Origin of the sequence: Larsenimonas rhizosphaerae (assembly GCF_023700005.1) — a bacterium.
Taxonomy (GTDB): domain Bacteria; phylum Pseudomonadota; class Gammaproteobacteria; order Pseudomonadales; family Halomonadaceae; genus Larsenimonas; species Larsenimonas rhizosphaerae.
In genome coordinates this window covers 1,404,767-1,518,442 of record NZ_JAMLJK010000001.1, presented here as the reverse complement: position 1 = coordinate 1,518,442, position 113,676 = coordinate 1,404,767, and the positions used below count along the sequence as shown (strand labels likewise).

114 protein-coding genes, 1 tRNA gene and 1 riboswitch (2 of these 116 only partly in view) are annotated in these 113,676 nt (G+C 58.7%); of the genes, 47 read left to right on the top strand and 68 right to left on the bottom strand.

What is annotated here, in order from left to right; all coding sequences use genetic code 11:
* The 10 genes from NAT21_RS06915 to leuC form a co-directional block, all read right to left on the bottom strand.
* Window positions 1-68, bottom strand: the start of a protein-coding gene (locus NAT21_RS06915; RefSeq protein WP_250936621.1) for an SPOR domain-containing protein. It extends 694 nt beyond the left edge of the window; only the first 68 of its 762 coding nucleotides appear in the window; the start codon lies at window positions 66-68; its stop codon lies off the left edge, out of view.
* A 44-nt stretch (window positions 69-112) separates the two neighbouring features.
* Window positions 113-1,396: a bifunctional tetrahydrofolate synthase/dihydrofolate synthase gene (folC, locus tag NAT21_RS06910; RefSeq protein WP_250936620.1), complete on the bottom strand. Its 1,284-nt coding sequence runs from the start codon at window positions 1,394-1,396 to the stop codon at window positions 113-115.
* Window positions 1,393-2,325, bottom strand: a complete 933-nt coding sequence (accD, locus tag NAT21_RS06905) for an acetyl-CoA carboxylase, carboxyltransferase subunit beta (RefSeq protein ID WP_250936619.1) — start codon at window positions 2,323-2,325, stop codon at window positions 1,393-1,395. The genes folC and accD overlap by 4 nt, the downstream gene beginning before the upstream one ends.
* 155 nt (window positions 2,326-2,480) lie before the next feature.
* The gene (locus NAT21_RS06900) at window positions 2,481-3,113 is read right to left on the bottom strand and encodes a phosphoribosylanthranilate isomerase (protein WP_250936618.1); all 633 of its coding nucleotides are present in this window, start codon (window positions 3,111-3,113) and stop codon (window positions 2,481-2,483) included.
* Entirely contained in the window at window positions 3,110-4,003 is an 894-nt protein-coding gene (gene truA, locus NAT21_RS06895) for a tRNA pseudouridine(38-40) synthase TruA (RefSeq protein WP_250936617.1), read from the bottom strand. Before truA ends, NAT21_RS06900 begins: the two co-directional genes overlap by 4 nt.
* A gap of 3 nt (window positions 4,004-4,006) precedes the next feature.
* A complete protein-coding gene (locus NAT21_RS06890; RefSeq protein WP_250936616.1) occupies window positions 4,007-6,010 on the bottom strand; it encodes a type IV pilus assembly protein FimV in 2,004 nt (667 codons plus the stop codon).
* A 105-nt stretch (window positions 6,011-6,115) separates the two neighbouring features.
* Entirely contained in the window at window positions 6,116-7,237 is a 1,122-nt protein-coding gene (gene asd, locus NAT21_RS06885) for an aspartate-semialdehyde dehydrogenase (RefSeq protein ID WP_250936615.1), read from the bottom strand.
* Window positions 7,238-7,289: 52 nt separating this feature from the next.
* Window positions 7,290-8,378: a 3-isopropylmalate dehydrogenase gene (gene leuB, locus NAT21_RS06880; protein WP_250936614.1), complete on the bottom strand. Its 1,089-nt coding sequence runs from the start codon at window positions 8,376-8,378 to the stop codon at window positions 7,290-7,292.
* 114 nt (window positions 8,379-8,492) lie between these two features.
* On the bottom strand, window positions 8,493-9,143 hold the full coding sequence (gene leuD, locus NAT21_RS06875) for a 3-isopropylmalate dehydratase small subunit (protein ID WP_250936613.1): 651 nt from the start codon (window positions 9,141-9,143) through the stop codon (window positions 8,493-8,495).
* Window positions 9,143-10,588 carry a 3-isopropylmalate dehydratase large subunit gene (gene leuC, locus NAT21_RS06870; RefSeq protein ID WP_250936612.1) on the bottom strand — a complete coding sequence of 482 codons (1,446 nt, stop codon included), beginning with the start codon at window positions 10,586-10,588 and terminating at the stop codon, window positions 9,143-9,145. The genes leuD and leuC overlap by 1 nt, the downstream gene beginning before the upstream one ends.
* Before the next feature lie 178 nt (window positions 10,589-10,766).
* Between leuC and NAT21_RS06865 the strand changes: the two genes are divergently transcribed.
* Window positions 10,767-11,675: a LysR family transcriptional regulator gene (locus NAT21_RS06865; RefSeq protein WP_250936611.1), complete on the top strand. Its 909-nt coding sequence runs from the start codon at window positions 10,767-10,769 to the stop codon at window positions 11,673-11,675.
* A 94-nt stretch (window positions 11,676-11,769) separates the two neighbouring features.
* Entirely contained in the window at window positions 11,770-12,741 is a 972-nt protein-coding gene (locus NAT21_RS06860; RefSeq protein WP_250936610.1) for a nucleoside-specific channel-forming protein Tsx, read from the top strand.
* A gap of 68 nt (window positions 12,742-12,809) precedes the next feature.
* Here the strand turns inward: NAT21_RS06860 and epsC are convergent, their stop codons facing one another.
* The 3 genes from epsC to prmB all read right to left on the bottom strand — a co-directional run bounded on the left by epsC (window position 12,810) and on the right by prmB (window position 15,795).
* Complete coding sequence (gene epsC, locus NAT21_RS06855; RefSeq protein WP_250936609.1) at window positions 12,810-13,619, bottom strand: serine O-acetyltransferase EpsC; 810 nt, start codon at window positions 13,617-13,619, stop codon at window positions 12,810-12,812.
* 65 nt (window positions 13,620-13,684) lie between these two features.
* Window positions 13,685-14,779: a chorismate synthase gene (gene aroC, locus NAT21_RS06850; protein WP_250936608.1), complete on the bottom strand. Its 1,095-nt coding sequence runs from the start codon at window positions 14,777-14,779 to the stop codon at window positions 13,685-13,687.
* 47 nt (window positions 14,780-14,826) lie between these two features.
* On the bottom strand, window positions 14,827-15,795 hold the full coding sequence (prmB, locus tag NAT21_RS06845; protein ID WP_250936607.1) for a 50S ribosomal protein L3 N(5)-glutamine methyltransferase: 969 nt from the start codon (window positions 15,793-15,795) through the stop codon (window positions 14,827-14,829).
* Between the two features lie 156 nt (window positions 15,796-15,951).
* Here prmB and NAT21_RS06840 point away from each other — a divergent pair, with 156 nt between their 5' ends.
* Window positions 15,952-16,545 carry a Smr/MutS family protein gene (locus tag NAT21_RS06840; RefSeq protein WP_407658220.1) on the top strand — a complete coding sequence of 198 codons (594 nt, stop codon included), beginning with the start codon at window positions 15,952-15,954 and terminating at the stop codon, window positions 16,543-16,545.
* Here NAT21_RS06840 and NAT21_RS06835 read toward each other — a convergent pair.
* Both NAT21_RS06835 and NAT21_RS06830 read right to left on the bottom strand, forming a co-directional pair.
* On the bottom strand, window positions 16,530-17,468 hold the full coding sequence (locus tag NAT21_RS06835) for a patatin-like phospholipase family protein (protein ID WP_250936606.1): 939 nt from the start codon (window positions 17,466-17,468) through the stop codon (window positions 16,530-16,532). The two genes, NAT21_RS06840 and NAT21_RS06835, sit on opposite strands and share 16 nt — an antisense overlap.
* Window positions 17,469-17,490: 22 nt before the next feature.
* Window positions 17,491-18,393, bottom strand: coding sequence for an alpha/beta fold hydrolase (locus NAT21_RS06830; RefSeq protein ID WP_250936605.1), 903 nt, complete (start codon window positions 18,391-18,393; stop codon window positions 17,491-17,493).
* A gap of 209 nt (window positions 18,394-18,602) precedes the next feature.
* On the opposite strand from NAT21_RS06830, the gene NAT21_RS06825 reads away from it, so the two are divergent.
* Window positions 18,603-19,550, top strand: a complete 948-nt coding sequence (locus NAT21_RS06825; RefSeq protein WP_250936604.1) for an AEC family transporter — start codon at window positions 18,603-18,605, stop codon at window positions 19,548-19,550.
* Here the strand turns inward: NAT21_RS06825 and NAT21_RS06820 are convergent.
* The 4 genes from NAT21_RS06820 to NAT21_RS06805 are packed head-to-tail and all read right to left on the bottom strand — an operon-like array spanning window position 19,542 to window position 22,951.
* Entirely contained in the window at window positions 19,542-19,856 is a 315-nt protein-coding gene (locus NAT21_RS06820) for an antibiotic biosynthesis monooxygenase family protein (protein ID WP_250936603.1), read from the bottom strand. The two genes, NAT21_RS06825 and NAT21_RS06820, sit on opposite strands and share 9 nt — an antisense overlap.
* On the bottom strand, window positions 19,856-20,353 hold the full coding sequence (gene sixA / locus NAT21_RS06815) for a phosphohistidine phosphatase SixA (protein WP_250936602.1): 498 nt from the start codon (window positions 20,351-20,353) through the stop codon (window positions 19,856-19,858). Before sixA ends, NAT21_RS06820 begins: the two co-directional genes overlap by 1 nt.
* Entirely contained in the window at window positions 20,350-21,450 is a 1,101-nt protein-coding gene (locus tag NAT21_RS06810) for an NAD(P)H-dependent glycerol-3-phosphate dehydrogenase (RefSeq protein ID WP_407658219.1), read from the bottom strand. Before NAT21_RS06810 ends, sixA begins: the two co-directional genes overlap by 4 nt.
* A 40-nt stretch (window positions 21,451-21,490) precedes the next feature.
* Entirely contained in the window at window positions 21,491-22,951 is a 1,461-nt protein-coding gene (locus NAT21_RS06805) for a protein adenylyltransferase SelO (protein ID WP_250936601.1), read from the bottom strand.
* Window positions 22,952-23,129: 178 nt separating this feature from the next.
* Here NAT21_RS06805 and NAT21_RS06800 point away from each other — a divergent pair, with 178 nt between their 5' ends.
* Both NAT21_RS06800 and NAT21_RS06795 read left to right on the top strand, forming a co-directional pair.
* The gene (locus NAT21_RS06800) at window positions 23,130-23,798 is read left to right on the top strand and encodes a response regulator (RefSeq protein ID WP_250936600.1); all 669 of its coding nucleotides are present in this window, start codon (window positions 23,130-23,132) and stop codon (window positions 23,796-23,798) included.
* A 17-nt stretch (window positions 23,799-23,815) separates the two neighbouring features.
* Window positions 23,816-25,258, top strand: a complete 1,443-nt coding sequence (locus NAT21_RS06795) for an ATP-binding protein (RefSeq protein WP_250936599.1) — start codon at window positions 23,816-23,818, stop codon at window positions 25,256-25,258.
* Here NAT21_RS06795 and NAT21_RS06790 read toward each other — a convergent pair.
* From NAT21_RS06790 to NAT21_RS06770, 5 genes are all read right to left on the bottom strand, one after another.
* Complete coding sequence (locus tag NAT21_RS06790) at window positions 25,246-25,968, bottom strand: protein bax (RefSeq protein WP_250936598.1); 723 nt, start codon at window positions 25,966-25,968, stop codon at window positions 25,246-25,248. The two genes, NAT21_RS06795 and NAT21_RS06790, sit on opposite strands and share 13 nt — an antisense overlap.
* Before the next feature lie 303 nt (window positions 25,969-26,271).
* Window positions 26,272-28,155 (bottom strand): molecular chaperone HtpG, encoded by a 1,884-nt coding sequence (gene htpG, locus NAT21_RS06785; protein WP_250936597.1) that lies wholly within the window; start codon window positions 28,153-28,155, stop codon window positions 26,272-26,274.
* 87 nt (window positions 28,156-28,242) lie between these two features.
* A complete protein-coding gene (locus NAT21_RS06780; RefSeq protein WP_250936596.1) occupies window positions 28,243-28,728 on the bottom strand; it encodes a PaaI family thioesterase in 486 nt (161 codons plus the stop codon).
* Window positions 28,721-29,152 carry a PaaI family thioesterase gene (locus tag NAT21_RS06775; RefSeq protein WP_250936595.1) on the bottom strand — a complete coding sequence of 144 codons (432 nt, stop codon included), beginning with the start codon at window positions 29,150-29,152 and terminating at the stop codon, window positions 28,721-28,723. Before NAT21_RS06775 ends, NAT21_RS06780 begins: the two co-directional genes overlap by 8 nt.
* A gap of 96 nt (window positions 29,153-29,248) precedes the next feature.
* The gene (locus NAT21_RS06770) at window positions 29,249-29,590 is read right to left on the bottom strand and encodes a YkvA family protein (RefSeq protein ID WP_250936594.1); all 342 of its coding nucleotides are present in this window, start codon (window positions 29,588-29,590) and stop codon (window positions 29,249-29,251) included.
* A gap of 137 nt (window positions 29,591-29,727) precedes the next feature.
* Between NAT21_RS06770 and NAT21_RS06765 the strand changes: the two genes are divergently transcribed.
* Window positions 29,728-31,668, top strand: a complete 1,941-nt coding sequence (locus NAT21_RS06765; RefSeq protein ID WP_250936593.1) for a transglycosylase SLT domain-containing protein — start codon at window positions 29,728-29,730, stop codon at window positions 31,666-31,668.
* Here NAT21_RS06765 and NAT21_RS06760 read toward each other — a convergent pair.
* The 5 genes from NAT21_RS06760 to NAT21_RS06740 are packed head-to-tail and all read right to left on the bottom strand — an operon-like array spanning window position 31,665 to window position 35,040.
* Window positions 31,665-32,246, bottom strand: coding sequence for an exopolysaccharide biosynthesis protein (locus tag NAT21_RS06760; RefSeq protein ID WP_250936592.1), 582 nt, complete (start codon window positions 32,244-32,246; stop codon window positions 31,665-31,667). The two genes, NAT21_RS06765 and NAT21_RS06760, sit on opposite strands and share 4 nt — an antisense overlap.
* A 50-nt stretch (window positions 32,247-32,296) precedes the next feature.
* On the bottom strand, window positions 32,297-33,241 hold the full coding sequence (locus tag NAT21_RS06755; protein WP_250936591.1) for a cation diffusion facilitator family transporter: 945 nt from the start codon (window positions 33,239-33,241) through the stop codon (window positions 32,297-32,299).
* Window positions 33,242-33,277: 36 nt separating this feature from the next.
* Window positions 33,278-33,703 (bottom strand): NINE protein, encoded by a 426-nt coding sequence (locus NAT21_RS06750; RefSeq protein ID WP_250936590.1) that lies wholly within the window; start codon window positions 33,701-33,703, stop codon window positions 33,278-33,280.
* A 12-nt stretch (window positions 33,704-33,715) separates the two neighbouring features.
* On the bottom strand, window positions 33,716-34,204 hold the full coding sequence (locus NAT21_RS06745; protein WP_250936589.1) for a GNAT family N-acetyltransferase: 489 nt from the start codon (window positions 34,202-34,204) through the stop codon (window positions 33,716-33,718).
* Entirely contained in the window at window positions 34,201-35,040 is an 840-nt protein-coding gene (locus NAT21_RS06740) for an isopenicillin N synthase family dioxygenase (RefSeq protein ID WP_250936588.1), read from the bottom strand. The genes NAT21_RS06745 and NAT21_RS06740 overlap by 4 nt, the downstream gene beginning before the upstream one ends.
* A gap of 228 nt (window positions 35,041-35,268) precedes the next feature.
* On the opposite strand from NAT21_RS06740, the gene NAT21_RS06735 reads away from it, so the two are divergent.
* Window positions 35,269-35,475, top strand: a complete 207-nt coding sequence (locus tag NAT21_RS06735) for a cold-shock protein (protein ID WP_106477230.1) — start codon at window positions 35,269-35,271, stop codon at window positions 35,473-35,475.
* Between the two features lie 197 nt (window positions 35,476-35,672).
* On the opposite strand, the gene NAT21_RS06730 is transcribed toward NAT21_RS06735, so the two are convergent.
* The 3 genes from NAT21_RS06730 to yegS form a co-directional block, all read right to left on the bottom strand.
* The gene (locus tag NAT21_RS06730) at window positions 35,673-36,110 is read right to left on the bottom strand and encodes a hypothetical protein (protein ID WP_250936587.1); all 438 of its coding nucleotides are present in this window, start codon (window positions 36,108-36,110) and stop codon (window positions 35,673-35,675) included.
* Between the two features lie 190 nt (window positions 36,111-36,300).
* The gene (locus tag NAT21_RS06725) at window positions 36,301-36,741 is read right to left on the bottom strand and encodes a nucleoside deaminase (RefSeq protein ID WP_250936586.1); all 441 of its coding nucleotides are present in this window, start codon (window positions 36,739-36,741) and stop codon (window positions 36,301-36,303) included.
* A complete protein-coding gene (yegS, locus tag NAT21_RS06720) occupies window positions 36,738-37,661 on the bottom strand; it encodes a lipid kinase YegS (protein WP_250936585.1) in 924 nt (307 codons plus the stop codon). The genes NAT21_RS06725 and yegS overlap by 4 nt, the downstream gene beginning before the upstream one ends.
* A 262-nt stretch (window positions 37,662-37,923) precedes the next feature.
* On the opposite strand from yegS, the gene bioB reads away from it, so the two are divergent.
* From bioB to NAT21_RS06690, 6 genes are read left to right on the top strand one after another with little or no spacing between them, the layout of a single operon-like run.
* On the top strand, window positions 37,924-38,964 hold the full coding sequence (gene bioB / locus NAT21_RS06715) for a biotin synthase BioB (protein ID WP_250936584.1): 1,041 nt from the start codon (window positions 37,924-37,926) through the stop codon (window positions 38,962-38,964).
* Window positions 38,964-40,142: an 8-amino-7-oxononanoate synthase gene (bioF, locus tag NAT21_RS06710; protein WP_250936583.1), complete on the top strand. Its 1,179-nt coding sequence runs from the start codon at window positions 38,964-38,966 to the stop codon at window positions 40,140-40,142. The genes bioB and bioF overlap by 1 nt, the downstream gene beginning before the upstream one ends.
* Window positions 40,139-40,843 carry an alpha/beta fold hydrolase gene (locus NAT21_RS06705; protein ID WP_250936582.1) on the top strand — a complete coding sequence of 235 codons (705 nt, stop codon included), beginning with the start codon at window positions 40,139-40,141 and terminating at the stop codon, window positions 40,841-40,843. Before bioF ends, NAT21_RS06705 begins: the two co-directional genes overlap by 4 nt.
* Window positions 40,840-41,634 (top strand): methyltransferase domain-containing protein, encoded by a 795-nt coding sequence (locus tag NAT21_RS06700; RefSeq protein ID WP_250936581.1) that lies wholly within the window; start codon window positions 40,840-40,842, stop codon window positions 41,632-41,634. The genes NAT21_RS06705 and NAT21_RS06700 overlap by 4 nt, the downstream gene beginning before the upstream one ends.
* Window positions 41,631-42,314, top strand: coding sequence for a dethiobiotin synthase (bioD, locus tag NAT21_RS06695; RefSeq protein WP_250936580.1), 684 nt, complete (start codon window positions 41,631-41,633; stop codon window positions 42,312-42,314). The genes NAT21_RS06700 and bioD overlap by 4 nt, the downstream gene beginning before the upstream one ends.
* A 25-nt stretch (window positions 42,315-42,339) precedes the next feature.
* On the top strand, window positions 42,340-43,686 hold the full coding sequence (locus NAT21_RS06690) for an adenosylmethionine--8-amino-7-oxononanoate transaminase (protein WP_250936579.1): 1,347 nt from the start codon (window positions 42,340-42,342) through the stop codon (window positions 43,684-43,686).
* Window positions 43,687-43,733: 47 nt separating this feature from the next.
* Here NAT21_RS06690 and mdoH read toward each other — a convergent pair whose 3' ends face one another.
* The 3 genes from mdoH to NAT21_RS06675 all read right to left on the bottom strand — a co-directional run bounded on the left by mdoH (window position 43,734) and on the right by NAT21_RS06675 (window position 49,568).
* Window positions 43,734-46,235 carry a glucans biosynthesis glucosyltransferase MdoH gene (mdoH, locus tag NAT21_RS06685; protein WP_250936578.1) on the bottom strand — a complete coding sequence of 834 codons (2,502 nt, stop codon included), beginning with the start codon at window positions 46,233-46,235 and terminating at the stop codon, window positions 43,734-43,736.
* On the bottom strand, window positions 46,228-47,820 hold the full coding sequence (locus NAT21_RS06680) for a glucan biosynthesis protein G (RefSeq protein WP_350355160.1): 1,593 nt from the start codon (window positions 47,818-47,820) through the stop codon (window positions 46,228-46,230). Before NAT21_RS06680 ends, mdoH begins: the two co-directional genes overlap by 8 nt.
* Before the next feature lie 563 nt (window positions 47,821-48,383).
* Window positions 48,384-49,568 carry a multidrug effflux MFS transporter gene (locus tag NAT21_RS06675; protein ID WP_250936577.1) on the bottom strand — a complete coding sequence of 395 codons (1,185 nt, stop codon included), beginning with the start codon at window positions 49,566-49,568 and terminating at the stop codon, window positions 48,384-48,386.
* 419 nt (window positions 49,569-49,987) lie between these two features.
* Between NAT21_RS06675 and NAT21_RS06670 the strand changes: the two genes are divergently transcribed.
* Window positions 49,988-50,941 carry a formate/nitrite transporter family protein gene (locus NAT21_RS06670; protein ID WP_250936576.1) on the top strand — a complete coding sequence of 318 codons (954 nt, stop codon included), beginning with the start codon at window positions 49,988-49,990 and terminating at the stop codon, window positions 50,939-50,941.
* A 36-nt stretch (window positions 50,942-50,977) separates the two neighbouring features.
* On the opposite strand, the gene NAT21_RS06665 is transcribed toward NAT21_RS06670, so the two are convergent.
* The 3 genes from NAT21_RS06665 to topA form a co-directional block, all read right to left on the bottom strand.
* Window positions 50,978-51,223, bottom strand: a complete 246-nt coding sequence (locus NAT21_RS06665) for a hypothetical protein (RefSeq protein ID WP_250936575.1) — start codon at window positions 51,221-51,223, stop codon at window positions 50,978-50,980.
* A 121-nt stretch (window positions 51,224-51,344) separates the two neighbouring features.
* Entirely contained in the window at window positions 51,345-51,800 is a 456-nt protein-coding gene (locus NAT21_RS06660) for a DUF6586 family protein (RefSeq protein ID WP_250936574.1), read from the bottom strand.
* A 12-nt stretch (window positions 51,801-51,812) separates the two neighbouring features.
* Complete coding sequence (gene topA / locus NAT21_RS06655) at window positions 51,813-54,440, bottom strand: type I DNA topoisomerase (protein WP_250936573.1); 2,628 nt, start codon at window positions 54,438-54,440, stop codon at window positions 51,813-51,815.
* Window positions 54,441-54,813: 373 nt separating this feature from the next.
* On the opposite strand from topA, the gene pyk reads away from it, so the two are divergent.
* Window positions 54,814-56,286: a pyruvate kinase gene (gene pyk, locus NAT21_RS06650; RefSeq protein ID WP_250936572.1), complete on the top strand. Its 1,473-nt coding sequence runs from the start codon at window positions 54,814-54,816 to the stop codon at window positions 56,284-56,286.
* Between the two features lie 75 nt (window positions 56,287-56,361).
* Here the strand turns inward: pyk and NAT21_RS06645 are convergent, their stop codons facing one another.
* Genes NAT21_RS06645 through NAT21_RS06635 form a run of 3 tightly spaced genes read right to left on the bottom strand, consistent with a single transcriptional unit; the run spans window position 56,362 to window position 60,285 of the window.
* Complete coding sequence (locus tag NAT21_RS06645) at window positions 56,362-56,982, bottom strand: NUDIX hydrolase (protein WP_250936571.1); 621 nt, start codon at window positions 56,980-56,982, stop codon at window positions 56,362-56,364.
* 36 nt (window positions 56,983-57,018) lie between these two features.
* A complete protein-coding gene (gene oadA, locus NAT21_RS06640) occupies window positions 57,019-58,818 on the bottom strand; it encodes a sodium-extruding oxaloacetate decarboxylase subunit alpha (RefSeq protein WP_250936570.1) in 1,800 nt (599 codons plus the stop codon).
* Window positions 58,819-58,869: 51 nt separating this feature from the next.
* Window positions 58,870-60,285, bottom strand: a complete 1,416-nt coding sequence (locus tag NAT21_RS06635; protein ID WP_250936569.1) for an acetyl-CoA carboxylase biotin carboxylase subunit — start codon at window positions 60,283-60,285, stop codon at window positions 58,870-58,872.
* A 171-nt stretch (window positions 60,286-60,456) separates the two neighbouring features.
* Between NAT21_RS06635 and NAT21_RS06630 the strand changes: the two genes are divergently transcribed.
* Window positions 60,457-61,431 (top strand): LysR family transcriptional regulator, encoded by a 975-nt coding sequence (locus NAT21_RS06630; RefSeq protein ID WP_250936568.1) that lies wholly within the window; start codon window positions 60,457-60,459, stop codon window positions 61,429-61,431.
* Between the two features lie 77 nt (window positions 61,432-61,508).
* Window positions 61,509-62,522 (top strand): zinc-binding alcohol dehydrogenase family protein, encoded by a 1,014-nt coding sequence (locus NAT21_RS06625; RefSeq protein ID WP_250936567.1) that lies wholly within the window; start codon window positions 61,509-61,511, stop codon window positions 62,520-62,522.
* Window positions 62,523-62,588: 66 nt separating this feature from the next.
* Here NAT21_RS06625 and dcd read toward each other — a convergent pair whose 3' ends face one another.
* The 3 genes from dcd to NAT21_RS06610 all read right to left on the bottom strand — a co-directional run bounded on the left by dcd (window position 62,589) and on the right by NAT21_RS06610 (window position 64,609).
* Window positions 62,589-63,155, bottom strand: coding sequence for a dCTP deaminase (gene dcd, locus NAT21_RS06620; protein ID WP_250936566.1), 567 nt, complete (start codon window positions 63,153-63,155; stop codon window positions 62,589-62,591).
* A gap of 69 nt (window positions 63,156-63,224) precedes the next feature.
* Window positions 63,225-64,028 carry an iron-sulfur cluster carrier protein ApbC gene (apbC, locus tag NAT21_RS06615; RefSeq protein ID WP_250936565.1) on the bottom strand — a complete coding sequence of 268 codons (804 nt, stop codon included), beginning with the start codon at window positions 64,026-64,028 and terminating at the stop codon, window positions 63,225-63,227.
* A 119-nt stretch (window positions 64,029-64,147) separates the two neighbouring features.
* On the bottom strand, window positions 64,148-64,609 hold the full coding sequence (locus NAT21_RS06610; protein ID WP_250936564.1) for a tellurite resistance TerB family protein: 462 nt from the start codon (window positions 64,607-64,609) through the stop codon (window positions 64,148-64,150).
* Window positions 64,610-64,750: 141 nt separating this feature from the next.
* On the opposite strand from NAT21_RS06610, the gene metG reads away from it, so the two are divergent.
* Genes metG through nth form a run of 4 tightly spaced genes read left to right on the top strand, consistent with a single transcriptional unit; the run spans window position 64,751 to window position 70,163 of the window.
* On the top strand, window positions 64,751-66,784 hold the full coding sequence (metG, locus tag NAT21_RS06605) for a methionine--tRNA ligase (protein ID WP_250936563.1): 2,034 nt from the start codon (window positions 64,751-64,753) through the stop codon (window positions 66,782-66,784).
* A 51-nt stretch (window positions 66,785-66,835) separates the two neighbouring features.
* Window positions 66,836-68,443: a diguanylate cyclase domain-containing protein gene (locus tag NAT21_RS06600; protein WP_250936562.1), complete on the top strand. Its 1,608-nt coding sequence runs from the start codon at window positions 66,836-66,838 to the stop codon at window positions 68,441-68,443.
* A gap of 56 nt (window positions 68,444-68,499) precedes the next feature.
* Window positions 68,500-69,531 carry an RnfABCDGE type electron transport complex subunit B gene (locus NAT21_RS06595; protein ID WP_250936561.1) on the top strand — a complete coding sequence of 344 codons (1,032 nt, stop codon included), beginning with the start codon at window positions 68,500-68,502 and terminating at the stop codon, window positions 69,529-69,531.
* On the top strand, window positions 69,528-70,163 hold the full coding sequence (nth, locus tag NAT21_RS06590) for an endonuclease III (RefSeq protein ID WP_250936560.1): 636 nt from the start codon (window positions 69,528-69,530) through the stop codon (window positions 70,161-70,163). The genes NAT21_RS06595 and nth overlap by 4 nt, the downstream gene beginning before the upstream one ends.
* 2 nt (window positions 70,164-70,165) lie before the next feature.
* On the opposite strand, the gene NAT21_RS06585 is transcribed toward nth, so the two are convergent.
* Window positions 70,166-70,465 carry an HlyU family transcriptional regulator gene (locus NAT21_RS06585; protein WP_250936559.1) on the bottom strand — a complete coding sequence of 100 codons (300 nt, stop codon included), beginning with the start codon at window positions 70,463-70,465 and terminating at the stop codon, window positions 70,166-70,168.
* 100 nt (window positions 70,466-70,565) lie between these two features.
* On the opposite strand from NAT21_RS06585, the gene nfo reads away from it, so the two are divergent.
* The gene (gene nfo, locus NAT21_RS06580) at window positions 70,566-71,426 is read left to right on the top strand and encodes a deoxyribonuclease IV (protein ID WP_434084390.1); all 861 of its coding nucleotides are present in this window, start codon (window positions 70,566-70,568) and stop codon (window positions 71,424-71,426) included.
* A 97-nt stretch (window positions 71,427-71,523) separates the two neighbouring features.
* Window positions 71,524-71,820, top strand: a complete 297-nt coding sequence (locus NAT21_RS06575; protein WP_250936558.1) for a hypothetical protein — start codon at window positions 71,524-71,526, stop codon at window positions 71,818-71,820.
* Between the two features lie 86 nt (window positions 71,821-71,906).
* Here NAT21_RS06575 and pepN read toward each other — a convergent pair whose 3' ends face one another.
* The 3 genes from pepN to leuA all read right to left on the bottom strand — a co-directional run bounded on the left by pepN (window position 71,907) and on the right by leuA (window position 76,778).
* Window positions 71,907-74,540 carry an aminopeptidase N gene (gene pepN, locus NAT21_RS06570; RefSeq protein WP_250936557.1) on the bottom strand — a complete coding sequence of 878 codons (2,634 nt, stop codon included), beginning with the start codon at window positions 74,538-74,540 and terminating at the stop codon, window positions 71,907-71,909.
* A gap of 64 nt (window positions 74,541-74,604) precedes the next feature.
* Window positions 74,605-74,970, bottom strand: coding sequence for a YbaN family protein (locus NAT21_RS06565; RefSeq protein ID WP_250936556.1), 366 nt, complete (start codon window positions 74,968-74,970; stop codon window positions 74,605-74,607).
* 98 nt (window positions 74,971-75,068) lie between these two features.
* Window positions 75,069-76,778: a 2-isopropylmalate synthase gene (gene leuA / locus NAT21_RS06560; RefSeq protein WP_250936555.1), complete on the bottom strand. Its 1,710-nt coding sequence runs from the start codon at window positions 76,776-76,778 to the stop codon at window positions 75,069-75,071.
* Window positions 76,779-77,076: 298 nt separating this feature from the next.
* Between leuA and NAT21_RS06555 the strand changes: the two genes are divergently transcribed.
* A complete protein-coding gene (locus tag NAT21_RS06555; RefSeq protein ID WP_250936554.1) occupies window positions 77,077-77,571 on the top strand; it encodes an Lrp/AsnC family transcriptional regulator in 495 nt (164 codons plus the stop codon).
* A 22-nt stretch (window positions 77,572-77,593) separates the two neighbouring features.
* Here NAT21_RS06555 and NAT21_RS06550 read toward each other — a convergent pair whose 3' ends face one another.
* Complete coding sequence (locus NAT21_RS06550; protein WP_250936553.1) at window positions 77,594-78,391, bottom strand: SDR family NAD(P)-dependent oxidoreductase; 798 nt, start codon at window positions 78,389-78,391, stop codon at window positions 77,594-77,596.
* Window positions 78,392-78,561: 170 nt separating this feature from the next.
* Between NAT21_RS06550 and NAT21_RS06545 the strand changes: the two genes are divergently transcribed.
* On the top strand, window positions 78,562-79,815 hold the full coding sequence (locus NAT21_RS06545) for an FAD-dependent oxidoreductase (RefSeq protein WP_250936552.1): 1,254 nt from the start codon (window positions 78,562-78,564) through the stop codon (window positions 79,813-79,815).
* Here the strand turns inward: NAT21_RS06545 and NAT21_RS06540 are convergent.
* Complete coding sequence (locus NAT21_RS06540; protein ID WP_250936551.1) at window positions 79,804-80,247, bottom strand: YbaN family protein; 444 nt, start codon at window positions 80,245-80,247, stop codon at window positions 79,804-79,806. The genes NAT21_RS06545 and NAT21_RS06540 overlap by 12 nt on opposite strands.
* Before the next feature lie 159 nt (window positions 80,248-80,406).
* On the opposite strand from NAT21_RS06540, the gene NAT21_RS06535 reads away from it, so the two are divergent.
* A complete protein-coding gene (locus NAT21_RS06535; protein ID WP_250936550.1) occupies window positions 80,407-81,288 on the top strand; it encodes a DMT family transporter in 882 nt (293 codons plus the stop codon).
* On the opposite strand, the gene NAT21_RS06530 is transcribed toward NAT21_RS06535, so the two are convergent.
* Window positions 81,236-81,733 carry a GNAT family N-acetyltransferase gene (locus tag NAT21_RS06530; protein ID WP_250936549.1) on the bottom strand — a complete coding sequence of 166 codons (498 nt, stop codon included), beginning with the start codon at window positions 81,731-81,733 and terminating at the stop codon, window positions 81,236-81,238. The genes NAT21_RS06535 and NAT21_RS06530 overlap by 53 nt on opposite strands.
* 118 nt (window positions 81,734-81,851) lie before the next feature.
* Here NAT21_RS06530 and NAT21_RS06525 point away from each other — a divergent pair, with 118 nt between their 5' ends.
* Complete coding sequence (locus tag NAT21_RS06525; RefSeq protein ID WP_322974088.1) at window positions 81,852-83,363, top strand: RimK family ATP-grasp domain-containing protein; 1,512 nt, start codon at window positions 81,852-81,854, stop codon at window positions 83,361-83,363.
* On the opposite strand, the gene NAT21_RS06520 is transcribed toward NAT21_RS06525, so the two are convergent.
* From NAT21_RS06520 to NAT21_RS06500, 5 genes are all read right to left on the bottom strand, one after another.
* Complete coding sequence (locus tag NAT21_RS06520) at window positions 83,364-84,248, bottom strand: DUF2797 domain-containing protein (RefSeq protein WP_250936548.1); 885 nt, start codon at window positions 84,246-84,248, stop codon at window positions 83,364-83,366. It abuts the gene before it with no gap.
* Window positions 84,236-84,502 (bottom strand): YeaC family protein, encoded by a 267-nt coding sequence (locus NAT21_RS06515; RefSeq protein WP_250936547.1) that lies wholly within the window; start codon window positions 84,500-84,502, stop codon window positions 84,236-84,238. The genes NAT21_RS06520 and NAT21_RS06515 overlap by 13 nt, the downstream gene beginning before the upstream one ends.
* Window positions 84,503-84,517: 15 nt before the next feature.
* Window positions 84,518-85,366 (bottom strand): rhomboid family intramembrane serine protease, encoded by an 849-nt coding sequence (locus NAT21_RS06510; RefSeq protein WP_250936546.1) that lies wholly within the window; start codon window positions 85,364-85,366, stop codon window positions 84,518-84,520.
* 163 nt (window positions 85,367-85,529) lie between these two features.
* Entirely contained in the window at window positions 85,530-86,519 is a 990-nt protein-coding gene (locus NAT21_RS06505) for a metallophosphoesterase (RefSeq protein WP_250936545.1), read from the bottom strand.
* Window positions 86,520-86,523: 4 nt separating this feature from the next.
* Window positions 86,524-87,405: an NAD(+) kinase gene (locus NAT21_RS06500; RefSeq protein WP_250936544.1), complete on the bottom strand. Its 882-nt coding sequence runs from the start codon at window positions 87,403-87,405 to the stop codon at window positions 86,524-86,526.
* Between the two features lie 72 nt (window positions 87,406-87,477).
* Here NAT21_RS06500 and NAT21_RS06495 point away from each other — a divergent pair, with 72 nt between their 5' ends.
* The 3 genes from NAT21_RS06495 (at window position 87,478) to NAT21_RS06485 (ending at window position 90,007) form a co-directional block, all read left to right on the top strand.
* Window positions 87,478-88,395, top strand: coding sequence for a DUF1853 family protein (locus NAT21_RS06495; protein WP_250936543.1), 918 nt, complete (start codon window positions 87,478-87,480; stop codon window positions 88,393-88,395).
* Window positions 88,396-88,461: 66 nt separating this feature from the next.
* Entirely contained in the window at window positions 88,462-88,902 is a 441-nt protein-coding gene (gene zntR / locus NAT21_RS06490) for a Zn(2+)-responsive transcriptional regulator (protein ID WP_250936542.1), read from the top strand.
* Window positions 88,886-90,007, top strand: coding sequence for an SO_0444 family Cu/Zn efflux transporter (locus NAT21_RS06485; protein WP_250936541.1), 1,122 nt, complete (start codon window positions 88,886-88,888; stop codon window positions 90,005-90,007). Before zntR ends, NAT21_RS06485 begins: the two co-directional genes overlap by 17 nt.
* Window positions 90,008-90,011: 4 nt before the next feature.
* Here NAT21_RS06485 and NAT21_RS06480 read toward each other — a convergent pair whose 3' ends face one another.
* Window positions 90,012-90,893 (bottom strand): EamA family transporter, encoded by an 882-nt coding sequence (locus NAT21_RS06480; protein ID WP_250936540.1) that lies wholly within the window; start codon window positions 90,891-90,893, stop codon window positions 90,012-90,014.
* Between NAT21_RS06480 and NAT21_RS06475 the strand changes: the two genes are divergently transcribed.
* Window positions 90,893-91,390, top strand: a complete 498-nt coding sequence (locus NAT21_RS06475; RefSeq protein WP_250936539.1) for a DUF6314 family protein — start codon at window positions 90,893-90,895, stop codon at window positions 91,388-91,390. The genes NAT21_RS06480 and NAT21_RS06475 overlap by 1 nt on opposite strands.
* Before the next feature lie 59 nt (window positions 91,391-91,449).
* Here the strand turns inward: NAT21_RS06475 and NAT21_RS06470 are convergent, their stop codons facing one another.
* Together NAT21_RS06470 and NAT21_RS06465 are read right to left on the bottom strand one after the other, a co-directional pair.
* On the bottom strand, window positions 91,450-91,611 hold the full coding sequence (locus NAT21_RS06470) for a YqaE/Pmp3 family membrane protein (RefSeq protein WP_250936538.1): 162 nt from the start codon (window positions 91,609-91,611) through the stop codon (window positions 91,450-91,452).
* A 31-nt stretch (window positions 91,612-91,642) separates the two neighbouring features.
* A complete protein-coding gene (locus NAT21_RS06465; protein ID WP_250936537.1) occupies window positions 91,643-91,888 on the bottom strand; it encodes a hypothetical protein in 246 nt (81 codons plus the stop codon).
* Between the two features lie 309 nt (window positions 91,889-92,197).
* Here NAT21_RS06465 and NAT21_RS06460 point away from each other — a divergent pair.
* The 3 genes from NAT21_RS06460 (at window position 92,198) to NAT21_RS06450 (ending at window position 95,396) form a co-directional block, all read left to right on the top strand.
* Window positions 92,198-92,273 (top strand) — tRNA-Gly (locus NAT21_RS06460).
* 245 nt (window positions 92,274-92,518) lie between these two features.
* Complete coding sequence (locus NAT21_RS06455) at window positions 92,519-93,496, top strand: calcium/sodium antiporter (protein ID WP_250936536.1); 978 nt, start codon at window positions 92,519-92,521, stop codon at window positions 93,494-93,496.
* A gap of 163 nt (window positions 93,497-93,659) precedes the next feature.
* Entirely contained in the window at window positions 93,660-95,396 is a 1,737-nt protein-coding gene (locus NAT21_RS06450; protein ID WP_250936535.1) for an HD domain-containing phosphohydrolase, read from the top strand.
* Here NAT21_RS06450 and NAT21_RS06445 read toward each other — a convergent pair.
* The gene (locus tag NAT21_RS06445; RefSeq protein WP_250936534.1) at window positions 95,390-95,947 is read right to left on the bottom strand and encodes an HD domain-containing protein; all 558 of its coding nucleotides are present in this window, start codon (window positions 95,945-95,947) and stop codon (window positions 95,390-95,392) included. The two genes, NAT21_RS06450 and NAT21_RS06445, sit on opposite strands and share 7 nt — an antisense overlap.
* Window positions 95,944-96,348 (bottom strand): GFA family protein, encoded by a 405-nt coding sequence (locus tag NAT21_RS06440; protein ID WP_250936533.1) that lies wholly within the window; start codon window positions 96,346-96,348, stop codon window positions 95,944-95,946. Before NAT21_RS06440 ends, NAT21_RS06445 begins: the two co-directional genes overlap by 4 nt.
* Window positions 96,349-96,521: 173 nt before the next feature.
* On the opposite strand from NAT21_RS06440, the gene NAT21_RS06435 reads away from it, so the two are divergent.
* Window positions 96,522-97,334 (top strand): HAD-IIA family hydrolase, encoded by an 813-nt coding sequence (locus NAT21_RS06435; protein ID WP_250936532.1) that lies wholly within the window; start codon window positions 96,522-96,524, stop codon window positions 97,332-97,334.
* Here NAT21_RS06435 and bluB read toward each other — a convergent pair whose 3' ends face one another.
* From bluB to cobT, 7 genes are read right to left on the bottom strand one after another with little or no spacing between them, the layout of a single operon-like run.
* Window positions 97,335-97,991: a 5,6-dimethylbenzimidazole synthase gene (gene bluB / locus NAT21_RS06430; protein ID WP_250936531.1), complete on the bottom strand. Its 657-nt coding sequence runs from the start codon at window positions 97,989-97,991 to the stop codon at window positions 97,335-97,337.
* Entirely contained in the window at window positions 97,978-99,060 is a 1,083-nt protein-coding gene (locus tag NAT21_RS06425; protein WP_250936530.1) for a threonine-phosphate decarboxylase, read from the bottom strand. Before NAT21_RS06425 ends, bluB begins: the two co-directional genes overlap by 14 nt.
* Window positions 99,057-99,983, bottom strand: a complete 927-nt coding sequence (gene cbiB / locus NAT21_RS06420) for an adenosylcobinamide-phosphate synthase CbiB (protein WP_250936529.1) — start codon at window positions 99,981-99,983, stop codon at window positions 99,057-99,059. The genes NAT21_RS06425 and cbiB overlap by 4 nt, the downstream gene beginning before the upstream one ends.
* A gap of 28 nt (window positions 99,984-100,011) precedes the next feature.
* The gene (locus tag NAT21_RS06415) at window positions 100,012-100,665 is read right to left on the bottom strand and encodes a histidine phosphatase family protein (protein ID WP_250936528.1); all 654 of its coding nucleotides are present in this window, start codon (window positions 100,663-100,665) and stop codon (window positions 100,012-100,014) included.
* Entirely contained in the window at window positions 100,662-101,207 is a 546-nt protein-coding gene (cobU, locus tag NAT21_RS06410; protein WP_250936527.1) for a bifunctional adenosylcobinamide kinase/adenosylcobinamide-phosphate guanylyltransferase, read from the bottom strand. The genes NAT21_RS06415 and cobU overlap by 4 nt, the downstream gene beginning before the upstream one ends.
* A complete protein-coding gene (locus NAT21_RS06405) occupies window positions 101,195-101,974 on the bottom strand; it encodes an adenosylcobinamide-GDP ribazoletransferase (protein ID WP_250936526.1) in 780 nt (259 codons plus the stop codon). The genes cobU and NAT21_RS06405 overlap by 13 nt, the downstream gene beginning before the upstream one ends.
* Window positions 101,971-102,999: a nicotinate-nucleotide--dimethylbenzimidazole phosphoribosyltransferase gene (gene cobT / locus NAT21_RS06400; protein ID WP_250936525.1), complete on the bottom strand. Its 1,029-nt coding sequence runs from the start codon at window positions 102,997-102,999 to the stop codon at window positions 101,971-101,973. The genes NAT21_RS06405 and cobT overlap by 4 nt, the downstream gene beginning before the upstream one ends.
* Before the next feature lie 106 nt (window positions 103,000-103,105).
* Window positions 103,106-103,291, top strand: a riboswitch (cobalamin riboswitch).
* A 118-nt stretch (window positions 103,292-103,409) separates the two neighbouring features.
* On the opposite strand from cobT, the gene NAT21_RS06395 reads away from it, so the two are divergent.
* The 11 genes in view from NAT21_RS06395 to cobJ are tightly spaced (at most 4 nt apart) and all read left to right on the top strand, a layout consistent with a single transcriptional unit that may run on beyond the window.
* A complete protein-coding gene (locus NAT21_RS06395) occupies window positions 103,410-105,203 on the top strand; it encodes an ATP-binding protein (RefSeq protein ID WP_250936524.1) in 1,794 nt (597 codons plus the stop codon).
* Complete coding sequence (gene cobO, locus NAT21_RS06390; protein ID WP_250936523.1) at window positions 105,200-105,808, top strand: cob(I)yrinic acid a,c-diamide adenosyltransferase; 609 nt, start codon at window positions 105,200-105,202, stop codon at window positions 105,806-105,808. Before NAT21_RS06395 ends, cobO begins: the two co-directional genes overlap by 4 nt.
* Window positions 105,808-107,151, top strand: a complete 1,344-nt coding sequence (locus NAT21_RS06385) for a cobyrinic acid a,c-diamide synthase CobB (RefSeq protein ID WP_250936522.1) — start codon at window positions 105,808-105,810, stop codon at window positions 107,149-107,151. Before cobO ends, NAT21_RS06385 begins: the two co-directional genes overlap by 1 nt.
* Window positions 107,152-107,153: 2 nt before the next feature.
* Window positions 107,154-108,266, top strand: coding sequence for a cobalt-precorrin-5B (C(1))-methyltransferase (locus NAT21_RS06380; RefSeq protein ID WP_250936521.1), 1,113 nt, complete (start codon window positions 107,154-107,156; stop codon window positions 108,264-108,266).
* Window positions 108,263-109,030 carry a precorrin-6A/cobalt-precorrin-6A reductase gene (locus NAT21_RS06375; RefSeq protein ID WP_250936520.1) on the top strand — a complete coding sequence of 256 codons (768 nt, stop codon included), beginning with the start codon at window positions 108,263-108,265 and terminating at the stop codon, window positions 109,028-109,030. The genes NAT21_RS06380 and NAT21_RS06375 overlap by 4 nt, the downstream gene beginning before the upstream one ends.
* Window positions 109,027-110,034 (top strand): sirohydrochlorin chelatase, encoded by a 1,008-nt coding sequence (locus tag NAT21_RS06370; protein WP_250936519.1) that lies wholly within the window; start codon window positions 109,027-109,029, stop codon window positions 110,032-110,034. Before NAT21_RS06375 ends, NAT21_RS06370 begins: the two co-directional genes overlap by 4 nt.
* Complete coding sequence (locus tag NAT21_RS06365) at window positions 110,031-110,693, top strand: precorrin-8X methylmutase (RefSeq protein ID WP_250936518.1); 663 nt, start codon at window positions 110,031-110,033, stop codon at window positions 110,691-110,693. Before NAT21_RS06370 ends, NAT21_RS06365 begins: the two co-directional genes overlap by 4 nt.
* The gene (gene cbiE, locus NAT21_RS06360; RefSeq protein ID WP_250936517.1) at window positions 110,693-111,964 is read left to right on the top strand and encodes a precorrin-6y C5,15-methyltransferase (decarboxylating) subunit CbiE; all 1,272 of its coding nucleotides are present in this window, start codon (window positions 110,693-110,695) and stop codon (window positions 111,962-111,964) included. Before NAT21_RS06365 ends, cbiE begins: the two co-directional genes overlap by 1 nt.
* On the top strand, window positions 111,961-112,677 hold the full coding sequence (cobI, locus tag NAT21_RS06355; RefSeq protein WP_250936516.1) for a precorrin-2 C(20)-methyltransferase: 717 nt from the start codon (window positions 111,961-111,963) through the stop codon (window positions 112,675-112,677). The genes cbiE and cobI overlap by 4 nt, the downstream gene beginning before the upstream one ends.
* Window positions 112,674-113,444, top strand: a complete 771-nt coding sequence (locus tag NAT21_RS06350) for a cobalamin biosynthesis protein (protein ID WP_250936515.1) — start codon at window positions 112,674-112,676, stop codon at window positions 113,442-113,444. Before cobI ends, NAT21_RS06350 begins: the two co-directional genes overlap by 4 nt.
* 4 nt (window positions 113,445-113,448) lie before the next feature.
* Window positions 113,449-113,676: the 5' end (the start) of a precorrin-3B C(17)-methyltransferase gene (cobJ, locus tag NAT21_RS06345; protein WP_250936514.1), read on the top strand. 564 nt of this gene lie beyond the right edge of the window; only the first 228 of its 792 coding nucleotides appear in the window; the start codon lies at window positions 113,449-113,451; the stop codon falls past the right edge of the window.

Here is a 113,676-nt window from a genome sequence, read left to right as displayed (position 1 = left end):
AGAAAGATAACGGCCAGCGCCACCAGCACTACTGCACCAATGATGCGCTCACGCTTCCCGTATTTCATGATATCTCCTTGCCCAGTAAATCCGACTCATCGTACGGCGACGTTCACACCGTGGTCGACATGACCGCAAGTGCATCAGCCACCGTGAAAAAAGACCCGCACACCAGAACGTCTGCCGATGGATGATCGGATGACGCCAGCAGGTTACTGACCGCCTTGCCCGGCGTCTCGTGGCAGGCTGTCACGTGACCACCCAGCCGCTGAACCTCCAGGGCAAGCGAGGCAGCGTCGCGGGCACGCTCACCGGGCAGACCAGCCACTCTCCATTCGTCCACCACCGGCATCAGGGCGCGAATAACGCCCTCGGCATCCTTGTCACCCAGCATGGCAAGAATGCAGATTCGATGCCCGGGCGGACGCTGGCACAGCCGCTGCGCCAGATATTCGGCGGCATGAGGGTTATGTGCCACATCCAGGCACCACTGACGACCGGCACGATGCAGCCACTGCATGCGCCCCGGTAATTCCACCTGTTTGAAGGCCTGCTCGACGGCACTGGCCGTCAGCGAAACGTCAGCCAGCATCAAAGCCTGAAGCGCAGTCGCAGCATTATCCAGAGGCAGGCCAGGGTCAGGAAGATCGCTCAGCCCGACACGCTCTCCATCGGTATCACGCCCCTGCCAGTGCCAAAACTCACCATCAGGCTCGGTACGGCGAAAGTCCTGTCCCAGACAGTAAACCGGCACGGCACCAATCTCTTCTGCATGGGCGGCCACGGACGACGGCAGATGCTCACTGCCCAGCACCGCCGGGCGGCCGGCACGCATGATACCGGCCTTTTCGCGGCCGATATTCTGAAGATCGTTGCCAAGATAATCAGCATGATCCTGTGCCACGGTAGTGACCACGGCCACATCGGCATCCACCAGATTAACGGCGTCAAGCCGGCCACCCAGGCCGACTTCCAGAACCGCTATATCGGGGGCATCCTGCTGAATCAACCAAAGCGCTGCCAGTGTGCCGGCTTCGAAATACGTCAGGGAGGTTTCGCCGCAGGCGTCATCGATTGCTTCAAAGGCGCGCACCAGCTCGGCATCACGCACCAGGCCATCCGACAGCCTGATCCGCTCGTTATAGTGCAGAAGATGCGGAGAGGTATACACCGCACAACGCAGACCATGATGGCTTGCCAGCGCATTCAACATTGCTACGGTAGAGCCCTTGCCATTGGTACCGGCCACCGTGACCACCCGATCGGCAATGGGCCTGTCGGTCAGGCCCAGCCGATCAGCAACAACACGAATACGGTCCAGTCCCATGTCTATGGCGACCGGGTGGCGGCGCTCAAGCAGCGTCAACCACTGTTCCAGCGTCCGGCCACTACTCATGATGGCGTAGAAACGTCGCCGTCAGCCCGGTCTGTCTCAACGGGTTCTACGGGCTCGTCATCGAGAGCCGTCATGGGCTGATGGGTCATGATGCTCAGTACATTATGAAGCCGATCGCGCATTTCACTGCGATGCACGATCATGTCGACCGTGCCATGCTCCAGCAAAAACTCACTGCGCTGAAAGCCTTCCGGCAGTTTTTCACGCACGGTCTGTTCAATGACACGCGGGCCGGCAAAGCCGATCAGGGCATTGGGCTCTGCCACGTTCAGATCACCCAGCATGGCGAGTGACGCGGACACACCGCCGAATACCGGATCCGTCAGTACGGAAATATAGGGAATACCGGCCATGCGCAGGCGCTCAAGTGCTGCAGAAGTCTTGGCCATCTGCATCAGCGAGAACAGGGCTTCCTGCATGCGAGCACCGCCACTGGCCGCAAAACAGATCAACGGACGCTGCTCTTCAAGGGCGATGGTGGCGGCACGTGCGAATTTTTCACCGACCACACTACCCATGGACCCCCCCATGAAATTGAACTCGAACGCTACGGTCACCACCGGGAGCTGCTTGAGCGTGCCTTTCATGGCGATCAGAGCATCGTTTTCGCCCGTCCCTTTCTGGGCTGCGGCCAGACGGTCCTTGTACTTCTTCGAATCACGAAACTTCAGGCGATCCACTGGTTCGAGGTCCGTCAGCACTTCGTCCCGGCCATCTTCATCCAGAAACCAGGCCAGACGCTTGCGGGCGTTCAGGCGCAGATGATGATCACATTTCGGGCAAACGTGGCTGTTACGCTCGAGCTCGGGCCGATACAGCACAGCTTCACATTTGGGGCACTTGTGCCACAGTCCATCCGGGATATTGTTGCGGCGATCAGCGCGCTGCGTACGTCCCATGGACGGGACAATTTTATCCAGCCAGCTCATAACGCAAAGGATTCCGTATTCAGATTCAAACTGTCACACCCGGACATGCCGGATGCCTGATAATCAGATAACGCTGCCAAACAGCGACGCCGCATGCGGCTATAACCAAAGGCGTGAGTTTATCGCAAGGGGCGGCGTCATGCATTTCAAATACACTAATATGGCGCCATTTCGGCTTGTCTGACCGCATCAATAAAGCCTTCAAGGCGCTCGGCGCTCTTTTGACCGGGTGACTGTTCAACGCCACCGGAAACATCCACGGCAAACGGGCGCGCAGTTTGGATGGCCAGGCCAACATTATCCGCCGTCAACCCGCCTGCCAGCACGATACGCCCTCGACCGGCGACAGGTACTCGCGCCCAGTCAAAGGCTTCACCGGTCCCCCCGGGCACACCCGGACGATAGGCATCAAGCAGAATGCCCTGCGCCTGGTGGTATCGATCCATGGCGGCCTCGACATCAAGGTCGTCCTTCATCCGCAGCGCCTTGAGCCAGGGACGGCCATAAAGCCGACAGGCCTCCGGCGGCTCATCGCCGTGAAACTGCAGCATATCGAGAAACGGGAGACAGGCGGCGATCAACTCCGCCGACTGGTCCACGAACAGACCTACTCGCGTTACAAAAGGAGGAACACGGGCAGACAGGGCTTGCAGTGTGTCCGGCTCGATGGCTCTGCGACTACCCGGCCACAGCACAAATCCAAGCGCATCAGCCCCTGACATCACGGCGTGATCCACATCCTCGGGACGCGTCAATCCGCAGATCTTGATACGACAACGCTGGTTCATGAATGCCTCCTGTGTTGCGTAACGGCATTGACGGGCACTGCACGTTCACCACTCCACTCACCGGTATGCCATAGAAATGAAGGGCCGAGCGGTTCTGCAGGCAGACCGTAATAATCGTCATAACAGCTGTCGATGAAATAAAGGCCGGCTGCCGGAGCCGTGATGCCACCTATCGTCCGATCTCGCCCTTGCAGCACTTCCTCGGCCCAGGCCACCGGACGACTCCTGTCGCCGATGGCCATCAGCACACCGGCAATATTGCGTACCATATGGTGCAGAAAGGCATTTCCCTGAATATCGATCACCACCAGCGGCCCATGCCGGCTAACCTCAAGATGGTGCAGAAATCGCCAGGGAGTGACGGATTGACAGCTGGAAGCCCGATAGGCGGAAAAATCATGCTCGCCAACCAGTGCCTGTCCCGCCTGGTGCATCAACTCGTGATCCAGCGGCGTACGATGCCAGGTCACGCGATCATGCTCAAGGGCCGGCGGCGACGCGCGGTTATAGATGACATACCGATAGCGCCGGCCAAGAGCACTGAAGCGGGCGTGAAAGTCCGAGGGAACTTCGCGAATCCAGTGAATGGTGATGTCCCGCGGCAATATGGCGTTTGCCCCCATCATCCAGGCTTTTTCAGTCCGGGGAGACGGGGCGTCAAAATGGGCAATCTGCCGGGTGGCGTGCACGCCCGAGTCTGTTCGACCACTGCTGAGCACTTCCACCTCCGCGGCAGCAATACGAGACAGTGCCCTTTCAAGCGCTGCCTGTACGGATGGGCCATGCTGCAGACGTTGCCAGCCCATGTATTGCTGGCCATTGTACTCAATGCCCAACGCAAGACGCCCCGTCATCGGGGCGGTTTCATCCAGAAAATCAAACAGGGACATGCATCAATTCGTCTCGTAACGCTCCAGCAGGTGACGCGCAGCATCCCTTGACGCCGGGTCACCGTCATCCATGACGTCGAACAACAGGGCCATGGCCTCGTCGGCCTTGTCTTCCTCAAGGAGCAAATGGGCTCGGGTCAACCGCTCATCAGGGGCGGTATCCGCAAGACTGCCATTATCCTGATCAAGCCCATCAAATGCCACCTCCTCCAGCGCCCAGGTCGGTGAATCGCTGTCGACAATATCAGACTCACCATATGACCCGGCCGTATCCATCACCGATGATTCGGCAAGTCCACCATCACCGCCTTCAAGCGTCAGCGGCGCACCTGCCATGAAATCACGCCCGGTCAATGCCATGGCGCGCTTTCGTATCTCATCGTCATCATGAGTGGCAAGTACATCTGCATGCTGTTCCAGCTCATCGCTTAGACCCAGCGCTGCCAGCACTTCCATCAGCTTAAGACGCGTTCGAGGCCGACCTGCAGTACCCGTCAGCTCACCTTCCAGCATTTCACGAGCTGCATCGAGACGCCCATGTGAAATAAAGATATCCACGATATCCTGCTGTTCGCTTTCAGGAGGAGCCTCTGCTTTTTTGGCCCCCGAGCCCATGGTGAACTCCAGTTCAGGCATGGCCGGGGATGGTGTGCTGAAGGGCGCGGGGGCATTGTCGGTAGTTTCGGGCGTAGCCTGCTCCGTCTTTCCTGAAACCTCCCTGTCAGCAACCGCCTTTTCAAAGACATCCTCGACTGCTGCAGCGTCAAGCGGTGCTGCCACCTTCAGAGCATCTACTACAGGTGCATTTACGACCGGCTCAGAGGCTGCATGCCGGGGCGACGGCGTGACAGGCTCAGGAGCATGGGGTGCCTGCTGAATAACAGGCTCCACGACGTCCTCGTTCTGTTCGCTGATACGGCGCCTACGTCGAAGAACCAGCAGGCTGCTCAGTGCAATGACCAGAAAGACCGCGCCGGCGGCCAGCATGCTGTCACCGACCTTCCACCGAGAGGTATCAGGCTCGGCCAGGCGCTGAGAAACAGACGATGACTGTTGATAGGCAAGCTGATCGAGACGCTTGCCGAGGCGTGCCTCTTCTCCGGCCAGCCGGGTTTCGAGCGCTTCAAGTGAGGAGCGCGCCTCTGCCTGGCGCGCCTCCACTATCTGAAGGCGATTTTGCCACTCGGACAATCTGGCCCCCCAGGTCGCGAGATCATCCAACAGGGCCGTGCGACTTTCCAGTTGATCCAGCCGGGCAGACACATCACCGGCGAGCGGCAAATCAGGGACAGGCGAGGCGTCAGCCGGTGTTTTTTTCAAGGCAGCTGCAAGACCTGTCCGTACCTGTGCAGTCGGCTGTGAGAGCACACTGCCTTCACTCGGAACAACCAGCGGACCAAAGCGCTTGAGAGGTTGTTCAAAGGTGGACAGCGAGGGATTGGCCTGCATGAGTGCCCACTGCATCTGCGCCGGCGTCACGCTGCGTTCGTTGGCAAGGCGAGCGGCGACGGCGGCCAGATCCTCACCCTTGCGCGCCTGGGCGGTGACCGGCCAGGGCACCACACGGGCATCCGGCACTGGAGATGGCGCAGGGAGCGATGCTGACCGAACACCCTCCGGGTTCAGGCCCGGTAGAAACGCCACATGACGCTGAAGCTGCCCTCCGGGCCAGCTTATATCCAGCACGGTATCCAGCACCGGCTCTCGCAGAGGCGCACGCCCTACAATGGTAATCTGCAGATTCCCCGGCCCACCGGTCACGGCAAAATCAAGCGTATCGGTTTGTGCCGTACGAGCAAGACCGGCCTCATTGAAGCGGGCAGCGCTGGCCAGGCCGACATGGATGTCATCAGCCGTCAGGCTGCCGGTGTCTGTCAGTGGTAATGCAGCAGCCAGAGGCATGTTCAGGGAGGAACTCAGACGCGGCTCCCCCACACCAAGAGCCCATGCCGGGGAGGCCGACAGAAACAGCGAAACAAGCAGCATGCGACCTGCAAAATGGTTCATGGCAATCCTTGATAGCCTGCCGCACAGCGGCCGTAAGCAGAGTTCGGGATCGCATACCAAAACGCCTCCCGAAGGAGGCGCAGTACCGCAGGCACACTGAGTGGCTTAAAGCCCCTTGTGCTCCCTGAGCACCATCAGCATTCGTTTGAGCGGCTCGGCAGCGCCCCACAGCAGCTGGTCACCCACACTGAACGCCGTCAGATACTCTCCCCCCATGGCCAGCTTGCGCAACCGACCGACAGGGACATTCAGCGTGCCGGTCACTGCGGCTGGCGTCAGTGAAGACAGGGTATCTTCCTTGTCGTTGGCCACGACGCTGACCCACTCGTTGTGCCGTGCAATGCGATCCTCGATTTCATCCATCGGCACATCCCGGGTCAACTTGATAGTGAAGGCCTGGGAGTGAGAGCGCATGGCTCCGACACGCACGCACAAGCCGTCGATCAGAATCGGGCGGTCACCCGTGCCAAGAATGCGGTTGGTTTCCACACCCCCCTTCCATTCTTCCTTGCTCTGGCCGTTATCCATTTTCTTGTCGATCCAGGGCAGCAGACTGCCGCCCAGCGGGGCACCAAAATGATCGATAGGGAAGTCACTGCCCCGCATTGCAGCGGTTACCTTGCGATCAATGTCCAGAATGGCCGCGCTGGGGTTGGCCAGATCACTGCGCACCACATCGCCAAGTTGCCCCATCTGTGACAATAGCTCACGCATGTTCTTCGCACCGGAACCGGAAGCAGCCTGATAGGTCATGGAGGTCATCCACTCGATCAGTCCGGCGTCGAACAACCCTCCCAGCCCCATCAGCATCAGACTGACCGTGCAGTTGCCCCCACAGAAGGTCTTGCAGCCATCACTCAACTTCTGGTCAATCACCTTCCGATTGACCGGATCCAGCACGATGGCAGCGTCATCGGCCATGCGCAGGGTACTGGCAGCGTCGATCCAGTAGCCATCCCAGCCGCTGTCGCGCAGGGGCTGATACATGCTGGAGGTATAATCGCCACCCTGGCAGGTAATGATAACGTCGAGGGATTTAAGCGCTTCGATGCTGTGGGCATCCTGCAATGGCGGAGCATCCACTCCAACCTCCGGCGCAGGCTCCCCCACCTGGGAGGTAGAGAAAAATACCGGCTCGATGTGCTTGAAATCACCGTCTTCCTGCATGCGCTGCAACAGCACGGACCCTACCATGCCGCGCCAGCCAACAAATCCAGTCCTTAACATATCCTGCTCCCGTTGTTATTCGTCAATGGTGTTATCAGCGTCGGCGCCTTCTCTACTGACTGTCCTGCTCAAACGCAGCCACCACGGCATCACCCATTTCCCGGGTCGTGACCTGGCGTGTGCCGTCATACGCAATATCTGCCGTACGCAGGTTATTATCCAGTACACGCCCGACGGCCCGCTCGATACGATCCGCCATCGCCGGGGCATTCAGTGAATAGCGAAGCATCATGGCCACTGAAAGAATAGTGGCCAGTGGATTGGCCAGGCCCTGCCCGGCGATATCCGGAGCACTGCCATGGCAGGGCTCGAACATGCCGCAGCCATGCTCATTGAGCGATGCAGAGGGCAGCATGCCGATCGAGCCGGTCAGCATGGCGGCCGCATCAGACAGAATATCGCCGAACATGTTGCCGGTGACGATGACGTCGAACTGTTTCGGTGCCCGTACCAGCTGCATGGCAGCGTTGTCGACATACATGTGAGACAGCTCGACCTCCGGGTATTCCGGAGCCAGTCGATTCATGACCTCACGCCACAGGATAGTGGCCTCCAGCACGTTGGCCTTGTCAACGCTGCACAGCCTGCCGCCACGCTTGCCAGCCATGTCAAAGGCAATTCGACCGATCCGCTCGACTTCCTTCTCATCATAGATATAGGTGTTGTAACCGTAACGCGTGCCGTCCTCGCGCTCGCCGAACCCACGCGGCTGACCAAAGTAAATACCACCGGTCAGCTCACGGACAATCATGATATCCAGCCCTGACACCACTTCCGGTTTGAGGCTTGATGCCTCGGCCAGTTGCGGATACAGCAGCGCCGGGCGCAGGTTACCAAAGAGATTGAGCTCCTTGCGAAGAGCCAGCAGCCCCTTTTCAGGACGCTTGCTGATATCTTCCATCGTATCCCACTTCGGCCCGCCAACGGCCCCCAGCAGAATAGCCTGGGCACGCCGGGCACGCTCCAGGGTTTCATCAGCCAGTGGCACGCCATGCCGGTCAATGGCAGCACCGCCTACAATATCGTGCTCGATGGTGATATCGAGCCCCTGCGCCTGACAGGCTTCCAGTACCCTGACCGCTTCACGGGTAATTTCAGGGCCGATCCCGTCGCCGGGAAGTACCAGAATATGCTGACTCATTCCTTTGCCTCTTGCTCATGACTATAAAAAATGAGCGCACCATGCGCTCATTGACGGTTGACGGACAGTGCAATGGGGCACTGTCCGGAGGCTGTTCAATGTGCACTCATTACATCAGGCGACCGGCGCCCGAAACAACCACGGGTTGTTCTGACGGTAGGTGGTTTCAAACTGCTTGATCGCATCTGCCTGCTGAAGAGTCAATCCAATGTCATCCAGCCCGTTTTCGAGGCAGTACTTGCGGAATGAATCCACCTCGAACGCCAGCGTAGTGCCATCCGGGCAATGGATGACCTGCTCGGCAAGATCGATATCAAGCCGGTAACCCGGTGTGGCTTCAACCTGCTTCATCAGCGACTCGACCTGCGCCTCGCTTAACGTGATCAACAAGAGACCGTTCTTGAAGGCATTGTTGAAAAAGATATCTGCAAAGCTTGGGGCAATGATGACACGGAACCCGAAATCCTCCAGCGCCCAGGGGGCATGCTCACGCGAGCTGCCACACCCGAAATTGCTTCGCGTCAGCAGAATGCTGGCATCCTCGTAACGCGGCTGATTGAGGACAAACTCGGGGTTTTTCGGACGATTGCTCGCATCCTGTCCCGGAAAGCCTTCGTCCAGATAGCGCAGTTCATCAAACAGATTGGGGCCAAAGCCGGTTCGCTTGATCGATTTCAGAAACTGCTTTGGAATAATCAGGTCAGTATCAACATTGGACCGGTTCAGCGGTGCAACAAGACCGTCATGGCGTACAAACTTGTTCATCAGGCTGTCTCCCTTTCCGGATTGAAGGACCACTCTCGAATATCCACGAAATGACCGGCAATCGCGGCGGCGGCAGCCATCGCAGGGCTCACCAGATGCGTCCGACCGCCATACCCCTGACGCCCTTCAAAGTTGCGGTTCGACGTCGAGGCACAGTGCTCGCCCGCGCCAAGCTTGTCAGCATTCATCGCCAGACACATGGAGCAGCCAGGCTCGCGCCATTCAAAGCCGGCCTGCTTGAAGATGGTATCCAGCCCTTCACGCTCGGCCATCCGCTTGACCAGCCCCGACCCCGGCACCACCATCGCCTGCTTGATGCTGGAGGACACATGATGCCCTCTGACCACTTCAGCGGCAGCACGAAGATCCTCAATACGCGAGTTGGTGCAGGAGCCGATGAATACACGATCAAGGTGAATATCCTTGATGTTCTGACCACCATGAAGCCCCATGTATTCAAGCGCACGCTCGATGCCGCGCCGACGCGGCTCATCACTGATGGAGGCCGGATCAGGCACCTGACCGTTGATGCCAGTAACCATTTCAGGGCTGGTTCCCCAGCTGACCTGAGGCTCGATCTCACTGGCATCAAGCGTTACGACCTTGTCAAACACGGCATCCCTGTCCGAGACCAGATCCTGCCAGGCAGCTACCGCCTGCTCCCACTGTTCTTCGGTCGGTGCAAACGGACGCCTGGCGACGTAGTCGATCGTGGTTTGATCCACGCCTACCAGACCAACACGTGCCCCGGCTTCAATGGCCATGTTGCAAATGGTCATGCGACCTTCCATGGACAACCCGCGAATGGCCGAGCCGGCAAATTCAATCGCGTACCCTGTACCGCCCGCCGTCCCGATACGAGCAATCACGGCCAGCACGATATCCTTGGCAGTGATGCGCTCACCGAGCTCACCATCGACCTGAATCAGCAGGTTTTTCATCTTGCGCTGAATCAGACATTGGGTAGCCAGCACGTGCTCAACCTCGGAGGTCCCGATACCGTGCGCCAACGCGCCAAAGGCACCGTGCGTGGCGGTATGAGAGTCACCACAGACCACGGTCATTCCCGGCAGTGTTGCCCCCTGCTCGGGACCGACCACGTGCACGATACCCTGCCGCTCATCATTGATGGAAAACTGCTCGATATCAAAGGAACGGCAATTGTCATCGAGGGTCTGCACCTGGATGCGAGAGACTTCGTCCTCGATCCCGCCAATGCCGACACTGCGCTCCTTGAGCGTGGTAGGCACATTGTGATCCGGCGTGGCCAGGTTGGAATCCAGCCGCCACGGCCGGCGCCCTGCGAGGCGCAGACCTTCAAAGGCCTGCGGCGAGGTCACTTCGTGAAGCAGTTGGCGATCGATATAAATAAGCGATGTGCCATCGTCGCGCTGCTGCACCAGGTGGCTGTCCCACAACTTGTCATACAGGGTACGTCCTGCCATCTCTCTCTCCCCAGCCCCGGTCAAGGCTGTCGCCCTTGTTTATGGGCAGCCAGTACGGCCATCGTCAGGCTGCCTCGGCGGGCCGGCATGGCCCGATATCATGGGATCAACGGTAAGGCCGTGCTACCATAAAATCAATTCATGTTTTTTATCCCATGGATTCCAGTAAGGAATAGCAATGGATACACAAAGCCTGAAGGCCTTTCTGGCCGTGGCGCAAACCAGCTCCTTTTCCCAAGCGGCCGAACAGCTTCACCTGACGCAGCCCGCCATCAGCAAGCGCATTGCCGTACTTGAAACACAGGTCGGCAGTAGACTGTTTGACCGCATCGGCAGACGAATCAACCTGACCGAAGCCGGACGCCTGCTGATGCCTCGCGCTCACCAGATTCTGGCCATGTTCGATGACACTCGACGGGCACTCTCCAACCTGCAGGGGGATGTGCAGGGCAGCCTTGTGCTGGCTACCAGCCACCATGTCGGCCTTCATCGCCTGCCGCCACTTTTGAAGCACTTTACCCGCAAACACCCTGCCGTACGTCTCGACATGCGCTTTCTGGATTCTGAAAAAGCCTATGCCGGCGTACTGTCAGGCGATCTGGAGCTGGGCATCGTCACCATGTCCCCTGCCCCCAACCCCGCCCTTGTCAGCGTTCCGGTCTGGACAGATCGGTTGCGGTTTGTCTGCGCGCAGGATCACCCCCTGGCAACACATCCCGTCAGTCAGCTGGCTGACCTGTCACATTATCCGGCCGTGCTCCCCGGCGAAATGACCTTTACCCGCGGCATTGTGATGGAAAGCTTCGCACGAGAGCAGCTAAATATTGATGTGGCGATGTCGACCAACTATCTCGAAACCCTCAAGATGATGGTAACCATCGGTTTGGGCTGGAGCGTCATGCCAGAGACCATGATCAGCGATGATATGGTCGTCCTGCCGCTGGAGCACCCGCCCATCGAGCGCCCACTGGGCTATCTGTTTCATCGTCACCGCACACTGTCCAATGCGGCCAGGGCCATAATCGATCTACTGGAGCAGGCACGGCGATTGCCACATGCCATTAATGAAGCGCAGCAATCTGCTTGAATTTCAATGGATAGGCGGGCAATCTTGGCGTTCTGACCAGATGATCAGATCTTACTGATACTGGCACGACAACGACAATAATCGGTTACCTACCATGACATTGAAAACCTGCTCCCGCGCTGACGGCCATGTCAGGGCCTTTCCTCTTGCACGTACCCTGCCGTTACTCGGCGCGCTCACCTTGCTGCCATTGACCTCACAGGCCGCAGATCAGGCCACCGGCGAAGATGCTGCCGGCCAGACTGCCAGTTACGAAACCACCGAGCAGGCACCTCGCAGCGAATACCTGTCTAACTGGTACAACCAGAATATCACCATCATCGGCAGCAAGAATATTCGTTTTGGTCCACAGCAGGTTGATGACATCTATCTGGAATACGAATTCTTCGGTCGCAAGGGACCCTGGGATCTGTACGGCTATATCGATCTACCCAAGTTCTTTGGTACGGGTAATGGGGCCGACAGCGGCATTTTCGACAACGGCTCTCCCCTGTTTGCCGAGCTTGAACCTCGCCTGTCCCTGAACAAGGTCAGTGACATGGATTTGAGTCTGGGCCCCATCAAGGAATGGTACCTGGCCGTGGACTATATCTTCGACTGGGGCCACAACTCGAATAACCGTCAGAGTACACTGTATGCCGGGATTGGCACCGATATTGACACGCATACCCCGGTCGGCCTGTCATTCAATTTCTACAAGCGCTACCAGGGTGATAACTACGGCGCCGCCAATGAAGATCAGTGGGACGGCTACCGGGCACAGGCCAAGTACTTCCTGCCGCTGGCCACCTTTGGCAACGGTGCCAAGCTCGATTACGTCGGGTTCACCAACTACGATTTCGGCTCGGACCTGGGCGACCGCGATGCCTCACGCACCAACGAATCCGTAGTGGCCACCAACGTATTGCTGTATTCATTCACGCACCTGAGGTTCATGGCCGTGGCCCGTTATTTCCATAATGGGGGTCAATGGAACGATGATGCCGAGTTGAACTTCGGTGATGGGCCGTTCCACGTTCGCTCCACCGGCTGGGGCTACTACCTGGGTGTCGGCTGGCAGTTCTAAAAAAGTATCCGGCATGAAAAAGGTCGCCTTCCAGGCGACCTTTTTTATTTACAACAGTATTCCTGTTACTAACGCCCACTGGCTGACTGCCAGTCAGAGGCATCAGGTACATCCCGTTCAAAGGCACCATGCTCAAGCGTGACGGACGGACTCGGGCATCGAGGCCGGCCTACTCGCCGAGCAGGAACGCCTACCACCGTCGTGTGAGGTGCCACATCATCCAGCACCACACTGCCCGCGCCGATCTGCGCGCCTGAGCCGATCATCAGATTGCCCAGCACAGTAGCACTGGCACCGATCAGTACGCCGTGCTGCACTTTTGGATGTCGGTCACCGGCTGTCTTGCCTGTTCCGCCCAGCGTAACACCCTGCATGATCGACACATTATTGCCGACCGAGGCAGTCTGACCGATAACAATACCTGTCGCGTGATCAAACATGACACCGTGCCCGATCGGGCACGCCGGATGAATATCCACCCCGAACACTTCGGAACTACGGTTTTGCAGCATGCCGGCCATCATGACGCGCTTATCCTTCCACAGCACGTGTGCACCGCGGTGAACCTGCAGGGCGATAAACCCCTTCTGGTACAGCACCACGGCCAGAGCGGACTCTGCAGCCGCATCACGCTCCAGAATTGCAGTGATATCAAGCACCGCATGGTCCAGCAGTTCGGGATGCGCCTGGTAGATTTCCTGGAACAGCGTCAGCAGCGACGTCAGCGGCAGCATTTCATTGGCAAGCTTGCGCGCCAGCACATTGGCCATTATGCCGGCCAGATTACGGCACGACAGTACCTGCGAGTGCATGGCCGAGGCCAGCAGCGGCTCGGTCGCTACAACATCCCCTGCTTCCCTGCAAAGAGTGTCAAACATGTGTTGGTCACACACAGTCATCACGGTGTCCTGATCAAAGCATCGATGGGCAATAAGATAGCAGACTACTCTTTCATGCCAAGGACCGGTGTGCTGACCTGAACATCGGCGTTCTGACCACGGTGACGCATCAGATGATCGGCCAGCGTCAAAGCCATCATGGCCTCGGCGATGGGCGTGGCACGTATGCCGACGCACGGGTCATGTCGCCCCTTGGTGATGACATCAACGCCATTGCCATGCACATCGATGGACCGTCCGGGCGTGGTAATGCTGGAGGTCGGCTTCAGCGCCAGATGCACGACCAATGGCTGGCCCGATGACAGGCCGCCCAGTACGCCGCCGGCGTGATTGGATAAAAAGCCTTCCGGCGTCATTTCATCTCGATGCTCACTGCCGCGCTGGGATACGACGTCAAAGCCATCCCCGATTTCAACGCCCTTGACGGCATTGATCCCCATCATGGCGTGAGCCAGGTCAGCATCCAGCCGATCAAAGACCGGCTCTCCCAGCCCGACCGGCACATTATCTGCCACCACGGTGATACGCGCGCCCACGCTGTCCTGATCACGACGAAGCTGGTCCATATAGGCTTCAAGCTCGGGCACAATATCAGGGTCCGGTGAGAAGAACGGGTTATCGTTGACTCCTTCCCAGCGCTTGAAGGGAATTTTTATCGGCCCCAGCTGGCTCATATAACCACGGATAATGACGCCGCGGGTTGCCAGAAACTTCCTGGCAATGGCACCGGCAGCCACTCTCATGGCCGTTTCACGTGCACTGGAGCGCCCACCACCACGATAATCCCGCTCACCGTACTTGTGGTGATAGGTATAGTCTGCGTGGGCCGGACGAAAGATATCCTTGATGCTGGAATAGTCCTTCGAGCGCTGATCCGTATTTTCGATCAGCAGACCGATACTGGTCCCGGTAGTACGGCCTTCAAATACACCGGACAGGATACGTACCTGATCCGGTTCGCGCCGCTGGGTGGTATGGCGCGACGTCCCAGGGCGACGCCGGTCAAGATCCCCCTGCAGGTCGGCTTCACTGAGCTCGATGCCCGGTGGGCACCCATCAACGATCGCGCCCAGCGCAGCACCATGACTTTCACCAAAGGTGGTGACCGTAAACAAGCGGCCAAAGGTATTTCCAGACATGAAAGATTCCTGATCGAGCAATAAGACAGGCGCCGCCTGCCATCGGTTTAGATCGCCAGTATGTCCTGACAGATCACCAGGGCGTCGAAGGTCAACGCGAACACGCCCTCACCACCGCGTTCAAATGAAAGCCAGTGAAACGGCACGTCCGGGAAGGCCGCCTCAAGGTGCTGTGCCGAGTTGCCGACCTCGACAATCAGCACTCCCTGAGGGGTCAGGTGCCGGTGAGCATCCGCCAGGATTCGACGCACGATATCCAGCCCGTCATCGCCGGCTGCCAGCGCGAGCTCCGGCTCATGACCGAACTCGGCCGGCATGGTGGTCATGTCACGCGCATCAACGTAAGGCGGATTGGAGACAATCAGATCAAATCGCTCTCCGGCCAGATGATCAAATACATCGCTATGCACGGCACTGACCCGACCACCGGTATCAAAGCGATCAATATTGCGTCGTGCCACCGCCAGCGCCTCATTACTGATATCAGACAGCACCACCTCGGTAGTGGAAAGCACCATCGCCGTGGCAATACCAATACAGCCGGACCCGGTGCACAGATCCAGCACGCGCGCTGGTGGCGCGTCGTCAAACCAGTCGATGAACCCCTCTTCGATCAACTCGGCAATCGGGGAACGCGGAATCAGCACATCCGGCGTTACTTCAAACGGCAGTCCTGCAAACCAGGCTTCTCCCAGCAGGTACGGCAGGGGTTCGCGCTCAAGCGCCCGACGACGAATCAAGGCGATGATCCGGCGGCGCTCGGCCATCAGAACACGCGCATCGATGACAGCAGGATCCACATCATGGGGAAGATGAAGTGCTCCCAGAACAAGTGCGACAGCCTCATCCCAGGCAGATGCCGTACCATGGCCATAATAGAGCCGGTGGGCCTGAAAGCAGCTCAGGGCAAGACGAATACAATCGCGCAGCGTGACCACTTCATCGGCCAGCGTGGCATCATCCAGGGCAAGTACATCGACCGGGGCAGTAGCCTCCGGAAAGGAAGAAGAAAGCACCTAAGGGCTCCTGACATTCATGCGTGGGCACCCCGCAGGGTTTTGGCCGTCAGTTTAACCGCCCGATGCGCCCTTGTCAGGCGTCGGCGTTTTACAGTGTTCCATCCAGGCTTATACTACGGGGCAGGTCCTGCTCGAAACGGGCGACTTCCATTCATGCCGCGATATACCGACGAGTACCCCATGTCGATTGATGACCCTGACGATACCGATCTCTTTTATAACAACATGAAAGGCATGGGCGTTCGCCGGATACAACACAACAGGGCCTCCCTGCCCCGAACACAGCCTCCCATCGACCGGCGTGCACGGCGCGCAGCGGCGGAATCCCATAATGATCCAACCTCGGTCTCAAGCCGCACTTCCGATGGCCGGGTGCTGCCGGTGCGCCCGTCCGAGTCACTTCACTTTGCCCTGCCGGACATGCCCTACCGCACGTTGCAGCAACTCAGGCGCGGTGCCATCAGCTGGCAGTCCGGGCTTGATCTTCATGGATATACGGTCGATGAGGCACGGCTGGAACTGGAAGGATTTTTGAGCGAAGCCGTGGGCAAGCAGCTTCGTTGCGTCATTGTGGTACACGGCAAGGCTCGCTCCGGCATCGCCGGGTATCCGGTCATCAAAAGCCATGTCAATGCCTGGCTTCGCGAACTTCCCGAAGTGCTGGCCTTCTGCTCGAGCCTTGAGAAGGATGGTGGAACCGGTGCCGTTTATGTGCTGCTCAAGCGCCGGGGTCAGGCTTCACTGTAACCGGCATTGAACCGGTCCAGCGCATCACGGGCCAGGTGACGCCCCAGCTCGATCATGGGGCCGGCGCGCTGGAATTCGTGAGAGCCACAGACCGACTTGGGAATATTGACCAGCACGTCCGGCGGATAACCGGCAATCTTGTACTGTGCCAGGGCGGCCTGAGTAATGTCGAAGGAGCGCAGCATCAGATCGAGCTTGCCCCAGGCACGTTCGGCACGTCCCTCCGGCTCGGCCTGCGATTCGGAAGCAGCCACCCCGTCATCGCCTGCTCCAGCAGGCATCCAGCGCTGCTTGACCAGAGCAATCCAGCTTGACCTGTCCTCGCGCGGTGTCGGCAAGGCCACCGGCAACAGCTCTTCCAGCGTCACGTTACGGGGCGACGGCGCTGTCGCGTTGACGGCTACAATCCACTCGGCACTGGCGGCCATGGCCGGAATGATCGGCAGGGGATTAAGCAGCCCGCCGTCCGCCAGCAGGCGACCTTCATGGCGCAGCGGCGTAATGAGCCCGGGAATGGCAATGGAGGCCCGAATGGCCTGCAGCAGCGAACCACGCTGAAACCACACTTCGCGCTGGGCACTCATGTCAGTGGCTACTGCCGTAAAGGACAGCGGCAAGTCCTCGATGCAGATATCACTGAGCAGGCATTCAAGCCGTCCCATGATCTTGGTGGCCCGCATGGCCCCCATGGCTCCCCAGGCAATGTCCACCAGCCGCAATACATCCAGAAAACTCAATCGAGTAACCCAGTCCCGGTACTCTTCCAGCCGCCCGGCAGCATAGATTCCCCCGATGACTGCGCCCATCGAACATCCTGAAACAGCGACTATTTCATGCCCTCGCGCCTCAAGCTCGTCAATGACCCCGATATGGGCGTAGCCTCTCGCCCCGCCACTGCCCAGCACCAACGCAATACGTGCCATGTCCTGCCCTCTGTCGTGCGCTTTACATACTATCGACACTGCCGGTTCGGAAATGAAACAGCGACGCCACCTCGTCGATACGATCCAACTCAAGATGCAGGTGATGCCCCCCCAGGAGGCAGTGCCGTGTCAGGGTCGGCAGGCACGCCCGCGAACGCACTGCATGAGGGGCTTCACCCAGAATGCCCTGATCGGCTTCAATCAGCGCAACCGGCACTGTCACTGACTGAAGGATGGCATCGCGCTGGGCAGGCGTGAAGCGCACCAGTGACGGGCGCATTAATCGTGGATCAGTCCGCAGACGCACGGCACCATCAATGGCTTCCAGATTGCGGGGAACCAGTTGCCAGGCCACATCATCATCAACGGCCGTCACTCCACCTTTCACCCGCGCCCTCACTGCTGCCTGAGGATCCGGATAAGTGGGGCGCCGGGGAGTCGAACGACGCAGGCCACGAATCCCCCTTTTCAGCTGCTCAGCGGCCTCCGAGGCCGGTGTAGTCAACATGCCCAGACCATCGATCAGCCATAACTGCCGGATACGCGTGTCAGCCAGACTGGCAAGCAGCGCCACACTGGCCCCCATGGAATGGCCGATCACCGTGACCTCGTCCTGTGTGTAATGATCCAGAGTATCCAGCACATCCTGAACATAGTCCCACAGGGCATAGTCAAGCCGCCCGGGGAGCCAGTCGGAATGGCCGTGACCGGACAGATCGAGCGCCACCAGGTAGATGTCATGCTGGCAAACCAGGGCCGGCGCCAGCCGGGAATAGCTCATGGCATTATCCAGCCAGCCATGAAGCGCGATAACAAGAGGTGCGCCAGCACGCCCCCAGGCAAGACCTGCCAGCCGACCATCGGCAAGGCTGACAGGGTGTGGAGCTACGTCATCGGGAAGGGATCGATTAAAGGAAGTCGTCATGGTCAGCTCAAGGTTCATCACAAGAATAGGCGGCAGCAGCCACATCACGTAAACTGCCTCGCGCCGGAGCCCCGGTACGTTATTGCCGCTAAAACAAGGAGTGTCTCATGACTTCAGGACCTCGTCGCCCACGCCGCTATGGCCTTTTCTTGATCGTCGTGGTGATTGCGATCGCCTATGCCTTCATGACGCTGCCCGGATAATCTGCCATGCCCCTGTTATCGCTGTTGATCGAAACCCTCAATATTACCCTGCCGGTCTTTGCGATGGTCATTCTGGGGATCGTGCTTAAAAGATTGAACTGGATTGACCACGCCTTCATCGATACCGGATCATCACTGGTATTCAAGGGTGCAATGCCCACGTTGATCTTCATCAGCATTGCTGATGCCGACTTCAGTCAGGCCTTTCGCCCTGCCGTTATTCTTTATTTTGTCATGGCCACTGTCATCAGCTTCATGCTGACCTGGGGCTGGGCCTGCCGGCGAATCCCCCCGGCGGATCGAGGGGTATACGTTCAGGGAGCCTTTCGTGGCAACTGTGGCATCGTGGGGCTGGCACTGGCTGCCAGCATGTATGGCGATACGGGGCTATCCATCGGCGGCATTCTGGCCGGTGCCGTCATTGTCATCTACAACGTGCTGTCGGTCATCGTGCTGGCGCTTTATCAACCGGGCGCTCGCATCAGCCCTGTCAGCATTGCGGCACGGATTGCCAAAAACCCGCTGATCATTTCCGTTCTGGCAGCACTTGGGTTTGTTGCCACAGGGCTGCACCTGCCCCAATGGCTGCATACGTCAGCGGAATACTTTGCCCGCATGACCCTGCCTTTGGCATTGATATGCATTGGCGGCACCCTCTCTCTGGCGTCGGTCATGCACGCCAGCCGGGAAGCGCTGGGGGCCAGCCTGATCAAGATGGTCGCCATTCCCCTGGGAGCCGTATCGGTGGCTGCCCTGCTGGGCTTTCGCAACGAGGAGCTTGGCATCCTGTTTCTCTATTTCGCCAGCCCCTCGGCCGCAACCAGCTTTGTCATGGCCAAGGCGATGAACGGTAACCATGTCCTGGCAGCCAACATCATCGCCATCACCACCCTGTCGACCGGCCTTGTCATCACCCTCGGGATCTTTTTACTTCAGGCCGGCGGATTACTCTGAGTGATCGGAGTCGATGACCACATCGAACTGCTCAAGGCCTCCGCCGTCACCGAACGCCTCTTTCGGCATCGGATCGGCGTGGGCCTTGCGAAAATCATCGCTGCCGACCCATTGCCGGAACGCCGATTCATTTTCCCATTCGGTTTCGACCACCCATGGCGTTGATTCTTCGGCTGGACGCAGGATACGCATCCTCACAAATCCGGGCTGGGCATCAATCTGGCCGGCCCGGGCGCGAAACCGACGCTCAAACTCCTCGTGCCACGCTGCCTTGACCGGTACGCGATTGGTAACGATATAACTCATTAATGATCCGGCCTCTCAATCTGATTCGGTGATTGATGAACCCTGAGCGTGGCACACCCGGCTGCCCATACCTCGGATTCAAGAGCCACGATATCTGCCGTACCCAGCGGTAGTCTGGCATGGGGACCACCATCCACCAGACGCCCCACCAGATCGGCCACCAGCGGCATATGACTGACCAGCAGCCACGGGCTGCCGTCGGAGGCATGCTCGGCCAGCCAGTCAATGGCTGACTCGGCTGGTGCATCCGGCGTGATCAGGGGCAATGCCAGACTGGACGACAGCCCAAGCGTACGCGCCACGATATCGGCGGTCTGACGGGCACGCTTGTAGGGGCTGGCAATGATGTTGAGCTCCGCCATCTCGTCGTCGCTCAAATAATGTTTCAGCCACTGTGCTGTTCGATGTGCTTCTTCTTCGCCCAGCGGTTCCAGCGGGCGGGACGCATCCGGCGTACCCGACGCGGCTTCACCGTGACGCATGACAAACAGTTTCATGAGCGAGACTCCTGATTGGTTTTGGACAACGTATGATGGTCCCGCTGTGCATCCTGCCGGGACAATGTAAATTCAACGTCACTGCTATGCTCGCTGCGCATCAGGGAAAGCCCCATTTCCGAAGGTGGCACCCCATTGAACAGCACATGATAAAGCCCGCTGGCCAGCGGCATGTAAATCCCCTCACGCTCGGCACGCTCATGCACGAGACGCACGGTATTGACCCCCTCGGCCACCTGACCCAGCGAGGCTACGGCATCTTCAAGCGCCACACCCTGCCCCACGGCAAAGCCGATCCGATAGTTGCGCGACAGTTCGCTCGAGCAGGTCACGATCAGGTCACCGACGCCGGCAAGGCCCAGAAAGGTCAGCGGGCTGGCCCCCAGGTTGACGGCAAACCGGCTCATTTCCGCTAGTGCACGTGTAATCAGCATACTCTTGGTATTGGCGCCCATACCCATGGCGGCCGCCATACCGACGCCAATGGCATAGATATTCTTGAGTGCTCCACCCAGCTCTGCGCCATATCGGTCATTGCTGGCATAGACGCGAAAGTAGTCGCAACTCAGACTGGCCTGCGCAGCAGCGCGTGTATACCCATCATCACTGGCCACTACAGTAGCCGTCACATGCCTGGCAGCCAGTTCGGAAGCCAGGTTGGGACCGGACAGCACCCCGATATGCCGACTGGGCGTTTCCTCGACGAGGATCTCGCTCATCAGGGAAAAGGTACTCTCCTCGATCCCCTTGGTAGTGCTGAGCAATACCTGATCAGCCTTCAGCCACGGGCGAGCCTGGCGCACCACCGTGCGAAAATGCCCCGAGGGTATGGCGATCAACACCAGCTCGGCATCTTCCAGCACCCATTGCATGCAGGTCGAGGCCCGCAGGGACTCGTGCAGCTCAATATCCGGCAGGTACCGTGAATTGTGATGACGAGCGGTAATCTCATCAGCCAGGGCTGCATCACGCATCCACTGGCGCACGCGGGCACCCTTGGTCGCAGCAATGCTGGCCAGCGCCGTGCCAAAACTTCCGCCGCCCAGCACGGCAATCCTGCCTGGCGCCGGGCGACCCTCTTCATTCATGTCAGTCATTAGGCTGTTGATACCTTTGCAAAAAATCCGGTCAGCCCCATCAGGAGGAGCAGGACATGGCCACCGATACACTGCCCGGCGCAGGCGGTGCCTGCCAGTCACGCAGCCCGCCGCTCATGGGAGTAAAGGGGGCCTGCAGGCAGGCACGATACTCACTCAGCAGACGCGTATCACCGTCAGTGGCTGCGTCGATGACTGCCTGTATATGATGCAAGCGTAATACATTGCAGGGATTACAGCTGCGCATTGCCGTATGACGCTCTTCCTGTGTACGGGTTTCCAGTGACAGGCGATGATCATAGGCATCCAACCAGTCTGATACCACCGACTCCGGGGCGGCCACTACCTGTGCCACCGCCTGACGAGACTCAGAGCTGCCATCATAGTCACACAGGGCACGAAAACTCAGGTGATAATCTGCCTGATGATCGGCCAGCAGCGTCAACCAGTCCTGACACAGCTGACTGTCACCTGCATCGATACCAGTCAAACCAAAGCGTGCCCGCATACGCTCTGCGAATCGTGCCTGAAGTACCGCTTCATAGCGTTGCAGCGAGGCCTCAAGCTGCTCCTGAGGCGCACAGGACACCAGTGACTGCGCCAGGCGCACCAGGTTCCAGAGCGCAACCCCCGGCTGCTGATTAAAGGCATAACGCCCGCTACTGTCCGTCAGATTGGGAACACGGTCGGGAATATAGGCATCCAGAAACGTATAGGGGCCATAATCCAGCGTCAGTCCCAGGGCGGACATATTGTCGGTATTCATGACAGCGTGAACAAATCCGTACGCCTGCCAGTCGGCCACCAGCTGCGCCGTGCGCTGAACGATATCGTCAAACAGGGCGGCGCCGGGCGCCTCTACCCCCGCCAGATGTGGCCGGTGACGCGCAATCACATGATCAATCAGGGCCTGAAGTTCTTCGGTTCGACCACTGAATCCCAGCCATTCAAAATGGCCGAACCGCACATGGCTCTCGGCCACGCGAAGCAGCGTGGCACCGGGCTCTACGCGCTCACGCCTGACATGTTCATCATTGACTGCCACGGCCAGGGCTCGTGTAGTAGGAATACCAAGCCCGGCCATGGCCTCACTGGCCAGATACTCCCTCAGGCTGGAACGCAGGACTGCATTGCCGTCACCAAACCGTGAAAAGGGAGTCTGGCCGGCCCCCTTGAGGTGAAGATCCATGCTTCCTGATGGCGTAACAACCTCGCCCAGTAGCAACCCGCGCCCATCGCCCAGCGCCGGATTATAGGAGCCAAACTGGTGGCCGGTGTACTTCTGCGCCAGAGGGTCAGCCCCGGCCGGCAGGGACTGGCCGGACATGACGCCAAGCAGCTCCGGGTCATCGGTCTTCAGCCCGGACAGCCCCAGAAGTTCGGCACAGGCAGGGCTGACATCCAGAATCCGTGTTCCGGCGCGCGGCACCGGCATCTGACGAACATAGAAGGTGTCCGGCAAACGCGTATAGGCATTGTCGAAAACAAGCTGGCTGAACATACGACTCCAGAGTGTCAGGTAAACAGGCCATCAGTATGACATTGATCCGGTCATCCGCCGAATCAGCACATGCAGGTGCGAACCGAACCGGCGACACGAGCCCGCTCTGCTGGTTTAATGTAACGTTAAGGCACGAAGGGCACAGTGCGTGTTTCAGACAGGCTACAGGACTCATGCGATGCGTGTACTACTGGTAGAAGACGATCCACTGCTCGGAGATGGCGTTCGCACCGCACTTGTGCGCGAGGGCTACATGGTCGACTGGCTGACCGACGGTCGACAGGCTGACGACGCACTGCGCTGCAACGAATTCAGTGCCGTGATTCTGGATCTGGGATTGCCCGGCATGGATGGCATGGAAGTACTGACACGTCTGCGTCGCCGAGCAAATCTTCCGGTATTGATTCTGACCGCACGCGATCATGTCGATGAGCGTGTTGCAGGGCTGGATGCCGGGGCCGATGACTATGTTCTCAAACCCTTCGAGCTCGATGAACTGCTGGCCAGACTGCGCGTTGTCATCCGTCGGGCCAGCGGCCGGGCACGCCAGGTCATCGAACTGGGCGCGCTGGCCATTGATGAGGCACGCCATGAGGTGACCTGGCAGCAGCGTCCGGTCTCACTGAGCCGGCGGGAATATGCCCTGCTGCGTGAGCTGGCCAATCATCCGGGCCAGGTTCTGACTCGGCCTCAGCTTGAAAATGTCCTGTATGGCTGGCAGGACGATATCGAGTCCAACGCGCTCGAAGTCCACATTCATCACCTGAGAAAAAAGCTGGCTCCCGAACTGATTCTGACGCTGCGCGGTATCGGCTACCGTCTCAATGACCAGTTGATTACTGCCTGACGCGACCGGAATACACCATGAAGTCCATCAAGCGCTATCTGCACCGCACCATTACCCTGACACTGCTGACCGGTGCCGGGCTGGCCATCACGGCAGCCTATTTCACCAGCCAGCATGAGATGGATGAGATGTTCGATGCCGAACTGGCAAAGTTCAGCCGGATTGTCTCGGGGCTGCACCAGGGCAGGATGGACAATCTGGATTACCGGCGCATCGCCCGGCAGTTGAATCAACCCAAGCATCCGGCCCGTTATTACACGGCCGATGGTCAATTGACACCGGTTGACCCGACTGCGGAAGCACAGGCAGTCCGCTATTACGATGAAGAGCGGATGATCTCGATAGGTTTCTGGAACAGTGCCGGACACCCACGCGTGCTGGATGGCGAGTGGCATGACAACGGGCCCTTTCCGGCACCGACCGAAAGCGGATATCGGTGGCAGGAATACGACGGGCAGTCATGGCGCGTCTTCAGCATGCCCCTGCCCGACGATGAGGGCTGGATTTCCATCGGACTTCGCAAGAAATTCGAGCGGGAACTGGCTCGCAAGATTGCACTGAGCAATACACTGCCCTACGTCATTGCCATTCCGCTGCTGGCCCTGTTGATCGGCATGCTGGTCCTGCGCGGCCTGCAGCCACTGGAACGGCTGTCACGCCAGGTCAGCCGCCGCCATCACAAGGCACTTGATCCGATCACCGAGCAGGTACCTCTGGAACTTGAACCGCTCAGGGAAGCGCTCAACACGTTCATGAGCCACCTGCATACCACGCTCGAGCGGGAGCGACGCTTCACCTCGGACGCTGCTCATGAACTTCGGACGCCGCTGGCCAGCGTCAAGATTCACCTCGACAACGCCCGGGTCGCCGACCCTGAAGCCAGGCAGTCGCTGAGCAAGGCCTATCAGGGCATCGAAAGGCTGCAGCGAGTGGTAGAACAGCTGCTGACCCTGGCACGGCTTGAACATACTGCCGCACAGCGTCAGGAACGCATCAACCTGTATCCGCTGGCCGCCCAGCTGGCCGGGGAACTGTGGCCCTGGGCAGACTCGCGTCAGCAGCAGCTGGTGATTGATGGCGAACAGCGGATCGAAGTGGTCGGAAACGCGACCGAAATCGGCGTGCTGATCCGTAATCTGCTGGATAATGCCCTGCGCTACAGCCCTCCCGGCACGACAGTGACCCTGTCACTTCACCACACTACCTCTCACGCCATTCTTGATGTACTGGATGAAGGTCCGGGTGTGCCAGAGGACGTGCTGTCCAAAATGACCGAGCGCTTTTTTAGACAAAACCACCAGCATATGTCCGGCAGCGGGCTGGGCCTTTCCATTGTCAGTACGCTGGCAAGACAGCAAGGGGCTGAGCTGTCGTTTTTCAACCGGGAAGAAGGCGGCCTGTGTGCCAGAATGGCCTGGCCACTGACCGCTCCTGAGACACCCGATCCTCAGGCGGTTTGATCATCCCTTATACGCTTGATCAATGCCGCGTTATCGCCCAGCAGGGAGCGTAGTGCACCGAGATAGGTACTGCCTCGCGTGGAATACCGATGCAGCGTCGGAATCAATGCCTCGGCCCTGACCGAATGCCCAGCCTGTACGAGCGTCGCCCGGCGCACTCTCATGGAATGATAGGCCCGGTGGGTATTGAGGTTATTGAGGTAGGCATCAACGCTTGCCTGAATACTCTCGAAGCGCTGGAACCGACGGGAAGTACCGCGCTGCGCCATGCCACACTCGGCGCCGAAACAGCGCAGGCCAAAGAGGTTATTGCCATCTCGTGCCAGGCGTGATGTGCCCCAGCCCGACTCTTCCACGGCTTGAATCAGCACCAGCGGCATGGGCACGGTATTCACACGCTCGAGCAGCCTGTCCCAGGGAGGAGCGCCCCTGCCATCGCATGCCACCTTGTAGGACTCACACAGACTCACCAGCCGGATCTGATCGTTAATGCTTGAAAGATGATGCGTTCGCGCCGACATCAGCCACTGGCGATCATCCGCAATGCGTTGATTGGCAGTCTGAATGATCGGGATCAGCAGATTGAAAAATGCCGCCTTGCGGCGTGGTCCTGCAGGGTACTGACGCAGATCCGGCATATCGATTGTACCGGATTCAGTAAAGGCATCTGCCTGCGCCGGCGCCAGTGGCAACGTACACACTGCCGCCATGATGAGTGCAACACATGCCTTCCACATAACAACATACCACTTGAGAGGGATCGCGATTTTAACAGCATTTCGATGCCGTTGAACGTGTGATCTATCTTAAAATCATGCCGAAGGGAGTATATGGTCTGACCCTGTCAGGCCATGTGCGGCAATTTCAGGAAACACTCAGAGCTGTCAACGGTCGTCGCCACGGCGCCCGGATGTGTATCAATCAAAAGATGCAGGCCCGGCGACACAATCGCCACCGATGTCAGACATGAAAGGGCCCGCATGATGCGGGCCCTTGAACTCGCCATGAAACGCTTACAGCGCCAGCAGCTTGTTGAGCCGTTTGACATAGGCAGCCGGGTCATCCAGCTGGCCACCCTCGGCCAGAATTGCCTGATCCAGCAACACTACCGCCATGTCATTGAAATGCTCATCGTTCTGGCCATCCAGGCGATTGACCAGTACGTGATTCGGATTGATTTCAAGGATGGGCTTGACGTCCGGCAGTGGTTGACCGGCCGCTTCCATCATCCGACGCATCTGATAGCCCATTTCGTTTTCAGGCAGTACGACACATGCCGGAGAATCGGTCAGACGATGAGTCACGCGGACGGACTGAACGCGCTCTTCCAGAGCCCCCTGAAGACGACCGACCAGACCTTCCTTCGCTTTCGCACTCTCTTCCTGCGCCTGTTTCTCTTCTTCGTCTTCAACATCGCCAAGATCAAGATCACCCTTGGCAATGTCGGCAAACTGACGACCATCGTATTCGGTCAGATGGCTCATCAGCCATTCATCAACCCGGTCGGACAGTAGAAGCACTTCCACGCCCTTCTTGCGGAAGATTTCAAGGTGCGGAGAGTGGCTGGCAGCATTGTAGCCATCGGCCACCAGGTAATAGATCTTCTGCTGACCTTCCTTCATGCGCCCGATGTAATCCTCGAGGGACTGATCCTGCTGCGCGCTGTCGGAATGGGTCGAGGCAAAACGCAACAGACCGGCAATCTTTTCGCGATTGGCGTAATCCTCACCCGGGCCTTCCTTCAGCACCGAACCGAACTGGGTCCAGAAGGTTTGATAGGCCTCGGGATCCTTCGACAGCTTTTTCAGCATGTCCAGGGAACGCTTGGTCAAGGCTGACTTGATCGACTCTACCTTGGGATCCTGCTGGAGAATCTCGCGGGATACGTTAAGGGATAGATCGTTGGAATCGACTACCCCCTTGATAAAGCGCAGGTACAGCGGCAGGAACTGCTCGGCGTCATCCATGATGAAGACACGCTGAACATACAGCTTCAGACCACGGGCACCATCACGCTGATAAAGGTCAAACGGAGCACGGCCAGGCACGTACAGCAGACTGGTGTATTCGAGCTTGCCTTCTACCTTGTTGTGGCTCCAGCCAAGCGGGTCGGTATAGTCGTGCGACACATGCTTGTAGAAGTTCTTGTATTCGTCATCAGTCACCTCGCTTTTGGGTTTGACCCACAGCGCCTGTGCTTCGTTGACGGTTTCCCAGGTAACGGTTTTTTCACCCTCGTCGCTTTCCTGGGTTGTCGGCATCCGAACGGGAATGTCGATATGATCGGAATACTTTCGAATCAGTGACTTCAACCGATAATCATCGGCAAATTCGGTTGCATCGGACTTCAGATGAAGTTCGATCTCGGTGCCATGTACCGGCCGCTCGATGGTTGAAATGGTGAACTCGCCTTCACCGCGAGAGCGCCATTCCACACCGGCTTCCTGCTGATCACCGGCCTTGCGGGTACGAACGACGACTTCATCAGCCACGATAAAGGCTGAATAGAATCCGACGCCGAACTGACCGATCAGTCGTGCGTCCTTTTGCTGCTCACCGGAGAGCTGCTTGAGAAATTCAGCCGTACCGGAGCGTGCAATGGTGCCCAGATTTTCGATGACATCATCGCGATTCATGCCAATACCGTTGTCACGCAGGGTCACGGTATTGTTTTCACTATCATGTTCGATTTCGATGCGCAGCTCGGAATCGTTTTCATACAGCGCATCGTTGTTCAATGCCTTGTAACGCAGCTTGTCACAGGCATCGGCAGCATTGGACACGAGCTCGCGCAGGAAGATTTCCCGGTTGGAGTACAGCGAGTGAATCATCAGATTCAAAAGCTGCTTCACTTCCGTTTGAAAGCCGAGAGTCTGTTCGTCGGTGGCAGTAGTCATTGACCCATCCTCGTTCGATCAAGGGTAATCATGCTCGTTGCTACGAGCACCAGTTGACCTGCTAGATGGGGAACATGATGTGATTTTTCAAGCGCTTCGATCAGCAGAAGTCGATGACATACCATCGAGCGCGGCAAGCATTATATGCATTCTGGCCGTCGCTACCGGATGCTGTTCATCCTTCTGCCAGGCACACACACGCACATTGGCCAGCCGCCGCCCTTCTCTTACCAGCTCGCAACGGGCATATACCGGCTCCAACCGACCGGCACGCAGATAATCGATCGAAAAATTGATGATGGCAGGCATCCGCGGGCTGCCCAGCGACAACATCAGATCAATGATCGCTGCCGACTCCATGAATGCCGCCATGACCCCCCCATGAATGGCCGGCAGCAGGGGGTTCCCCAGATTGGTACGGCGTGGTGGCAATACAAAAAGGCGCCCTCGCTCATCCTCGTTAACCTCGAGGCCCAGCGCCCTGGCGTAGGGCATGTTCTCGAGAACAAGAGCGGGATCGCCCCGATCACGTGACTGCTCAAGCCAGCAGAGATCCACGGACGTGTCAGGCATGTTTCACCCCCTGCGTGCCGGCACCTGGCCGTCCGCACAGCAGTCTCCCAAAATTGGCAGGCGTGGCCTCGGCCGGCAGACGGGCAAAGGAGCCCGTAGCGCGTGCCACCCGCTTCTGGTCATTCTCCTGCCACAGCTCACCTTCCACAAACACGACCGATGCCGTGATTTCCGTGATACGAGCTCGCACCAGCAGGGCCTGGCCGGCCACCGCGGGACGGAAATGATCAACACGAAGGTCCAGTGTCGGGCAGATTTCGGGAGGATCACCCAGACCACAAAGTACGGTGCCGGTGCACGCCGTATCCAAGACCATGGTAATCACGCCACCATGGATCAGCTGGCGGGATACATCGCCCAGAAAATCGGCCTTCCAGGGCAGTCTCATCTCGACACCGGATGGCCCGGCGGACACGACGTTCATACCCGCCTCATACGTGTGTGGCATCCCTCTGACGTACCGCGTCAGAGCGTAATGCCAATCCACCTCATTACTCATTGCACTGCCTGCTGCTGTAATTCAGGAATGGCGAAGGGTGTCACGAGACGCCTGACCGGCACGCCACGCGCGATAGTCCTCCAGCGAATCATCCAGGCGGGTTAACAGCCAGCCACCGATGACGATATCATCCAGCCAGCCCCAACCCAGAATAAAGTCCGGTATAAGATCAAACGGGGAAACAACATACAACAGCGCCAGCACCATCAATACCGTGGCCCGCTTGGGCAGAGGTCGATAACGGCCGGCCCACCAGTCCTTCAACAACATGCCATAGGTTCTGAGTGCTCGGCCGATGCGGAAGAAAAAACGCGCTCGCCCTGTGATTAGACGCCCCAACAGGCCCCTTTTGGATCCTTTCATGATTCATATTCTCCGGTAGGCTGATTGACACTCTGGCCATGCATCCGGCGTGATCGATAAACCATCACGCTGAATTGATGTCCTTATTACCTGGTAAATTGATCGGTTTCCACGGTCCTACTGCAGGAGAAGCACCGGTGACGTTTTTGACACGACTTTCTGCCGTCTGCCTGACCAGCGCCCTGTGTCTTCTGGCCCTGCCCGAAGCACAGGCCGATGACCAGGCCATGCGACGCGCTCTGGACGCCGCTCGCCATCATCAATGGAGCAGCATCAACCAACAGGGCATCAAGGGCCATGCTCTTGAGGGATATATAGAATATCACCGCATCAAACAACAGCTTCCTGCACTTGCGCCCGACCAGACACTGGCCTTTATCAACAGATACCAGGATTCGCCTCTCAGCGAATGGATGCGTTCCGTGGCCATCGGTGCCTACGGTCGTGCAGGACGCTTTCAGGCCCTGCGTGACATCAGCCTTGCCACGCCCCCGGGGGGTGCCGAACGTCAGTGTTACTTCTATCGGGCCTGGCTGACTCAAAAACCGGACATGGCCGTTGAGGGGGCGCGCACGCTCTGGAATGTAGGACGCTCGCAGGACAATGCCTGTGATCCCCTGTTCAGTACGCTGCTGTCCGATGGCCGTCTCAGCCAGCAGGATATCTGGCATCGCCTGACACTTGCCAAAGAGGCCGGCAATGACAGTCTGGCCAATTACCTTGCCGGTCACCTGAATTCAGGGTGGGAACCGGCCATTACCGCATATCACCAGATTGACCAGTCACCCGACGCCATTGCCCATCTCTCGGTTGCCCGGTTCTCACGCCCGGTAGCCGGCGCACTGTACACCACTGCCTTCCACGCACTGACTCGAAAGGATACTCGCAAGGCTCTGGCCCTTTGGCAGCAGCTGAGCCCGAAGGCCCCGCTGGACAGCAAGCAGCGCCACGACATAGAACACGATCTGGCATTTTATACGCTGGTACGCGGACACACCGATAACATTGCTCAAGTCGACCGAATGCTGCCGCAATTAAGTGACAGCGACCTTTTTGAGCTGCGCGTTCGAGTTGCCCTTGAACAGCGCGCATGGGGACAGGTCAGTCACTGGGTTCAACAGATGGCACCCGACCAGCGCGATGATGCCCGTTGGCAATACTGGCTGGCCCGCGCTCAACAGCAACTGGGACAACCCAGCCAGGCACTGGAGCATTATCAAAAGGCTGCCGGCCAGCGCAGCTTTTTCGGATTTGCTGCAGCAGATCACCTGGGTGTGCCCTACAGCCTGGAACAGGATGCCCGAGATACACCACCGGCTTCAATGAACAGCATAATGGCCCTGCCGGCCATCCAGCGCATCAATGCACTTGAGCGAATCGGCGAAACAGGCCTGGCCCGCAGCGAATGGAGCTATCTGATTGATCGAAGTGAACCAAACGATGTCTACAAACTGGCCCATTACGCCCTGTCTCGGCAATGGTACGAACTCGCGGTCTTTACCTCGATCAAGACCCGCGAATGGGATGCCCTGCACTGGCGGTTCCCACCGGCTCATGCCAGTGAATTCGGTGCATGGGGGCAAAAGCGTGATGTCAGCCCGTGGCTGTTGATGGGCATAGCCCGACGTGAAAGCGCCTTCAACCCCAGAGCCCAATCGCCTGTCGGCGCACGGGGCCTGATGCAGTTGATGCCGGGAACCGCCGCTCACGTGAGCCGCCAGAAGGGAATCGCCTACGAAGGGGTTGACAGCCTCATGACCCCATCGGTCAATATTGCGCTGGGAAGTGCCTATATCAGCGATATGCTGCATCGCTATAGTGGCAACCGTGTCGCGGCGGTAGCGGCATACAACGCCGGCCCCGGACGAGTGGATCGCTGGCTGATGGGCGGCACCCAGCCCTTTGATCTATTCGTTGAAAGTATTCCGTTCAGGGAAACCCGTGAATATGTTCAGGCGGTGCTGGCCTATCAAGCCATTTTCGAAAGTCTGGCCAAGGGGTCAACCCGGGATGTCGTGATGCTGACCCCACGGGAGCGGCAGGTCGATTACGACCGCTCCATGCTGGTAAACCGTTAGATCATCGTTGCAATCCACACTCCCCCTATCAGGGCGATCACCAGTCCGAGCATGACCGCCGCCCCATCCCGGGCAGCCACACCGACACCAATCAATGTCAGTGTGACTCCCGGAACAGCTGCAGCAAAGGGCAATACTTCCAGAGGTATCATGGCGATCCCCAGCAGCGTCGTGAACGCTGCCAGCACCCGCAGGGCACCATCATCCACGATCCATTCCATTCGCGGCTTGATCAGCCGGTCAACCCTGCGGGTCACCGGCGTCACCTTGTCCATGACCGTTTCCAGCTTGTCCCGACCAAAGGATACCTCGCGAAGCCGTTTGGGCAGCCAGGGAGATGACTTGCCCAGCATCAACTGTATTGAAACCAGTGCAATCATGATCCCGCAGCAGGAAGGTACCCCCGGCACGGCCCCCGTGGGCAGCCATGCAATCAGGGCCGGCAATGTAATCAGGGGCCCAAACCCTCGCCCCTTGAAAATGGAAACGACGTCGCCCAGCGTCACCTCTTTCTTGCGCGCATCCACCTGTTCATCGAGCGCTTCCAGCAACCCTGTCAACTTGATTCGTTCAGCCATGTTCTTCCCTGAAGACTTCGTGAGTAATCCCTTTCCGACCAGCGGGACATTCATTGTCCCGGCTGATGCTCGGCCCGGCCTGAATCTATCCCGCGTGCAGATTCCGCTTCCACGAAAATCCGCTTCACTTCCTCGAACTCTGCCTTGATGGCGCGATCAAGCTTTACTACCACCTGCTCGATCTGCTCGGCAGTGGCCTCACGATCGAATCGAACGCTGATGTTGACCAGGATGAAATCCGGGCCCATGTGCATGGTAAGCACCTCATGAACCGCCTCGATCAGCGGCTCATCGTCCGCCTGACGCCGAATACCTTCGACCACGCGCGAGTTGGCACTTTCACCGATCAATAGCCCCTTGGTTTCGATGGCCAGCCAGATTGCCGTACCCGCCAGAATCAGGCCAATGATAATCGAGGCAACCCCGTCAAATACCGGATTTCCCGTCCACTGACTGAGCATGACGCCCAGCAGGGCAATGAAAAGACCCAGCAGAGCTGCCGAATCTTCAAAGACCACCATGAAAAGTGATGGGTCCTTGCCACGCTGCACGGCTTCCACATAGCTCCATTTGCCCTTGGTCTTGCGAAACTGATGCAGAGCGAACGCCCAGGATGCTCCTTCAAACAGGATACCCAGTCCCAGTACAATGTAATTGATCATGGGTGAGCTCATGGGCTCAGGATGCATGACGTGCGCAATCCCCTCATAAAGGGACACTCCGGCACCGATCGAAAAGATCAGCATTGCGACGACAAAGCTCCAGAAATAGACTTCCTTGCCGTAGCCGAACGGAAACTTCGCATCCGCAGGCCGCTTGGCACGTTTCATGCCCAGCAGGAGCAGCCCCTGGTTACCGGTATCCACTACCGAGTGAATGCCTTCCGACAGCATGGCGGAACTGCCGGTAATGCCCGCCGCAATGAATTTGGTAACTGCGATCAGTAGATTGCCGCCCATGGCGGCATAAATCACGGCTTTTGACTCGGAGGCCATGATACGTCCTTGTAATGTAGAAAGATGGAAGAGTGCCTAGTTCAGGCGAGCTGCGCCGGCTGTATCGCCATTGATATCAGACACCTGCTGATTGAGGGTCCAGTAATCATACAGGACGCCGATCAGAAACAGACCGCCGGTCAGCAGATACACGATACCAGTCAGGTATTTTCCCATGTAAAACCGGTGCAGGCCGAAAATGCCGGTGAAGGTAAGCAGGATCCAGCTCAGCGAATAATCGACGCGCCCGGTAAGAAAGCGCCGGTTGGCTTCGTTGGACATGGCAGGAATCAGCAAGAGATCCACCAGCCAGCCGATCAGAAAGAACCCCAGGGTAAAAAACCAGAGCGTGCCCGTCAGCTGCTTGCCATAGTAGAAACGATGCGCCCCCATGAACCCGAAAACCCACAGCACGTAGCCGAGAAACAGGTTGTGTGAGGGAGTGGAAGATGGCTGTGTCATCAGTAAATTCCGTCAGGTATTGAGTGACCAGGTATGCCCGGGATGCTCTGCCAGAACGCAGCGCATGCCCAGCAGACCGGTATCATCCTCGAAATAATGGCTGACGCGAAACCCCATTCGATAATAAAGACGTCGAGCGGGGTTATCCTCGAATACCTTCAGCCGTGCCTCTTTGGCCCCGCTATTCCATTGCAGGGCCATCCAGTCACGCAATATGCGGGTTCCCAGCCCGGTCCCACGAAGGCCGTCAACCAGGTGAAGTTCACGCAGGTGACTGATCTCACCCTGTAAATCCCAGCCGATGAATCCGTCCTGACGCCCATGGAACTCAATGATACAGGCCTGCATTTCCGGCCACAGCTGCATGAACTTGCGCCGGCTGAAGGCCATTCGTCGCTGACGCCAGTAAGGCGTCATGGTGTGATTGACCAGCGAACAGGCAAATTCAGCATCCTCGGGAGAGACTGCTTCTCGCCAGTACGCCGGCCATGATGCATTCATATAACACCCAGCTCCTTCAGTCGTTCCTTGAGATAGCTGTCAGCAGTATAGCGGTCGGAAAGACGAACATCCGGCCGGGGATGCAAAAAGAGCGGGAGGGAAAGCCTTGCCTTGCGTGCGCTGTCACCTTCGGGATTAACGACGCGATGCGTGGTCGAGGGGAAGTGCCCGCCGGACGCTTCCTGCAGCATATCTCCGACATTGATGATCAACTGACCCGGGTCACAGGGCACAGCCATCCACTCACCGTCTCGCCCCATTACTTCAAGGCCGGGTTCGTTGGCTGCCGGCAACAGGGTAATAAGGTTAATGTCTTCGTGCGCGGCGGCGCGAACGGCATCAACAGGTGTCTCTGCCGCCATGGGAGGGTAATAAAGGATCCGGAGCAGTGTTTGCTGGCTGTCGGCAATCATGTCGGACAGCGGCTCACTGAAATCCTTCGCAATCTGCGCCGGGCTGTATCTCTCGATCCAGGACAGTAATTCACCGGCCAGGGCATTTGCCTGCCGGTAATAGCACCGGATGTCTTCCTCAAGCGCATCGGGGACCTTGCCCCAGGGATATACGTGGTAATACTCCTTCAGATCCTTCTGGGATGCCCCCTTCGCCGTTTCGGATACATCGGCAGGAAAATAGCCATCCTGCGTCTTTGGATCAAAGCGCCACTGCTGCTTCTCTTCGGAATCAAAGAATGCAGCCCACTGCTCATAGATACGCTCCACGAGCGCCATATCAATCGGATGATTTCGAATGACACCAAAACCGGTTTCCTTCAATGACGCCACGAAATCTTCAGCAGCGCCGTCCTTTTTATAATCTACATTTTGTACCGGCATAGTGTGCTCCACTTTTAATTTAAGCGACGCTTTATACTAACGCAGTGAACGCCAAAAATAAGCTTGACGAGGTAATCCGACTGTCGCATTCTGAAATTGCAGGTTTGCAGGAACAATATCGATCACGGTGAACGGTAATCCATTCAAACGTGATATGTACCTGGCAGGCCCAGCGCATTAACGAGCTACGGCTCGATTAGTCTCTAGCAAGTCAGAAAGGAAATAGACATGGCAACTGGTACTGTCAAATGGTTCAACGACACCAAAGGCTACGGCTTCATTTCTCCGGATGATGGTGGCGATGATCTTTTTGCACACTTCTCCGAAATCCAGGCGGACGGTTTCAAGTCCTTGCAGGATGGTCAGAAGGTGTCCTTCGAAGTGACACAGGGCAAGAAAGGCCTGCAGGCTGCAAATATCAAACTCGTCAACTAAGCGATAGCTTGGCGACAGAAAAGCCCACACATGTGGGCTTTTTTCATGCCTGAAACATCACTGACCAGCCTGCCCCTCAACGTTACCGGCGAACTATCCTCAATAACCAACGAGGGCAACGGGCCTGTCCCACACACGAAAAACCCCCGCCGAAGCGAGGGTTCCTGGAACGCGGCGCAAGGCACCACACCGACATATTACTGAGTCTGAGTGTCAGTATCATTCATCTGTTCGGCGTTTTCGGCACCACTCATGGTGGCAGAAGAATGCGTTTCATCGCCTGCCATGGAGCCGTCGTCAGCGGACATGCCATCTTCCTTCATGTCATGCTTGTCATCCATGTCATGGTCTTCCTGCATGCCATCCATGGTGCTGTCTTCGGTGGAATCGGGAACATCAGATGTCATGTCGCCTTCGGCGCTGGAGGAGTCCATGGTGCTGGAATCAGTCGCTGTATCCGCCTTGTCATCCGTCATCTGGGACTGATTCTGCTCTGTAGCAGGCTGGCTTTGCTCGGTGGTAGCCTGGTTCTGCTGCTCGGTGCCCTTGTCTTCATCACCGTTGTCACCACAGGCGCTCAGACCAAGTGCCAGAGCCAGTGCCATGCTTGCTGCTGAAATCTTTTTAATACTCATAATGTCATTCTCTCCATGAAGTGCAAAATATCCTCGCTCCCTGCGACCACCAGAACGTTCCCGGACGACTTTTATTATTAAACCTGCCGGGATAATGCAAAAGTGCCTGAAGTTGTAACACCAGACGACGATATTGTCGAGAAAGTGAATAATGCCGGGTTAAGTATCAGCTCAATTTTCATGTCAGCGATTATTCTTCACCGATGTCTTCATTCCAGATATCGGGTCGCTCGCGAATAAACTCTGTCATCAGTTGAATACACTCGTCATTATCCAGCACATCAAGTACTACGCCCTTCTTCTCCAGCGCCTTTTCAGCGCCCATGAAGGTTTGATGCTCACCAATGACCACATGGCCAATACCGTAAAGCTCAATGGCGCCGGAACACATTGGACAAGGAGACAGCGTAGTATAAAGCGTCGATTCCCGATACGTTCGTGCCGGCAGCCGCCCGGCATTTTCAAGCGCGGCCATTTCGGCATGGAGTACGGCACTTCCCTTCTGGACACGCTGATTATGTCCCCGCCCCAGAATTACGCCGTTGTGCACCAGCACGGAGCCGATGGGGACACCACCGGCTTCCCGACCGAGCCGGGCTTCGGCAATGGCTGCGTCCATAAATTCATTCATGAAGGATCCTCCTGGCCTGTATTGCTCGTCAGTAAACGACATGTTTCAGGTAATACAATCCGCAGCGCTGCCTTGTTCACACTGCATTCAAGCGCTTCAAACTCGTGAAACTCACCGTCCAGATTGATTGGTAGTGGATTTGCCGTGGCCTTGAAGGATACCCAGGGTGTCTTGAAGTAATGCACAAACCGGCCATGGGGCCCCAGTGCTTCCATTTCACGCACGACAGCTGGAATGTTGCGATAGCCAAACGCGTCGACCACCATCACATCCAGCAAGCCATCATCAATACTGGCCCGTGGCGTTAATTCCTGACTCCCACCAGCCTGGCGACCGTTACCTATGGCGAGCACCATGGCACGAATATCCCTGGCACCTCCATCCCATTCCAGCCGCCCCGCATAGGGCTCAAAGCTCCAGAAACGAATCGCACCTACCAGTGAATAGGCCCCGCCGCCCAGCATCTTCTTCAGAAGCGGCGGCGTGGAGGTCGTGATCTTTGCCCCGAATCCACCGGACGCCATATTGAGAAAGACCTTGTCATTGATCTGGCCGACATCCACATCCACGGATTGGCCGCGAATGGCCAGCATCAACGCCTCGTCAGGAGTCAGTGGAACACCGCATCCGGTCGCAAAATCGTTGGCTGTACCCATGGGAATAATCCCCATCTCGGGACGCTCTGCGGCCGGCAGTGCCATAAGCCCTGTAGCAGCTTCGTTAATCGTTCCATCGCCTCCACCTACAATAATGCGCTGAATTCCATCCCGGTGAGCATCAATGACAAACTGCTCAATGTCTCCCCCCTCCCAGGACACGCGCACATCAAGGTCATGCCCCGCATCACGCGCTTCAAAGATTGCCGCACGCAGCTCTTCATTGCCCGATGACTTTCCATTCAATAGTAACCGCAGGGTCATCGGCTCCCCTCCGTTGCCCAGTGCATCCGGTCATGCTCATTCGTCATTACTAGTACCCTGCATGATGCTGTTGAATCACTGTAGCGCGTCATATTCATAGAGACAGCCTTTTTATCCGTTTCGCTCTCCTCGCAGAAAAATCAACAACTCGCGCCAGCCCCCGCCGCAACGATGTTAACCATGAAGAATTTATATGGTTGACAAACGAGACAGCACTTTTAGGATAGCGCTATCCGTGTCTACAAAATAATGAGGAAATGGGATGACTGCCTTGCGCCATGACTGGTCCCGTAACGAGATAAGCGCCCTGCTTGCACTGCCGTTCAACGATTTGCTGTTTCAGGCGCAAACCGTTCACCGTCATTACTTTGATCCGAATGCCATTCAGGTCTCGATGCTGCTCTCGATCAAGACCGGCGCCTGCCCGGAAGACTGCAAGTACTGCCCTCAGTCAGGACACTACGCTACCGGGCTTGAAAAGGAAAAACTGCTCGAAATCGACCGCGTGGAAGCTGATGCCAAACAGGCCATGGCAGCAGGTGCCGGCCGCTTCTGCATGGGAGCAGCCTGGAAGGCCCCGACTCAAAAGGATTTTCCGGCGGTGCTTGAAATGGTGAGACGCGTCAAGGCCCTCGGTCTTGATACCTGCATGACGCTGGGTACCCTGACACCGGAACAGGCTCAGGCGCTGTCTGATGCCGGCCTTGATTACTACAATCATAACCTGGATACCTCTCCCGAATATTACGGCGAGATCATCACCACCCGCACCTATGCCGACCGGCTGGAGACCCTCGATAACGTTCGCCAGGCCGGCATGAAGGTATGCTGTGGCGGCATTCTGGGCATGGGCGAATCGGAAAACGATCGGGTCGGACTACTTCAGCAGCTGGCCAACCTCCCGACTCATCCGGAAAGCGTTCCCATCAACATGCTGATCCGCATCAAGGGTACTCCCCTTGAAAACGTGGAAGAGCTCGATCCCATCGACTACATCCGCACCATTGCGGTAGCGCGCCTGCTGATGCCGTCATCCTATGTTCGCCTCGCCGCAGGGCGTGAGAACATGAGCGAAGAAATGCAGGCTCTGGCCTTCATGGCCGGTGCCAACTCCATCTTCTATGGTGATCGCCTGCTGACAGCAGCCAATCCTGGCATCAACAAGGATACGGTGCTGTTCGAAAAACTTGGCCTGCATCCGGAACACCGCCATGGCGTCAGCGATGAAGCTCACCAGATCGCAATAGATGATGCACTTCATCATCAGCGTCTGGAGACACTGGCCCATAACGTGGCGGTCTGATGAACGCCCGGCAACGGCTTGCCTTGAGGCTTGAGACACACCGCGCCGACAGACGTGAACGTCTGCATCGCACTCGCCGTGCATCCAGCCAGACCCGGACACGCGTGGATGATCACGACGTACTGGCATTTTGCAGCAACGACTATCTGGGTCTCTCGGATGATCCGCGCCTGGCAACCGCCCTCCATGAGGGCGCCAGACGCTATGGCACAGGCAGTGGCGGCGCGCATTTGATCAGTGGCCACAGCGAGGCCCATGATGCCCTTGAAGAAGCCATTGCTGCACTGTCAGGGCGGCCTCGCACGCTGCTTTTTTCCAGCGGATACCAGGCCAATCTGGCGGCCATCAGTGCTGTAGTGCAGAAAGGGGATCATGTACTTCAGGACCGGCTGAATCATGCCTCCCTCCTGGACGGCGCCGTGCTGGCAGGCGCCCGACTGACACGCTATCAGCACAATGACATTGCTCACCTTGCTCACTGCCTGACGCGAGACCACCCGGTCATGACCATCTGTGACGGGGTGTTCAGCATGGAGGGAGACCAGGCGCCACTCTCGCAGATTGCCCGGGCCTGCCATGAACATGACAGCCTGCTCATGGTGGATGACGCCCATGGTTTCGGCGTCGTGGGAGCCCAGGGCCAGGGCTGCGTTGCAACTGCCGGACTTGGCACGGAGGATGTACCGCTGCTGACCGGCACTCTTGGAAAGGCATTCGGCACCCAGGGCGCATTCATCAGCGGCGATGATGACCTGATCAACGCCCTGACCCAGTTTGCCCGGCCCTACCTCTTTACAACGGGGCTGTCTCCTGCCCTGGCGTGGGCCAGTGTGGCCGCCATTGCCATTGCTCGGGACGAGGGATGGCGCCGTAGCCACCTGAACGCACTGATTGCCTACTTCCATGCTCGCATGGCATCGCTTCCCGAAGCCTCGTTACTGCCTTCGACCACGCCGATACAGTCCATCGTGGTCGGTGATGAAACACGAGTAATGGCGCTGGCAGATGCCCTGTTCGAGCGCGGTATCATGGTCGGTGCCATTCGACCGCCGACAGTGGCGCCGGGCAGTGCTCGCCTGCGTATTACATTGTCAGCGGCACATACCATGGATGATATCGACCAGCTGATGGACCATCTTGCAGTAGTGTGGCCCATGACCATGGCAGGCACCGCATGAACACGGCACTCTATCTGTTACCCGGCTGGCCATTCAGAGCCGAGGTCATGCACCCCCTGGCCCTGGCCCTCCAGACCCACGGATATTCAACCCACTGCCTTGAGCTGCCCTGGCATATCGAGCCGGATGATACCGGATGGCTGGACACCCTGGCCCATCAGCTGCCTGATCACGCCTGGGTACTGGGCTGGTCGCTGGGGGGAATGCTGGCACACGCCCTGGCTCAGCGCCCCGGCACCACCATAGCCCGCGTAATCACGCTGGGCGCCAATGCCCGCTTCACCCAATCCACCGAGTGGCGCAGTGCCCTGCCAGCCGACACACTGCATCATTTCACTCGTCAATTCAGCGATACACCGGACAGGGTAATAAAACGGTTTCTGGCGCTATGTGCTTACCCGCACCGAGGGGCGCCGCCCCTCAAGCAGTACCTGTCCACCGCTCCAGCCGCTGAGCTGGCCAAGGGGCTCCACCTGCTTGGCCGGCTGGATAACCGCTCTGGCATGACTCACTGCCGCCATGATGCATTTTTTGCAGAGCTTGACGCCCTGGTGCCATCTACCGCCCGTGATGACATGAAACACCTGTATTCCAGCCACTTTCACGGCACACTCATGCCCGGCATGGCCCACGCTGATCTGGTCACCAATCCGGCGACGATAGCCTCGATTGCATCGATACTGACTGGAGGAGCATCATGACACCCACGGCCCTTCGACAGCAGATCGGTGACGCGTTTTCGCGTGCTGCCCCCGAGTATCATCGTCACGCTACCCTGCAGCACACCGCCGCGCGTCATCTGGTTGAAATGATGCCTGCGCTCCATGCGGGCAGGATACTCGATATCGGCTGCGGAACCGGCGCCGTATTTAACCATCTGGCTGAGCAGCATCAGGACATCTCGCTCTACGGCCTTGATCTGGCAGCCGGCATGCTGAATCAGGCACGCCGGACCTGGTCCGACGACAGTCCCGTCCGCTGGGTACAGGGTAATGCTGAAATGCTGCCACTGGCAGAACAGGGCATGGATTACGTCACCTCCTGTCTGGCACTGCAGTGGTGCGATCTGTCTCTGGCCCTGGCCGAGATCGAACGCGTGCTGAAGCCGGGGGGAACAGCCTTCATCTGCACTCTCCTTCGTGGCTCGTTTCACGAATTCAATCAGGCCTGTCACGCACTGGGCCACCAAAGCCCGATCAATTCCTTCATGTCTCTGGCTGACGTGGAGCGAACCATTGCCATGACCCAGCTTGTCTCTGCCGGAGTGCAACTACGTACGCTGTCAGAACACAGTCACGTCTTTACCGATGCCCTGCGACATTTACGAGGCATAGGTGCCAATACCCGCCTGCAGGGCACCTCCCATCCGCTGCCCGCCAGACGGCTGCAGGCGGTCTGGCAGGAAGCCAGTGGCGGTCAACGCTACACCATCAGCTACCGAGTGGGCTTCCTGCAGTTGACACGCCCCTCGAAGAACAGGACAACGCCATGACATCGGCCTTTTTTGTCACCGGCACGGATACCGATGCCGGCAAGACCACCATCAGCGCGGCACTATTGTACCGCGCGCAACAGCAAGGGTTGTCCACGGCTGCCGGAAAGCCGATCGCCTCCGGGTCGGAACTGACCGCCGCCGGGCTTTCCAACAGTGATACACGCGCGTTGCGAGCACAGTGCTCCCTGCCGTTGACCGAGCAGGACATAACCCCCTGGTGCTTTGCCCCGGCCATCGCCCCCCACGTGGCGGCCACCCAGGCTGATACCGCCCTGCATATAGCCGAACTGGCCCGAGCCATGCAGCGAATACTGAACAAGCGTGCAGACCTGACCCTGATCGAAGGCGCTGGTGGCTGGCGAGTGCCCATCAACGCACAGGAAGATCTTTGCGCGCTGGCTCCGGCACTGAGTCTACCGGTGATTCTGGTCGTCGGCGTCCGGCTCGGCGCCATCAATCACGCCCGACTGACACTTGAAGCCATCCGGGCCGATGGCCTTGTCTGTGCCGGCTGGGTGGCCAATGGCATTGATCCGATGATGGAGCGCCAGTCAGATACATTACAGTGCCTTTATCAGTCCCTGGATGCCCCTTGCCTGGGCACGGTGCCCTTCAGCGATAACCCCGAACCACGCCATATCAGCAGTTTCCTGCAACTGCCGTCGGAAATTATCTGAAACACATCGAGTCAGAGAGAACCCCATGACCACGAACCAGCACTGGATGCAGCGCGACCTCGACAGCCTGTGGCACCCCTGCACACAGATGAAGGACCATGAATGGCTGCCGGTGATTCCCATCCGGCACGGCAAGGGGCTATGGCTTGAGGACTTTGAAGGCCAGCGTTACCTGGATGCCGTAAGCTCCTGGTGGGTCAACATCTTCGGCCATGCCAACGAGACCATCAATGCCCGCCTCAAGGCTCAGCTTGACTCGCTGGAACACGTTATCCTGTCCGGGTTCACGCATGCCCCGGTCATTGAACTGTCCGAGCGGCTGGGCAGGATTGCGCCCGCAGGGCTGGGCCACTGCTTCTATGCCGACAACGGCTCCTCGGCCACCGAAGTGGCCATGAAGATGAGCTTTCACTACTGGCAAAACAAGGGCCAGCCGGACAAACAGACATTTGTATCGCTCCAAAACGGCTATCATGGTGAAACGCTGGGCGCCCTGTCGGTCAGCCATGTCGGGCTTTACCGTGACACCTACAAGCCGTTACTGCTCGAGGTTGAAGCCATTCCTTCACCGGACTGCTATGGCCTTCCGGAAGATCAGTGGGAAGCACACTCGCGCGCCATGTTCGAACATATGGAAGCCAAGCTCGCCAGGGATCATGACAACATTGCCGCAGTTATCATCGAACCTCTGGTTCAGTGTGCTGGCGGCATGCGCATGTACCACCCCATCTATCTCCGTCTGCTGAGAGAGGCCTGTGATCGCTACAACGTCCACGTCATCTTTGATGAAATTGCCGTAGGCTTCGGCCGGACCGGCACGCTGTTTGCCTGCGAACAGGCCGATGTCAGTCCGGACTACCTGTGCCTGTCAAAGGCCCTGACAGGAGGCTACCTCCCCCTCTCCGTGGTCATGACCACCGATGACATTTACAAGGCGTTCTACGATGATTACGCCACCATGAAAGCCTTCCTGCATTCTCACAGCTATACCGGGAATCCTCTGGCCTGTGCTGCTGCACTGGCAACGCTGGATATCTTCGAGCGTGACGACGTGATCGAGCGCAACAAGGCGCTGAGCGCTCACATGCGCCTGCGCAGCAGAGAGCTTCTGGATCACCCGCACGTGGGCGACGTGCGTCAGCATGGCATGATCGTGGCGATAGAGATGGTCAGGGACAAGGAAACGCTGGAGCCGTTTCCCTTTGAGGAGCGTCGCGGCCTGAAGGTCTATCAGCATGCACTCAGTCGCGGCGCACTGCTTCGTCCACTGGGTAATGTCATCTACTGGATGCCGCCTTATATCATCGAAAAGCACGACATCGACTTTCTGGCCGAGGTCACGCGCGAAGGACTGGAGATCGCTACCGCCTGATGGCCCACGCATAAAAAAACCGCCCGATAATCCGGGCGGTTTTTTCATTACACGAAACGAGGCGGAGGACGATGCTCGTAGGTCTCGTCCACCCACGCCGGATAACGATCCCGTTCGTTCCACACCGTATAGTGCAGGCGCGAGAGCAGTACCGGATCATCCAGCAATTGCAGACGCAACGCATTGGGTACCTGCTCAGGCCCATGCTCAAGCACTTCTTCCAGATAACGGCGACGACTGCGCTCAAGCGCCGGTGAAACACCGTGACGTGCCACACCCATGGCACAGGCAAAGGCATTTTCGACCGGATCCACCACCGCATCGATGAAACGAGGCGTCTCGCGCAGTGCTTCGGCATGGCGAACATAGCGCTTGGTCGCCCGAAGCTCGCGCGCCGGGTTGGCTTCCTCGGGAATAAGGAACAGGCGGGAAGCGCGGGACTTGAGCCCGAGACCTACCTTGCTCGAAATGACCGATACCGGGATCGACAGCATCAATGCGCCGACAATCGGCGCCAGCCACCACAGGAACCGGGGGTCAAGATAATAAACGCCAGCGGTCCAGACAACGCCCAGTATCGTCTGCGGCCCGTGACGCATAATGGCTTCCCGCCAGGGAGTTTCACTGCTGTCACGCGATGGCGAGGTCCATTTGATCTTGATACCCAGCAGTGCTGCCAGAACAAAGCGGGTATGGAACAGCATCCGTACCGGTGCCAGCATCATGGAAAACAGCGATTCCAGCACCATACTGAGGCCCAGACGCCCCCGACCACCATACCACTTGGCGCCTTTCACCCAGATCAGGATCACACTCAGGATCTTGGGCAGAAACAGCAGAGTCAATGTGGTAGAGAACAGGGCTACTGCCTTGCCCGGGTGCCATTCAGGCCACTGGGGATGCAGCATGCCCGGCTCAGGGAAATACACCGGTGCAGACAGGGTATGCACCGCCAGCATCGCCGTGGAAAGCACCAGGAACAGGAACCACAGTGGCGCCGAAAGATAGGACATCACCCCTGTCAGGAACACGGCACGGTGCACCGGGTGCATGCCACGCACCATGAACAGCCTGAAGTTCATCAGGTTGCCGTGACACCAGCGTCGGTCCCGCTGCAGCTCTTCAAGCAGACTCGGCGGCATTTCCTCGAAACTGCCCGGCAGATCATATGCAATCCATACGCCCCATCCCGCCCGACGCATAAGCGCCGCTTCCACGAAATCATGCGACAGGATTTCTCCGGCCAGCGCGCCCTTGCCAGGCAACGGAGCCAGCGAGCAGTAATACATGAAGGGTTCAACCCGGATAATGGCGTTGTGCCCCCAGTAGTGCGATTCACCCAGCTGCCAGAAGTGAAGCCCGGCCGTGAACAACGGCCCATAGACGCTGGTCGCAAACTGCTGCAGCCGCGAATACAGGTTGTTGCTGCCGGCAGCCACCGGTGCCGACTGAATGATACCGGCATTCGGGTTGGCTTCCATCAGCTGAACAAGACGCTTCAGGCAGGTGCCGGTCATGACACTATCGGCATCCAGTACCAGCATATAGCGATACTGACCGCCCCAGCGTCGGCAGAAATCATCGATGTTACCGCTTTTGCGTTTCACGCGACGGCGGCGACGGCGATAGAAGATATGGCCAAAGCCATCGACTTCCTTGCACAAGCGCATCCAGGCATGCTGCTCGGCCAGACACAGCTCCGGGTCATAGGTGTCACTCAGAACATAAAAGTCGAACAGGCGTCCTTCACCACTGCGCTGCACCGACTCATAGGTGGCCTTGAGTCCTGCAAAGACGCGATCAACATCCTCGTTACAGATCGGCATGACCAGTGCGGTACGGGCACTGTCCTCGATGGCCGTATCAGGCGTCGCCGAGGCCGTGATGCTGAAACGGTCACGTCCCTTGAGCAACTGGAAAAACCCCATCAGGGCCGTCCAGAAACCCGAAGAGACCCACGCAAACAGCAGCGCAAACAGAATCAGGATGGCGATTTCAAGCGGTGCCGTGCCCTTGTAGGGCAGAATCGAGGTCATGTAGGTAACGGCCATGGCACTCTGCGCTACCGTCAGCAATATCAGCACCCAACGACGCGCGGAGCCGACTTTCTGCCAATGATGGCGACTGGGCGCGACCGGCGCCTCTGTCTTTCTCTGCCACGGTTTAAGCGTGCCCTGCTTGAGCTTCCTGGATTTGGCAAAGCGCTCGAACGGGCTGGTCGTCCAGGGCTTGGGAGCCATGGGCGTGCGCTTGAGTGGCGGCGCCGTATTGATCTGGCTGCGTCCATCCGCATCCGGTTTCAATACGGAAGGCGGTGCCAGTGGCGAGGCACCATAGGCCAGCTCGAGCCGCTTGAGAATACTGCCATTGGCCGCATCCTCGCCCTCAAAGGTGGCATCAGGCGACAGACTCTGGTGCAGTTCGAACAGGGTCGAATGCGCCGCGCCGCCAGACAGCAGGTCACGGCGCTGCCCGGGATGACGTACCTCGAGCGCAAGGCGCTCGAGGTAATCCTGGGCGGGACTGGAAAGGGATGAATTGTTACTCATTGGCAGCTTGCAACATATAGCTCCAGGTCTCGGAGAGCGCACCGCCCTGATCATTCGTCAGACTGGCGCGCAGCTCCACGGGCTTGGCTGCATCCTTCGGTTTGACATTGATGGACAGACGATAGCCACCAGTGGCCGAGTTGCGCTGTACTTCCGTACGCGTGACATCTCCGTTCGCACCAGTCGTCACGTTGGCCTTCGGCGTGGTATTGCCATCCAGAGCCTTGAGCGTCGGACCTACATAGTCGATCACGAATTCGGTGGATCCATCACTCTTGCGTACCAGATTGTCCTGCAGGACTTCCCCGGCGCTCCTGCGTGTCTGGGAAACCCAGGCATTGTCCGGATCATGATAGCGCGGCTCGTTCATCGTCCAGCTGATGCGATAATCATAGTTGAGTGGCTGGTCAACGCCTGGCAAGGTCGTCGGACGCCAGTAGGCCACGATATTATCGTTGGTTTCGTTGGGCGTCGGGATCTGTACCAGCTCGACCTGACCTTCGCCCCAGTCATTCTTGGGCTGAATCCAGGCACTGGGCCGCAGGTCATAGCGGTCGTGCAGATCTTCGTAGTCATGGAAGTCATGGCTACGCTGCATCAGACCGAAGCCTTTCGGGCTGTTGGCCTCAAAGGAGTTGACCTGGAGCTTTCTGGGGTTCTGAAGCGGACGCCATAGCCACTCGCCGTCGGCGGCATTGATTGCCAGACCATTGGAGTCGTGAATCGCCGGCCGATAGTTGGTTGTGCTGCTGGGCTGGCTCGGACCGAACAGGAACATGCTGGTCAGCGGGGCCACGCCGAGTTTGGTGACTTCATGCCGGCGGAACAGGCGGGATTTCACATCAACGATGCTGTCTTCACCCGGACGCAGAACAAACCGATAGGCGCCAGTCATGCTGGGTGAATCAAGCAGTGCAAAAATGGTCAGGTACTTGTCACCCTTCTCGGGCTTGGCAATCCAGAATTCCTTGAAGCGAGGGAACTCCTCACCGGAAGACAACGCCGTATCGATAGCCAGCCCGCGACCGGATAAACCGTAACGCTGCCCTTCACCAATGACGCGGAAATAGCTGGCCCCCAGGAAGACCATGATTTCCTGCTTGGTCTCGCTATTGATCGGATAGTTGACCCTGAATCCGGCAAACCCCAGATCCTTGAGCTTGGACTTGTCGATCTTCAGGTCGCCAAAATCAAAATCATCCGGCGTGTATTTTACCTTGTGCACATCGTCGGCAGTCGGGCCATCGATTTCATTGATGGTCACCGGCGTATCGTAATGCATGCCTTCGTGGAAAAAGCTCAAATCAAAAGGCAGGTTTTCATCGCGCCACAGGGAGTCCTGCGCCTTGAACTGGATCTTGGCATAGTCCTTGTACTGCAGATTGGCCAATTGATCCGGCAGATTGCTTTCCGGCTGGCTGTAGTTCTGGTCCGACAGCGCCTTGGCCTTGTCGGCCACATCATCAAACCCGAAGGCGAAGGCGTGCTGGGCAGCCATGATGGAAGCGATGCCGAAGGCCAGTACAGGCAGACGGCGTGAAAGACGCCCCGTTACCGGGGTAATTGCAGCTTGACCTAGCGTCACGGGTAAACTCCTCATGCGCGATTATAATTCCATTTATATGGTGATTCTCTTCTGACTGAAACACGTGCTTCAGACCATGTCAGGCATCACCACCACCAAAGTCTATCCGGCATTAAGCTATAAAGGCCATATCGAATCAACACCCTGTTTTTCATTCACTTTTACTGTTTACACAGCAATAAATGGTCAAAAGGCGCTGAAAATCATCAAATTCCACCTGTTACCGTAACAAATTTCACACACCTGGCAGGCATCGGTTGGTAACCGCTTGTTGCCGGGAGTAGCGCCCCGGCATGGCCTTTTGGACCGCTTGAACGGCGCCCGGTTCATCAATATTACGTACAGGTCACGGGCCGAATTAATCCAGATTAATCGTATTCTACCACTCATTAGCTGCTTGCAACTCGGCCAGGATGATCGCTGCGCTGATACAACTTCATGCCAGCATTACATGAATGTACAGGGACCGAAGTCTGGCTGCCCCCTGTAACCTGTTATCGGCGACATCGGGCAATCAGAGATGCCCCATACTAAAATAAATGGACATGCCAGGCTGCCTGGCGCTATGGAAAGACCCCGATGGCCCGATGCCGTCCGACCAACAGACCCGCGCCCAATCCTGCGGTACAAAGAGTCCCCATCATTAAATATGGCGAAAAAGGCAGGTGAGTAACCAGCGTCGCCAGTGCCGCACCACCACTCATCTGGCAACAGCCGAACAGGGCCGAGGCACTGCCAGCACGATCGGAAAATGGCTCGAGTGCCAAGCTCAGTGCTGAACCAAGAGCCAGCGAAAAGCCAACAGTGAAGACCGCAACAGGCACCATGAAGCTCCAGGCTGATGGTGCCAGCCCCCACCAGCTCACCAGGAACATGATGCCGGCCAGCAAGGCGACCGCCAGCCCGGCCCTGAGCGTATTATTACGCCCATGCCGGTCGATCAGGCGCGTAGCCCCGGCAAAGGCAGCAATGTTAACCAGTGCATTGGCACCAAAGATCATCCCGAAGGCCAGCCTTGAAAACCCCAGTTCATCCATGAGCAACAGCGGTGCCGCCGTGACGTAGACAAGAATCCCCCCCATGCCGAGCGCACCCAACAGCGCCAGGAACAGAAACCGGGCACTGAGCAGCATGGGCAAAAAACGATGAAATCGGTACAACGGTCCGGTCAGACGCTTTTCGGCAGGCAGGGTTTCAGGCATGAATCGCAGGCAGGCCAGGGCACCCGTCAATGCAAACAGCCCCATGAAGGCAAACGTCGTTCTCCAGCCGTATAGACTGGCCAGCCCTCCGCCCAGTACCGGTGCGACCGCAGGAATAATGCACAGCGCGCCATTGAGCAGGCTATAGACACGCGCTCCCTGATGAGGAGAGAAGGCATCTCTGACCGCTGAAAAGGCCACGACAGACCCGATGCAGGCCCCGATGCCCTGAATGATTCGACCTGCGTAAAGCAAGGGCAGACTGCTTGACAACATGCCGCTCACGGCCCCTAGCGTATACAGAAGGCACCCCAGAATTGCCCATGGGCGACGACCGAAACGGTCCGTCAATGGGCCAGCCAGCAGCTGGCCCAGCCCTACGGTAAAGATAAAGAGCGTGATGGTCAGTTGAAGTTCGGCATTGGCTCCCCCCATGTCAAGGCGCATTTGCGCCAGGGAAGGCAGATAGATATCAACCCCCATGGGCGTCAGCATGACCAGTACAATCAGAAGAAGTATCCAGCCCTTTCGCATGTCAGCGTGCATCCGAGGCCTCCATCGGCCATCGGGTCAACGCCGATACCATTACTGCCCGAAACTCCATTACCGGAGCAGGGGCATGCTGTTTCATGCGGTCACTTCCTGCATAAAAAGTGGTCATTGCATCCTCTGAATACAAATGCCACAACGCACATGTGGCATATAATAAAAACGACTAACCTAGTTTTAAGGCAACATGCGTCAAGGGTGCCTGAATATCAACACCGGCGCAGGGCCGTGGATGTTCACCCTGCGCTGGCACTACGCCCTGACTATTGAAGAGCATCCAACGATAATACGTCTGTAACGCCCCGATGCCGACCAGATCTCCTGACCTGTCATTGACGTCATGCACGTTTTTGAATGGCGATCGAGGCGCACCCTATATAATGAGGCGGCCCTGCCCCTACACAACGGAACATATCATGGACACGGAATCGTCTTCTCCCGCGGATAAATATGATGAGGCCAGTGCCCAAGCACAGGCCCGAGAAGAGCAGGAAGCTGCGCTGGAGGGAGACAGCGAGGAAGGCAGCGAAGCCCTGGACGAACAACAACTCCCTTCCCAGGCGGCGGCTGTTCATGAGCGACTGCGTATTGATGGTGAAAAGGAACTGGAGCGTGACACCTTTGCCCTGCTCTGGTCTGCCATTGCCGCCGGCATCTCCATGAGCGCGTCCATGATGGCCAAGGGCATCTTTCATACCCACCTGCCGGAAGGCTCCAGTGCCGCCTTTTTCATCGAGAACCTGGGGTATACCCTGGGGTTCATCATTGTCATTCTCGCCCGACAACAGCTGTTTACCGAAAACACCGTCACGGCCGTGTTGCCGGCCATGAGCCACCCTACGTTCAAGAACTTTGTCTGCCTGATGCGCCTGTGGGGAGTGGTACTGATCGGTAATATCCTGGGCGCAGGACTGGCGGCCTTCACCTTCCTTCACCTGCCCATGTTCTCCACGGAAGTATCGGCATCCTTTGTCACCATTGGCGAGCACGTCCTTGAAAACACGACCATGGAAATGTTTTCCAAGGGCATTGTGGCCGGCTGGTTGATTGCCACGCTGGTCTGGGTGCTACCGTCGGTCGAGAATGCCAAGGTCTGGGTTATCCTGATCGTGACCTATGTCGTGGCCATCGGGGAGTTTACCCACATTATCGTGGGCTCAAGTGAAGTGCTTTATCTGGTCTTTGACGGTCGTGCCACCTGGGGCGACTTCCTGTTTCATTTCGGCCTGCCCACCCTTGCCGGCAACATCATGGGCGGCACCTTTATCTTTGCCCTGATCAGCCATGCTCAGATTCGTAACGACATGGATGTTCAACGTCAGGGGAAACGCGGTGCATGGCTTTACCAGCAACGGCAGCGCAACCGCTGATCACCCATGAAAAAAGCCGGCGAATGCCGGCTTTTTTCAATGTACGGTGGAAGACGGCTGGTCGTCTTCATCTGCAGGGTCTCCCCCTTCCCAGAGCCTGGAACGTGTCAGGGCATGATCGATCATTTCCCGCGCAATATCGAAACGACTGTCCTTGAGCATCTCCAGCGCATCCTCGGAAAAACGAATGCTGACCAGGGGCTCATCCTCACTCTCGGAAGAGCGTAGCACGACCTCGCCATCGTCAAGCTCAACAATTTCCAGTATGGCTGTGTCGGTCATTATCCACCTTTTTTGCGTCTGGCCGGTGTTGCTCGGCAGTTACCCGCCATGAATAAAAAACGACCATGGCAAAAGCCATGGTCGCTGATAACACAAGTTTACCACTCCGGCGCCGCAGACGTCACCACTCCTCATTCGTATGGCGCAGGGCAGCGGCCAGTGCCTTGAATTCAACGACAGCCTGGGTCAGCACCTCCCGGCGGGAAAGGCGAGTGGTGGCGATCATGACCTCACCGGCCGCCGGCGTAGCCGCACGACCGGCAGGCACTACCGCCGCACACTCATCCAGCAGCAGTGACAGCCAGCTGTCGGGCCGGCGCAACAATTCTGCCAGCTGGATCAGCTCTGCACGTTGAATGGTCGATGCCATCAGCTGCCCACGCCACTGGCCTGACTGCCAGAAAGTACTGTCATCGATCTCGACCAACAAACTCACCAGGGCCTGCTCGAGCAACAACGCTGCACCCTCTTCCAGTGCCCGAGTACGCGCGACCAGGGCGTCATCCGGCACACTATCAATGCGCAGCAACAGGTCAGCCTCGTATACCAGTCGATTGGTCTCGCCCCGTTGGCTCATGCCGTACGCCTCTTATTTACGCTTGTCATCGACCTGCCAGTGACCGTTTTCAAACGTGGCCTTCCATCCGGACGCCTTGCCACTGTCATTATCGGTCATGACATACTGGGTTTTGGTCTTGCGCGAGAAACGAATCTGCGCATCACGTCCATCCGGGTCTTCATCAGGCGCCTGCAGCAGAAAATGATACTTCTCTGGCAATGCCTTGCGATGCGCCTTGAGTTCCTTCACCAACGGCGGGCGGGTTTCCCGATTACGAGGAAACTGGCTGGCAGCCAGAAACAGACCACTGGCGCCGTCACGCAGCACGTAGTGATCATCGACCTTGCGACACTCAAGCTCCGGCATGTCGATCGGGTCCATTTTCGGCGGTGCGGCCTCCCCGCTTTTCAGCAGCTTGCGGGTATTCTTGCACTCGTCATTGGTGCAGGCAAAGTACTTGCCGAACCGGCCGGTGCGAAGCTGCATATCCGCGCCGCACTTGTCGCATTCAATGGTCGGGCCTTCATATCCCTTGATGCGAAACTTGCCTTCCTCGATCTCGTGGCCACTACAGTCCGGACTGTTACCACAGACATGCAGCTTGCGATGCTCATCAATCAGATAACTGTCCATGGCGGTGCTGCATATCGGGCAGCGCCGCTTGGCACGAAGCGCATCGGTCTCGGCTTCATCATCGGCATCGGCCGGCACCGCCTCTTCACCGGGCAGCAGATCAATGGTCTGCTTGCAGCGCTCCTTGGGCGGCAGGTTATAGCCCGAACAGCCCAGAAATACTCCGGTCGAGGCAGTACGAATCTGCATGGGACGACCGCAGTTGGGGCACTCGATGTCGGTTTCGACCGGCTGGTTCGGCCGCATGCCTTCATCACTTTCGGCCAGAGCCAGCTTGCTGCTGAAGTCGGTATAGAAATCGTTCAGCAGGGCCTTCCAGTTGCGCGCACCGTCTGCCACCTCATCCAGCTCATCTTCCATTTCAGCCGTAAAGCCGTAATCAAGCAGGTTTTCAAAGGATTCGACCAACCGGTCAGTCACGATTTCGCCTAGCTTTTCCGCGTAGAACCGCCGACTTTCGAGACGAACATACCCGCGTTCCTGAATGGTCGAAATAATGGCTGCATACGTTGAGGGCCTGCCAATACCGCGCTTTTCCAGTTCCTTGACCAGACTCGCTTCGGTGTACCGTGCCACCGGTTTGGTGAAGTGCTGCTGCGGATCAAGCCTGATCAGCGACAGGGTTTCGCCTTCCTTGATATCGGGAAGCTCCTGATCGTCCTGTTTTCCACCGGGCTTCTGAACACGGGTATAACCGTCAAATACCAGCACCCGCCCCTTTGCACGCAGCTCGTGATCAGCGGCATGAATGGTCAGCGTGGTCGATTTGTACTGGGCAGGCACCATCTGGCATGCCACGAACTGACGCCAGATCAATTCGTAAAGCCGTTCGGCATCACGCTCCATCCCGACCAGATCGCTTGCCTGGCGCGTGACGTCACTGGGCCGAATGGCCTCGTGAGCCTCCTGTGCACCGGACTTGCTGGAATAGACCATCGGTGAGTCGGGCAGATATGTCTCTCCGAACTGGTCCGTCACGTAACGACGCGCCATCTCGATGGCATCCTTTGACAGGTTGGTCGAGTCGGTACGCATGTAGGTGATATAGCCTGCCTCATAGAGACGCTGGGCCATCATCATGGTCTTCTTGACCGAGAACCCCAGTCGGCCACTGGCAGCCTGCTGCAGGGTCGAGGTAATGAATGGCGCACCCGGCTTGCTGCTGGTCGGCTTGTCTTCCCGCGATGCAATCCGGTACTCGGCACCTTCAAGCGCTTCCACATGCGCTTGGGTTTCTTCACCGGAGGCAGGTCGAAACGCCACCCCGCCGGCCTTGACCACATCAAAGCGCAACTGATGCGCCTGCCCCTGCAGGTCAGCATGCAGATCCCAGAATTCTTCCGGGACAAAGGCCCTGATCTCCCGCTCCCGATCAACAATCAACCGAACGGCGACCGACTGAACCCGGCCGGCAGACAGGCCACGCGCGACCTTGCTCCATAAAAGGGGCGACACCATGAAGCCCACGACACGGTCCAGAAAACGCCGCGCCTGCTGAGCCGATACGCGATCGTTATTCAGCTCACCCGGGGTTTCAAAGGCGCTCTGGATGGCATTTTTAGTAATCTCGTTGAAGACTACGCGGCGATAGCGCTCGGGCTCGCCACCAATGATTTCCCTCAAATGCCAGGCGATGGCCTCCCCTTCGCGGTCAAGGTCGGTCGCGAGGTAGACCGCATCAGCCTTCTCGGCGAGCTTTTTAAGCTCATCGACCACCTTTTCCTTGCCAGGCAGTACCTCGTAACGGGCTTCCCAGTCGTTGTCGGGATCCACCCCCATTCGCCGCACCAGCTGCTCGCGCGCCTTCTGCTTCTTGTGAGCGACCTTCTCTTCCGGCGACATCTTGCGGGTAATGGCCGCCTGACGGGCACGCTCGGATGGGTCAGTCGCCGTTTTGCCGGCACCGCTGGTGGGCAGGTCACGTACGTGACCTACGCTCGACTTCACTATGAAATCGCTGCCAAGGTATTTATTGATGGTCTTGGCCTTGGCCGGCGACTCGACAATCACCAGTGACTTACCCATAGGTCTCCATCTCTTCGTGAGCAGCCCCGCCGTGAATGCGTCAACACCGGCGCCATGGGCTGCTTGAGTGTGCAAAAATGCGCCTACACTACCCTGGCGTTTTATCAAGCGCCAGTCAGGGTAGACAACACCGATCTCATGCCGAGAGTTTTGACAGCCGCCGGCCGGCATTGGAATACTCGACCGCTACAGGGCATTCATCCAGTGCTAGAGTAGTAGCCTATATAAACAACGGACTCATCGTTTTGTCGATCCTGCCGTTCAAAACGATCCTATCGCAATGACCGTGATACAGAAGCGTCTTTTCGCTTCACGCGGAGCAAGATGTAGTAACATGACTACATCCTATTTTTCGCCCAAGGAGACAAACCCTATGCCGTATGCGTTGCACGACCCCATTCGCCGTACCAAGATCGTTGCCACTCTGGGGCCGGCCAGTGACGAACCCGGTGTGCTTGATGCCATGGTCAAGGCCGGGGTCGATGTCGTTCGCCTCAACTTTTCTCACGGCAGTGCAGATGATCACCGCCAGCGCGCTGAAGCCGTTCGCGAAGCGGCAGCACGCCACCACCGCAACGTGGCTATTCTGGGGGATCTGCAGGGACCCAAGATTCGTATTGCCCGCTTCAAGGATGGCCCGGTTACGGTCCAGGACAATGACAAGTTCGTAATTGACATCTCTCTGGGCCGCGATGAAGGCGATCAGCATCAGGTTGGCTGCGACTACGAACAGCTCGCTGATGATGTCACCAGCGGCGATGTGCTGCTGCTTGACGATGGCCGCGTGGTCTTTGAAGTCGAATCGGTCGAAGGCAGCAAGATCAACTGCCGCGTACAGGTCGGTGGCAAGCTGTCCAACAACAAGGGCATCAACAAGCAGGGTGGCGGCCTGTCCGCGTCGGCATTGACCGACAAGGACAAGGAAGACATGAAAACCGCCATTTCCATTGATGTGGACTACCTGGCCGTATCCTTCCCCCGCTCGGGTGAAGACATGAAACTGGCGCGTCAGCTGCTGGGCGAGGAAGGCAAGCACATTGCACTGGTCGCCAAGGTCGAGCGCGCAGAAGCCGTCAACGATGAAGCGACCCTTGATGGCATCATCATTGCTTCTGATGCGGTAATGGTCGCCCGTGGTGATCTGGGTGTTGAAATCGGTGATGCACAGCTGATCGGCGTCCAGAAGCGCATGATTGCGCGTGCACGCCAGCTCAACCGGTCGGTTATCACGGCCACGCAGATGATGGAATCGATGATCGAGTCGCCACTGCCGACCCGCGCTGAAGTATTCGACGTCGCCAACGCTGTACTGGACGGGACTGACGCCGTAATGCTGTCGGCCGAAACGGCCGCGGGCAAGTTCCCGGTTGAAACCATCGAAGCGATGAACCGTCTGTGCCTGGGTGCCGAGCGTGAGCGCGCTGCACAGGAATCCAAGCACCGCATGAATGAAGGCTTCACGCGCATCGATGAAACCGTTGCCCTGTCTGCCATGTATGCAGCCAACCACCTCAAGGGTGTCGCTGCCATCGCCTGTCTGACCGAAACCGGTTATACCCCCCTGCTGGCCTCGCGTATCCGCTCCGGCCTGCCGATCATTGCCCTTTCAGGCCACAAGCGCACGCTTCGTCGCATGGCCCTGTACCGGGGGGTGACGCCGATTCTGTTCGATACCGATGACATGCCGAACAGTGAGGTCAACAAGCGGGCCATTTCCGAAATCGAAAGCCGCAACATTGCCTCGGAAGGCGACTACGTCATCCTGACCCGCGGTGACCACATCAATGCCCAGGGCGGCACCAACAGCATGAAAATCGTTCAGATTGGCAGCCACATCGGCGACTGATACTGAATGAACGGAAAAGGCGGCTCAAGAGCCGCCTTTTTCATGTCTTCCATTTAGGCTGCAGCAGACTCGCAATCAATCAGAGCTCACTGTGGTCACCTCGCCCGTGGCAAAGGCCCAGCACTGATGGATATCTTCAGCAATGGTTCGTCCCAGCGATAATGGCGGCAAGTCATCCAGTGCAAAAAAACGGGCATCATCGGTTTCGGTATTGGGTACGAATTCGCCACCCACGTGATCACAGAGATAAAACAGCTTGTAGACATGATCCGGCGTGGGGTAGGCATAGGGGTGCATACTGCGATCCTTCAGCATGACCAGGCGCGGATTGATGGCTTCGTGTCCGGCCTCTTCGAAGATCTCGCGAATCACCCCCTCGGAAGGCCCTTCACAGACATCAGCCCATCCCCCGGGCAGAGCCCAGCGACCATCCCGATGCTCCTGCACCAGCAGTATTTTTCCATCCCGAAACACGGCGCCCCGCACGTCTACCTTCGGGGTCGCGTAACCGGCATCGGGAATAATGAAATTCTCTACCCGGCTGACCGGCACATCTGCCAGCACGGCGAACATCTGGTTGGTCAATACTTCGAGCTGGCGATACCGCTCCAGCTCGAAGTGATTGGTGGTATAGGTCTGTCCGGTCTGGGCAATGGAGCGCAATTGCCTGGCGAACGTCACCCAATCATGCTCCATCACCCCTCCCGCTCTATCTTGAATATGGCGTTGATCCTACTCGATCTCGACCAGCACTTCACCCGGAACAACCCGATCACCCTTGCCAACATGAATGGCCTTGACCGTTCCAGCCACCCGCGCCTGAATTTCAGTCTCCATCTTCATGGCTTCGGAAACCAGTACGGCCTGCCCCTCCTTGACGCTGTCTCCGACACTGACCAGCACATCAACGATATTGCCGGGCATCGAGGTGGTGACATGGCCTGGCGCACTGGCCTGAAGCCGGCCGGATCCCGACTCGTCACGGACATACTCACCACGTGCATCGAAAACCACCTCTTCAGGCATGCCGTCCAGCGTCATGTAAATGCGACGCTTGCTGCCATCGGCACTGCCCACCCCCGTGATCTGCACTTCATAGGACTCGCCGTGCACATCGATCACGAACTCGGTGGGCACGCCTTCACTGACAGGCCGATCCGTGGCAGACGTTCCAGGGATCGCTTCGGGCACCAGCGTGCCGTTACGACGGTCCTTGAGGAACTGCTCCCCCAGATCCGGGAACATGGCGTAGGTCAGTACATCTTCGGCACTTTCGGCCCACTCGGCACTGGCTTCTTCCAGCCGCGCCATTTCCGGCGACAGCAGATCAGCCGGACGCCCTTCTTCTACCGGTGCATTGCCGATGGCCTGCTTCAGCAGGGCAGGATCCACTTCGGCAGGCGCCTGACCATAGCCACCCTGCAGATAACGCTTCACTTCGTTGGTGATGGTCTTGTAGCGCTCGCCGCTCAGTACGTTCATCACGGCCTGGGTACCGACAATCTGGGACGTCGGTGTCACCAGCGGCGGATAACCGAGGTCCTTGCGCACATGGGGAATTTCGGCAAACACGTCATGAATGCGTGACAGGGCATTCTGCTCTTTCATCTGGCTGGCCAGGTTCGACATCATGCCGCCCGGTACCTGATTGATCTGAACCGATACATCTTCCCGGGTAAACTCACTTTCAAAGCCGGCATACTTTTTACGCACTTCGCGGAAGTAGTCGCCGACTTCCTTGAGCGACTCGAGATCCAGCCCGGTATCGAACTCGGTGCCCTTGAAGGAGGCCACCATTGACTCGGTAGCGGGATGGCTGGTGCCCCCTGCAAAGGCCGAGATACAGGTATCCAGATGACGACAGCCTGCTTCCACGGCCTTGATCTGACACTGGGAAGCAAGCCCGGCAGTCGAGTGACCATGAAGGTGAATCGGCACGTCGACAGCATCCACCAGCGCCTTGACCAGATCATGGGTTGCGTAAGGAGTCAGGAGCCCGGCCATGTCCTTGATCGCGATGGAATCTGCGCCCATGTTGACCAGATCGCGCGCCTGCTGCAGGTACAGATCCACGGTATGCACCGGGCTGACCGTATAACAGATAGTGCCCTGCGCATGCTTGCCGGCATCCTTGACTGCCTTCATGGCGGTTTCAAGGTTACGCAGATCATTCAGCGCATCGAATACGCGGAAGATATCAATGCCGTTAGCCGCCGAGCGCTCAACGAAGGCCTTCACCACGTCATCGGCGTAATGACGATAGCCCAGTAGATTCTGACCGCGCAGCAACATCTGCAGCGGGGTATTCGGCAAGGCATCCTTGAGCGCTGCAAGACGTGCCCAGGGATCTTCCTTCAGAAACCGTACGCAGGCATCAAAGGTGGCGCCCCCCCACACTTCCAGCGCGTTGTAGCCGATGCGGTCCAGCCGGTCACAGATCGGCAGCATGTCTTCGGTACGCATCCGGGTAGCAATCAGGGACTGATGGCCATCACGCAGAACCACATCGGTGATATGGACGGTTGAACTCATGGGGTTACTCCTGATCAGACAATTATCGTTGTAGTAATCTTCGACACACCATCACAGCCCGGCATGGGCAGCAATGGCGGCGGCAATCGCCAGTGCCACCCCTTCGGGATGACGCTTCTCGGAATAATTCAAAAGCTCTGGATGCGCCGGGACAAATCCGGTATTGAACCGGCGAGCACGAAACTCCGGATGACGCAGGATTTCCTGATAATAGGGTGCGGTCGTCTTGACCCCCTGTACCCGCATATCATTCAGGGCCCGAATGCCTCGCTCCAGCACGTCATCCCAGGTCATGGCCCAGACCACCAGTTTCAGACACATGGAGTCAAAGTAGGGAGGAATGTCATAGCCGGTATAGATCGCGGTATCGACACGCACCCCAGGACCACCGGGAGCGTAATAACGGGTAATACGCCCGAAGGTCGGCAGGAAGTCGTTTTTGGGATCTTCGGCATTGATGCGAAACTGCATGGCAAACCCATGCAGCATGATATCTTCCTGGCGATAGGTCAGCTTCATGCCTGCGGCGATGCGGATCTGCTCGCGTACGATGTCCACACCGGTAATTTCCTCGGTGATCGTGTGCTCGACCTGTACTCGCGTATTCATTTCCATGAAATACACTTCGTTGTCGCGCACCAGAAATTCGACCGTACCGGCGTTTTCGTACCCTACCGCTCTCGCCGCCTTGACGGCCTGCTCACCGACGTAGGTGCGCTGCTCGGGCGTCAGCTGCGGGCTGGGGGCTACTTCGATAAGCTTCTGGTTACGGCGCTGGATCGAGCAGTCCCGCTCGAACAGGTGAATCACGTTACCGTGGCTGTCAGCCAGAATCTGCACTTCAATGTGAAGCGGATCGACAACACACTTCTCCATGAATACATCTGCGCTGCCAAATGCCTTGGTAGCTTCTGAAATAACCCGATCCCAGGCCTGGTCGAGCTGATCAGCACTATCGCAGCGCCGGATGCCGCGTCCGCCACCGCCGGAGGTGGCCTTGAGCATGATCGGGTAACCGATCTCCTCGGCCAGTGTCAGAGCCTCCTGCTTGTTGGCAAGGTTCCCTTCCGAGCCCGGTGTCACAGGCACGCCAGCCTTGATCATCGAAGCACGTGCATGTGTCTTGTTGCCCATCCCGGCGATGACTTCCGAGGCTGGGCCGATAAAGGCAATGCCGGCCTGATGGCAGATACGGGCGAATTCATCATTTTCTGACAAAAAGCCATACCCCGGGTGAATCGCATCGCAGCCGGCTTCACGTGCCAGATCCACAATGCGCCTCGGATCAAGATAGCCTGCAAGGGCATCATCACCGATGAAATGCGCCTCGTCAGCCCGTTTCACATGCAGGGAAAATCGGTCAGGGTCGGTAAAGATTGCCACACTAAGGATGCCCATTTCAGCGCAAGTGCGTACAATGCGCACAGCAATCTCACCGCGATTGGCAATCAATATCTTCTTGAACATTCTGGCGGCTCTCCGAAGGTTATTATTGTGCACTGTCATACATGCCAAGAGGCACGCTGACCCGGCACCGGCCATGTCAAGCCACCTTAGAGAAGGTTCAACCAATATCAAAGTTGATATTTTTTTGCCAGACTATAATGTATTGCTTATACCTCAACGGCAGGGGTCGTCATGTCCCGCGTTAACTTATTGAACAGGCTGACCTTTCGCCAGCTTCAGGTATTTCAGGCAGTTCACCGCCAACAGTCCTACTCGCGTGCAGCCGAGCAACTCGGGCTGACGCAACCCGCGGTCAGTGCTCAGATTCGCCAACTTGAACAGGCCCTTGAGCAGTCACTGTTCAAGTATGCCGGCAAGACATTGCATATCCTGCCCGCTGCCGATGCGCTGGCAGCCTCCGTCAGTGCAATCTTCGGCGAAGTATCAAGCCTTCAGATGGAACTTTCCGAACTGGCAGGCAAGATTCGTGGCGAGCTGAATATTGCCGCTGTCAGTACGGCCCAGTATGTCGTACCCCATATTCTGGCTCGCTTTCGCGCCCGCTACCCCGAGGTTCAGATTCGGCTTCGCGTCGTGAACCGAGGTCAGGCGCTTGAACGGCTGGCCGAGCGGCGTGACGACCTTGTCATCATGGGCATGGTGCCGGATGACCGTAATCTGACCTTCATGCCGATTCTCGATAACGAAATGATTCCCATCGTCTGGCCGGGCCACCCTCTGATGACCAGCGAGCGGCCGACGCTGGAGGATTTCACCCGCTATTTTGTACTGATGCGTGAACCTGGCTCCGGTACCCGTACCGCCTTCGAGGAGTTCATTACCCGGGAGCGCACCTCGCTTCTGCACACGCTCGAACTGGGTTCCAACGAAGCCATCAAACAGGGCGTCATGGCGCATCTGGGGGTGGCGGTACTTCCCAGGCTATCCGTGTCGCTCGAACTGGCCTCCGGCCTGCTGGCTTCGCCGGATATTTCAGGGTTCCCGCTACGCCGCTCCTGGTGCACCGTCTACCCGCGCGATCGTTACCCGACACCGGTGACCGAGCTTTTCCTGCGCTTCCTGCATGAAATACTGCCTGAGCTCAACGCCCATTTCCGTGCGCCACGCACCCCGGTCAATGGCCCGAGCTTTTTCTGTACGCCATGAGACAGGAAGCAGCCATGCATTCATGGATGTTCCCATCTATGCTGTAGCCCATGGAAAAACCAGTACAGGACCCTCTCATGAAAGCAGTGACCACCACCGGATCAGAACTTCCCACCCCGGACAGCTTCAGCATCTCAGAACTGGAAACGCCCCACCCGGGACCTGGCGAGTTGCAGGTACGCATTGAAGCGGTCTCGGTCAACCCGGTCGATACCAAGGTACGTGCAGGCCACCTCAAGCCGATCGATTCTCCCATCACTCTGGGCTGGGATGCCTGCGGGCAGGTCAGCGCAGTGGGCCCTGACGTTCAAGGATTCAAAAACGGCGATCGGGTGTACTACGCCGGCGATGTTACCCGGCCAGGCTGCAACAGCGAGTATCAGTGCATTGACCATCGGCTGGTAGCCGGCGCGCCTGATAGCCTGGAACCCGAGGAAGCTGCCGCCCTGCCCCTGACGGCCCTGACGGCATGGGAGGGCCTGTTTGACAAGCTGCGCCTTGATGAAGGCAGCCAGGCACACCAGGGTGAACGCCTGCTGATCATCAATGGCGCTGGCGGTGTTGGTTCGATTGCCATTCAACTGGCGCGCGCCCTGACCGGCATCGAGGTTATCGCTACTGCATCAAGGGACATGTCACGCCAGTGGTGTGAAAGCCTTGGCGCACATCACGTGGTCAACCACCACGACCTGGTCAATGACCTGACATCACATGGCATTGACCAGGTGGATTATATCTTCTGCTGCCATGACCTGAATGCGCACTGGAACAACATGGCTCATCTGATTGCCCCGTTTGGCGGCATCGTGGCAATTGTGGAAACCGGTGATGCACCCAACATTACGGATCTCCAGTCCAAATCCGTCAGCCTGCACTGGGAGTTCATGTTCACGCGCAGCATGTATGCCTTCCGGCCTGAACGACAGGGACAGATTCTTGCACGACTGGCCGGGCTGGTGGATGCCGGCAGTGTTCGTACCACACTCAATGAGATCATGGGCCCCCTGACACCGGATAACCTGGCACAGACCCATCAGCGACTTGACGATGGCCATGCCATCGGCAAGCTGGTTCTGACCGTCATTCCCTGATGCAGCAGCAGGACATGAAAAAGCCCGGGATGTTCCCGGGCTTTTTCAATATCAGGCTCAAACTGCTCAGGTACGCGGCAACGTAACGCCTCGCTGCCCCATGTACTTGCCACCCCGGTCCTTGTAGGACACATCACAGGGCTCATCCGATTCCAGAAACAGCATCTGTGCCACGCCCTCATTGGCGTAGATCTTGGCCGGCAGAGTGGTGGTGTTGGAAAACTCGAGCGTCACATGTCCCTCCCACTCGGGCTCCAGCGGCGTGACATTCACGATAATGCCGCAGCGCGCATAGGTCGACTTGCCAAGACAGATGGTCAACACACTCCGCGGGATTCGAAAATACTCCACGGTGCGCGCCAGTGCGAAGGAGTTGGGCGGTATAACGCAGACATCCCCCTTCACATCAACAAAGCTGTTCTCATCAAAATTCTTGGGATCAACCGTTGCCGAGTGGATGTTGGTAAATACCTTGAACTCATCCGAACAGCGCACGTCGTAACCATAGCTGGAAGTGCCATAGGAGATGACCCGTCGCCCCTCTTCCTGACGGACCTGATCATACTCGAACGGCTCGATCATGCCCTCCTGCTCGGCCATGCGGCGAATCCACTTATCCGACTTGATACTCATGAACTGGCTTTATCCTTGGTAGGCAGGACCACCTGCAAATGGCCCTGTGTCAATCATTGTAGGCAGTAACTATTCAAAACTGATCGAAGGGCCCGTCGATGCAACCCGGGCACCCAGTGACTCATCCACCTCACCGGCCATTCTGGCAAAGGTAGTCGCGATATCACTGTCAGGTGCGGCAACCACCGTTGGTCGACCGCCATCCACCTGCTCGCGTATGGACATCGTCAACGGAAGCTGACCCAGCAGGCGGGTATCATACTGCGCCGCGATGCGCTCGCCGCCTCCGTCACCGAATACGGCCTCTTCATGACCGCACTGCGAGCAGACGTGGGTACTCATGTTCTCGATCACGCCAAGGACCGGTACCTTGACCTTGCGGAACATTTCGATACCACGACGGGCGTCCAGCAACGCAATATCCTGCGGTGTCGTGACGATCACCGCACCGGCGACCGGCACCTTCTGTGCCAGTGTCAGCTGGATATCACCGGTACCTGGTGGCATGTCAATGAAGAGATAATCCAGCTCTCCCCATCGGGTCTGGTCAAGCAGCTGCTGGAAGGCGCCTGACACCATCGGCCCTCGCCAGGCCATGGCGGTCTCTATATCCGTCAAAAAAGCCATCGACATGATCTTCATGCCATGCGCCTCAAGTGGCAGCATGGTCTTCTCATCAACAATCTTCGGACGTGTTCCTGGCGCAATGCCCATCATCTGCGCCTGACTCGGACCATAGATATCGGCATCCAGCACGCCGACACGCTTGCCCCTTGCCGCCATCGCCAGAGCCAGATTGGCCGTCACGGTAGACTTGCCAACGCCTCCCTTGCCGGAAGCCACTGCCACAATGTGCGTAATAGTGCCTGTCATACCCTTCTCCCTGCCGCAACATTCAATTCAGTGCAACGCTCGCGCTCGCGATACAACGTCCGTGGCCGACGAGTATAACGCGGCACCGACGACAAGCACACGGCAACAGCCCGGCACTATCATCCAGCGGCGTCACGCTGCGACTGCACCTGAACCTTGGCCCGAATGAAGTCGCTGTGGCTTAAAAACAGCAAGTCGGCCAGCTTGCGAATACGGGCCTCTTCAAGCGGTGCCAGCTCCCCATCCGCCCAGGCAATCTGCCACATGGCGCACAAAAGGTGGAATCGGTCCTTTTGGGGAAGCTGGTCGTTGAGCAGCCGCACGAACTGATAGTGATCCACCGCGGCATCCGTTTCCTGACGCGCCAGCGTCATCAACTCATTGACATCCGGGGCTGAAAGGTTGAACTGACGCACCAGTGCAGCCTTCATCACCTCTACTTCCTCCGGCGCTACGGTCTGATCAGCCCGCATGACCTCACAAAGAATCGCCGCACTGGCAAGCTCGACCGAGATCTGATTACGCCGCTGATCATCGTCGGACATCATGCGGTCAAAAAACTGCTGTATGGCATCAAACATGCTGCTCTCCTGTTCTGCCCATGCGGGTTGATGGCCGTTCACCTTACGCTACGGGCATCAACACGCTAGAATCATGGGCATTCATCGTGGCAGACGCCCACGGCATCTGCTTCTATATCCTGTTGACGTCATCGAGGCCTCATGACTGCGCGAAAGATTCTGGTAACCAGCGCCCTGCCCTATGCCAATGGTTCCATCCACCTGGGCCACCTGCTCGAATACATTCAGACCGATATCTGGGTACGTTTCCAGAAAAGTCGCGGCAACGATTGCCGCTACGTCTGCGCCGACGATGCCCATGGCACGGCCATCATGCTGCGCGCCGAACAGGAAGGCATTACACCCCAGGCACTGATTGACCGCGTCAATGCCGAGCACCAGGCCGATTTTGCACGGTTCAACGTCAACTTCGACAACTATTATTCTACCCATTCTGCCGAAAATCGCGCTCACAGCGAGCGGATTTACAAGGCGCTGGACAACGCCGGCTATATTCAGACCCGCGACATCGAACAGATGTTCGATCCCGAACGGGAAATGTTTCTGGCTGACCGTTTCATCAAGGGCACCTGCCCGAAATGCCACGCCGATGATCAGTACGGGGATAACTGTGAAGCCTGTGGAGCCGCCTATACGCCCGCCGAGCTGATCGACCCGGTATCAGCCATTTCCGGTGCGACGCCGGTCGTCAAAAGCTCGACCCATTACTTCTTTGATCTGCCCCGCTTCGCCACGTTCCTGCAGGAGTGGACCCGCTCCGATCACCTCCAGCCCCAGATCGCCAACAAGCTGCAGGAGTGGTTCGAGTCCGGTTTGAATCAGTGGGACATTTCCAGGGATGCGCCCTATTTCGGGTTTGAAATCCCCGACGCGCCCGGCAAGTACTTTTATGTCTGGCTTGATGCCCCGATCGGGTATCTGGCCAGCTTCCAGAACCTGTGCGAGCGCGAAGGCATCGATTTCGACAGTTACTGGCAGAAGGATTCCGACGCCGAGGTCTATCACTTCATCGGCAAGGACATTGTCTATTTCCACGCTCTTTTCTGGCCGGCGATGCTGGAAGGCGCCGGCATGCGAACACCCACGGCCGTCAACTGCCATGGTTTTGTCACCGTCAACGGCGCCAAGATGTCCAAATCCCGCGGGACGTTCATCAAGGCCGAGACCTATGCCGAGTACCTGAACCCCGAATATCTCCGCTACTACTTCGCGGCCAAGCTGACCTCCGGCGTCGATGACCTGGACCTGAACCTTGATGACTTCGCCGCCAGAGTGAATGCCGATCTCGTGGGCAAGGTGGTCAATATTGCCAGCCGCTGCGCCGGTTTCGTGAAAAAGGCCGGTGGCCGCCTGTCTGACACTATCGCAGAGCCCGACCTGGTACGGCGGTTTGTCGATGAAGGCGATGCCATCGCAGCCGATTTCGAGGCACGCGAGTTCAGCCGCGCCGTACGACGCATCATGGCGCTGGCCGACGATGCCAACACCTACATTGCCGACAAGGCTCCCTGGGCGCTGGCAAAGGAAGAAGGTAGAGCGCAGGACGTACTCGATATCTGTTCCGTCGGCATCAACCTTTTCCGGCAGTTGATGGTGTACCTGGCCCCGATCGTACCGTCCCTGGCGGAAGGAGCGCGTGAATTCCTTGGTCTGGATACCCTGAGCTGGGACAGCCGCACCACCTTGCTTGAAGGCCATGCAATCAACCACTTCACGCCACTGATGACCCGCGTCGAGCGCGAGAAGATTGACCAGATGATCGAGGCTTCCAGGGAAGTACTGATCGAGGAACAGAAAATCAAGGACGGTACCGCCGGCCGACCCACGCCACTGGACGAAGATCCGATTTCCAGCGAAATAGACTTTGATGCGTTCAGTCAGATTGACCTGCGCATAGCGCTGATCAAAAAGGCGGAAGGTGTCGAAGGCGCCAAAAAGCTGCTCAAACTGACACTGGACCTTGGTGGCACGGAAAAAACGGTATTCTCGGGCATCAAGTCCCAGTACAGCCCGGAAGCCCTGGAAGGCCGGCTGACCGTCATGGTCGCCAACCTGGCACCACGAAAGATGCGCTTTGGCCTGTCCGAAGGCATGGTACTGGCTGCAGGTGACAACGATGGCATTTATCTGCTGAGCCCTGACAGCGGAGCCAAACCCGGCCAGCGCGTCAGCTGACACCTGATTATACTTTAGCCACGCGGTGCCGATAGTTGACCTGATCATTATATGATGAGGCTATCGGCATTGCTCCACTCCCTTAGACATCGATTACTGGCAGCCCTGGCCATCACAGCGTTGGTGGCCATCGTCCTTCAGGTTGCCTTTGCCTGGTACCTTGTCGTGCCCGGCTTGCTGGAAGCGGAAAAAAAGCGTGGCCTTGCCGCCACGGACCAGCTCATCAGTACCATCAATACCAGACTGGATGCACTGGGTGGCGATACTCGCGACTGGGCCAGCTGGGATCAGTCAGTGGACTTTATTGTCGGTAACATGCCCCACTATCCTGAAGAGAACTTCAGTGAAGAGATGCTGCAGGACACGCATCATCTCATGATGGCCTATTTCGATGCCGATAACCGCCTGGCCTGGGTAACAGGCATTGACCCTGCCACCAGCCGCTATGGCTCCTGCCCCGGACTTGAAACAGGCTGCCAATGGGCAACGCCCTTCATCACGGCACTTCAGCACCACCTGTCAACGCAGCCAGACAAACTGGAAACATGGCTGCTGTCCTCGCCCCTGCCGGCCATGGTCGCTACCAGTCCGATCGTACCGACCGACCGGGGACAGGCAGCACGCAGTGGCTGGCTGGCCGTCATCGAACTGATCGATACGCCATGGCTTGAAAATGCTGCGAAGCAGACCGGGTTCACAAGTACCGTCGTCGCGCCCCCTCTTGGCCAGGCGCCGCCCCCGGGCGAAACCATCATCACCAGAAACAACGATGTCATGGACGTAAGGCACTACATCGAGGCCATGCCGGACACCTCGTTACTGGAAATCTACATCAGCATCCCACGCGATGAATTTCACGCCAGTCATCGTCATTTCTTCTTCATTACCACGGCATTGATGACCCTGTTCCTGGCAATCATGGTGGTTATCAGCCTGTTGGTGGAAAGCATGGTTCTCAGGCCAACCAGAACCCTGCATGAAGCAACACGCACCCTGCGTCGCCGTATTCATGATGACATGTGCCTACCGCCCGAGCTGACCGATCGACGTGATGAACTGGGCGGACTGGCCCGTGATTTTCAACAGCTTGTCAATGAGGAACGCGCCCGAAGCGGTACGTTATTGAAACAGACCCGGACGGATGAACTTACCGGACTGTTCAATCGCCGGGAGTTTGATGAAATGCTGGAGACGTATCTGATGAACCCAGCACAATATTACCCGGTCAGCATCATTTTAATTGATATTGATCACTTCAAACTCTACAACGACCACTTTGGTCACCCCGAGGGGGATCAATGCCTGATCACCGTAGCCCGTTTGATGAAAGGCTGCTTTAATCGCCCCAATGATCTGGTGGCGCGCACCGGTGGAGAAGAATTTTCCGTCCTGCTGCCGCATACCTCTACCGATGAGGCCATGATTCTGGGTACACGCCTTAAAAATCGCCTCAAGCAGCGCTATATACCGCATCCGACATCGCCAACTGCTCCCTGGCTGACCCTGAGCATTGGAATCAGCAACTCCGGTCTCACCGGTCATCGTTCTGTAAGACATCTGGTAAAGGCTGCCGATGTGGCGCTTTATGCTGCCAAGGCCCGGGGGCGTGATCGCGTATTGACGGAAACCGGAATTACCAGGCCCCTGAATGAAGCCTGAGCCCATGACGCGTATACTGTGGGCCAGTTTTTTCAAACGCCACCCGAAGAGCGTCCATGAGTACCGCGATACCGCTGATTGATGAAATAGACCTGCAGCTTCCCCAGACCCAGTGCGGCAAGTGTGGCCATCCGGGCTGTCGGCCCTATGCCCGAGCCATCATAGAAGGGGAAGCAATCAACAAGTGCCCCCCTGGCGGACAAACCACGGTGGCTCGCCTGTCGACACTGCTTGATCGTCCGGAATTACCGCTGGAGGGCGATCCAGAGCAGCCTCGCATTGCCGTGATTCGCGAGGAGGAATGTATCGGGTGTACGAAGTGCATCAAGGCCTGTCCCGTTGATGCCATTCTGGGCGCAGCCAAACAGATGCATACGGTGATCAGCACCGAGTGCACCGGCTGTGACCTCTGTGTTGCTCCCTGCCCGGTCGACTGTATCGATATCATCCCGGACCCTGCATTCATCGCCGCGGCGGCCAACGGCCGTGAAGATGCCTTTCTGGATACCCGTGCAGCCAGAGCGCGGGCGCGCCATGAAGCCAGAAACCGCCGCGAGGCTGCTCGCGTCAAGGCCCGCAAGAACGGGCCTGAAGCACGGCTGGCCCGTGAGCTGTCACGGCTGGCCCCTGAGGCACGCCGGGCGGAAACGTTTGATCCTGCGGCCCATCAGGCCACGGCGGAAGACGATGTGACCGAGCTGAAGGCCGCCCTGGCCATGGCACAGGCCAGGGACAGAAAGCTGTCCCGCAAGCTCGCAGCAGCAGATAACGCATCATCAGCACAGATACACGCGCAGAAAGCCAGTAACGCGACTTACATCGATCAGTTATCGGCGCGCATTGCCCGTGCAGGGCAGCACACGCCGGAAACGTCATCGGCAGCAGCCATCAAACCGTTGACCTTCGCCCTGAAAGCGGCCGACAGCCGTGTCCAGCAGGCGCAGCGTCAGCTGAAACGCCTTTTGAATCTGGACAGCAGCACCCCACAACAATGCCAGCAGGCACGGGAACAGCTGAAACAGGCAGAGAGCAACCGTGCCCGGGCACAACAGGCACTGGATAATGCACGGGAGACCTCCACGTCATGAACGCTGACAAGCGATACCGGATCTTCGAGCGGCTTCGTGCCGAGAACCCGAAGCCGACCACGGAACTTGACTGGACGACGCCATTCGAACTGCTGGTGGCGGTTGCCCTGTCTGCTCAATCCACTGATGTCGGCGTCAACAAGGCCACCGCCCGACTGTTCAAGGTCGCACGTACTCCCGAGGCCATGGTCGAACTGGGGCTGGACGGCATCAAGGAGCACATTCGCACCCTGGGGCTTTTCAACAACAAGGCCAAAAACCTGCTGGCCATGGCCGAGCAATTGATCGCCCATCACGACTCAACCGTGCCCGATAGCCGACAGGCGCTTGAAGCATTGCCAGGCGTCGGGCGCAAGACCGCCAATGTCATTCTCAATACCGCCTTTGGTGTACCGGTAATTGCGGTGGATACGCATATCTTTCGAGTATCCAACCGGACCGGGCTGGCGCCGGGCAAGAACGTCAACGAGGTCGAAACCCGGTTGATGAAGGTCGTGCCTCGCGAGTTCAAACAGGATGCACATCACTGGCTGATTCTGCACGGCCGCTATACCTGCATCGCCCGCAAGCCGCGCTGCGGCAGCTGCACCATTGAAGACCTGTGCGAATACAGGGACAAGGTCGACCTGTGATATCAGCGTGATGACGTAAACAGTCGCTCGCCCTGCTCATCGATCAGCCTGTGCGCCTTCTGGCGAGTCAACTCGATACAGCCCTCCCGGTCCGGCACCATGTCGGACCGCTCGAAGCGATACGGAGCGGCGTCATCCGGGGCACGCAGTATCTCGCCACTGACCCGAAACTGACCGCCGGCCGGTTGTGGAATCGGAACCACCCACAACCCCTTGTACTCGGTGGGTTCTGCACGGGCTCCTTCGACGCCCGTTGACGATGCGCCCCCTCCCGAGAGGGCTCTGAATAGTCGCTTGAACATGTTATCTACCCTGTTGATCCAAACCATTGATCCAGCCTATCACGGTTCTCCACGCAGTCACCGCCTGACCTGGTATACTGACTGCCCAATGCAGGAGAACATGATGACGGATTATCTGGTAGGCGCACACGTCAGTGCTGCCGGGGGCGTGGACAAGGCCGTTGCCCGGGCTCATGAAATTGGCGCCAATGCCTTTGCACTTTTTACCAAGAACCAGCGGCAATGGACGGCCAAACCGCTGACTGATGAAACAATTCGTCTGTTCAGGGCGGCCTGCCAGCGCTATCGCTTCACGCCGGAGCAGATCCTCCCGCACGACAGCTACCTGATCAACCTGGGCCATCCGGAAAAGGACAAGCTGGAGAAGTCCCGTGCAGCCTTTCTCGACGAACTGCAACGCTGCGAGCAACTCGGGCTCACCCTGCTGAATTTTCATCCGGGCAGTCATCTGCGGATGATCAGTGAAGAAGACTGTCTGGATATCATTGCCGAGTCGATCAATGAGGCCCTCTCGCAAACCACGGGGGTCACCGCCGTCATTGAAAATACGGCCGGACAGGGCAGCAATCTGGGGTATCGCTTCGAACATCTGGCCCGCATCATCGAACAGGTCGACGACAAGACCCGCGTGGGGGTATGCATCGATACCTGTCATGCCTTTGCCGGCGGCTATGACCTGCGTACAGCCGGGGCCTGTGAGGCGACCTTTGCCGAGTTTTCAGACGTGGTGGGGTTTGAATACCTGAGGGGTATGCACCTCAACGACGCAAAGGTCAGTCTGGGCAGTCGCAAGGACCGTCACCACAGTCTGGGAGAAGGTGAAATCGGCGCAGAGGCCTTTCGTTTCATCATGCAGGACGCCCGTTTCAAGGGCATCCCCATGGTACTTGAAACCATAGATCCGGCCATCTGGGACCAGGAAATTGCCTGGCTACAAAGCTGTACATCGGCCGTGTCCTGAGCGACGATACAGACCATGATCTGCCCGTAGACTGGTCAGGCCAGGGTAGCGGCAGGTATGCTTGGCATCGTTTCATTGAAATGGCAGAACCCACTCGATGCAGGATGACACTTCCTTTTTCGGCGATATTGGCGGCGCTCTGGGCACTGCCCTGAGGCATGTTGTCGAGGCTGTCGGCTATATATGGCACAACTTCTTCGGCGCCATTGATGACTTTTTCAAGGGATTGACCACGTCCCTAGGCATCAATCCGTCCTTTTTCAGTCTGGCATTACTGGTGATCGGCCTGCTGTTTCTTTATGGCGCCCTGCGCGCCCTACTGCGTGGCGCCATTATCGGTGGCGCCATTCGACTGGCGCTGGGGGCTCTGCTGCTGAGCTGGCTGATGCATTAGACCGACGCGTCACCGCACGGGTTTATTATCATGAAAAACGGGCGCCCGAGGCGCCCGTTTTTCATCGCCATTGCCGGCGCACGGAATCAGTCCGCCAGCGCCTTCTCCACGACTTCAAACACACTGCGTGACAACGATTCGCCACGAATGCGTTCAAGCTCACCACGCATGGCGTCACGACGCACCGGGTCAAGCCGCCTGAAGCGCGTCAGAGGCAACACCATGCGAGCGGCAATATCCGGATTCAGCTGGTTCAGCTCAATAACCACATCCGCCAGCAACCGGTAACCCTGACCATCCTCGCGATGGAAGTTGACCAGGTTCTGATTGACAAAGGTGCCGATCAGCGCACGAACCCGGTTGGGGTTCTTGATGGAAAAGGCCTCGTGCCCCATCAGAAAGCGGACCCGCTCAAGGGCATCCGGCTGGGGACGAGACACCTGCGTAGCGAACCACTGATCCATGACCAGCGGATCATGCGCCCAGCGCTCCCCGAAGGCACGCACTGCCGGCTCTCCCAGAGCGGTATCGTCTGCATGAGCCAGCTGCGTCAGGGCAGCGCGCACATCGGTCATGTTGGCGTTGTCATCGAACTGGGCCTGAGCGAGGGCAAGAGCATCCGGCCGCCCCGTAGCACACAGATACCCCAGCGCCACATTCTTGAGGCTACGCTGGGCAATCTGCTCGAAATGGGGTGAATAGGGGGCATCGCTCCGCTCCCGGTCATACAGCGCTGCAAATTCATCATACAGTGCCTCACCCAGCGCCCTGGTGGCAGCGCGCCTCGCGTGATGAATGGCATCGATGTGTACTTCGGCCTGCTGCTCGGCAATAAAGGCTTCCGAGGGCAGACGCAGCATTTCAGCCAGAACGGCCTTGTCATCGGCAGGCTCGGTAATCAGTGCCCGCATGGTATCAATCAGCCTGTCACCCACCACCAGTGGCTCATCCGCATGCCAGGCAGCCATCAGGCGCTCCAGCTCGCTCAGCGCCAGCTGCTGTCCCGCATCCCAGCGATTGAAGCCATCAGAGTCATGACGCATCAGGAAGGCCAGCTGCTCATCGCTCAGAGCGTGATGCAGCTTGACCGGCGCCGAAAAACCGCGCAACAGCGATGGAACAGGTGCCGCATCGAGGTTCTCGAAGACGAACCGATGCTCGGCATCGGTCATGACCAGTACCGTGGATGTTCCCAGGGACTCGCCGTTCATGATCAGCGGCAGGTCCTTACCATCAGCGCCGACCAGCCCCATGGCCACGGGAATCTGCAGTGGCTCCTTCTCGGTCTGGCCGGGGGTCGGGGGGGTGCGCTGTGAAAGAGAAAGCGTCAGGCAGCGGGCATCGGCATCATACGCGCTGGTGGCCGTCACTTCCGGCGTACCGGCCTGAGCGTACCACAGCATGAATCGGGTCAGGTCCTGACCGGAGACTTCCGCCATGCAGTCGATAAAATCCTCGACCCGAACCGCCTGCCCATCAAACCGGTCAAAATAGAGGTCAGAGCCCTGACGGAACTGCTCCCAGCCCAGCAGGTTTCGCAGCATCCGGACCACTTCGGCGCCCTTCTCATAAACGGTCAGGGTGTAGAAGTTGGTAATCTCGATGAAATGATCGGGGCGCACCGGGTGAGCCGTCGGGCCGCTGTCTTCGGCAAACTGGGCTGTACGAAGCAGGGCAACATCCTCGATCCGCTTGACCGGTGCCGAATTGACGTCCGAGGAAAAGAGCTGATCACGAAAGACCGTAAACCCTTCCTTCAGCGCCAGCTGAAACCAGTCTCGGCAGGTGACCCGGTTACCGGACCAGTTGTGAAAGTATTCGTGGGCCACAATGCCTTCGATACGCTGGAACATCATGTCTACAGTGGTCTCGGGGTTGGCCAGTACTGCGGAGCTGTTGAAGATATTCAGCCCCTTGTTTTCCATCGCCCCCATGTTGAAATCATCAACCGCCACGATCATGAATCGGTCGAGGTCGTATTCCCGGCCGAAGCGCTCTTCGTCCCAGCGCATCGAGCGCTTGAGCGCGCTCATCGCAAATTCGGTCTTGTTCAGGTTTTGGGTTTCCACCCAAAGCTGCAGCAGCACGTCACGCCCACTGGCCGTGGTGAAGTGGTCTTCACGCTTTTCCAGGTTTCCGGCCACCAGCGCAAAGAGATAGGCCGGCTTGGGGTGCGGGTCTTCCCAGGTAACATAATGACGCGCATCGTCAATCACGCCCTGGTCGATCGGATTGCCATTGGACAACAGCACCGGCAGGGTCGTCCTGTCACCGATCACGGTCGTCGTGAACCGTGACATGACATCCGGACGATCGGGATAAAAGGTAATGCGACGAAAGCCTTCCGGCTCGCACTGCGTGCAGAACATGCCATTGGACTGATAAAGCCCTTCCAGCGCCGTATTGCTCGCAGGAGCAATCTCGACTTCGGTTTCAAGCCAGAAACGGTCGGGCACTGCATGAAGGGTCAATGAGTGTTCATCCGCGTCATACTCGGCAGCATCCAGTGGTCGACCATCAATGGCGACACTGATCAGGGTCAGCGCTTCACCATCAAGCACCAGTGGCTCGGAAACGGAGGTAGTATCATCGCGCTGCACACATAGCCGTGCCCTGACCCGGGTAGCCTCGGAGGAAAGATCAAACCGCAGCTCGGTCTGCTCTATCTGATACGTCGGGACCTGGTAGTCCTTGAGATAAATCGCGCGGGGGTCGGACATGATGCACTCCTTGGTTACAGTACAGTCATTCTAGCCTGCCGCTGCACGGTAACCAAAAAACAACTTATTGCGAGGGTCGCGGTCGCGAGGCAAGGTATATCGCCACACCGGCAAGCAGACACCAGATGCCGACCCTGAGCCATATGGCCGATATCAGCACGCCCACCCATACCGCCCCGACCGAGATCCCGCCAACAGCCATCACCTTTGCCTTCAGTGACAGGGCCCGCTCGTGCTCCCATTGACGAATGGGGGGCCCGGCAAACCGATTATTACGGATCCAGTCGGCAAAGCGGGTGGACCCCTTTGAAGCCAGATAGACGGCCAGCAGCATGAACGGCGCCGTGGGCATGATGGGCAACACAACGCCGACAATGCCCAGCGCAAAACTGATCGCCGCCAGCACAACCCACAGCCGCTGTACCCACATTGAAGCCCCTCCCCGATTGATCTGACGCGCAACACACACAGTAAAGGGGCCCGCTGCCTTCCGGCAGCGAGCCCCTGAACCACCTTCGCCATGATTGATCAGGCGGTGGCCTGTTCCTCAAAGCGTACTTTCACACCGTTGGCCGAGGCGCGGTTGATGGCCGACAGGACCGCCTTCAGAGAAGCCGTAACGGTATCGCCATCCTCTGCCATCCCCGACACCCGCTGGCCATTGATATTAAGCTGCACAAAGGCCACCGCAATGGCATCACTGCCCTCACCCAACGCGTGCTCACTGTAATCAACGATATTGACACTCATGCCGGTGTGCTGCTGCCAGGCATTCAAAAATGCCGACATTGCCCCGTTACCATCGCCGCTGATGGCAACGCTACGCGCTTCGCCCGCCTCGGTGACACTCAACCGGGCGCTCAGGGTCTGGGCATCTTCACGGTCCACCCGATAGCCGGTCAGGGCAATCGGATCCTGGCAAATGAAAGTCCTTTCAAGCACCTCACGGATCGAGTCACTGGACAGCTCACCGGATACCTTCTCGCTGGCCTGCTGCACGGCCGGAGCCAGCTCCAGCGTCATCCAGCGCGGCAGGCTGATACCATGATCGCGCTCCAGCAAAAAGGCCATGCCACCCTTGCCGGACTGACTGTTGACGCGAATGACCGCCTGATAATCACGCCCCAGATCATGAGGATCGATCGGCAGGTACGCCACCTGCCACGGTTCATCGGCCTGCTGCTTTTTAAGGCACTTGCTGATGGCATCCTGGTGGCTGCCGGAGAAAGCGGTATACACCAGTTCGCCCACCCAGGGATGGCGTGGATGCACGGGCAATTGAGTGCACTGGGTATAGACCTGGATAATCTCATCGGGGCGTGACAGATCAAGCTCCGGGTCTACCCCCTGGCTATAGAGGTTCATGCCCAGCGTCACGATATCCATGTTGCCGGTTCGTTCACCATTACCCAGAAGCGTGCCCTCTACCCGGTCGGCACCGGCCATCAATCCCAGCTCGGCGGCGGCGGCGGCTCCCCCCCGGTCGTTATGGGTATGCAATGAAACAAGCGCACAGTCACGCCACTTCATGTGCCGGATAAAGTACTCGATTTGATCCGCAAAATGATTGACCGGACCAATTTCCACGGTAGCCGGCAGATTCAGAATGCAGGGGCGCTCCGGGGTCGGCTGCCAGACATCCATGACGGCTTCGCAGATCGCAATGGAGAAGTCGACCTCGGTGCTGGTGAAGCTCTCTGGCGAGTACTGAAAGCGCCAGTCTACCTCGGGATAACGGTCGGCATACTGCTTGACCCAGGTCGCACCCTGCACGGCGATGGCGGTGATGCCGGCCTGGTCCTTTTCAAAGACGCGCTCACGCTGCGCCACTGATGTGGAATTATAAACATGAACAATCGCCCGCTTGACCCCTTCAAGGGCCTGATAGGTCTTTTCGATCAAATGCTCACGGCACTGAACCAGCACCTGGATATAGACATCCTCCGGAATCTGATCTTCCTCGATCAGCCAGCGCACGAAGTCATAGTCAGGCTGACTGGCGGCCGGAAAGCCTACTTCGATTTCCTTGAAACCGACCTTGACCAGCAGCGCCCACAGCGCCTTCTTTTGATCAACGCTCATCGGCTCCAGCAGTGCCTGATTGCCGTCACGCAGATCGACACTGGCCCATAGCGGCGCCTTGGTGATCTGGCGATCAGGCCACTGGCGATTGGCCAGTTCAATCGGCGCTACCGGGCGATACTTGCGATGATCAAAGGAAGAAACTGACGATGTCATGGTGAAACCTTTTTACTCAAAGTGCCGTGGAAGTCATGGCCCGGCCTGCCAGAAGGCAGCCGGGCCATACGTCATGTTGCCGTGAATGGGCAGTGATTGGAACGGCGGATAGCCCTTTTCCGTTACATCGGCCACCGCCGGGTTGGCGGGCCGATCGGGGCAGGCCCCGTGTCACTTGTGGCGACAACACCCATGCTACGCCGACCCTGCCCGTCAATGATTGCGAAGTAAGGGTTTATTTTTCGCCCCACCGGCAGTAAATTGCCGACACATATCATATCGAGGCATAAAATTGCTCATGAGCACACATTCACTGTCTGATAGCCTTGATGGTTACGATCGCCGCATTCTCGACGAGCTTCAGCGGGACGGGCGAGTAAGCAATCAGGAACTGGCTGACCGGATCGGACTCTCACCCTCTCCCTGCCTGCGCCGCGTGCGTGCGCTGGAAGATGCCGGCTTCATTCAGGGGTATCGAGCCATGGTCGATGCCCGGCGCATGGGGTATGGATTAATGGTTATCCTGCATATTGCCATGGATGAACACACCGATGAGCGCTTTGCCAACTTCGAGGCCGCCATCACTGCATTGCCCAACGTACTGGAGTGTTTGATCATTACCGGCCAGTCGGCGGATTTTCAGCTCAAACTGCTGGTACGCGACATGGACGAATACGAAGCCCTGCTGCTCAGAACCATCAACCGCATCGACGGTGTTACGGCGTCTCACACAAGCTTTGTACTGCGAAAGGTGCTTGACCGGCAGATTGTGCCCACTGCTGCTGCACAGTGAGCACATCACATCCCGATCAGCTCTAGTTCTGTACCGACAGCACCGCGCCACCATCTACACGTACATTGCTGCCATTGATATATGACCCATGACTGGAGGCCAGAAAGACAATGGTGGCTGCCACTTCTTCCGCCTTGCCACGGCGCTTTTGCACAATGCCGGGGCGCTCTTCATCAAGAAAGCTGTCGATGGCCTCTTCAACACTGACGCCCAGCGCTTCTGCCCGCTTCTCCATCATCCCGTCGGTCATGGGCGATTCGACAAAGGCAGGCGATACCGTATTGCAGAGCACGCCATGGGCGGCCTCATCGTAGGAGAGGTTCTTGATGAACGCCGAAAGCGCTGCCTTCGAGACGTTATAGACGGCCTCCTCCCAGTAGGGCTGGATCGCATTTTCCGAACTGATGCAGATGAACCGGCCCCACTGCCCCTTGCGCATGGCAGGAATACTGGCTCTTGCCAACCGCACCGAAGACATGAAGTTGATATTCCAGCATGCTTCGTAATCCTCATCGCCCACCTCCAGAGGATGGCCCTTGGCCCCGGTGATCCCCGCGGTATGCACCACAATATCCAGCTGACCATGTGCCTCGATGGTTCTGGCAACGAGATCATGCAGCGCCTCCTGAGAGGTCACATCGGCGGCCACACACAGGGGTGAGCCTGGCAGTTTTTCCGCCGCCGGCTTGAGATCATCAATACTTAGATCCGACAGCACCAGCGTGACGCCTTCTTCGGCCAGCATGCGCGCCGTTTCAAAGCCAATGCCCTGCGTGGCGCCTGTAACCAGTGCAACGCGGCCCGTGATTTGCATATCCATATGCGCAGTATCCTTGTGCGAGGATGAAAAGGTAGCCGCCTCCAGCATAGACCAGTGCCATGAAGCAGCCACCGACAATTCATTTCAGGGCCCGAGAGGGATGCCTGCATGCAAAACCCCATCCAAAGTGCCAGGATACGCGCTTGACTGATCAGGAAAGGACATGCGGGATGGATACCTCCAACTACGTTGATATCGCCATTGTCGGTGGCGGCATGACCGGCGCGGCCATGGCACTGGCCCTGAGCGATACCGGGCTGTCGGTATGTGTGATCGAGCCGCGTCCCCCCGCTTCGGCCGAGGCCGGCACCCCGCCGGATCTGCGCATTTCAAGCCTCAATCAGGCCAATTGTGATTTTCTGGACCGTCTCGGTGCCTTCGATGCCATGGACGCCAGCCGCATTCATCCCTTCACTCGTCTGGCGGTCTGGGAAGACCTGGCAGGCACTACGCTGCCGGGAGCACGCAGCCGCTGGAACCGAACCATCTTTGATGCCAGTGAAATCAAGGCCGACCGGCTGGGTGTAATGGTGGAAAATCAGGTGATCCAGAGCGCGCTCTGGTCCTGCTTTGACGATATCGATACCCTGTCCTGCCTGACACCTGCCCGGCTTGAACGCCTGACCCTGGGAGAAGACAGCGTCAGGCTGACACTGGATTGCGATGGCGTGCCCCATGATCTGGAGGCCGGACTGGTGATCGGCGCCGAAGGTGCCCGCTCCGCGGTTCGAGAGCATGCCGGTATCTCCATTGATACCCGGCCCTATGAGCACAAGGCCATGATCGTCAACGTACAGACGGCTGCCCCGACGCTCGACATGACCTGGCAGGCCTTCACCCCCAGTGGCCCACACGCACTGCTGCCCCTGTTTGCACCGGCCGATCAGCCCGACAAGGCATGGGCATCCCTGATCTGGTACGACGCACCGGCTCGTATCGATGCCCTGCAGGCCCTCTCGTTTGAAGCCCTTCAGACCGAGATCGAACAGACCTTTCCCGACGAACTGCCGCCGATTGATCACATCAGCGGCGTCGGCAGCTTTCCACTGGTCCGCCAGCATGCCGAACGCTACGTACAGGACCGGGTGGCACTGATTGGTGATGCGGCGCATGTCATCAATCCGCTGGCCGGCCAGGGGGTCAATCTGGGGTTTCAGGACGTTGAGGCGCTCTCCAGGGTCATCCATGACGCCCTCGCCGAGGGCCGCCCGTGGTGGCGCCAGCATGTACTGCTGGAGTACGCCATGAAGCGCAAGTGGGCCAATCAGTTGATGATGAGTACGATGGATGCGTTCTACCACGGCTTCCGCCATCAGGGCCTGCCGTTCAAGCTTGTCCGCAACGCAGGGCTTGCGCTGGCAGGCCACGCCGGCTTTGGTCGCCGCCGGGTCATGGCATACGCCATGGGCCTGTCACACCCCTGAGTCAGGTCGGTCCCGGCGAGGAGACGGACGTGACAGCAGAAAGCCGGCAACGCATACCAGTATTACCACGGTAACCCAGAACGACCAGTGGGTGCCGATATGCCAGTAAAGCAGGGACAACGACAGCACCATCGAAATCACCGCAGTGATCTTGGCCGCCCCTGGAATGGCCCGCTCCTCTTCCCAGGCCCTGATCATGGGGCCTGCCAGTGCATTGGCGCGAATCCAGCGCTCAAAGCGTACCGAGCCCCGGGATGCACATATTACCGCCAGCAAAAAGAAATCCGTGGCCGGCAGCAGGGGTAAGACAATGCCTGCCAGACCGATGACAAAGCACACCACCGCCAATCCTACCCAGCAGTGCCGGGGCATGCCCCAGCGGCGAGGATCAGTGTGCTGCTGACGAGAGGTTGTCTGCTTGTCTGGCTGCATTCGCGGTGCCTATGCCACTTTAACAGGAATGGTTATCGTTTGAGATGTGCACCTCATCATACCGCGAGGAATACTCGGTATCACTTCTTTTCATTGGTGGAGGGCAAAACATCGCAGTAGGCTAAGTGGCTAATTTATAACCACTACAAGGACAGGTCGATGTCTCTTTGGGTTGCCTTTACCCTGCTGGCTGCCTTCATGCAATCCTGGCGCAATGCCTTTCAGAAACGCCTGAGCGGCAGCGTTGATGCCTACGGTGTCACCCTGGCCCGCTTTCTGTGGGCCGGGCCGATGGCAGTGGCATGGCTTGCAACCATGTATGCCATTGTTCCGGCGCCGCTGCCTGTCCTGACCCTGCCACTGGCGGGTTACGTGCTGGGGGGCGCCGTTGCTCAGATCGTTGCCACGGTGTTGATGATTACGCTGTTTCGCATGAAGGGGTTCGCAACCGGTGTCGGTCTGGCCCGCAGCGAAGCGCTCATCGCCGCCATTCTTGGCGTTATCGTGTTTGGCGAGCACCTTTCGCTGATGGCCTGGGCCGGCGTAGTGATCGGTGCGATTGCCGTCTGGATCATGAAAGGCATCAAGCAGCAGAACATGCCGACAGGACGGACGCTGCTGATCGGGCTGGGCAGTGGCATCTTCTTCGCCCTGACAACACTCTCGGTACGCCAGGCAACGCATCTGATGCCGGCCTTGCCCTTCCTGCATGCCGCGGGCTGGGTACTGGCCGCGTCCATTCTCTTTCAGACACTGATACTGGCGCTGTGGCTGGGTGCCACTCGTCCGGCTACTCTGACCACCCTGATCACCCGCCCCGGCCTGAGCCTGCCAATCAGTCTGGCCAGCTTTCTGGGGTCACTGGGCTGGTTCAATGCCGTCAGCCTCCAGCAGGTGGCACTGGTCAAGACCCTGGGTCAGGTCGAGATACTGATTACCCTGCTGATCGCGCGTTACTGGCTCAAGGATCCATTTACCCGACGTGACATTACCGGCCTGGTTCTTGTGTCTCTGGCTGCGGTGCTGGTGCTGTGGGCGTAAGCCACTTGATCATTTTCCAGCCCGCACACCCGTCGCTGTAATAATCATCCAGCCAGGCAGTACGATCGTACCCACGGCGCTGGTAGAGTCGCAAAGCGCGGTCATTATCGACCCGCACTTCAAGGCGAAGCTGATCAAGCCCCAGACTCTGCGCCTGCGCCTCCAGCGCCTCCAGCAGCGCCTCACCGCCGCCCTGGCCACGCGCATCCGGTGCCACACACAGGGAATAGATCCGGCCGAAACCGCTCGCGCGACGAATCAGCAGCGTCGCGTAGCCCCATAACGTTTCATCACCACACACCAAAGTAATGGCTTTGGCGCGAGTCAGCAGATAGCGCAACTGCCGGCGGGAAAACCGATCGTCATCGTCGCTGAAGCAGGTCGTTTCGAGCTGCCATAGACGATCAAGATCATCCGGAGTGGCAAGGCGCACGGAGGCCGTCATGATGAACATATCCTTGTTTGAAAAGCGGTAGTGTTACTGCAATGCGTCGGGATGACCATCGACCGAGCCATGAAATTATTTCACGCCCGCCCTGTTGCGTGTGACTCGGTACAGCCTCATGCTTCGATTTTTCATCGCCGTTTTCGAGGTATTCATGTCCCGGCTTCGCATCGTGGTTGACCAGCTCTCCGACTGGCGCTCGTTTTATCCCAGTGATGATGTGATCACGGCCGAGGAGTATCTCGCCCAGGACACGGATATTCCGGCGCCGATGAAGGCCACCCACGTGATCAATCTGTGCAGTGAGCTGGATTATCTGGGCACCGGTTATTACGTCTCACTGCTGGCGCAGGCGCGCGGTCAGCGCGTTCAACCCAGTGTTGAAACCCTGAGCCAGATGTCTCGCCATGACCTGCTGGCACTGGAGCTCGATGGCCTGCAACGCTGGATGGCCGTGCTGGAACGTCAGGGCAGCGTGCCCGGAGACGAGCTCGTCCTGCGGCTGTTCTTCGGCCACAGCGATGTGCCTTCCCTGGCCATTCTGGGACGGCGCCTGTTCGAACACCTGCCCTGCCCCCTGATGGAGGTGACCCTGTCACGCCATAACGGACGCTGGCAGCTGACCGGCCTTCAGCCGCTGCCGTTCAGCGCCCTGCCACAGGCAGAGGAAGAGCGGTTTGCCTCTGCCCTGAACAACCATTCACGCCAGATCTGGCGCACGCCGGCCGCCAGACGCCGTTACCGGTTCGACCTCGCCATTCTGATTGATCCCGAAGAAGCCATGCCTCCGAGCAACAAGGGGGCGCTGAAGGCATTCATTCGCGCCGGTCGAAAAATCGGAATTGATGTCAGCCTGATTACGCGACACGACGAAGGGCGGCTGGCCGAATTCGACGGTTTATTCATCCGCGAAACCACGCGCATCGACCACCACACCTACCGAATGGCTCGCCGCGCCGAGCATGAAGGTCTGGTGGTGATTGATGACCCGACCTCGATTCTGCGCTGTACCAACAAGGTCTATCTGCATGCGATGCTGCGGGACCGGCACGTACCAGCCCCGGGGGGCCACCTTCTGTCGCGCCACGATGCAGGGCTCGCGGCACTGGCTGAAACGCTGAGCTATCCGCAGGTACTCAAGATACCCGATGGAGCATTCTCTCGCGGCATCAGCAAGGTGCGCTCACCTGCTGAATTGCTGGAGCAGGCCGAAGGCCTGTTCAAGGATTCAGCCCTGTTGCTGCTGCAGGAATGGATGCCCACAGACTATGACTGGCGGGTGGGCATTCTTGATGACAAGGTGCTGTTCGTAAGCCGGTATTACATGGCTCGGGGCCACTGGCAGATCTATGATCACAGCAAGGGCAAGACCAAGAGCGGCGGTTTTGACACCCTGGCACCGGAAGACGCACCGCCCCAGGTCTTGAAGGTAGCCCTGAAAGCGGCTCGATTGATCGGGCGGGGCCTGTATGGCGTGGATCTCAAGCAGTCCGGTGAACGGGTTGTGGTCATCGAGGTCAACGACAACCCCAACCTCGATGCCGGCATCGAGGACGTGGTGGCAGGTAAAACGCTCTATGATACGGTCATGCAGGTCTTTCTGGCGCGAATGAGCGCACGGCGCGCCTGATCACGAAAAAAGATCATCCGTCGCCGGTGCCGCATGGCCGGCGATCGGCTCGATATCGAGCGTGACTTCATAGCCACCGAACTTGCGGATATTGATGACACCGGTATCGAGCAGCAGGTACTGCCCCTTGATGCCCTGAAGCACGCCTTCCACCCGGTCATGCCGGTCCAGATTCCAGGCCTTGACCTTCTCGGGCCAGGTACTGACCGGAAACTCCAGTGACCACACCGATTCATTGACAGGCTGAATCTCGCCGGGTGCAAAACGATTGATCAATGCGTCAATGTTCTCGCCCAGTTCGTCCATCAGGGAATCGCGCAGGGCCGGCAGATCCACTGGCAGTGGCGCCCCCTTGAGCATCTTCTGCCATTGGGTACGATCACTCACCCGCTCCCGCAGCAGCGCCTCGACCAGTCCGGACTGATAGCGCGTGGCCACACGAAAGATGACCAGTGCCTGACTGGCTCCCTGATCGATCCAGCGCACCGGCACCTGGCCGGGTTTGGTAATTCCTACCTTGGGACCGGACGCGTTGGAGAGATAGACCAGATGCGGCGCAAAGCAATGCGTCAGCCCCCACTCCGGTTCACGACAGGTGCCCTGCTCGAAGTGGCAGGTTTCCGGCTTCATGATGCAAAGATCACACCGGGCCAGTGAGGTAAAGCACGGGTAGCAATGCCCCTGAGCAAAACTTCTGGACGTTTTACGGCCACAGTTCAGACAGAAGATTCGGCCGGTGGGCGATAATGAAACATGCGCGCCCAGGTACTGATCGATGGGCAGCCGCGCATCGCCTACCGGCAACAGATAGCTGGCAGTGCCGTTTGAAAGTACCGATGGCATCCGGCCCAGCACACCGGTATGCGGTGAGTTCAGTTCATCCATTTAATCGGAGCATCCTGGTCGGCGGGCGCACTATCCGAGGCACACTGATTACGCTCGATATAGCCGATTCGGTCCTTCTCCGGAATATCTCGAACATGCTCATAACGCATGACGGCCTCCATGCACAGCCCGACCTGCTCCCTGGAGAGACGGTTGCCATCGGGCCAGCGTCCCAGCTCGATGGCTGACTTGAAGCGCTGGTACATTTCCGGCGTCATCTGTTCAATCATTTTTTCAAAGGTCATATCGCTCATGAGATCTCCTGAAGTTCAGCGGCGATGCAGCAGCAGTGTCAGTTTACCCAGAATCAGGCCACCCAGCATGCCTGCCAGGTGTGCTTCATTGGCTACGTTTGGAAAGCCGACAGCCGCTGACAGGGGGGTCATGCACAGCACCATCCAGCCCACCATGAAGACCACCAGCGCTGTCGGCACGTTGAACCCGCTGTCCTTTTCCCGTGACCATAGCCAGACGTACCCGACCAGCGCGTAAATCACACCGGACATGCCACCGAACAACAGCGTGCCCATCGCATACTGCGCCAGATTGGAGCCGATGCCGGTCAGAATAACAATGAGCAGCCAGCGCCACTGCCCCTGAAGCTGCTCGATCTGGCGGCCGAAGTACCAGAGCCACACCATGTTGAAGACCAGGTGCATCCAGCCAAAGTGCAGAAAAACCGGCGTCAGCAGACGCCAGAACTCGCCTGCCGTGAGGGCCTGGCCCAGTGTGCCGGCCTGAAGACCGACCGAGGTCAGCATCATGGGAACGATGGTAAGCCGGGTAACCACTTCCACCCCCACCACATTCATCAGCAGGTATACCAGGGCGCACAGGACAATACAGCCGCTGGTCAGCGGAGCAGCGGCCAATGCATGGCGCAGGCTGCCTGCAGAAGAGGTCCGGGGATGATCAGTGTCCGGCGACAGCGTCAGCGCGTCATTGTTGCGAAACTGCTCGGTCAGCGTCACGGCCTGATCGAGCTGACTGTCATCCATCAAAAAGATCAGCTGCTCATTGTCGTCGCGGCGATAATGGTGAGAAATGCGGTGATCCCACAGCGCCTTGCGCAGCACCGAGAGATCAATGTCGGTGGGAAATTGAAGTACTTTTGCCATGGCCTTGTGCCCTGTCATGAAAAAACATTGCCACCTGTCCAGAAGCGACGCCGGTCAGTATAGCGCGCAAAAAAAGAAGCCCGGGGGATAAACCACCGGACTTGAGCAAGGGATCATTCAAGGGAACACTTACTCAGATGGCGGCAGCGAATCAAAGTTCCTGCTATCTGTAAAATTCTCTGGATTTTTTTTCAGCATCCCGCCCGGACAGTACCTTGAGCCACACGAATCGGTTGGCATCCAGCCGGGATTCGCCGTCAAACCGGTAAGCCACCAGCCGACCATACTTGACGGCACTGTAATCCAGGCAGGCAATATTGGGGGCCGGCAAGGCCGGAATGCCCTCACACCAGTAGTGCCCGATAAACAGCGGGAGTTCGTCAGGACCATAAAACGGTAATCGGGCCTTTTCCTCTTCACTGAGCGGGTGATCGTCCAGCTCGGCCGGCAGATGGTCCGGCTGAAAGACAACATCGCCATAGGTCTGCGGCGACTGTGCCCAGAAGTTGGCTCGAAAGCTTCGCCGGGTAAACCCGTCGCCGGAATGGATCTGAATCCCATCCGGCATGATGACGTCCACTCCCCGGGTCAGGCGATCCATGACCTGATGCTCGAAACTGTCTCGGCGCACGGTACGCTCAAGAAAGGCGCGATCAATATTCCCCTCGGGGCGCCGAGCCAGAAAACGGCGCACAAGGGCCTCATCCCAGCAGGCATGCACCACGCGAAGATCGGGAAGTTCAAGGCACAGCGGCAGGGTCATGAACCAGGCCAGATAGTCGTCCCATTCAGCCGGGGTATCGGCAAACTGGTCCAGCGTTTCCTGGATGACCCGGGTCGTCCGCGGCGTGTGCGGGCGCAGCCAGGTATTGCCATCGTGTGCCGGCAGGCAGTAGGTCAGCGCGTTGTACTCATGATTGCCCATCACGATCAGCGCTTCGCCGGCTTCCACCATGCTGCGGGCAATACTCAGGGCCAGTCGCACCCGCGGCCCACGATCGATCAGATCACCCAGAAAGATGACCTTGCGTTCGGGATGGCGGTAAACCCCGTCATCCCGGCGGTACCCCAGTCGTTCAAGCAGCACTGCAAGCGTCGCGCCGCAGCCATGCACATCGCCGATCAGATCATAGGCCTGTCCGGTGGTGGTCATGGCATTACTCCCCAAGTCGATTACTCCACCCCAGCTTGCTTCGGCAGATATCGTAGAAATCGTGGCCGATAGGGTGAATCAGCCTCAGTCGTGCCGCCTTGCGTGCTACATGAATGATATCGCCTGGCCTGGCCACGGCTTGAGACTGGCCATCGCAGCTGACATGCGGGAACGCATCGTTGGTCTCCCCGACATGCAGCGTAATCCGACTGCTGGCATCGACCACGATCGGCCGACTCGACAGCGTATGCGGACACAGTGGTACCAGTTCGATGGCCTCGAGCCCGGGATGCAGAATCGGGCCGCCCCCGGACAGCGCGTAGGCCGTTGAGCCGGTCGGGGTCGCAATGATCAGGCCGTCCGCGCGCAGCGTATAGACGAACTGATCATTGATGAACAGCTCGAACTCGATCATCTGGATTGCCTTGCCGGGGTGCAGCACCACGTCATTGAGGCTGGTACCGCTGGCCACCTGCTCGCCATCACGCACGATATCCATCTCAAGCAGAAAGCGCTGTTCGCTTTCGAAGTTGCCATCCAGCACATCACCGACACGGGTTTCCACCTCATCCGGGGCAATATCGGTCAAAAACCCGAGACGACCGCGATTGACCCCCAGCACGGGCGTACCGTAGGCACACAACACACGAGCCGCCCCCAGCAGACTGCCATCACCACCGACGACAACCACCAGATCACAGGTACGCCCCATCTGCTCACTGCTCATCACTTCCGGAGCCTGCCCCAGCAATGATTCGGCAATATGGTCTTCAATAATGACGCGGCAGCCGCGCTCCTGTAAAAACCGGATCAGACGCTTCAGAGTAATCAGTGCATTGGCACTGCCCAGGCGGCCAATCAGGCCGATCGTCTTGAACGATGGCATGAGATTATTTCCAGTAACCTTCAGAGTCCGCGCATTATGCGATCAACACCAGACCCGGAGCAAACCGGGGCCATGCTTGACCCCGTAAAAATTGCACGTGACCTTGCGTGGCTGGCCCATTCTCCCCGCCTGATCGATCTGGGCGCCCCCACACCGGCCACATCGGTATTGCTGGGTCAGGCCGCAGCCGGCGCTGCTCCGCCGTCCTGTCTGCTGGGCCCGCTGCCTCGCCTGCCGCGGCTGGGACTTTATGTAGAGCAATTATGGCAAACACTACTGGCGGCTCGGGGTGACACCACCCTGCTGGCCCACAATCTGCCGCTGATCGACGACACCGGCACCCGCCCCGTGACGCTGGGCGAACTGGACCTGCTGTATCAGCGCCATGACTCCCTGTTTCACTTGGAAGTGGCGGCCAAGTTTTTTCTTGGCCTGCCTGAGGGTCCCGGGCATCCGGACAGCATGTCGCGCTGGATTGGCACCAGCGGCGTGGATAGCCTGGCCCGTAAAACAGCACGGCTGATGCGTCATCAGCTCCCCATCGCACGCCATATTGATGGCACTCGCCTTGGCCTGACAGCAGATATCTCCCTGCATCAGCAGGTTCATGTCACAGGTGCGCTGCTTTATCCCTGGCAGGATGGCGCACCTTCGCTGCCAGCGCCTCGGGGGGCCGCAGCAGAACACCTGCGAGGCCACTGGGTCTATCCCCGAGCCCTGACAGCCTTTCTGGAAGCCCACTCTATCGAAGGGCTGTGTCGAATGGGCAAGCCTCACTGGCTTGCGGCCCCATCACTCGAGGACTTCAGGCCACCCGGCGACCTTATCCCGGCACTTTCGCAGATAGCCGAAACACAGCATCACCCCTTCTGGTGCAAGCACGCTTCCGGCGCGATAACCCGGCTGATGGTGGCCAGCCCTGACTGGCCATCGCGGATCGGACTGCCGCCCTGGCCGCCCTTCGATCCGGCATGCCATGAACAGGCTTGACCCTGGGGTAGGCTACAGGGTTTATCCTGTCGGAAGATAAACATTCTTAATGGCGGGAAACCAACGATGATCGGACTAAAGCGCGGGGAACTGGCCCGTGAAAGCGGGCTGTCCGTTGAAACCATTCGCTACTACGAGCAGCAGGATCTGCTGCTCACGCCAACCCGGGAGCCCAACGGCTATCGCCGTTTTGACCCCGCCAATATCGAGCGCCTCGCCTTTATTCAGCGCGCCAAGCACATGGGGTTCAGCCTGAAGGACATAGCAGAGCTGCTGACACTTGAGGTCAACCGCGATGCGCACACCTGTGAAGAGGTCAAGGCAATTGCACGGACAAAGCAGCGCGAGATAAAGGCCCGCATGAGCGAACTGAGCCGCATGCATGACGCCCTGAGCCTTATCAACGAACGCTGCTGTGGCGGCACACACGCTGCCACTCATTGCACCATCCTGACAGCCCTGGCCGACGGCGAGCGTCCTGGAGCCCCGCATGAACATGATGACTGATATTCTGAACGCCTTTTTGGAACTCTGGCAGGAGGCCGCCTTCTGGCTACTGCTTGGGCTGGTCGTGGCCGGCCTGTTGAAGACATTTGTCAAAAGCGCTCACCTGGGGCGTCAGCTGCAGGGCAATGGCCCTTGGCCTGCCATCAAGGCAGCACTGATCGGCATTCCCCTGCCCCTGTGTTCCTGCGGGGTCATTCCCGCAGCGATCGGCCTCAAACGCGCAGGTGCCTCCAACAGCGCCACGACAGCCTTTCTGATTTCCACACCTGAAACCGGCGCCGACTCGATCGCAGTGTCCTGGGCCCTGCTGGGCCCATTCATGACGATAATTCGCCCGGTGGCTGCTACCTGCTCGGCCCTTGCCGCCGCCATGCTGGTCCTGTTCAGCGACCGTAGGCAATCCGCCCCTCTACCGGCAGCCGATGATGTGTCGAAGACCACCTGTAGTACCCGATGCTGCGGTCATTTGCGCCTGGCGGACAGCATGGCAGCCACTCAACCGCCTTCTCTGGCACGTCGGCTCTGGGACGGGCAGCGCTATGCCTTTACCGAAGTGCTGGGAGATCTGTCTCTGTGGCTGATCGCAGGTCTGATTGCCTCGGCGCTGATCGTTGCACTGGTGCCACATGACGCCCTGGCGGAAGTTACTCAAGGCCCAGGCGCAATGATCATCATGGCCCTGGTAGGCGTACCCATGTACATCTGTGCCTCAGCGTCTACCCCACTGGCCGCCGGGCTGATGCTTGCAGGAGTATCCCCGGGCGCCGTACTGGTATTTCTGCTGGCAGGACCTGCGACCAATATGGCCACGCTGGGTATCGTGCATCGTGAAATGGGGCCTCGTGCTCTGGCCGCCTATCTGGTGGGCGTCATTGGGGTTGCCATCGGCTTTGGCTACGCCACCAACGCGCTGGTAGCACTGGGCCATGTTGATATTCAGGGAGAGCTGACCGGGGCCGGCCAGCTGTTACCCACGGCCATCAGCGTTACCGCGTCTGTTCTGCTGGCCGTGGCGATTATGAGTGACCTGTGGCAACGTTTGGTGCATCGATGGCAAGGCCGGTCAGCACATGAGCATGCACATCACGGCCATCGATCTGATTGACCACTCAGGCCGGTGCGGCGGCCGATCCGGCCTGCCGCCGCCGGTCCAGCAGTTCATTGAATACCAGCGCGACCACCATGACCGCTCCGCCCAAAGCCAGCCGAACGAGATCGGCATCGCGATTCCAGATCAGCACATTGACCAGGATGCCTGCGGGAATCAGCATGTTGTTCATGATGGCCAGGGTACCGGCGTCTACTCGCCGCGCCCCCTCGTTCCACAGGAAGTAGCCCAGCCCGGACGCCATCAGCCCCAGCCAGATCAGGATGCCCCACTGAAGCGGCGCCGGTGCGGGGGCGCTCTTGTCCCCTAGTATCAGGTAGGCCAGTACAGCGACTACCAGTGCGCCGGCGTAGAACCAGCCAAATACCGTCCGGGCCGGCACATCCAGCTGCTCACGTGCCATCAGATGACGATAAGCGACCTGACCGATGGCAAAGCACAGGTTGCAGGCCTGTACCATCATGAAGCCCAGCCAGTAGTTCTCGGTCAGCCCCTCGAAACGAATCAGTGCTGCACCTGCCACCGCGATCAATGCCGTTACAAGGTGCAGCAGTGAAAATCGACGGGCCAGCATGTCATTGAGCAGCGTGATATAAATGGGGGTGAAGATGGTGAACAGAAGAATTTCCGGCACGCTCAGCAGCAGGAAGGACTGATAGTAGGAGACATACATCAACCCGAGCTGAATCGCCCCGATGGCCATCAGGCCCAGCTTGACGCGATGAGGCACCGAACCGGGCTTCAAAAATGGCAGGAACAACAGAAAGGCCAGCACGATACGCGTCAGGATCGCAAAGTAGCTGTCGACCTGTCCGGCGATATAAACGCCGATGAAACTGAGTGAGAAGGCCCACAGGCCGGTAACAAATACGAGATAGCCCATTGCATTGTCAACCTGAAATCGATGATTGGTTAACAGCCATTATAGAGTGCCGACAGGCACTGTTAAACACCTGCCGCTACCGCTTTGAGGCCCATCCCGGCCCCGGGTCACATTCCGGCTGGTCGGGTACTGGTGAAGGCACCGCAACGCCTGAACAGGACGCCACCGGTACAGTAGTTCGCCTGCATGAAACCGGGACGTTCATCGACAACGCCGGCCATCAAAGCATCACTCGCAACGTGTTCCGCTTCACTCATGCCGCCGAACGCATTTCCCTTCACCACGAACGCCGTGGCCCATTACATCCCGTCTGGCTGTTCGACCTGGTGGCCGATCCCCTGAATGCCCGTCGCTTGGTGACGGACACGCCACATCTGTGCGGCGATGATCGCTACAGTGCAGCTCTCACACTCCAAAGAGGTCATATGCAACTTGACTGGCATATCCAGGGGCCACGCAAGAACGAGTACCTTCGCTACTACTACCGCACTGCCTGACGAACGAGCAGACATGAAAAAGGCCTGCCATATAGGCAGGCCTTTTCACGCAGCGTGCATCAGTACTTGGCGATAACCCAGACCGCGTGCACGATACCGGGAATGAAGCCACACAGGGTCAGTACAATATTGATCCAGAAATGCTTGTTGGCAATCCCCACCTGCATCAACACACCCAGCGGTGGAAAGATGATTGCCAGAATAATGCGAATAATGTCCATGACGGCTCCTTGTCATAGTAAGTCAATGAATTCAGGTCGATCCCGACCCACCGTCATCATCACGTTTTATCTGCTTGCGGGCAAGCGCTTCGGCATCCCCCGCCAGCTCATCGTGATAATGCTCCCAGTCTTCCCAGTCAAACGGTGTGCCTGAACGGGGTCGCTGGGCACCCGATGCCCTTGCGCGGGCCCAGGCCTTTTCTTCCAGCGTGTTGGGCTTGTCTTCTTCCTTGTCCAGGGAAATTCCCTGGCGGGCGAGATACTCTCGTGCATTCATGATGAACCTCCTTTGCCCTTGATACTACATATGAGGATGGATCGACCACATACCAACCCTCGGCCAGACATCAGGCATAAAAAAACCGCCACAAGGGTGTGGCGGTCAAGTACAAGGAACAGTAAGCAAGACGTTGCTGCTATCAGCGACTGACTGAAATTCACATCGTCTTGCCTACTATGACCACCGCTTCACGGTTTATATCCTTAATGTGCGAAAAAAAGTTTAAAAAAAGTGCAGGCCTCGCTCATCGAGCATGTTAATGGCTTGAGTTTCTGCACTGATCTCACTAAGATACGGCCTCTTGAAGCGGGTATAGCTCAGTTGGTAGAGCATCAGCTTCCCAAGCTGAGGGTCGAGGGTTCGAATCCCTTTGCCCGCTCCAGTCCTTTCAAGTCATCGCCGTCCAAACGCCATTCCTCCTGCTGATCGCACAAGGCTTTTATCCCTGGTGCCGGCACATGCCTGATGTCTACCACAATCTGTCGATGCAGAATCTGTCCTGGCGCATTGTTCATGGTCGCTTGTAACATTATGCGTGTCACGAAAAGGAAGATCCGCTGAATCATTGCCAGCATGCTCTCCCAGCGATTTTTCTTTAAATCAGCACGTCATGAACAGGAAAATGTCATGCTAACGGCATCACTGGCAGTGATCGGGGGGCTGATACTACTGATATGGAGCGCCAATCGATTTGTTGATGGGGCCGCAGCTACCGCACGTTATGCAGGCATGCCGCCTCTGCTCATTGGCATGGTGGTAGTCGGATTTGGCACGTCGGCACCGGAAATGGTGGTCTCGGCCTCAGCGGCTTTCGATGGCAACCCGGAACTCGCCCTTGGCAATGCTCTCGGCTCCAACATTGCCAATATTGGCCTGATTCTTGGCCTGACAGCGCTTATCGCCCCCATCACGGTCGACTCAACCATCGTCCGCCGGGAACTTCCACTGCTGCTGGTTGCCTGTGCACTGGCCGGCCTGCTGCTGTGGAATAATGCCCTGACGCGCATGGAAGCGTTTATTCTCCTCCTGACACTTGCCGCACTGCTCGGATGGTCGATCAGAACGGCGTTGACCTCCCATGCTGTACATGAACCACTGGCGGCCGACATGGTAGCGCCGAATGGCAAGGCAGCTTCGCCGGGCCATGCCATTATCTGGCTGATCATCGGGCTGGTACTGCTGGTTGCCAGCTCTCGCCTGCTGGTATGGGGGGCTGTAGTGATTGCTCAGGGTATGGGCATCAGCGATCTGGTCATTGGGTTGACCGTGGTCGCCATTGGCACGTCCCTTCCCGAACTGGCCGCGTCTGTCATTGCCGCCCGCAAGGGGGAAAGCGGCCTCGTTATCGGCAACGTGGTGGGCTCGAACCTTTTCAACATCCTGGCGGTTATCGGTATTGCCGGCGCCATTTCCCCCATGCACTCGATGTCACCCGACATCATCATGAGAGACTGGAGCATCATGATGGCACTCACGGTCACCCTGTTGCTCATGAGCGTGGGTACGCGTCATCCAGGGCGAGTCTCTCGGCTCGAAGGGGGACTCCTGCTTGCCGTCTTTTCAGCCTATACCGGCTGGCTGGTTGCATCCGTGACCGGCCCATGAAGCCTGCCATAGACGCAGTGATGACGCAGGCACCGGGAGCGGTAGCAATGACAGGGATTCATCCCGTAGGGGTACCATCACGCAAGGTGGAAATAAAGGCTGATCCTTGCAGGCCGATATTCGTGGAAGCGTCCACTTGTTTCCAGCACGGGATTTCCTTGTCATGGCAGATTCACCCCCACCGTCCTCCGCCGGGAAGGTCAATGGGCAGATAGAAATACGCGATGTACGCCACATCACTGAAGTACTGGAGCGTCTGGAATATCAGCCGCACAGCCTGTCCCTGAAATTCAACGATGTCTCGGATATATCCTATCCCACACACATCGAGCGCATGGATGCCGGCGAAAATCTCCTTTACCTGAGCCTTTGTGACGCTCCCGGTCTTGAAGACGCTTCACTGGCATCATGCCTGCTGACACTGATAGCGGAAACCGACAGCACACTGGTCTCCTTTGGTGAACTGCGCGTCCAGAGGGCAACCCACCTTGCCCAGGGGCTGACGCTTGAAGTGTCCCTTCCGACGGTTCTTCATACCGGCTCCAAGCGCAAGGATGCCCGTATCAGCCTTACCAGCGCCATGAAGGTTCAGGCCAGAATCGTATGCTTTACAGACCAGGAGCCACTGATTGCCACACTTGGCAATATTTCGCATGGAGGCTGCATGCTGGACATGCCCCTTTCACGGTGTGGCTCGCTGAAAGGCAACATGGATCTTCCGTCGGTATCCCTGCACTTCCCGAATGGCGAACAGTTCAAGACTCAGGCCAGCATTCGCTATATCAAACCGGCAGCGCGCTCACATCACGCCTCGATTGGCCTGGCGTTTACCGGTCTCGACCAGCAGGGCATCCAACAGCTTTCCCATGTCATCAACGAAACCGACCGCGAAGTGGCATGGCGAAAGGGAGAAGGCATGCAGCTTGCCGGCCCCTCGACCCTTTACGCCGAAGACAGGACCCAGCGGCGCCGACATCAGTCCAGAGCCATCAGCGTCAGTGCCCCCATGGTCGAGGACCTGAAGGGCATCGTTCGTACACAGCACCTTTTTCTGCTGGCTCTTCAGCAGCAGGCCCCATTGCCGAACAAACAACTGGCGGAAAGCGCCGATACGTTGATGCAGCTGTTACAGCACAATCGACAGCAGCTTTTCTATGCCCTGGGCTGCCTGAGCGACGAACCGGCCTGGGTTCAGCATTCCCTGGCCGTAGCCTGCAGGTTATGCGACCTGATGCTGGTAGAACCCGAGCATGCACCCCGGGCGCGCGAGGCCACCATCGCAGCGCTGGTACATGACATGGGCAAGGCAATGCTGGTCAGTGCCGAACTGCCCTCGCTTGAAGGCACCCTTGAATCCGGCCAGCTCGAGCGACTGCGCCAACACGTACCGGTGCTGATCGAGGCACTTGAACATGGTGGCCTTGTTACCAGCGAGATGCAGGCCGAGATCATCAGCGGGATCAATGAGCGCCTGGACGGCACAGGCTACCCCCAGGGGCTGGACCGACATGGCATGACACCACTGTCCCGCATGGCCTCGGTCATAGATACCATCGACGCCATGACCCGCCCCCGCGGCGATCGGCGTGCCAGTACCGCCATGGAAGCCTATCAGCTGCTTTATCGACAACCCGAGCGCTTCGATCGACATTGGGTTGTACGTTATATTCAGCGCCACGGGTTTTATCCCATTGCCAGTCTGATACGTTTTTCACAAGGCTACCTCGCCTGGGTCATCCATCTTGATGAATCCGGCCAGCCCTCACGTATTCGTGTAGTCAAAAACACGAGCCAGGATGGTGCAGTCCTCAATGAGGTACTCAATCGAGTGGACTTTGCCCAGTTGGGCAGGCTGGAAGGACTCGTCTGCCCGGATGCCTACGGCCTTGCCCCCTATTGAGAGGCCGTGCCTGCCTGTCGCGGCGTCAACGAGAGCTGCTGCTCGCCCGCCTGGAGACTGTCCAGCGCCTTTTGATACAACACGGGATGACCGGATGTCATGCCCGCCAGCACATGCCGCTTCTCCCGCAGGTACACACGCGCAAACCCCGGATCATGGCGCACGATGGAGGCGGTATTGTGAATCAGGTCCGCGTACTTGATGGTTTGCGCCTCTGCCGGTGCGCCGGAAAGCCGTTTGGCTTCCCGGGCCTTTCGCACGGCCCTGTTACCATCTTCCGGCGTCTGCAGGTCGCTGAGCCACTCCACCAGCGCGGCAACCTCCGTACCGAACTCCTGACGCAGCAGTGCCAGCGTAATCGCCGTATCCTCCACCACGTCATGCAGCCAGGCCGCCGCAATCATGACATCGCTGCCGCCATGCTCGGCCACCATGGCTGCGACGGCGGCCGGATGCTCGATATAGGGTGCACCGGTATACTTGCGGCGCTGATCGATGGCGGCATGCGCCGCAGTGGCAAAGCAGCGCGCGCGCAATAGCAGCTCACTCATGCCGGGGGGCGCTCATTGAACTGTGGCAGGTCATCTTCGATCCTGTCCCATTCCGCCATGGACCCCACGAAGATATGGGCCTGAGGTCTTGTCTCAATCGGCGTATCCAGTGATCCAATGCGCAGGCGAACGTGTTCCGGGTCTGCCGTAGGGCGCTCGCTGTAAAGGGGCGAGCCGCACCGGGAACAGAATACCCGGAACACACCCGGTGAGGATTCAAACCGCGTGACAAGTGCCTCACCCGCCTGCCAGGTCATATCGATACGTCTGACCAGCCCGTTGACCGCAAAGGCCGTGCCGGACGCCTTTCTGCATTTCTGGCAGTGGCACATCATCAGCGAGGCAGGTGACTGCGCCAGCGTGTAGCGAATTTCACCGCAAAGACAACTTCCTTCCCACATGCTCTCACTCCTGTTATCGAATCCTTCGGGTCGCCGAGGTCTGCCTGCAGGCATGTAGTCAGCAGGCACCGGCTGTGACATGCTCAACATAACCATGATTCATCCAGAGGTGACAAGACAGGCTGGTCTATACTGGCCAGACTATCTCACCCGATAACAGGGAGTACGACGCAGTGGACACATCCAGCATCGACTATTGGCTGACGGACATGGACGGGGTTCTGGTTCACGAAAACAAGGCCATTCCGGGCGCCGCCGAACTGATCGAGCAGTGGCATCGCCAGAAAAAGCCCTTTCTGGTCCTGACCAACAATTCCATTTTCACCCCCAGAGACCTGAGTGCTCGCCTGGCCCGAAGTGGCATCAATGTACCGGAAGAACAGCTCTGGACCTCCGCGCTGGCCACCGCAGCCTTTTTGAAGGATCAGGCGCCCGGCGGCTCCGCCTTCGTGATCGGCGAGGCAGGCATCACCACCGCCATGCATGAAGCCGGCTTTGTGATGACCGATGTGGACCCGGATTTTGTCGTACTGGGCGAAACCCGTACCTATTCCTTTGAGGCCCTGACAAAGGCCATCCGCCTGATCAATGCCGGCGCCCGCTTCATTGCCACCAACCCGGATGTCACCAGCCCTAGCGCCGAGGGGCCGTTGCCGGCCACCGGCGCCGTGGCCGCCATGATTACCAGCGCGACCAAGCGCGAGCCTTACGTGATCGGCAAGCCCAACCCCATGATGTTCCGCTCGGCCATGAACAAGCTTGGTGCCCATTCCAAGCGCACGGCCATGATCGGTGACCGAATGGATACCGACGTGGTAGCAGGCATCGAAGCCGGTTTGCATACCGTGCTGGTCATGACCGGTATTGCCGATGACGCCGAAATTGCCCGTTATCCGTTCCAGCCGAAATGGGTACTCCAGTCAGTCGCGGACCTGCTCGACAAGGACACGGGCAAGGGCGACAGCAAGACCAAAAAGGACAGCTGATCATTGGCTGGCTGAAGGCCAGCGATTATCCGCGACAAGCGTCGACAGGACACGGCGCTTGTCCCAGCCCAAGCTATCCAGCATGGGCCTGTCGTAGAAGGCCTCTACCTGCCCCATGCATAAAATGGCCATGACGCGGCTGCCCTGCGGGGCGCCAATCAATGCGCCTGCTCGTACCGGATCAAACAGCGATACCCACCCCAGCCCTACTCCTTCGGCCCGCCCGGCCAGCCACATGTTCTGAATGGCACAGCTCGCGGATGCCAGGTCCATGTCCGGCATGGTACGACGCCCAAAGACATGATGTTCACGCTGATCCGCCAGCGCCATGACCCACAGCTCGGGACACTCCCGAATTCCCTCGACCTTGAGCGCCATGAAGTCCTCACCACGCTCTCCCAGTGCTGCCGCCGTACACATGCGCTCTTCATCCACCAGACACGCCAACTGATCCCTGAGCACGTCGGATGTCACCCGCACAAACCGCCATGGCTGCATATAGCCCACGCTTGGCGCGTGATGAGCAGCCTCAAGCAGCCGGAGCATGACCTTCTCCGGTACCGGATCAGGCAGAAAATGGCGCATGTCACGACGCTCGAAAATGGCTCGATAGACAGCCGCCTGCTCCTCGGCACTGAACGCGTTATTTCTGCTCATGACATGCCTCTTGGTCAGCAACACTGTCAGGATCATGCTTCAGTGTCGCCAGTGCGGCATGAAAATGATCCTGTTGAAGACCGCAGGCAGGATCGATCAACCCGGCCCGAAGCAACGCCGTATGCTCATCGACCGGCCAGCAACGCACCCAGATGCGCTGTGCCGCCAGTGCAGATTGCCACCCCCATGCACGTGCTGTCGCAAGGCGAGCCGTGGTAAAGAGCACACTGCTGCGAATATCGACGGCCTCGTGCTGCCACAACCGCTGCCAGGCACCACTCTGGGCACGACTCCACTCCCCCAGCTGGAGTCTCATTCTGCGCTGCCATGATGTATCCGACAGCGCTTCCAGACCGGTAACAAGGGCTGCTGTCGTCAATGCCCAGGGGCCACGACAGGCACGCAATGCCTCACATAACGCCGTATCACCGGTCACAAATCCCAGCCTCACCCCGGCCAGGCCGAAAAACTTTCCGAACGAGCGCAGCACCAGTACACCAGGTGCCTGAAGAGCGGCTGGTACTGCACCGCGATGAACATCCATGAAGGCCTCATCAATCACCAGAAGCCGCCCGGCAGCCTGACAGGCCGGCACCAGACGTTCCATATCCTCATCGGCAATACATCCACCCCCGGGATTATTGGGGTTGACGAGTACAATGGCCGATGCGCGCCACCGCTCGGCCATGGCCATCAGCTCATCCACGGTTGCTTCAGCGGCACAGGTCACCACCTCGTGCCCCGCTGCCTGCCAGCGAAAGCCATGCTCTGCGTAGCCGGGAAAGTGAACCATCACGCGCCCGGGCGGCACGAGCCGGGGCAGCTCCGTGATGGCCCATTGTGAACCGGGCACGGCCACGACATCTGACACGTCGTAATAAGAACGAGCCACGGCCTCAAGTGCCTCCGGTGTCTCCGGCAGACGATGCAGCATGGCCGCCGTCAACGGCGTGCACGGGTAAGGTCGGGGGTTGATCCCCGTAGACAGATCCAGCCAGTCCGACGGGGCACCGCCGAATCGACGGATGGCTGCCTCGAGGTTGCCACCATGAGTCGGTGCCGGCGTCACAGGCCGACTCCGACGGCGCCCAGCGCAGCTACCACCAGCATCCAGACAATCACGGTACGGTTGACCAGCCTGCAGGCCGCTTCAATGGTGCCGGCAGAGGGCGCATCCCCTACCCCGAGCACCGGCCGTGACTGCACCCGGCCGTGGTAAGGCATGTCACCGCCCAGAACGACATTCAATGCCCCCGCACCCGCTGCCATGACCGGACCGGCGTTCGGGCTCTTCCAGCCTCGTCCCTGCTGCAGGGCACAGGCCATGGATTGACGAAAGCGCCACCAGGACCGGGTTGCCACCCCATAACTCACGACCACCAGTCGCGCCGGTATAAAGTTCAGCACGTCATCAAGCCGTGCAGCAGCCCAGCCGAATGCCACGTAACGACGTGTCCGGTACCCCCACATGGCGTCCAGCGTATTGACCAGCCGGTAAACCAGAACGCCTGGCACACCTGCCACCATGAACCAGAACACCACCGCGAAAATGGCATCGCTGCCGTTTTCCAGCACGGATTCCGTGGTCGCGGCAGACACTTCCGAGGGCGTCAGTGAGTCGGTATCCCGGCTGACAATCAGCGCCAGACGCTGACGTGCCAGGTCGTGCTCGCCACGGCGCAACGGGCCTGCCACCCGACGTGCATGCTGCTTGAGGCTGCGCCAACCCACCGCAACATACACAACAGCCACCGCTATCACGCCATACAGTGTGGGGGACGAGTCACGCAGGGTCTCTACCCAGATACCCAGCAGCATCAATGGCAGCATCAGTACAAGCACGGCCAGTACGCCGGCCCACCGTGTGGGCCGATACAACCGCCGCTCCACGGCCAGGATGGCATTACCCAGCCCTACCAGCGGATGCCAGCGGCGGAGTTCGCCCAGGGTATGGTCGAGCAGAAAGGCAAAGAAAAGAATCAGAAAGGACATGGTGATCTACTCGAAGATAACGGTATATTTAAGCAACTATATCAGTCGGCAGGGGCATCGCTCCCTGAACGATTCCCAGATGAAGCAGCCGAACCAGCGGATCAGTTCGACCCTCAAGCCAGTCCAGCCGAAGCCTTACCAGTCCGGCGTAGGGTATATCCAGCGCGTGCACATAGCATCCATCGGTATGACCAAGCTGTAAAAGCGTTGCCATCAGTGCCTTGATCACCCCCGCATGAGTGATAATCACACGATGGGAGCAGTCCCTATCGCTCGATAGACACGCCTGCCAGCCAGCCATGACCCTGGCTTCGAATGCGGCCAGCCCCTCAGCCCCTGGAGGGGGCGCCGCGGCTGGCCGCGCCCAGAATGCAGCCAGCGCTTCCGGGTCGCGGGCATGAAGGTCCGGCAGCGGCACGCCATCCCAGTCACCAAAATTCATTTCCGCCAGTGCGGCCACGTGATCAAGTGGCATATCCCAGTACTCGGCCCAGCGCTGTGCCGGCACATGGCAACGCATCAGCGGAGAGCTGAAAAGCGCCTGCGGCCGCGGCAGAAATCCCAGGGTACTGTCCATCTGTGCCTGACCTGCGGCACTGAGCGACACATCCGTGTGGCCACGCAGACAGGCAGGGCCCTCACAGGCGCCATGGCGCACCAGATCGACAATGGCAGCGTTCATGAACAGGATGGCTCCTCATTTACCGGCCCCTTGAGGCACTGTGGCAGCCCAGCGACCACCCACCAGACCGAAGTTGCACACTGCGCCACTCGCTGGTGAGCTTCACCACTGATATCAACAAAGCGCCGGCTTAGAGCATTCATTGGCACGACCCCCTGACCGACTTCATTACTGACAAGTACAACCTGGCCGCGGGCACGGCGCAGCACCTGATCAAGCTGGTCAAGCGCATCAGACATGTCGGCCTCGGCCAGCAGTTCATTGGTCAGCCACAGGGTCAGGCAGTCCACCAGGACCAGTCGCTGTGGCGCCATCAGGGTATCCAGTGCCTCGGGCAGGTCTCGTGGTTGTTCATGCAGGGCCCAGGACGCCGGACGCCGATCGCGATGCAGTGCAATACGCGCCGCCATCGCGCTGTCCTGCCCTACCGTGGCAGTCGCCAGGTACACCACTTCCTTGCCCGCCTCTGCCGCCTTCGTGGCACGCTGCTCGGCAAATCGGCTTTTACCACTTCGAGCGCCGCCCAGAATCAGTTCAACCATAATGCTGCCACCACCAGATAAATAACCAGTTCAGCAGCCTGTTGCGCCGCTCCCAGCGTGTCGCCGGTATAGCCCCCAAGCTGACGACGATAAAGGCTTCGCAGCCCCCACCACAGCACGGCCAGCGCCACCCCGACGATCAGCGCTGCATTAAATCCCAGCCCGAGGCACAGTAAAAGCCCCCCTGTACCCAGCGCCACCCATAGTGATCGTCGGTCCAGTTCCTGCGTCACGGCACGTACCTTGCTATCCTCCAGGCGAACATAATTCAGCGCCGGCATCAGCGATACCGCCAGCGCACGGCTGGCGCCCTGCCCGGCCACCAGAATGCCTGGCAGGGCCAGTGGCGAAAACATGGCCAGCAGGGTCAACAGAACGCCTCGAAGCATCAGGCTCAGCACCAGCGCCAGCACGCCGTAACTGCCCACTCGGCTATCTTTCATGATGCGAAGTCTGGCGGTCACATCCATGCCGCCACCCAGACCGTCTACCGTATCGGCCAGTCCATCTTCATGCAGCCCACCGGTAACCAGTATCAGTACGCCCAGCCCCAGCAGTACGGCTACTGCCGCAGGCCACAGGGCCTGCCCCGCCAGCATGATACTTCCAGCCAGAAGTCCCAGTCCGGCGCCGATCAGCGGAAAATAACGGGGGCAACTGGCCAGCTCGTTACCACGCGGCGTTGCCTGTGTCATGGCAGGCAGCCGCGTCAGAAAGCTTAGCGCCCAGCCCAGCCGGCGCCACTCGGTAGGCGCCTTTTCACTCACACCGTCACCCCGGCCTGCTCAAAGGTGGCCATGTCGTTATAAAAGGCCAGGGCGGCATGCAGCAGTGGCAGAGCCAGGGCAGCCCCGCTGCCTTCGCCAATCCGAAGACCCAGCGACAGCAATGGCTCGGCTTCCAGCCAGTCCAGCGCCAGTCGGTGACCGCGTTCATCAGAGCAGTGGGAGAAGATCAGCCAGGCCCGTGCCTGAGGTACCATGGCGCACGCCACCGCCGCGGCAACCGTGACAATGAAGCCATCAATCAGTACCAGCATGCCGGCTTCGGCAGCGGCCAGAATGGCGCCAACCAGCCCGACGATCTCGAAGCCACCCAGTGTTGCCAGCAACGTCTCCGGCTGATCCAGCGCCGTCTGGTGTCTTTGCAGCGCCTGACAAATGACAGCCTTCTTGCGCAACAGTGTCGGCGCATCAATGCCGGTCCCACGGCCCGTGCAATCACTGACCGGAGCACCAGTCAGGGCAGCCAGCAGTGCACTACTGGCCGTCGTATTGGCAATCCCCATTTCCCCCAGGGCAATGACATTGGTCCCCTCGGCCTTCAGTGTCCCGATCAGACGGCGACTATTGGCCAGCCCCTCCTGCATGGCCGCCTCACTCATGGCTGGCGCGAGGTGAATGGCCGCCGTGCCCGCTCCCAGCCGATGATTGATGATCCGCTCATCCTCGACCGGGACCCGAATACCGCAGTCCACTACCGTGACCGGCAGCCCGGCCTGGCGGGCAAACACGTTGACACTGGCGCCCCCGGCCAGAAAGTTCGACACCATCTGGGTAGTGACAATTGAAGGTGCTATCGAGACTCCCTCATCGGACACACCGTGATCACCGGCAAAGACAAGCAGGCGGGGCCTTTCGACACGAGGCTGCTCCGGCCCTAGCGCCCTGGCCGCCTGCAGGGCCAGACGCTCCAGCATGCCAAGGGCGCCCGGCGGTTTGGTCTTGCTGTCGATACGAGCCTGAATGAGCGCATCGTGCGCATCAGAGGGCAGCGAAATGGTAAAGGGCATGGGTGGAGGTCTCGACGGCGGAAGAAAAAGCGCTTGAAACATACCAACCCCCCCGGGTGCTTACAACCATGGTCACCGCGTTGACTCCCTTCACCGGCCTGCATAGGATGGTGCCCTGCACTCGGGTGCCCGGCGTACGCGACGGGATAATCGGGAAAGTGATGCAAATTCACTGCTGTCCCCGCAACGGTAAGCAGGCAAGGCGCGACAGGTCACTGCCATCAAGCGGGAAGGCCATCGCATGAAACATGCCCCTGCAAGCCCGGAGACCGGCCTGAGCGCGCTCCATTCGACACTACCTTTAACGCGTACGGGCGATGCGCGGGAATCGATCATGATATCAGGCCATTTCACCATGGCAGGGCAACAGCTCTGCAGCGCGGTGCGTTCTACTCGGCGGAGGTACCGTCATGAGTAAACCTCTCGCCTTCCCCTTCACCGCTGTCATCGGCCAGCCGCGCCTGAAGCTGGCCCTCACACTGGCCCTGCTGGACCCTCGCCTGGGTGGCGTACTGGTCAGCGGACCACGAGGCAGCGCCAAGTCAACCCTCGCCCGAGGCATGACACCGTTTCTGCCACACCAGGATGGTGCCTTTGTCACGTTGCCCCTGGGCGCCAGTGAAGATCGGTTGATCGGCAGTATTGACGTGGATCATGCCCTGTCCGGCCAGGGCGTCCGATTTCAGCCCGGGTTACTGGCGCAGGCCCACCAGGGCATTCTGTACATGGACGAAGTCAACCTGCTGCCTGACAGCCTGGTTGACCAGCTGCTGGACGTGGCGGCCTCCGGCATCAATGTCGTTGAACGCGAGGGCGTCAGCCACCAGCATCCGGCCCGTTTTCTGCTGGTCGGCACCATGAACCCGGATGAAGGAGAGCTGCGCCCGCAGCTGACCGACCGCTTCGGCCTGAGCGTAAGCCTTGATGAACAACCGACCGCAGCCGAACGCGTTGCCATTGTCCGGGCCCGCCGCGACTTTGATGAAGACCCGGCCGATTTCTGTGCAGGTTTCAGCACCACGGAACAGGCACTTGCAGAACGGCTCGCTACGGCACGCATCATGCTGTCAGGGGTGACACTCGATTCCTCCCTGGAACTGCACATCGCTGAACAGTGCATGAGTGCCGGTGTTGAAGGAGTTCGCGCTGATATCGCCTGGCAGCGCGCCTGCTGCGCCCACGCCGCCTGGCAGGGTCGCGGTCATGTTACCCGGGAAGATGTGGATGCCACGGAATCACTGGTACTCGATCACCGTCGCACTACCCCGAAGCCGCCTTCCGGCACCTCATCACCGCCACCGGAGACCCCGGGCGACAAGGGCGACAAGGGCGACAAGGGCGACAAGGGCGACAAGGATACTGCCGGCGCTGCCCCTCCGGATACCAACGAGCCAGGCAAGGATACCCAGGACTCAAACGCGCCTCCCGACGCAGAGGGTCAGGGCGGTGCCCTTCCCCCCACGAGGCAAGCCACCGGTCAGCGTCGTCGCTGGCAGCCTCGGGCGACCTCGGAAACATCGCCTGCCGACCAGCATTCACCGCAGGCTGAGCGTTCACGAACCGGGGGAAATGCCAGAGGCCAGAAACGCCAAGGGCTACACCATCAGGGCGCTATCCATTGGGCCCGCACGGCCCTGTCACGGCGCATGGATGCGTCACCCACCCTGCACCGCCATCCCAGGCGTCAGGGACAGAAGACACTGATGCTCATCCTGCTGGACTGCTCAGCGTCCCTGTTGGCCGCCACCCGCTTCGCTCAGACCAAGGGCCTGCTGGCTGATCTGTTTGACCAGGCCTATAAAAGGCGCCAGCACGTGGCAGTACTCGGGTTCGGCCAGAACCGGGTACACTGGGCCTGGCCTGCCGGCAGACCACCCAAACACCCCACTGTCTGGCTTGACGGCCTCGATGCCGGCGGCGGCACACCACTGCTGCAGGCGCTGGACACCGCCAGACAGCGCATTACCCGCTGGCAGGCGAAGATGCCTCGCCCCATACACAGCGTGTTACTGACCGATGGTCGCGCTCCCGCGCTGCCTTCACAGCGTCCCTGGCCTGGCGAGATGACGCTGATTGATACCGAGCAGGGCCGGGTCAGACTCGGCCGCTGCCTCACCCTGGCCACCGAACTCGGTGCCCGTTACACCCGGCTGGATGCTTACATGCCCATGGCCGCCACTTCCCTGCAGGAGCCCCGGCAATGACGGATACCGACACCCAGGACGATGCCTACCGCCAGCGCATGGCGACCAAGAAGCGCATCGTCGATGAGCGCATTGCCAACGCCACCGAGCAGCGAGGCGTTCTTATTCTGATGAAGGGCAATGGCAAGGGCAAAAGCAGCTCGGCCTTCGGCACCATGGCCCGAAGCCTGGGACACGGCCATCGCGCAGCAGTAATCCAGTTCATCAAGGGCCGCAAGGCCACGGGCGAGTACCTGTTTTTCAAGGATCACCCGCAGGTGGAATTTCACGTCATGGGGCACGGCTTTACCTGGGAGACCCAGAATGCCGACAAGGACCGCCAGGCCGCCCTTGAGGCCTGGACACTGGCAGAACGCTACCTGCAGGATGAACGGGTCAATTTCCTGCTGTTCGATGAACTGTCCTACATGATCAAGTACGGCCATCTGGAGGCTGAACGGGTTGCCGGAGCGATCGCAGCGCGCCCTCGCCATCAGAACGTGATCGTGACCGGTCGCACCATGGCCCGAGAACTGCAGGACTGCGCCGATACCATCAGCATCATCAATGATGAACGCCACGCCTTTCGCCAGGGCGTCAAGGCACAACCGGGAATCGAATACTGATGAGTGAACGCCACGTGGACTGCCCGGCACTGTTTATTTCCTCGACCGCATCCGGTCAGGGCAAGACCACACTGACTGCGGCACTGGCGCGCCTTCATCGCCGCCAGGGTCGCCGTGTGGCCGTCTTCAAGACCGGCCCGGACTACCTCGACCCATTGATCCTGTCCCACGCTGCCGGCGGTCCGGTGGAGCCGCTGGATCTATGGATGGCCGGCCCCGAATTCTGCCGTCAACAACTCTTTGATGCCGCCAGACACCATGATCTGATTCTGATTGAAGGAGCCATGGGACTGTTCGACGGCCAGCCCTCGAGCGCGGACCTGGCCGCCACTTTCAACATTCCGGTGGTCGCGGTGATCAACGCACGCGGGATGGCCCAGACCGTAGCCGCCGTCGCCTTTGGCCTCAAGCATCTGCCTCGCTCGGCAGACAACCGGCACCATCTGGCCGGTATCGTCACCAATGGCGTGGGCAGCCTTCGTCACCGGGAATTGATCGAACACAGCCTGCCCTCGGATATCGCTCTGCTGGGCAATCTCCCCCGTGAGGAGGCGCTGGCACTGCCCTCCCGTCACCTTGGGCTGGTGCCGCCGGATGAGCAGGAGGCCCTTGATGCACGCTTTGACGCCGCCGCCGATCACCTTGCCGACAGCCCGCTGTCCGACCTGCCGGCCGCGTGTCGTTTTACGGATCAGCATATTCCCGCGCCGCCCCGCCTGCTGGCAGGGACCCATATCGCCGTTGGTCGAGACGCGGCCTTCAGCTTTATCTACGCAGCCAACCTGCGGCTGCTCGAGGCCATGGGCGCGAGGCTGTCGTATTTTTCACCCCTGACCGAGGCCCTGCCTGAGGCAGATGCCTGCTGGCTGCCCGGCGGCTATCCCGAACTTCATGCCCACACACTGAGCAGCAATACCGCGCTGCATACCTCCCTGGCAGACCATCATCAGGCCGGACGTCCCATTCTGGCCGAATGCGGAGGCATGCTACTGCTGCAACAGACCCTCACTGATCTGGATGGACACTGCTACCCGATGGCGGGCCTGTTACCCGGCCACGGTGAAATGCGGACCAAACGCGGCTGCCAGGGTATGCAAGCCGCGCCCCTGCCGGAGGGCGAGATCAGGGGCCACGCTCATCATCACTCCCGCAGCCATGACACCCTGGCGCCCATCGCTCACGGTCGGCGGGCCTTTCATACGGCGCCGGGTGAGGCCATCTACCGCCAGGGTCGGCTGACAGCGAGCTATCTACACCTGTTTTTCGCCTCCCATCCGGTGGCAACCGCGCAGCTGTTCGGAGCCACGACTAGTGCACCGATCGCTGCAATGGCTGACGCCTGATCATGTGGCCGGAGAGCGATGAATCCGCCCGCCCGCTGAGAAGCGGTCTAACGACAGGGAGCTGTGCGACAGCCTGCGCCCTGGCAGCGGCGCGTTTTTTGCTTACGGGCCAGCGCACCGAGCAGTGCGACATTGACCTTCCCTCACGGCGTGGCCAGCCGGGCAAGCGGGTCAGCCTGCCGATTACGGCGCTGAGCTGCCCCCGAGCGGGCCAGGCCCGGGCGGATACCATCAAGGATGCGGGCGATGACCCGGATGTAACGCATGGCGCTACTGTATTCGCAGTGATCACCTGCAGCCCCGGACCGGGCGTTTTTTTTCATGCCGAGCGGGGCGTCGGGATTGTTCAGCGTGACGGACTGCCCGTGCCGGTCGGTGAACCGGCCATCAACCCGGTTCCGCGCCGCATGCTGGAAGAGCACCTGACGGCACTGGCCAGCGAGCTGAATTATCGCGGTGGATTTCATGTCGGCATAGGTGTCGAACAGGGCGAAACCCTGGCCTTGAAAACCATGAACCCCCGCCTGGGCATTACTGGAGGCCTGTCGATTCTGGGCACTACCGGCATTGTTCGCCCCTTTTCCTGCGCTGCCTATATTGCCTCGATTCATCAGGCCATCGATGTGGCCCACGCCAATCACCTGAGCCATATCGCGGCAACGACCGGAAACATGAGCGAGCGCTATGCCCGCACGGCGCTTGGCCTGGACGATATGGCACTGATCGAGATGGGGGATTTTGCGGGTGCCGTACTCAAGCATCTGAAACGCGTTCCCATGGCTCGCCTTTCTCTGGTAGGGGGCATTGGCAAGATCAGCAAGCTGGCTGACGGCCATCTTGACCTGCACAGTCGCGCCTCATCGATCAACTTTGAATTCATGCGGGCCTGCGCCGAGGCTGCCGGGGCCAGCGAGGCCGTTCAGCAGGCCATTCTTGCCGCCAACACTACCGGGGAAGCCCTTGCTCGTGCATCCGACATTCCTCTGGCGACGATGCTTTGCCACCGCGCCTGGCAACAGGCACACCGTCGGCTGCCGGCAGGCACCGTACTGGACGTGACCGCTGTCGACCGGCAGGGCCAGCCCCTGGGCCGCTGGCCATCGGAGGCTTCATGAAGGTACTGATACTTGGCGGTACCGGCCAGGCCCGTCGGCTGGCCGAGGCACTGAACAGACTCGGAGTTCCACTGCTTTACAGCATCGCCGGACGCCTGCCAGTGGATGACTTTCCCTTTCCGACCAGGGTCGGTGGGTTTTCAGGTCCTGAACGCACCAGCCGGCAGGGGCTGGACGCCTTATTACGCAAGCATCACATCACCGATGTACTGGATGCCACACACCCCTTTGCCGCCCGCATTTCCGAAACGGCTGCCACCGCCGCACAGGCAGCCGGGTTACCCTGCTGGCAACTGATACGCCCGTACTGGCAACCGCATCCCGACGACCAATGGCACTATCTGCCCGATATCGAGGCACTTGGACAGGCACTCGACGCCTGGCAGCGTCCGTTGATCACTCTGGGAGCCAGCGGCCTGCCCCTGGTGAACAGGGCCCTGCCCAGCCAGCAGATGGTGATACGCAGCGCCCAGACACTGCACGTACCGCCGCCACATGAGCTGGTGATCGCCCGCGGCCCGTTCAACGTCAGCGATGAACTGGCCACGTTAAGGCGCCACGGCATCGATTGTGTCGTCACCAAGGACAGTGGTGGTCATGCCACCTCGGCCAAGCTGCACGCGGCCCGCGCCCTGAAACTGCCCGTACTTTTACTGCGTCGCCCGGCCCTGCCGGTGACATCGCGCCAATTCGATCAGCCGGCTGACCTGATCAGGGCGCTGTGCGCCCGGCCGGCTCGAGCGTGTAACGAGGAGAAATCATGACTGATAAACCCGCCATCCTGTTTGTAGGACACGGCTCCCGAGATGTGGACGCCGTACAGGAATTTACCCGGCTGACCGAGCATTTCCGCGCCCGTTATCCTGACCGCCTGTGTGACTATGGCTTTCTGGAGTTTGCAAGCCCGGTGATTTATGACGGGGTCAAGAAACTGGTGGATCAGGGCGCCACCACCATTTCGGCCATTCCCGGCATGCTGATGGCCGCTGGCCACGCCAAGAATGACATTCCAAGCGAACTGAATGCCCTGCAGGCCGAGTTTGAAGGCGTAACGATCAATTACGGGGCAGAACTGGGCGTTAACGCCAATATGCTGCAGGCCGCACGTGACCGCATTGAAGACGCCGAAGCTGAATTCGGCGAAGACTACCGGCGCGAAGATACCCTGCTGATGGTGGTAGGCCGCGGCGCCTCCGACCCGGATGCCAATTCCAACATCAGCAAGATCACGCGGATGCTTGAAGAAGGCATGGGCTTTGGCTGGGCCACTACCGGCTACAGTGGCGTAACCACGCCCCTGCTGCCGGAAGCCTTCGACAAGGCCCATCGACTGGGGTACAAGCAGGTCATCGTGTTCCCCTATTTTCTGTTTACGGGACGGCTGATCAAGAAGATATACGCCTGGGCAGATGAGTATCAGCGCGCGCATCCGGACGTCAGGGTGGTCAAGGCCGGCTACCTCAATGATCATCCGCTGGTCATAGAAACCTTTGCAGACCGGCTGAATGACATCGAAAACGGCACACCCAACATGAACTGTCAGCTGTGTCAGTATCGGGTTCAGATCGTGGGCAATGAGCACAAGGTCGGAGCACCGCAGGAAGGCCACCATCACCACGTCCGCGGTGCGGGAACGGATGCCGATCACCATCACGACCACGGCCATCATCATGGGCACGGGCATCATCATGCTCATCACAGCCACGGGCATCACCATGATCATGGCCATCCCCACCATCACGACACGATTGCAAGCGACAAGTCATGACTGTATCGGACTGGCCAGCATATGAGCATGACCCCCGGGCGATCGAAGCCGAAAGCTTTCGGCGCATCCGTGAGCTGACACCGCTTGACGGGTTGACCGAGGATGACGCTCAGGTCGCTCTGCGACTGGTACATACCTGCGGCCAGCCGGACATTGTTGATGTTCTTCGCATCAGCCCGGGCGCTACCGACGCCGGGCGGGCAGCCCTTTGCGCGCAGGCAGCCGTGCTGTGTGATGTGGAAATGGTTCGCTTTGGCCTGACCCAGCGTTTTCTCGAAGCGCGCGGTATTACCCCCTCCTGCTTTCTGCGTGACCCTGCCACCATCGAGCAGGCCCGCGCACGCCAGGAAACTCGCACCATGGCCGCACTGAGCGCCTGGCGTCCGCACCTGGAGGGTGCCATCGTGCTGATCGGCAACGCCCCGACGGCGCTGTTCCGTTTGCTGGAAATGATTCGCGACGGCGCGCCGAAGCCGGCACTGATCATCGGGATGCCGGTAGGATTCGTGGGCGCCGCGGAATCAAAGGCGCTGCTATGGAATACCAGTCAGTCTCTCGGTGTTCCCTGCATGACCCTGCTGGGCCGCCAGGGCGGCAGTGCACTGACGGCTGCAGCCTTCAATACCCTGTTACGCCTTGATGTCGGAGAGCGCTACTGATGCAGCCGTTACAGGTAGTAAGCCTTGGCATTGAAAGCCCGGCCGTGCTTTCCCGTGCCGCGTACGAGGCGATAAAGCAGGCAGACCACATTGTCGGTAGCGCCCGTCAGTTCGACATGGTGACTCATCTGGACCTGCCGGCACGGCAGCACCTGCTGCCCCGTCCCCTTGATGATCTGGGCACCCTGCTAAGGAAACTGAAGGGTCAGGTAGCGCTACTGGCCTCTGGAGATGCTCTCTTTTATGGCATCGGTAATACGCTGAAAATGCGCTGGCCCGACATCACCTTCGTAAGCCACCCGAATATTTCGAGTGTTCAGGCTCTGGCACACCGGCTGCAGGAAAATCTGCACGAGCTGACCACCATCAGCCTGCACGGCCGCCCCCTGTCACGCCTTTACAACGCATTGGTACCAGGCAGGCAACTGGCCCTTCTTACTGACGGAAATACCCATCCCCTGGCCATTGCCGAATACGTGAGCGCACTGGGCTGGCAGAACGTTCGCTGCGCCGTGGGAGAACGACTGGGCTACCCCGAAGAGCGCGTCACGCAGTGGGACAGCCTGAACGCGTTGATCGCGACAGCTCCCGACTTTGATGCCCTCAACGTGGTCTGGCTTGCCCTGCCGGACAGGGCGCCTGAGGCATGGGCCCGTACAGCCCTGACCGACACTCAGTATCAGACGGATCACGCCACGCCGGGCCAAGGCATGCTGACCAAGCAGGAAGTCCGCCAGCAGGTGCTGGCCATGCTTGACCCGCACCCAACCGAGACCGGCTGGGATATTGGCGCAGGGTGTGGTGGGGTGAGTATCGAATGGGCCAGGCGATTGACCAAAGGATACGTTCATGCCATTGAACATCACCCAGAGCGGTTTGATGCCCTTGCGACCAACCAGGGTCGCTTCGGGCTTGACCGACAACTGGTACTGCACGATGCCACGGCTACAGCGTCGCTGCTGGCGACACTGCCTGACCCGACCGTGGTATTCATTGGTGGCAGTGACGGAGCCCTGGATGACCTGCTGGAACAGGTCTGGGAGCGGTTACCGGTCGGCGGACGACTGATCGCCAGTGGCGTCACGGAACCCAGCCAGGCCTGTCTGACGCGATTTGAAAGCCAACACGGCCTGGACGGTCACTGGTGTCGCATCGACATCAGCCGCGGCAGCCTGCTCGGCGGCCAGCGCCTGCTGCGCCCCCGCCTGCCGGTCACCCTGGTACGCTTCATCAAACCAGACCAGCCTACCGAGCAAGGACTCCCGACATGAGTGCAACCTTCTATGGCATTGGTGTAGGTCCAGGAGACCCGGAGCTCATGACCCTCAAGGCACACCGCGTGCTGCAGCGGGTCGATGTGGTGTGCTATATCACCAATGCCAAAGGCTATTCGCTGGCTGCAGATATTGCCCGTGACAGCCTGCCGGCCACCCGGCGCCAGCGTCATCTGACCGTACAGATCGATATGAGTCATGACCGCACCACCATCGACATCATCTATGAGCGCACCGCCGGCGAGATTCGTCGGGCGCTTGAAAACGGCCAGGATGTGGCCTTTCTATGCGAAGGTGATCCCCTTTTTTTCGGGTCATTTGCCTACCTGCTCGCCCGCCTCGCCGATGACTTTCCCTGTGAAACCATTCCAGGCATCAGCTCGCTGCACGCCGCCAGTGCCGCCACCGGCCTGCCGCTGACCATGCTGGGAGAACACCTGGCAATCATCAGCGCAAGAGACGATGACGACCGACTGCGTCAGGCACTGGATACCTTCGATACGCTGGTCATCATGAAGGGGGGGCGCAAGCGCCACACCATTACGGCAGCCATCGCCGCCGCCGGCCGCCTGAATGAAGGGTATTACCTTGAGCACCTGAGTACCCCGCGGCAGGCGCTTTACCCTGATCTTACCCGTCTGCCCGAGGGTCCAGGCCCCTATTTTTCGCTATTCGTTGTCAGCCGCCGACACAGGGGAGGCGCCCGATGACCACTCTGGTATCGTTGACCGAGGCAGGCCGTGGCCTGGCCGAGCGCATTTGCCGACACTGGCCGAACGCCGAACACTGGCACCGCCCTTCGCCGTTCGGCCATCAGATACAGACCCGTTTTATTGACAGCCGTGCCACACGGCGCCCCCTGGTGTTCATTTGCGCTACCGGCATCGTGATGCGCACACTGGCGCCAGTGCTGACCGACAAGTATCAGGATCCGCCGGTACTGGTGCTTGATGAAGCCGGCCGATTCGTGATTCCACTGCTTTCAGGCCACGAAGGTGGTGCCAATGCGCTGGGAGATGAACTGGCCACGTGTCTCGGAGCCACGCTGGTCGCGACCAGCGCTGCGCGCTACACCCGTCCCGTGTATACCCTTGGCATGGGTTGTGAGCGTCACTGCGACCAGGCCCACCTGGATGCACTAATAACCGACTGCCTGATGCAGTGTCACTTGCATCATCAGGATATCGCCGGTCTGGCCAGCATCGCGGTCAAGGCCGATGAAATCGGTTTGATCCAGTCAGCCGCGCACCATGGCTGGCCTTATCATACCTTCAGCGTGCCTGAACTGCGCGATGTCGAACACCTGCTGAGCCAGCGCTCCGACGTGGTCTTTCGTGAAGTTGGTGTCTATGGCGTCGCGGAAGCAGCGGCCCTTGTTGCAGCGACCCGACTGACCCACCGCCCGGCCGAGCTGGTGCTACCCAAACAGAAAACCCGCCGGGCGACCTGTGCCATCGCCCGCAGCTATTACGAGTAATGCCATGACTCCCCTGTATCTTGTAGGTATCGGCCCCGGCGACGCGGCCCACATCACTCCCGAAGCCCTGGATGCCATCGAGCACGCCAGCGATATCGTCGGCTATGGCCTTTACATGGATCTGCTTGGTGAGCGCATGAACGGCAAGCGCCATCACAAGCGCGATCTGGGCGAGGAAACCGAGCGTGCCCGTCTGGCGCTCGACCTTGCCAGCGCCGGTCACGTCACCGCA

Coding starts and splice junctions, on each gene's coding strand:
- NAT21_RS06575 (WP_250936558.1), top strand. CDS start 71,524: ATGCAGGATGACACTTCCTTTTTCGGCGATATTGGCGGCGCTCTGGGC.
- NAT21_RS06510 (WP_250936546.1), bottom strand. CDS start 85,366: ATGGCAAAAGTACTTCAATTTCCCACCGACATTGATCTCTCGGTGCTG.
- NAT21_RS06445 (WP_250936534.1), bottom strand. CDS start 95,947: ATGAGTGAGCTGCTATTGCGCGCGCGCTGCTTTGCCACTGCGGCGCAT.
- NAT21_RS06810 (WP_407658219.1), bottom strand. CDS start 21,450: ATGACTGACATGAATGAAGAGGGTCGCCCGGCGCCAGGCAGGATTGCC.
- cobU (WP_250936527.1), bottom strand. CDS start 101,207: ATGGTTGAACTGATTCTGGGCGGCGCTCGAAGTGGTAAAAGCCGATTT.
- NAT21_RS06365 (WP_250936518.1), top strand. CDS start 110,031: ATGACTGTATCGGACTGGCCAGCATATGAGCATGACCCCCGGGCGATC.
- cbiE (WP_250936517.1), top strand. CDS start 110,693: ATGCAGCCGTTACAGGTAGTAAGCCTTGGCATTGAAAGCCCGGCCGTG.
- NAT21_RS06500 (WP_250936544.1), bottom strand. CDS start 87,405: ATGCCATCGTTCAAGACGATCGGCCTGATTGGCCGCCTGGGCAGTGCC.
- NAT21_RS06385 (WP_250936522.1), top strand. CDS start 105,808: ATGAGTGAACGCCACGTGGACTGCCCGGCACTGTTTATTTCCTCGACC.
- NAT21_RS06485 (WP_250936541.1), top strand. CDS start 88,886: ATGAACATGATGACTGATATTCTGAACGCCTTTTTGGAACTCTGGCAG.
- htpG (WP_250936597.1), bottom strand. CDS start 28,155: ATGACTACTGCCACCGACGAACAGACTCTCGGCTTTCAAACGGAAGTG.
- NAT21_RS06790 (WP_250936598.1), bottom strand. CDS start 25,968: ATGGCGGCAGTGTGTACGTTGCCACTGGCGCCGGCGCAGGCAGATGCC.
- bioB (WP_250936584.1), top strand. CDS start 37,924: ATGACTGCCTTGCGCCATGACTGGTCCCGTAACGAGATAAGCGCCCTG.
- NAT21_RS06525 (WP_322974088.1), top strand. CDS start 81,852: ATGCTTCGATTTTTCATCGCCGTTTTCGAGGTATTCATGTCCCGGCTT.
- NAT21_RS06595 (WP_250936561.1), top strand. CDS start 68,500: ATGAGTACCGCGATACCGCTGATTGATGAAATAGACCTGCAGCTTCCC.
- NAT21_RS06800 (WP_250936600.1), top strand. CDS start 23,130: ATGCGTGTACTACTGGTAGAAGACGATCCACTGCTCGGAGATGGCGTT.
- nth (WP_250936560.1), top strand. CDS start 69,528: ATGAACGCTGACAAGCGATACCGGATCTTCGAGCGGCTTCGTGCCGAG.
- NAT21_RS06900 (WP_250936618.1), bottom strand. CDS start 3,113: ATGAACCAGCGTTGTCGTATCAAGATCTGCGGATTGACGCGTCCCGAG.
- leuC (WP_250936612.1), bottom strand. CDS start 10,588: ATGGCAGGACGTACCCTGTATGACAAGTTGTGGGACAGCCACCTGGTG.
- leuA (WP_250936555.1), bottom strand. CDS start 76,778: ATGACATCGTCAGTTTCTTCCTTTGATCATCGCAAGTATCGCCCGGTA.
- NAT21_RS06775 (WP_250936595.1), bottom strand. CDS start 29,152: ATGAACGTCGTGTCCGCCGGGCCATCCGGTGTCGAGATGAGACTGCCC.
- NAT21_RS06465 (WP_250936537.1), bottom strand. CDS start 91,888: ATGAATGCACGAGAGTATCTCGCCCGCCAGGGAATTTCCCTGGACAAG.
- NAT21_RS06535 (WP_250936550.1), top strand. CDS start 80,407: ATGTCTCTTTGGGTTGCCTTTACCCTGCTGGCTGCCTTCATGCAATCC.
- NAT21_RS06630 (WP_250936568.1), top strand. CDS start 60,457: ATGTCCCGCGTTAACTTATTGAACAGGCTGACCTTTCGCCAGCTTCAG.
- NAT21_RS06370 (WP_250936519.1), top strand. CDS start 109,027: ATGACTGATAAACCCGCCATCCTGTTTGTAGGACACGGCTCCCGAGAT.
- accD (WP_250936619.1), bottom strand. CDS start 2,325: ATGAGCTGGCTGGATAAAATTGTCCCGTCCATGGGACGTACGCAGCGC.
- dcd (WP_250936566.1), bottom strand. CDS start 63,155: ATGAGTATCAAGTCGGATAAGTGGATTCGCCGCATGGCCGAGCAGGAG.
- NAT21_RS06665 (WP_250936575.1), bottom strand. CDS start 51,223: ATGACCGACACAGCCATACTGGAAATTGTTGAGCTTGACGATGGCGAG.
- NAT21_RS06350 (WP_250936515.1), top strand. CDS start 112,674: ATGACCACTCTGGTATCGTTGACCGAGGCAGGCCGTGGCCTGGCCGAG.
- NAT21_RS06540 (WP_250936551.1), bottom strand. CDS start 80,247: ATGCAGCCAGACAAGCAGACAACCTCTCGTCAGCAGCACACTGATCCT.
- pyk (WP_250936572.1), top strand. CDS start 54,814: ATGCCGTATGCGTTGCACGACCCCATTCGCCGTACCAAGATCGTTGCC.
- NAT21_RS06585 (WP_250936559.1), bottom strand. CDS start 70,465: ATGTTCAAGCGACTATTCAGAGCCCTCTCGGGAGGGGGCGCATCGTCA.
- NAT21_RS06505 (WP_250936545.1), bottom strand. CDS start 86,519: ATGACCACCACCGGACAGGCCTATGATCTGATCGGCGATGTGCATGGC.
- apbC (WP_250936565.1), bottom strand. CDS start 64,028: ATGACAGGCACTATTACGCACATTGTGGCAGTGGCTTCCGGCAAGGGA.
- sixA (WP_250936602.1), bottom strand. CDS start 20,353: ATGAAACTGTTTGTCATGCGTCACGGTGAAGCCGCGTCGGGTACGCCG.
- NAT21_RS06635 (WP_250936569.1), bottom strand. CDS start 60,285: ATGTTCAAGAAGATATTGATTGCCAATCGCGGTGAGATTGCTGTGCGC.
- bluB (WP_250936531.1), bottom strand. CDS start 97,991: ATGAGCAGAAATAACGCGTTCAGTGCCGAGGAGCAGGCGGCTGTCTAT.
- NAT21_RS06625 (WP_250936567.1), top strand. CDS start 61,509: ATGAAAGCAGTGACCACCACCGGATCAGAACTTCCCACCCCGGACAGC.
- NAT21_RS06545 (WP_250936552.1), top strand. CDS start 78,562: ATGGATACCTCCAACTACGTTGATATCGCCATTGTCGGTGGCGGCATG.
- cobO (WP_250936523.1), top strand. CDS start 105,200: ATGACGGATACCGACACCCAGGACGATGCCTACCGCCAGCGCATGGCG.
- oadA (WP_250936570.1), bottom strand. CDS start 58,818: ATGAGTTCAACCGTCCATATCACCGATGTGGTTCTGCGTGATGGCCAT.
- NAT21_RS06890 (WP_250936616.1), bottom strand. CDS start 6,010: ATGAACCATTTTGCAGGTCGCATGCTGCTTGTTTCGCTGTTTCTGTCG.
- NAT21_RS06610 (WP_250936564.1), bottom strand. CDS start 64,609: ATGTTTGATGCCATACAGCAGTTTTTTGACCGCATGATGTCCGACGAT.
- NAT21_RS06515 (WP_250936547.1), bottom strand. CDS start 84,502: ATGAGCGATATGACCTTTGAAAAAATGATTGAACAGATGACGCCGGAA.
- NAT21_RS06375 (WP_250936520.1), top strand. CDS start 108,263: ATGAAGGTACTGATACTTGGCGGTACCGGCCAGGCCCGTCGGCTGGCC.
- NAT21_RS06825 (WP_250936604.1), top strand. CDS start 18,603: ATGCCCCTGTTATCGCTGTTGATCGAAACCCTCAATATTACCCTGCCG.
- leuD (WP_250936613.1), bottom strand. CDS start 9,143: ATGAACAAGTTTGTACGCCATGACGGTCTTGTTGCACCGCTGAACCGG.
- epsC (WP_250936609.1), bottom strand. CDS start 13,619: ATGTTTGACACTCTTTGCAGGGAAGCAGGGGATGTTGTAGCGACCGAG.
- mdoH (WP_250936578.1), bottom strand. CDS start 46,235: ATGAGTAACAATTCATCCCTTTCCAGTCCCGCCCAGGATTACCTCGAG.
- NAT21_RS06780 (WP_250936596.1), bottom strand. CDS start 28,728: ATGCCTGACACGTCCGTGGATCTCTGCTGGCTTGAGCAGTCACGTGAT.
- aroC (WP_250936608.1), bottom strand. CDS start 14,779: ATGTCTGGAAATACCTTTGGCCGCTTGTTTACGGTCACCACCTTTGGT.
- NAT21_RS06645 (WP_250936571.1), bottom strand. CDS start 56,982: ATGGAGCATGATTGGGTGACGTTCGCCAGGCAATTGCGCTCCATTGCC.
- NAT21_RS06440 (WP_250936533.1), bottom strand. CDS start 96,348: ATGTGGGAAGGAAGTTGTCTTTGCGGTGAAATTCGCTACACGCTGGCG.
- NAT21_RS06770 (WP_250936594.1), bottom strand. CDS start 29,590: ATGAAAGGATCCAAAAGGGGCCTGTTGGGGCGTCTAATCACAGGGCGA.
- NAT21_RS06450 (WP_250936535.1), top strand. CDS start 93,660: ATGGCAGATTCACCCCCACCGTCCTCCGCCGGGAAGGTCAATGGGCAG.
- NAT21_RS06700 (WP_250936581.1), top strand. CDS start 40,840: ATGACACCCACGGCCCTTCGACAGCAGATCGGTGACGCGTTTTCGCGT.
- cobI (WP_250936516.1), top strand. CDS start 111,961: ATGAGTGCAACCTTCTATGGCATTGGTGTAGGTCCAGGAGACCCGGAG.
- NAT21_RS06675 (WP_250936577.1), bottom strand. CDS start 49,568: ATGCACGCTGACATGCGAAAGGGCTGGATACTTCTTCTGATTGTACTG.
- NAT21_RS06380 (WP_250936521.1), top strand. CDS start 107,154: ATGTGGCCGGAGAGCGATGAATCCGCCCGCCCGCTGAGAAGCGGTCTA.
- NAT21_RS06660 (WP_250936574.1), bottom strand. CDS start 51,800: ATGAGCCAACGGGGCGAGACCAATCGACTGGTATACGAGGCTGACCTG.
- NAT21_RS06830 (WP_250936605.1), bottom strand. CDS start 18,393: ATGACGACTTCCTTTAATCGATCCCTTCCCGATGACGTAGCTCCACAC.
- nfo (WP_434084390.1), top strand. CDS start 70,566: ATGATGACGGATTATCTGGTAGGCGCACACGTCAGTGCTGCCGGGGGC.
- leuB (WP_250936614.1), bottom strand. CDS start 8,378: ATGAGTCAGCATATTCTGGTACTTCCCGGCGACGGGATCGGCCCTGAA.
- NAT21_RS06735 (WP_106477230.1), top strand. CDS start 35,269: ATGGCAACTGGTACTGTCAAATGGTTCAACGACACCAAAGGCTACGGC.
- NAT21_RS06495 (WP_250936543.1), top strand. CDS start 87,478: ATGCTTGACCCCGTAAAAATTGCACGTGACCTTGCGTGGCTGGCCCAT.
- folC (WP_250936620.1), bottom strand. CDS start 1,396: ATGAGTAGTGGCCGGACGCTGGAACAGTGGTTGACGCTGCTTGAGCGC.
- yegS (WP_250936585.1), bottom strand. CDS start 37,661: ATGACCCTGCGGTTACTATTGAATGGAAAGTCATCGGGCAATGAAGAG.
- bioF (WP_250936583.1), top strand. CDS start 38,964: ATGAACGCCCGGCAACGGCTTGCCTTGAGGCTTGAGACACACCGCGCC.
- bioD (WP_250936580.1), top strand. CDS start 41,631: ATGACATCGGCCTTTTTTGTCACCGGCACGGATACCGATGCCGGCAAG.
- asd (WP_250936615.1), bottom strand. CDS start 7,237: ATGTTAAGGACTGGATTTGTTGGCTGGCGCGGCATGGTAGGGTCCGTG.
- NAT21_RS06740 (WP_250936588.1), bottom strand. CDS start 35,040: ATGCCGGTACAAAATGTAGATTATAAAAAGGACGGCGCTGCTGAAGAT.
- pepN (WP_250936557.1), bottom strand. CDS start 74,540: ATGTCCGACCCCCGCGCGATTTATCTCAAGGACTACCAGGTCCCGACG.
- truA (WP_250936617.1), bottom strand. CDS start 4,003: ATGTCCCTGTTTGATTTTCTGGATGAAACCGCCCCGATGACGGGGCGT.
- NAT21_RS06415 (WP_250936528.1), bottom strand. CDS start 100,665: ATGAACGCTGCCATTGTCGATCTGGTGCGCCATGGCGCCTGTGAGGGC.
- NAT21_RS06555 (WP_250936554.1), top strand. CDS start 77,077: ATGAGCACACATTCACTGTCTGATAGCCTTGATGGTTACGATCGCCGC.
- NAT21_RS06690 (WP_250936579.1), top strand. CDS start 42,340: ATGACCACGAACCAGCACTGGATGCAGCGCGACCTCGACAGCCTGTGG.
- metG (WP_250936563.1), top strand. CDS start 64,751: ATGACTGCGCGAAAGATTCTGGTAACCAGCGCCCTGCCCTATGCCAAT.
- NAT21_RS06705 (WP_250936582.1), top strand. CDS start 40,139: ATGAACACGGCACTCTATCTGTTACCCGGCTGGCCATTCAGAGCCGAG.
- NAT21_RS06470 (WP_250936538.1), bottom strand. CDS start 91,611: ATGGACATTATTCGCATTATTCTGGCAATCATCTTTCCACCGCTGGGT.
- NAT21_RS06455 (WP_250936536.1), top strand. CDS start 92,519: ATGCTAACGGCATCACTGGCAGTGATCGGGGGGCTGATACTACTGATA.
- NAT21_RS06745 (WP_250936589.1), bottom strand. CDS start 34,204: ATGAATGCATCATGGCCGGCGTACTGGCGAGAAGCAGTCTCTCCCGAG.
- NAT21_RS06760 (WP_250936592.1), bottom strand. CDS start 32,246: ATGGCTGAACGAATCAAGTTGACAGGGTTGCTGGAAGCGCTCGATGAA.
- NAT21_RS06600 (WP_250936562.1), top strand. CDS start 66,836: ATGATGAGGCTATCGGCATTGCTCCACTCCCTTAGACATCGATTACTG.
- cobT (WP_250936525.1), bottom strand. CDS start 102,999: ATGCCCTTTACCATTTCGCTGCCCTCTGATGCGCACGATGCGCTCATT.
- NAT21_RS06795 (WP_250936599.1), top strand. CDS start 23,816: ATGAAGTCCATCAAGCGCTATCTGCACCGCACCATTACCCTGACACTG.
- cbiB (WP_250936529.1), bottom strand. CDS start 99,983: ATGTCCTTTCTGATTCTTTTCTTTGCCTTTCTGCTCGACCATACCCTG.
- NAT21_RS06520 (WP_250936548.1), bottom strand. CDS start 84,248: ATGGATGAACTGAACTCACCGCATACCGGTGTGCTGGGCCGGATGCCA.
- NAT21_RS06750 (WP_250936590.1), bottom strand. CDS start 33,703: ATGACACAGCCATCTTCCACTCCCTCACACAACCTGTTTCTCGGCTAC.
- NAT21_RS06565 (WP_250936556.1), bottom strand. CDS start 74,970: ATGTGGGTACAGCGGCTGTGGGTTGTGCTGGCGGCGATCAGTTTTGCG.
- topA (WP_250936573.1), bottom strand. CDS start 54,440: ATGGGTAAGTCACTGGTGATTGTCGAGTCGCCGGCCAAGGCCAAGACC.
- NAT21_RS06840 (WP_407658220.1), top strand. CDS start 15,952: ATGCCGCGATATACCGACGAGTACCCCATGTCGATTGATGACCCTGAC.
- NAT21_RS06860 (WP_250936610.1), top strand. CDS start 11,770: ATGACATTGAAAACCTGCTCCCGCGCTGACGGCCATGTCAGGGCCTTT.
- NAT21_RS06805 (WP_250936601.1), bottom strand. CDS start 22,951: ATGTTCAGCCAGCTTGTTTTCGACAATGCCTATACGCGTTTGCCGGAC.
- NAT21_RS06820 (WP_250936603.1), bottom strand. CDS start 19,856: ATGAGTTATATCGTTACCAATCGCGTACCGGTCAAGGCAGCGTGGCAC.
- NAT21_RS06550 (WP_250936553.1), bottom strand. CDS start 78,391: ATGGATATGCAAATCACGGGCCGCGTTGCACTGGTTACAGGCGCCACG.
- NAT21_RS06865 (WP_250936611.1), top strand. CDS start 10,767: ATGGATACACAAAGCCTGAAGGCCTTTCTGGCCGTGGCGCAAACCAGC.
- NAT21_RS06480 (WP_250936540.1), bottom strand. CDS start 90,893: ATGGGCTATCTCGTATTTGTTACCGGCCTGTGGGCCTTCTCACTCAGT.
- NAT21_RS06730 (WP_250936587.1), bottom strand. CDS start 36,110: ATGAGTATTAAAAAGATTTCAGCAGCAAGCATGGCACTGGCTCTGGCA.
- NAT21_RS06755 (WP_250936591.1), bottom strand. CDS start 33,241: ATGGCCTCCGAGTCAAAAGCCGTGATTTATGCCGCCATGGGCGGCAAT.
- NAT21_RS06530 (WP_250936549.1), bottom strand. CDS start 81,733: ATGACGGCCTCCGTGCGCCTTGCCACTCCGGATGATCTTGATCGTCTA.
- NAT21_RS06670 (WP_250936576.1), top strand. CDS start 49,988: ATGGACACGGAATCGTCTTCTCCCGCGGATAAATATGATGAGGCCAGT.
- NAT21_RS06395 (WP_250936524.1), top strand. CDS start 103,410: ATGAGTAAACCTCTCGCCTTCCCCTTCACCGCTGTCATCGGCCAGCCG.
- NAT21_RS06835 (WP_250936606.1), bottom strand. CDS start 17,468: ATGGCACGTATTGCGTTGGTGCTGGGCAGTGGCGGGGCGAGAGGCTAC.
- NAT21_RS06725 (WP_250936586.1), bottom strand. CDS start 36,741: ATGAATGAATTTATGGACGCAGCCATTGCCGAAGCCCGGCTCGGTCGG.
- zntR (WP_250936542.1), top strand. CDS start 88,462: ATGATCGGACTAAAGCGCGGGGAACTGGCCCGTGAAAGCGGGCTGTCC.